Raw genomic sequence first — 114,426 nt, 5'->3', positions numbered from 1 at the left:
GTTCAGCACGTCCAGGGCGGCCGTCAGGTCCACGCCGGACTTCTCCAGGAAGACCACGGCCTCGGCGCACGCCTGGATGTTCACGGCGACGATCAGCTGGTTGGCCGCCTTCACGGTCTGACCGGAGCCGTGCGGACCGCACAGCACGATGGTCCTGCCCAGCGCCTCGAAGATCGGCTTCGCGGTGTCGAAGTCGGCCTGTTCGCCGCCGACCATGATGGACAGCACCGCCTCGACCGCCCCGGCCTCGCCGCCGGAGACCGGCGCGTCCAGCACGCGGACGTCCTTGTCCCGGGCCGCCTTCGCGAGGTCGACCGAGGTCTGCGGGGTGATGGACGACATGTCGATCAGCAGTGCGCCCGGCCTGGCGTTCTCCAGGATGCCGTCGGGACCGTAGGCGATGGCCTCGACCTGCGGCGACGCGGGCACCATGGTGATGATCACGTCGGCCTCGCGCACCGCCTCGGCGATCGAGGCGGCCGCGGTGCCGCCGGCGGCCGCCAGTCGGTCCAGCTTGTCCTGTTCCAGGGTGAAGCCGGTGACGTCGTAACCCGCCTTGACCAGGTTCTCGGACATGGGGGAGCCCATGATGCCGAGGCCGATCCACGCGATCGCCGGGCGGGAGGTAGCGGGAAGGGTGCTCATGATGGGGGTGCCTCTCTCAACTGCTCTGCGAAGTCGGGGGGTTCAGCGCGCGGCGCGGGCGTCGCGCGGCAGCCAGTCGAAGGCCTCGGCGCTCGGGCGGTCGCCCGGCTTGTACTCCAGGCCCACCCAGCCGTCGTAACCGGCCTTCCGCAGCCGGCCGAGCAGCTCCTCCAGGGGGAGCGAGCCCGTGCCCGGGGCGCCGCGGCCGGGGTTGTCCGCGATCTGCACGTGGCCGGTGATCGCGGCATGGCGTTCGATCACCGACGGGAGGTCCTCGCCGTTCATGGACAGGTGGTAGAGATCCATGAGGAAGCGGGCGTTGTCCAGCCCCGTGGCCTCGTTGACCTTGTCGACGACGGCGACCGCGGCCGGCGCGCTCACCAGCGGATACCGCGGCGACTCGGGCCGGTTGAGGGCCTCGACCAGGAGTACCGCGCCGATCCGGTCGGCCGCCCGCGCAGCCAGCGCCAGGTTCTCCAGGGCCAGCGCGTCCTGTTCGGCCGGGTCCACGCCGTCGACGCGGTTGCCGTACAGCGCGTTGAGCGCCCCGCAGCCGAGCGACTGCGCGAAGCCGGCCGCCACCTCGATGTTGGCGCGGAACCTCTCGGACTCCGCGCCCGGGACCGACAGGGCGCCCCGGTCGGGTCCCGGGAGCTGTCCGGCGTAGAAGTTCAGGCCTGTCAGCCGCACGCCCGCGTCCTCGATCGCGCTCTTCAGCGCGTCCGGCTCGGACCGCCCGGGGGTGGGGGAGTCGACCCAGGGCCACCAGAGCTCGACCGCGCCGAAGCCGGCCGCGGCGGCGGCCGCGGGGCGCTCCAGGAGCGGGAGTTCGGTGAAGAGGATCGACAGGTTGACGCTGTAGCGCTGCTCTGCGGCTGCGCTCACTTCGAAACCCGGCATCGGGGTCGGCGCCCCCTTCCGTTGTCTCTGCTTCCACATCGCGATTTCCGTATTGCGGAAGTTGCTTTCTGCTTAATGGAAGACTGCCTGTGCCCGGGGAGAGCTGTCAAGAGCGCCCGCGCAAAAGCCGCGCCCTACCCTGAAGGCATGGCACGGTCCAACGACGAGGTCGCCGCGCTGCTCCGGGAGTACGCGGACCTGATCTCCATCACCGGTGGGGACGCCTTCAGGGCGCGGGTCTACGAGAAGGCAGCCCGCGCGGTAGGCGGCCACCACGCCGACGTCGCCGCACTCGACCTCAAGGGACTCCAGGAGATCCCGAACGTCGGGAAGTCCATCGCCCAGAAGATCCTGGAGTTCTTCGACCAGGGCAGCGTGTCCGCCGTGGAGGAGCTGCGGGCGAGGATCCCCGACGGCGTGCGGCGGCTGACCGCCATCCCCACGCTCGGCCCGAAGAAGGCCATGGCGGTCTACGAGGAACTGGGTGTCTCCTCGGTCGAGGAACTCGCCGAGGCCATCCACCAGGAACGGCTGCGCGACCTCAAGGGCTTCGGGCCCAGGACGGAGGAGAACATCCTGCACGGCATCGAACTGCTCCGGTCGGCCGGCGGCCGGGTGGGCATCGATGTCGCCATGGACCTGGCGGAGGACATCGTCCGGGCGCTGTCCGAGGTGCCCGGCTGCGAGAAGTGCGTCTACGCCGGTTCGCTGCGCCGGTGCCGCGAGACGATCGGTGACATCGACATCCTCGTCGCGGCCGAGGATTCGGCGCCGGTCATGCGGGCGTTCACCGGGCTGCCGTACGTCACCGAGGTCATCGGACAGGGCGGGACCAAGACCTCCGTGCGCACCGGCAAGGGGCTCGACGTCGACCTGCGGGTGGTGCCGCCGGACTCCTGGGGAGCCGCGCTCCAGTACTTCACCGGCTCCAAGGCCCACAACATCCGCACCCGCGAACGGGCCGTGCACCAGGGGCTCAAGCTCTCCGAGTACGGACTCTTCGACGCCGAGAGCGGCGAGAAGATCGTCTCCGAGACCGAGGAGGAGGTGTACGGCCGCCTCGGCCTGCCCTGGATCCCGCCGCCGCTGCGCGAGGACCGCGGCGAGATCGAGGCCGGGCTGCGCGGCGAGCTGCCGGACCTGGTCACCGAGGCCGACCTGCGCGGCGACCTGCACACCCACACCGACCTCACCGACGGGCTCGCCCCGCTGGAGGAGATGGCGGCCGCGGCCGCCCGGCGCGGCTACGCCTACTACGCGATCACCGACCACGCGCCCGACCTGGTCATGCAGCGCATGACCGACGAGCGGATGCTGGCCCAGCGGGAGCGGGTGCGCGAGCTGGACGGCACCTTCCCCACCAAGGGGCGGCGCGGCGGACTACGGCTGCTGCACGGCACCGAACTGAACATCGGCCCCGACGGCGAGGTGGACTGGCCGGGCGACTTCCTCGCCGGCTTCGACCTGTGCGTGGCCTCGGTCCACTCGCACTTCAACCAGAGCCGGGACGCCCTGACCCGCCGCCTCGTGAGGGCCTGCGAGAACCCCCATGTCCACATCATCGGCCACCCCACCACCCGCCTCATCGGCAAGCGGCCCGGCATCGACGCCGACCTCGACGCGGTCTTCGAGGCCTGCGCCCGCACCGGCACGGCCCTGGAGATCAACGCCCACCCGTCCCGCCTGGACCTGCGCGACGAGGACATCCTGCGGGCCCGGCGGTACGGGGTGAGGTTCGCCGTGAACAGCGACGCCCACGCCGTCCCGCAACTGGACGTCATGCGCTACGGCATCGGCACGGCCCAGCGCGGCCGGCTGACCAAGGAGGACGTGATCAACACCTGGCCGGAGCGCCGGCTGCGGAGCTTCCTGCGCAAGCGCGGCTGAGCACCGTGGCAGCACGAGCGCGGCTGAGCACCGTGGCACGAGCGCGGCTGAGCACCGTGGCACGAGCGCGGCTGAGCCGCGGCCGGGCCGGGGCGCCGGTCGCGGCCCGCGCGGAGCTCAGTCGAAGACGATGACCTGGCGTCCGACCACGTCGCCGCGGCCGAGGGCCTCCAGATTCTCGTTGACGTCCTCGAGGGCGACCTCGGTGACGTTGTGCGTGACCAGACCCGCCTCGGCGAGGGAGAGCGCCTCGACGAGGTCCAGGTGGTTGCCCCAGAAGGAGCCGAGATACGACAACTCGGTGCCGACGAAGGGGAACTGGCGGTGCTCGACGCGGTCGCTCATGAGGCCGACGGCCGCCAGCGCGCCCTCCGGGCCCAGCAGGTCGAACCCCATGGAGACGGACGCCTCGCTGCCGACGCAGTCCAGGATGGCGTGGACCGTCCGCCGGCCCGTCAGGCTCTCCAGCTCGTCCTGGATGGTCTCGACGGACTTGTCCCTGACGTTGATCCCGTAGTCCGCGCCGTTCTCCCGGGCCACGTCCAGCTTGCCGTCGCTGCGCGCGAACGCCACCACGGTGGCGCCGCCGCCCAGCAGCCTCGCGTACTGGATCGCGTAACTGCCCAGCCCGCCGATGCCCGTGACCGCGACCGTGCGGCCGGGCCCCAGCTTGCCCGCGTCCCGGAGCTTCTTCATCCCGCGGTACGGGGTCATGCCCGCGTCGGTCATGGGCGCGAGGAACTGGGGGAACTTCGCGGCGTCCTCCGAGACCGGGATCGCGTGCCGGCACTCCACCGCCATGTACTCGGCGAATCCACCGGGCGGGCCGAACCCCACCCATCTGCCGTTGCCGCTGCACAGGTTCTCGTTGCCCTCGCGGCACTGCCGGCAGGTGCCGTCACCCCAGCTGGGGTTGACCACCACCATGTCGCCCTCCGAGTAACCCACCGACTTCGGCACACCGCTGCCCATCCCCGCCACCCGGCCGGTGACCTCGTGGCCAGGGATGTAAGGGAGTTCCACGGGGAACGGCCCCTCGAAATATCCGTCCAGAAGCTGGTAGTCGCTTCGGCACATGCCCGTGGCGGCGACTTTCAACAGGATCTCGTCCGGCCCGGGATCGGGCACCGGGACCTCGTCGATGCGAAGGGGTTGCCGGTATCCGTGCATCCGAGCTGCGCGCATCTGCATCAGGCGGCCTCGCTTCCCTACAGACGTGTCCATCAAGTCTGAACGGCCCGTACAGGACGGGCAACTCAGGGCGGACCGGGGTCCCTAGGCGGTGCGGCGAGCCGATCGGGCGGTGCATGATCGAAGATCCGGAGAGCGAACAAGCCCCTCGCCGGACGGCGGGACGGCGATCCGGCCCTCAGGAGGGATTGCCATGATCAAGCCCTATGGACCGTACGACTTCATGCCGGAGATCCGCACCTTCCAGGTCACCTCGCAGTCCGTCGCCGACGGCGGCCGGCTCGCCCGGGAGCAGGTGAGCGGCATCCTGGGAGCGGGCGGGATGGACGTCTCACCGCAGCTGAGCTGGTCCGGCTTTCCCGAGGAGACGCGGAGTTTCGCGGTCGCGATGTTCGACCCGGACGTGCCGACCGCCTCCGGTTTCTGGCACTGGGCGGTGGCCGACCTGCCCGCCTCCGTGACCGAGCTGGCGGAAGGGGCGGGCGACGGCAGGGATCTGCCGGGCAGGGCGAAGACGCTGGCCAACGACGCCGGCCACCGGAGGTACCTCGGCCCCGCGACGCCTCCGGGCAACGGCCCGGACCGCTACTTCCTCGTGGTCCACGCCGTCGGCGTCGAGGAGCTGGGGGTGACCGAGAGCTCCACCCCGGCCGCCATGGACTTCCTCCTGTTCACCCACGCGATCGCGCGAGCGACCATGTACGGCACGTTCGAGCGCGCCTAACGCGCCTGGCGCGGATCCGGAGCGTCGGGATCCGGGGCGTCCGGTGCCGGTCGGCGGCCGGGCGGAGGGGGGCTCCGGTCGGCTAGGGTCGCCTCGTGGCGGACACAGCGGTTCCGTCGCGGTGGAACTGACGGGCCCGGGTGCGTCACGGCTGTGCGGGGGTCGGCCGAAGCGCAGGTCAGGGACGTTTTCTGGGGGCGCAATGCGATTGAGAGTGGAGTTCACGACCGAGCCCTTCGACCTGGACGAGGCACCCGCGCACGCGGTGGTCGCCCGTGAGGTCATCGAGGGTGCTCAGCTGGACGCGGTGGACGTCGGGCCGTTCGGGAACACGGCCGAGGGCGGCACCGACGCCGTGCTCACCGCCGTGGACGCGCTGCTGCGCAGGACCCTGGAGGCCGGGGCCACCCGGATCTCGCTCCAGGTCAACGTGGTGGGGGAGGACGGCGACAAGTGACCGGAAACGCGGACGAGCCCTTCATCACGGCCGTGAAGCCGCTGGTGGACGCCATGGGCGGGGAGATGCTTCCGCCCGACGAGGCCGGCGCCGACGATGTCGTGCTCGCCTGGGAGGGCGTGGACGTGGTCGCCGTGCGGCTGCCCCAGCTCGCCGACTCGCTCGACCACATCCTGGCCGCCATGGAGCGCAAGCGGGGCAGGCCGCTGGCCGATCTGGACCGCAAGGCGAAGCAGGAGGTCGTGCGGATGCTGGAGGCGCGGGGTGCCTTCTCGGTCCGGCACGGCGTGGAGACGGTGGCGAGCGCGCTCGGCGTGAGCCGCTTCACCGTCTACAACTACCTCAACCGCGACAAGGAGAGCTGACCGGCACGTCCCCGGCCTCCGGCGGGCGCCGGAGGCCCCGTGGTGGCCCCGGGGCGTTGTTACGCGGAATTTTCAACAAAGTGTTGACGTCGCCTTCCGGAGAGCGTTAGCTAACGGCAGCCCGTTCAGCACGAAGGCCGCCAACGGCCACGGAGGCTCCCGTGACGTCGACTTCCACGCCCCCGGGCCTGGCCCGGTTCAACGACCTGGAGGAGTCCGCGGCATCCGCCGCCCTCCACGAGGCGTGCGCCTCCACCGCATGGGTACGGCACCTGCTCGCCGCCCGCCCCTACGCCTCGGCCGAGGCCCTGTACTCCGCGAGCGACGCGGCCACGGCCGACCTGGGCACGGCCGACCTGGCGGAGGCCATGGCCGGCCACCCGCCGATCGGCCGCCCCAAGCCCGGCGACCCGGCCTCGGCCCGCGAACAGTCCGGCATGGCCGGCGCCGCCGAGGCGCTCAGGGCGGAGATGCTCGAACTCAACCTGGCCTACCAGGAGAGGTTCGGACACGTCTTCCTGATCTGCGCGACCGGCCGCACCGCCGAGGAGATGCGGGACGCGGTCAAGGAGCGGATCGGCAACGCGCCCGGCCAGGAGCGCGAGATCGTCCGCACCGAACTGGGCAGGATCAACCGCATCCGGCTCGCCCGACTCGTCGCAGAGGACGCCTGACACCATGAGCACCAGCACCACCGCCTCCGTGTCCACCCACATCCTGGACACCTCGCTCGGCCGCCCCGCCGAGGGCGTCGCCGTCCGGCTCTCCGCCCGCCGGGGCCGTGCGGCGGACTGGCAGGCACTCGGCGCCGGCGCGACCGACCCGGACGGCCGGTGCAAGGACCTGCCGGCGCCGCCGGAGGGGACCACCCACGTACGGCTCGACTTCGCCGTGGAGCCGTATTTCGAGAAGAAGCAAGCCGATGCGCAGCAGGACGCCCCCGCGAATCGGGACAGCGGACCGGCCGTGTTCTTCCCGGAGGTGGCGATCACGTTCGCCGTCGAACCCGGGGAGCACTACCACGTACCGCTGCTGCTCAACCCGTTCGGCTACTCCGTATACCGAGGGAGCTAGCAGACATGCCCACGATCCTGGGACAGAACCAGTACGGCAAGGCCGAGAACCGAGTCGTAAAGATCACGCGGGACGGCGCCACCCACCACATCAAGGACCTGAACGTCTCCGTCGCGCTCTCGGGAGACATGGACGAGGTCCACTACTCCGGCTCGAACGCCAGCGTCCTGCCGACGGACACCACCAAGAACACCGTGTACGCGTTCGCCAAGGAACACGGCATCGAGTCCGCCGAGCAGTTCGGCATCCACCTGGCCCGTCACTTCGTGACCAGCCAGGAGCCGATCCACCGGGCCCGTATCCGCATCGAGGAGTACGCCTGGGAGCGCATCGAGGCCTCCGACGCCAACTCCCGGTTCATCGGCGCGGACGAGGTCAAGCACTCCTTCGTCCGCAAGGGCCAGGAGACCCGGCTGACCCAGATCACCTACGACGGCTCGTCGTGGGAGATCGTCTCCGGCCTCAAGGACCTCGTCGTGATGAACTCGACGAACTCCGAGTTCTGGGGCTACGTCAAGGACAAGTACACGACGCTCCCCGAGGCGTACGACCGCATCCTCGCCACCCAGGTCGCCGCCCGCTGGCGGTTCAACTGGACCGACGACGAACAGCGGATGCCCAACTGGGAGAAGTCCTACGAGCAGACGCGCAGGCATATGCTCCAGGCCTTCGCCGAGACCTACTCCCTCTCCCTGCAGCAGACGCTTTACCAGATGGGCTCGCGCATCATCGAGAACCGCGGTGAGATCGACGAGGTCCGCTTCTCGCTGCCCAACAAGCACCACTTCCTGGTGGACCTCGAACCCTTCGGCCTGAAGAACGACAACGAGGTGTACTTCGCCGCCGACCGCCCCTACGGCCTCATCGAGGCCACCGTCCTGCGGGACGGCTGCGAGGCGCGCATTCCCACGGACCTCACCAACCTCTGACCTCAGCAGTCTCGGCACCCGTGGCCGGGAGCGCGTCTCCCGGCCACGGCACTCAAATCCCCCGGGGTCCTGCCGTGCCCTCTCCACATCAGCGCAAAGGACGAACCATGGCAGCAGACCGGCGCATCGTCATCGAGAACTGTGCGATCGCGACCGTGGACGCCGACGACACCGAGTACGGGAACGGGCACGTCGTCATCGCCGGCAACCGCGTCGAATCGCTGGGCGCCGGCCGGGCCCCCGAAGGTCTGGAGAACGTCGACCGGCGCATCGACGCCACCGGGCACCTGGTCACCCCCGGCCTGGTCAACACCCACCACCACTACTACCAGTGGATCACCAGGGGCCTCGCCACCGACCACAACCTCTTCGACTGGCTGGTCGCGCTCTACCCGACCTGGGCGCGCATCGACGAGCCCATGGTGTACGCGGCCGCCCAGGGCTCGCTCGCGATGATGGCCCGCGGCGGTGTCACCACCGCGATGGACCACCACTACGTCTACCCGCGGGGCTCCGGTGACCTGTCCGGCGCCATCATCCGCGCCGCCCGCGAGACCGGCGTCCGCTTCACCCTCGCCCGCGGCTCCATGGACCGCAGCGAGAAGGACGGCGGTCTGCCGCCGGACTTCGCCGTCGAGACCCTCGAAGGCGCCCTCGCCGCCACCGAGGCGACCGTCGCCGAGCACCACGACCCCTCCTTCGACGCGATGACCCAGGTGGCCGTCGCGCCCTGCTCGCCGTTCTCCGTCTCCACCGAACTCCTGCGCCAGGGAGCCGAGCTGGCCCGCCGCCTGGGAGTGCGGCTGCACACCCACGGCTCGGAGACCGTCGAGGAGGAGCAGTTCTGCAAGGAGCTGTTCGGGATGGGCCCGACCGACTACTTCGAGTCCACCGGCTGGCTCGGCGAGGACGTGTGGATGGCGCACTGCGTCCACATGAACGACTCCGACATCGCCGCGTTCGCCCGCACGAGGACCGGCGTCGCCCACTGCCCGTCGTCCAACGCCCGCCTCGCGGCCGGCATCGCCCGCGTCCCCGACATGCTCGCGGCCGGCGTCCCGGTCGGCCTCGGCGTCGACGGCACCGCGTCCAACGAGTCCGGCGAACTCCACACCGAACTGCGCAACGCCCTGCTGATCAACCGCCTCGGCGCGCACCGGGAGGCGGCCCTCGACGCCCGTCAGGCGCTGCGCCTGGGCACCTACGGCGGCGCCCAGGTCCTCGGCCGGGCAGACCAGATCGGGTCCCTGGAACCCGGCAAGCTGGCCGACCTGGTGCTGTGGAAGCTGGACACCCTCGCCCACGCCTCCATCGCCGACCCGGTCACCGCCCTGGTCTTCGGCGCGGCCGCCCCGGTCACGGCCTCCTTCGTGAACGGCCGTCAGATCGCCGAGGCGGGCCGCCTGCTGCATGTCGACGAGGACGCGATCGCGCGCTCCACCCGGGCCGAGGCCCAGCGCCTCGCCCAGCTCGCCGCCGGGTGAACCCCCCGAACCGTCACGGTACTTGAGCTCCGGCAGGGAGGGACGGCTCCCAGCCGGTAGTCGTGGACCCGGACGGGTCCACGACGGCCGTCCGCCGGGCGCGCGCTTCCTCGCGCGCGCCCGGGAACGGTCACCGTCCTCCTCACGGGTCCCGCACGACCTGGATCACGCACCACCTCCCTGAAACCCGCGTCAGAGCCGACGCGTACCCGACCGGAGGAGAGCCGCCGTGTCCTCGCACCCCGTCGACGAGAAACTCCCGCCCCTGAGAATGGCCACCACCGGCCTCCAGCACGTGGCCGCCATGTACGCCGGAGTCGTCGCCCCGCCCCTGATCGTCGGCGCCGCCATCGGACTGACCGGCGCCGACCTGACCTTCCTCACCGGCGCCTGCCTCTTCACCGCGGGCCTCGCCACCTTCCTGCAGACCCTCGGCATCTGGAAGATCGGCGCCCGGCTGCCCTTCGTCAACGGCGTCACCTTCGCCGGGGTCGCCCCGATGACCGCGATCGCCGCCTCCACCCACGACAGGTCCGACGCCCTGCCCGTCATCTTCGGCGCGGTGATCGTCGCCGGACTCCTCGGCTTCCTCGCCGCCCCCTTCTTCAGCATGGCCGTGCGCTTCTTCCCGCCCGTCGTCACCGGCACGGTCATCACCCTGATCGGCGTCTCGCTGCTCCCGGTGGCCTTCGGCTGGGCCCAGGGACCCGACCCGGCCGCGCACGACTACGGATCGGCCAAGTACCTGGGCCTGGCCGCCGCGACCCTCCTCCTGGTGCTGCTGCTGCGCCGTTTCACCCGCGGTTTCGTCAAGCAGATCGCCGTGCTGATCGGCCTGGTCGCCGGCACGGTCGTCGCCCTGCCCTTCGGCGTCACGGACTTCGGCCCGGTCGCGGACGCGGACGTCGTCGGCTTCCCGGCCCCCTTCCACTTCGGGGCCCCGCAGTTCCACATCGCCGCGATCCTGTCCATGTGCGTGGTGATGGTGGTCTCGATGACCGAATCGACCGCCGACATGCTGGCGTTGGGCGAGATCGTGGAACGCCCCGCGGACGAGCGGACCATCGCGGCGGGCCTGCGCGCCGACACCCTCGGCTCGGCGATCAGCCCGCTCTTCAACGGGTTCATGTGCAGCGCCTTCGCCCAGAACATCGGCCTGGTCGCGATGACCCGGATCCGCAGCCGGTTCGTGGTCGCCGTCGGCGGCGGGTTCCTGGTGCTGATGGGCCTGTGCCCGGCCGCCGCCGCGCTGATCGCCGTCGTACCCCGGCCGGTGCTGGGCGGCGCGGGTGTGGTGCTGTTCGGCTCGGTGGCCGCCAGCGGCATCCAGACCCTGGTCGGGGCGGGGCTGGAGAAGGACGAGAACGTGCTCGTCGTCGCGGTGTCGCTGGCCGTCGGCATCGTTCCGATCACCGCGCCGGACTTCTACCACGCCTTCCCGGAGACCGCCCGGATCGTCCTGGACTCGGGCATCTCCACGGGCTGCGTGGCGGCCGTCCTGCTCAACCTCGTCTTCAACCACCTGGGGCACCGCAGTGCCGGGACGACGCCGGGCACGGCTCCCGAAGCCCCCGGGATCCCGGGGGCCGTACCGCTCGTCACCCCGGAGTCGATCCCGTGACCGTCCGCGACCCGTGGCGGGGCCGCCGGTGCGGGCCCCGGTGTTCCGGTGGTGGCCGAGGCGGCCTCTGGCGATCATGAGGGGGACGTTAAGGAGGCAGCTCGATGTCCCAGCGGAACACCGGTGCGACCGCGCGGGTCGTGGACGAGGACCCCTGCCCGGTCCGTGAGGTCCTCGACAGGGTCGCCGGCAAGTGGAGCGTCCAGATCCTGCTCGCGGCGTCGCAGGGCCCCATCCGGTTCACCGGACTGGAGCGCGGCATCGAGGGCATCAGCCGCCGGATGCTGACCCTCACCCTGCGCAACCTGGAGCGCGACGGGCTGGTCACCCGCACGGTGTATCCGACCGTGCCCCCGAAGGTGGAGTACGGACTCACCCCGGTGGCCCTCGAACTGCACGCGACGCTGTCGCGGCTGACCGACTGGGCCGAGCGCAACCGTGGCTACGTCGCGCGGGCGCGGGCGGCCTACGACGCCGAGCACCGGCCCGAACTGCTCGACGCGTAGGCGGTGCCGGTCCGGGGCCGGACGGCTCAGGAGCCGGGGCGAGCCGCTCGAAGACCTCGGCCGGACAGCCGGCCGGCGCATCGAGCCCCCGGGCGCGCGGCCGGCCGGCATCGAGCCCCGCGGGCCTCCGATTGCGACCCGCCGGCGGCCGGGCCGCCCCGCACGGGTGCCGTGTGCGGGGCGGTGCTCGCTCACCGGCATCCCGGCCCGGCCGTCACACCCGGCGCGGTGAGGCCAGCAGATAGCGCGTGCGCGACCGCGGCCCGGTGTACTCGCCGGTCTGCCATCCCGCCCGCTCCAGGGTGGCCGCGCAGGCCCGCAGCGGCTCGCCTTCCGGCGCGTGCACCGCGACCGCCTCGGGCTGCGGAGTCGCCCGCACCCGGTAGCCGGCCGTCGCCGGTCCCTCGGGCGGATGCCCGGCCGCCTCCAGGGCGAGCGCGGCGGCCCGCACCAGATGCGTACGCTCCCAGGCGCACGGCCGGTCCGTGGCGCCGTCGGAATTGGTCATCCGGCGCAGCTCCAGGAGCCCCTGCCAGGCGCTGTGCACCTCGCGTGCCCGGGCGGGACCGTCCACCGCGGTCTCCTCGCCGCCGACCCGCGCGGCGAACACCCGGTCCGGTTCGGCCGGGGGCGGCTCCGGGGGACGCGGAACCGCCCCCGGCGCCTCCTCCTCCCGCACCCGGTGCCCCGCCGGTGTCAGGAAGTGGTCGTGGGGCGGCCGCGGATGCCGGAAGGCGAGCCCGTGCCTCACCAGCGCCGCCAACTGCGCCTCGGTGCCCCGCAGCCGTCCGGTCACCGGATCGGCGGCGTCGATGACCCGCCGCTGCGCGGCGGAGGGCGGTCGGGTCACGGCGTGCTCCTCCCGGAACGTCGGTCCGTGCGGACGCGTAGCGGTCCGCTCCTGAGAAGGCTACGACCGCGCACTGACACCGGGCCGGAGGGAGGTCAGCGGCCGCCGGCGGCCGTCACCGGCCCGGCTCGGCCGGGCGGATGTTCCAGCCCGCGATCACCGGGCGGTCGTGTTCCGTGCCGAGCCGGCACAGGGTGCCGGTCGCCAGCTGGAAGAGGGCGCCGTCGGCCGGGGGCAGGCCGAGGCGGCGGGCGGTCAGGACGCGCAGGAAGTGGCCGTGCGCCACCAGCAGCACGACCCCCTCGGTGTTGGCGAGGGCCGCCTCGACCTTGGACAGCATCCGGTCGGCCCGCTCGCCGACCTGCTCCGGGGTCTCGCCGGGGTGCTCGGGCGGGCCGGGCGCGACCCCGTCGGTGAAGAGGAACCAGCCGGGCCGGGTGCGCTGGATCTCCACGGTGGTCACGCCCTCGTAGCCGCCGTAGTCCCATTCCCGCAGGTCCGCGTCGACCCGGGCGTCGGGCACGCCGATCAGCTCGGCGGTCTCCCGGGCCCGTTGGAGCGGGCTGACGAAGGCCGCGCCGATGCGGTGCGAGCGGATCAACGGGACCAGCCGCCGTGCCTCCTCCCGCCCGTGCTCGGTGAGGGGAACGTCGGTCCACCCGGTGTGCCGTCCGGACCGCGACCACTCGGTCTCACCGTGCCGGACGAGAAAGACATCAGCCATGGGTCAGAGGCTATGAGCCCAGCGTTCCAGTTCGGCGAACTCACGCGCCCGCAGACCGTGGCGCGGGTCGACCGGAAGGAGCAACGCGGGGCCGTCGTGGTGCTGGGCGACATGGCGGACGTCCAGCTCGGTGACCATGTCGTCGACCCACACGAACGGCCGCCCCGCCGCCCAGGCCACCACGGTCCGCGTCTTCCAGTACAGCCCGTCCGGGTCCTTCGCGAACAGCTCGGGCCACTCGATGACGGGCAGTTCGGGCAGTCCGACGGCCGGACCGATCATCTCGTTGGCCTCGTGCATCCAGGTGGTGGCCCAGGCCAGGTCGTACGGCAGTGCGAGCAGGCGGGCCCCGTGTCCCGGGTGCAGCCGCACCCTCAGGCCGCGGCGGAGCCTGCGTGAGCCCGGCCGCTGGCGGGCCGACCAGTTCGCCGGACGCAGCCGGTGGGTCACGTACCCGCGATGGCGCAGCAGCCGGGCCCGGAACGGGTTGAGGGGTCCGTCGACGTCGAGGAGGAGCAGCGGGCGCTGGGTCATGGGTAGGGGCTACCCGGGATGACCGGCCCGCGCACCGGCCTACTGCCGGTACCCGCTCAGGAACCGCCCGATCCGGCCGATCGCGGTCTCCAGGTCCTCGGCGTGCGGGAGGGTGAGGATGCGGAAGTGGTCCGGGGTGGGCCAGTTGAAGCCGGTGCCCTGGACGACCTGGATCTTCTCCTGGAGGAGCAGGTCCAGGACGAACTTCTCGTCGTCGTGGATCCGGTGCACCTTGGGGTCCAGGCGCGGGAAGGCGTACAGGGCGCCCTTCGGCTTGACGCAGCTCACGCCGGGGATCTCGTTGAGCTTCTCCCAGGCCACCGTGCGCTGTTCGTACAGCCGGCCGCCGGGCGCGACGAGGTCGCGGACCGACTGGCGGCCGCCGAGCGCGGCCTGGATGGCGTACTGGGCGGGCGCGTTGGCGCACAGCCGCATGGAGGCCAGCATGGTGAGGCCCTCCAGGTAGTCCTTCGCGTGCTGCCTGGGGCCGGTGACCACCAGCCAGCCGGAGCGGAAGCCGGCCACCCGGTAGGTCTTGGACAGGCCGCAGAAGGTGAGGACCACCAGGTCGGGGGCGAGGGCCGCGGCCGAGTGGTGGACGGCGTCGTCGTAGAGGATCTGGTCGTAGATCTCGTCGGCGAAGACCATCAGGCCGTGCCGCCGGGCCAGGTCGAGGACGCCCTCGACGATCTCCTTCGGGTAGACGGCGCCGGTGGGGTTGTTGGGGTTGATGATCACCACGGCCTTGGTGCGGTCCGTGATCCTGGACTCCATGTCGGCCAGGTCCGGGTACCAGTCGGCCTGTTCGTCGCAGAGGTAGTGCACGGCCTTGCCGCCGGCCAGGGTGGTCACCGCGGTCCACAGGGGGAAGTCCGGGGCGGGGATCAGGATCTCGTCGCCGTCCTCGACCAGCGCCTGTACGGCCATGGAGACCAGTTCCGAGACGCCGTTGCCGAGGAAGACGTCGTCGACGTCCACCTCCAGGCCGAGCGCCTGGTAGCGCTGGGCCACGGCCCGGCGGGCGGAGAGGATGCCGCGGGAGTCCGTGTAGCCGTGGGCCTGCGGGAGCATCCGGATCATGTCCTGGAGGATCTCCTCCGGTGCCTCGAAGCCGAAGGCCGCCGGGTTGCCGGTGTTCAGGCGCAGCACGCTGTGGCCCGCCTCCTCCAGCGCGTTGGCGTGCTCGATCACCGGTCCGCGGATCTCGTAACAGACCTCGCTGAGCTTGTTGGACTGCCGGAACTCCATGCGCCCCTCCGGGAACTCGTGTTGCTTGGTTTTACCAAGTGACAGCTTGGAAAGTCCAACATCTTGTCTAGACTGCGCCGCATGTCACCTCGCCGAAGCTACGACCAGTTCTGTTCCGCGGCCCGCGCCCTCGACGTCGTCGGCGACCGCTGGACCCTGCTGATCGTCCGGGAGCTGCTCGCCGGTCCCCGCCGCTACACGGACCTGCACGCGGATCTGCCCGGGGTCAGCACGGACGTCCTCGCCTCCCGGCTGAAGGACATGGAGCGGGACGGGCTCGCGAACCGGCGTCGGATGCCCCCGCCGGCCGCGGCGTACGTGTACGAACTCACCGACCGGGGACGGGAGTTGCTACCGGTTCTGCAGGCGCTCGGGAGCTGGGGGGAGTCCGAGCTGGGCGAGCGTGGGCCCACCGACGCGGTGCGCGCCCACTGGTTCGCGCTGCCGCTGCTGCGGGCCCTCGACAGCGAGGGGCTGGTCGAAGTCCGGCTCGACGAAGGTGACTTCCATCTGTACGCCGGCGCGGAGGACGGCCCGGTGTACGGCGACGGTCCCGCGCCGCGCGAGCCCGACGCGCGGCTCCTGCTCGACGCCGCGACCTGTACGGCCCTGGCCCGCGGGGAGTTGGGCCTGCCGGACGCGGTCCGGGCCGGGCGGGTGACGGTCACCGGGGACGGCGCGCTGGCCAAGGAGCTGCGGGAGACCTGAAACGGCGACCGGGCCCGCCGCGAACGGGGGCCCGGTCACCGGAACACGCAGGGTCAGGCGCCCGGCGGCACCCGGTACGGCCGGCCGGCTCCCCGGGTCAGCGCGTATCCGCCGATGCCGGCCAGCGCGGCCAGCACCCCGCCGATCCCGGTCCACACCCAGCGGTCGGTCCACCAGCCCGACGACCAGCCGTCGTTGGAACCGAAGCTGGAGAGCACCGCGGTCTTCTTGTCGCCGTCGCTCTTCTCGGAGGTGACCGCGATCCCGGGCACCAGCGGCTTGGCCAGCGAACCGTCCACGGCCGCCGAACCGCCGATGTCCTTCGAGTCCACCTCGACCTCGGCGCCCACCGGCTTGCCGAGGTCGGCGTTGCCGAGGTCCACCGCCGTCAGCCGGACGTAGTACGTGCCGGGCAGCGGGTCGTTGGCCCACGGCTCCGACCAGGCCCGGACGGTACGCGTCACGCAGGCGAGCTCCACCGACGTGGCGCCCTGCGGCGCGGTGCGGGTCGCCGCACCGTACTGGCAGGCCTGGCGGCGCCGCAGACCGTCGTACACGTCGATCTGCCAGGTCTGCGCCCCGTGCGAGTCGGGGAGCTTCACCGTCGCCCTGACGTCCGGGCGCTGACCGGTGTCGGCGGCGAACGACCAGTACATGTAGTCGCCCGTCGACCCGCTGGCGGTGGCCTGCTGACCCTGGTCGACCTCGGTCGCCGTACGGAAGGACGTACCCGCCTGGGTGGGCGCGCCGCTGTCCTCCGAGGCGCTGGGGGAGGGCGAGGCATCGTCGGCGACGGCCGGGCCGGCGGCCAGTCCCACCGCCAGCAGGGCGGCGCTCAGCACACGTGTGATCGACATCAGTTGGTCCTCCAGACCGCTACCCGCCAGCGGGACACCCAGCCCCAGATCAGACCCGCGAGGAAGCCGGCCACCACCAGCGCCCCGAGCAGCCACCAGCCACGGCCGAGACCGAAGGAGGCCACGTCGGAGGCCTTCGACGGTCCGTCCACCACGTCCACCGTCAGTTCGACGGGCATGCCCGGGCTGGTCTTCACGCCGGCCGCGGCCGAGAAGGAGTTGGTCACCTGGAGACAGACGGTCTCCGGCGTGGTGTCCTCGTCGTCGTCGCTCTCGGCCTTCGGGTACCGCAGGCCGGTCGAGATCACGTCGGTGCGGTCGGTGCCCGAGGCCTCGCCGCGGACGATCTCGCGTCCGTGCGCGGTCACCGCGCGCAGCAGTACGCCGTAGTCCGGGTTGACGGCCCGGTCGGCGGCGACGCTGACCGAAGCCCGCAGCTCCTGGCCGGGGTTGACGTCGACCTTGTACCAGCGCTGCTGCCCGAACTCCTCGCGGTCGGTGTACAGCCCGGACTTCAGCGCGGGCGCCGAGGAGCACTGCCCGGCGCCGTCCGTCGCCACCGGCGTCACCACCGGATCGGCCGCCCGGTCCACCAACTGCCCGACCCGGTCGGTCAGTTCCTCCTTGTGCTGAACGGAGGTGTAGGTGCCGCCGGTCGCGTCCGCGATGCAGGTCAGCTGGTCACGGGTCTTGGCGTCCGGCACCAGGCCGAGGGTGTCGATGGTCAGCCCGACGCCCTTCGCGGCTATCTCGCGGGCCACCTCGCACGGGTCCAGCGGCGGGCAGGTGTCCTCGCCGTCGCTGATCAGGACGATGCGGCGGGTCCCGGAGCCGCCTTGGAGGTCGTCGGCCGCCTTGAGCAGCGCCGGACCGATCGGGGTCCACCCGGTCGGCGACAGCGTGGCGACGGCGGTCTTCGCCTCCGTGCGGTCCAGGGTGCTGACCGGGTAGAGCTGCGCGGTGTCCTTGCAGCCGGTCTTCTTGTCGTTCCCGGCGTAGTTGGCGCCGAGCGTGCGGATGCCGAGCTGAACGCCCTCGGGCGTCGCGTCCAGCACCTCGTTGAACGCCTGCTTGGCCGCGGCCATCCGCGTCCCGCCGTCGATGTCCGCCGTCCGCATGGATCCGCTGACGTCCAGCACGAGTTCCACCTTGGGAGCGGCCTGGTCGGTCTCGTCGGCGACCGCTCCACCGGGGAACGCGATCCCTGCCGCCAGGGCGGCGAGCAGTGCGCAGACTCCCGCCGCCAGCCGTTGTGTTCTGATCATCGGCGGATCCTATTGATCAGAGGCGCCGGGCTCCAAAACGAGGTCCGGAGACCAAAAGCGGGGCGGCCTTGAGGCCAACGGAGGGTGGCGGCCCGGAAGGTGAGCGCTCACTCCGCCGCCACCAGCGGATTCGGCAGCGCCGCCCACCGGTCCCCGGGCGCCTGCGGCGACAGCCGCATCAGCGTCAGCGCCTTCGCCGGCAGCGGACCTTCCAGGAGGGCCGCCAGGTCGGGACCGGCCGGAAGGTCCCGCGCGGCGGTCTCCAGCGCCGCCGCCAGCGCCGGCGCGGAACCCGCCGTCCCGGCGAGGGCACCCGCGACCAGGGAACCGAACAGCTTGCGCCGCAGCGTCGTCTCGTCGTCGGTGACCAGGCGCCCCGTCAGCCCGGGCGGGGTGATGCCGTGCCGGGTCAGACGGGCCGGGCTCAGACGGATGTCGGCGAGGTCGCGGTAGACCAGCCGGAGCGGGGCGCCGGTCGCGGAGAGCACCACCAGGAGGTTCTGGCCGTGCGCCTCCAGGGCCACGCCCAGCTCCAGCAGCCGCAGCCCCACCGTCAGGGCGAGCCGGGTGAAGTCGGCCAGCCAGGAGGGCGACGCGGGCAGGGCGGTGGTGGCCAGGGCGGCCACCGGCAGGACCCGCTCACCGGGTGCCGCGTACGCCTCGGGCGACTCGCGCAGCACGGCCGCCAGGTCGGCGGAGCCCGCGGTCGCCGCGCCCAGGGTACGGGTGACGTGCAGGAGCCCGTCCGTACGGGACGCGAGGTCGGTGGCGAACTCCGACAGGGTGACGGCCGCGTCGACCGAGTACGCCGAGATGTCGCGGACGGACGACGTCAGCCGGGCGCTGAGCGCGGTCTTCACGTGCGGTCCGCCGGGCAGCGCCAGGGTGCGCAGGGACATCAGCGGGTGCGCGGTCCGCCAGGGTTCGCCCGGGCCGTCCTTGAGGACATGGGCGGTCTGCCAGGGATGCACCGGGATCAGCAGCCGCCCCGCGTCCCGGAGTTCGTCCGGCCAGTCACCGGTCAGCAGGCAGTCGCCGGCCGCCACCGGGACCGTCTCCAGTCGTACCAGCGGACGGTGCTCCGGCCCGTAGCCGAGCTGCTCGGCGACCGAGAAGCCGGGCCGGGAGCGGCAGTTGGGATGGAACGGATGCCCGTCGACCACCCGCTGCTCCCACTCCCAGTCCCTCCCGGGCCACTCCTGCCCGGGGGCCTGCCGGTTCGCCCGCGAGAGCGCCAGCGACGCAGCGCTGTGCCCGAGTTCGGCCGCGAACCCCGCCGAGTGCGGCCATCCCAGGTCGGTCATCAGCCGCGCCGGGTCGTCGTAGGACACCCCGTCCAGACGTACGGCGGTGACATACGCGCCGGTGGCGTACGGGTCCGCGGGCGGGCCGTGCAGGACGCGTCCGTCGGCCAGCCCGAGGGCCAGGCTGTGCGCCCCGCGCACCCGGCGGGTCACCCGGGGCAGCGGCTCGTGCGCCAGCGCCCGCCACAGCCTGGTCAGGACCGCCGCCCGCGCACCGGGCAGCTCGGCCGTGTACCCGGGCACGAGGTCCGGCCGGGCCTCGGCCAGCTCCGTGGCGAGCTGTGTCTCGATGGGGGAGGGACGGTGCACGGAGAGGCTCCTCGGCGACGGGTTCGGCGGTCATGATGGCGGTGGACGACAGACATACTGATCACGATCGGACCGTGCGGACGTAGCGAACGAATGGAACGCGTGGATCTCATGCCCCCCGGTGACGGCATCGGCGAACGCGCCGACGCGTACGCCGCCGCGCCCCTGCTCAACTGCCTGCTGCGGGAGGTGGCCGAGCCGCTCCCCGACGACGGGGCAGGGCCGCCGCCGCAGGCCGGGGACGGCTCGTTCCCGGACCTGGGGCAGGGCGGGCCGCGGACCTACCGGCTGCCCGGCGGCGGCCGGCTGCTGCGGGTGCGCGGCGCCCGCCGGCCCGCCGCGCCCGAGGTGTACGTGGCCGGCCGCTGGCACCGCGTCGGCCACACCGAGCTGGTGAAACTCGTCGCCGAGGAGCTGCGCGGACACACCGGGCTGTCCAACGGCGATCTGCCCGCGGAGATGATCGACAGCCGGGACGCGGTCGCCGCGCTGCTCACGGCACGCGCCCGGGCGACGGCGCCCGGCGACCCGTACCAGCGCTCGGAGCAGTCCCTCATCACCGGCCATCCCTACCACCCGGCCCCCAAGGCGCGCGGTGGCGGCCCGGTGACCGCCTGGTTGCCGTACGCGCCCGAGGCACACGCCCGGTTCCCGCTGGTGCTGCTCGGGGTGCGCGAGGACCAGGTGGCCGAGGAGGGCGACACGTCGGCGCTGGACGCGCTGGCCGTCGTACCGCCGGGCTACCGGCTGCTCCCGGCCCACCCCTGGCAGCTCGACCTGGTCGGCCGTGAACTGGAGGCGGCCTTCGCCGACGGGCGGCTGGTGCGGCTGCCGGAGACCGGCGGCGAGGTCTGGCCGACGGCCGCGATCCGCACGGTGTACGACCCGGCGCGCGATCTCTTCCTGAAGTTCAGCCTGGACGTCCGCATCACCAACGACATCCGTCGGCTGTGGGCGCACGACCTGCGGAGACTGCGCCGTACGGACGCGGCCGCGACCGCCGCCTTCGCGGCGCAGGACGGGCCCGCGGCGTGGCTCGGCGACCGCGGCTACCGCACCGCCCGCTTCGCCTTCGAGGAACTCGCGGTGGTGGTCCGGGACGGGCTGCGCGGTCCGCTGCTCCCCGGGGCCACCCCGCTGCTCGCGGCGGGCCTGGTGGAGGGTTTCGAGGGCAGCCCCCTGGCCGCGACGCGGGACCCGGACGCCTGGTGGCGGGCGTACCTGCGCGCGGTCGTACCCCCGGCGCTCACGGCCTTCGCCGACCACGGCGTCGTACTCGAGGCGCATCTGCAGAACACCCTGGTCGCCGTCGACGCGGACGGCATGCCGGTGCAGGCGCTGTACCGGGACGCCGAGGGCGTCAAGCTGCTGGCCGACGTGGAGCGGGCGGCCGGGTGGGAGCGGCTGGTGTACTGCCTGGTCGTCAACCATCTGATCGAGGTCGCCGGCGCGCTCGCCGAGCAGCACGCCGGGTTCGACCCCTGGCCCGCGGTCCGCCGGGAGCTGGCGGGGCATCCGCTGCCGGAGGCCGCCGCGCTCCCGTCGTCGCCCACCCTGCCGGGCAAGACGAACCTGCTGCTGCGCTGGACGGGCGCGGACGGCGCCGACGCGCGCTATCTGCCGTTGCCGAACCCGCTGGCCCCGCCGGGGCCGCGGCGGCGGTGATCGCCGCCCGCGCCGGCGATCACCCTCGGTTACTATGGTCACTTGGCGCCGGGGGACAGCTGCGGGCGAAGGGACGGGTGACCCGGGGAGATGTTGAGACAGGTCACCGCGACCCGCTATGTCGAACCCCTGCGGTCCGGCGGGTCGGTTCCCGGGATCGTCGAGGCCGACGACCTCGGGACGTACGTCGTGAAGTTCACCGGCTCCGCGCAGGGCCGCAAGGCGCTGGTCGCCGAGGTGATCGTGGGGGAGCTGGCGCGGGCCCTGGGCCTGCGGTTCCCGGAACTGGTCCTCGTGCACTTCGATCCGGCGATCGCCGGGCACGAGCCGCACCAGGAGGTGCGCGAGCTGCACGCGGCCAGCGCCGGGGTGAACCTCGGGATGGACTTCCTGCCCGGCGCGAAGGACTTCACCCCGGAGATCGCCGAGGTCTTCCCGGTGGACCCGCTGGAGGCCGGCCGGATCGTCTGGCTGGACGCGCTCACCGTCAACGTCGACCGTACGGTGCACAGCTCCAACCTCATGGTCTGGCCGACGTTCGGCACCTCGCCCCCGCGCCTGTGGCTCATCGACCACGGAGCGGCCCTGGTCTTCCACCACCGCTGGGACACCTCGGTGCCCGAGAAGGCCTACGACTTCCGGCACCACGCCCTCGGCCGGTACCGCCCCGACACCCGGGCCGCCGACGCCGAACTCGTTCCCCGGGTGACCGAGAAGCTGCTCAGGGACACCCTCGCCGAGGTCCCCGACGCCTGGCTCACCGACTTCGGCACGCCCGACGGGATGCGTGAGGCCTACCTCGGTTACCTGCTGGCCCGGGTCCGGTCCTCCGCGCGGTGGCTGCCCACCGACTTCCCCGGCAGCGAGCAGCTCGCGGCCGAGGAGGCCGCCCGCACGGCCCGGGCGCAGCGGGGACGCCCGGCCTGGCTGAAGCAGGTTCCCGACCTGCACGGCAAGCCCGCGGCCGAACAGGACTGGTCGGTGCATCTCGGATGAGCGACAGCCGGCGGGTCGAGATCGAGTACTGCACCCAGTGCCGCTGGCTGCCCCGCGCGGCCTGGCTGGCGCAGGAGCTGCTGACCACCTTCGAGACCGAGCTGACGGAGCTGGCCCTGAAGCCGGGCAAGGGCGGTGTCTTCGTCGTGCGGGTCGGTGACGAGGTGGTGTGGGACCGGCGCGAACAGGGGTTCCCGGAGCCGACGGCCGTGAAGCGGGCGGTACGCGACCGAGTGGCCCCGGGGAGGTCCCTGGGCCACTCGGACGGCGCCGGGCGGGAATAGGCCGGGTCAGCCCCGCAGCTGCCGGTAGGCGGGCAGCGTCAGGAAGTCCGCGTAGTCGTCGTCCAGGGCGACGGTGAGCAGCAGGTCGTGGGCCTGCTGCCAGTGGCCGGCCGCGAAGGCCTGCTCGCCGATCTCCTTCCGGATGCCGTCGAGTTCCTCGGCGGCGATCTTGCGGGCCAGCTCCGGGGTCGCCTTCTCGCCGTTCTCGAACTCGACGCCCGCGTTGATCCACTGCCAGATCTGCGAGCGCGAGATCTCCGCGGTGGCCGCGTCCTCCATCAGGTTGAAGATGGCCACCGCGCCCAGGCCGCGCAGCCAGGCCTCGATGTAACGGATGCCCACCTGGACGGCGTTGACCAGACCGGGATACGTCGGCCGGGCGTCCAGCGAGTCGACCGCGATCAGGTCGGCGGCCTCGACGTGGACCTCCTCGCGCAGCCGGTCCTTCTGGTTGGGCCGGTCGCCGAGGACCCGGTCGAAGGACTCCATGGCGATCGGGACCAGGTCGGGGTGGGCGACCCAGGAGCCGTCGAAACCGTCGTCCGCCTCGCGGTCCTTGTCGGCGCGGACCTTCTCGAAGGCCACCTTGTTGACCTCGGGGTCCCGCCGGGAGGGGATGAAGGCGGCCATGCCGCCGATCGCGTGCGCGCCGCGCTTGTGGCAGGTGCGGACGAGGAGTTCGGTGTACGCCCGCATGAACGGGGCGGTCATCGTCACGGCGTTGCGGTCCGGCAGGACGAACCGGGGCCCGCCGTCCCGGAAGTTCTTGACGATGGAGAACAGGTAGTCCCAGCGGCCGGCGTTCAGTCCCGAGGCGTGGTCGCGGAGTTCGTAGAGGATCTCCTCCATCTCGTACGCGGCCGTGATCGTCTCGATCAGCACGGTCGCGCGGACGGTGCCCTGCGGGATGCCGACGTGGTCCTGCGCGAAGACGAACACGTCGTTCCACAGCCGGGCTTCGAGGTGCGACTCGGTCTTCGGCAGGTAGAAGTAGGGGCCCTTGCCGAGGTCGAGCAGCCGTCGCGCGTTGTGGAAGAAGTAGAGCCCGAAGTCGACGAAGGCGCCGGGCACCTGCTCACCGTCGACCTCGACGTGCCGCTCGTCCAGGTGCCAGCCGCGCGGCCGCACGACGACCGTCGCGAGCTCCTCGTCCGGGCGCAGGGCGTACGACTTGCCGCTCGCCGGGTCCGTGAAGTCGATGTTCCGGGTGTAGGCGTCGATCAGGTTCAGTTGGCCCAGGACGACGTTCTCCCAGGTCGGGGCGGAGGCGTCCTCGAAGTCCGCGAGCCATACCCGGGCGCCCGAGTTGAGGGCGTTGATGGTCATCTTGCGGTCGGTGGGGCCGGTGATCTCGACCCGCCGGTCGTCGAGCGCGGCGGGGGAGGGGGCCACCCGCCAGGAGTCGTCGGCGCGGATCGCGGCGGTCTCCGGGAGGAAGTCGAGCGTGGAGGTGCGGGCGATCTCGGCCCGGCGTGCGGCCCGGCGGGCGAGGAGTTCGGCGCGGCGCGGCGAGAACCGCCGGTGCAGTTCCGCGACGAACGCGAGCGCCGCGTCGGTGAGCACCTCCTCCTGGCGGGGCAGGGGCTCGGCGTCGACGATGGCCGGCGGAGACGGCGCTGCTGCGGACATGAGCGGTCACTTCCTTCAGCGGTGGCACCGGGTGCCAGTCGTTCCGGGTGGAGCGGAGCACGCCCGATCAGCGGTCGGACGCTTCTGAACAGTGGATACTAGTTTCCTCATCGTGGAAGTTCAATGGTTTGTTGATATCGAGATTCTCCGGGTCGAGCCAAGGTGGCGCTCGGTGCCACCCCGTTCACTCAAGGTGGCCCAGATCCGCTTCCGTGTCGATGTCGAACGGCTCGGCCACGTCCCCGCACTCGACCAGCGTGACGGCGGCCCGGTGCGCCCCGAGATAGGCGCGGGCGCCCCGGTCGCCGGTCGCGGCCGCCGCGATCCCCGGCCAGTGCCGGGCCCCGAACAGCACGGGATGGCCGCGTACCCCGTCGTAGGAGGCCGCCACCAGCGAGTCCTCGTCCCGGTAGCCGCCCAGCACCCGAGCCACCGCCTCGCCCCCGATCCCCGGCTGGTCCACCAACGACACCAGCGCGGCCCGCGCCCCCGTCCCGGCCAGCGAGGCCAGCCCCGCCCGCAGCGAGGACCCCATCCCCTCGGCCCAGTCCGGGTTCTCCACGACCAAGCAGCCCTCCAGCCGGGCCAGCTCCCGCACGTCGTCCGCGCGGGCCCCCAGAACCACGTGCACGGACCCGCAGCCGCCCGCGCGCAGTACCCCGACCGCGTACTCCACCAGCGGGCGTCCGCGATGGGTGAGCAGTGCCTTGGGGCGTCCGCCGAGCCGTCTGCCGCCGCCCGCGGCGAGCAGCAGCCCGGCGATCCGGTGATCCGTGTCCGTCATGCGTCCTGCATACCCGACGCCGGGACGGACGGCCGGTCCCGCAGGGCTGAATTTCGGTCCGCGCTGTAGCGCGTCGCGCCGGGGAGGGCGTTTACTGACCCGCGTCCCCAGGCGCCCGACCACCGTCATGGGGCGACGGGCGAGAGGGGGAGGGCTGTGTTGCAGAGCTTGGGGCAGAGACCAGTGACCGGCAGTGACGAGGATCCGAGGGTTACCGGGCTACGCACGGCGGTCTCCCGGCTGCGCCGCGAACTGGCCGCGCATCCGGCCGAGTTCACCGACCGCGCGATAGCCGAGGACGAGCTTGCCGCCCTCGCGGCGATGGCGACCGGAGGCCTGCCGGAGATCCCCCGCCTGCGCCGCTCCCTGTTACTGATCGCGGGAGCCATCGGATCCGTGAGCGCGCTGTCCCGGGGGCTTTCGGACGTGCGTGCGGCGGTCGACCTGTTCGGGGAGACGCCGGGACGCTGAGCGCCGGCGAGGGCCTGGGGGTGTGCCCGTACCCGGGTTCGCCGCCCGGGCGCGGCCGACACCCCACCGGGGCGCGGCCGTTCCGTCCCTCAGGCTCCTGAACTGGCCAACGCCTGGGACAACTCGACGGCCACCTGCTGGAGCACCGGCACGATCTTCTCGGTCGCGGCCTCGGTGACCCGGCCCGCGGGCCCGGAGATCGAGATGGCCGCGGCGGTGGGCGAGTCCGGCACGGACACCGCCAGGCACCGCACCCCGACCTCCTGCTCGCTGTCGTCCACGGCGTACCCGAGCCGCCGCACCTCCGCGAGGGCGTTCAGGAACCCCTCCGCGGTGGTGATCGTCCGCTCGGTGGCCGCCGGCATCCCGGTCCGGGACAGCAGCGACCGGACCTCGGCGTCCGGCACGCTCGCCAGCAGCGCCTTGCCCACCCCGGTGGAGTGCGGCAGCACCCGCCGGCCCACCTCGGTGAACATCCGCATCGAGTGCTTGGACGGCACCTGTGCCACGTACACGATCTCGTCCCCGTCGAGCAGCGCCATGTTCGCCGTCTCGCCGGTCTCCTCGACCAGCCGGGCGAGGTACGGCCGGGCCCAGGTGCCCAGCAGCCGGGAGGCCGACTCCCCGAGCCGGATCAGCCGGGGCCCGAGCGCGTACCGCCGGTTGGGCTGCTGGCGCACGTAGCCGCAGACGACCAGGGTGCGCATCAGCCGGTGGATCGTCGGCAGCGGCAGCCCGCTGCTCGCGGACAGCTCGCTCAGTCCGACCTCGCCACCCGCGTCCGCCATCCGCTCCAGCAGATCGAAGGCGCGTTCCAGGGACTGGACCCCGCCCGTGCCGGACTTGGCGGAATCGGGGGTGCTGGCGCTGGACGTCGGCACGGCGCGTTCCTTTCGTGGCCGCCTTCTCGGGCCGGGCGGAAGAGCAGAAGCCTACCCGGCGGCCGGTCGACGACCTGTTCGTGCGTAGCTACGTTCTGCCTGGCGGAATTGTAATTTCACTTTGTGGAAACGTCCAGAGTGTGTGCCGGTGTCGCCTCGGGAAGCAGTGTGCCCTTGACGGCGCGGAGGCGGGGGTGAAGACTCCTTCAACAGAACGTTGAATTCCGTTACATGCGGGTAGATCCCGTTCCCGGAAGCAGGACTGCGGCAGAGAGAGGGGTCCGGGTGTCCGACGCTGAACTGGTGCTGCGCTCGACGCGCGTCATCACCCCCGAGGGGACACGGGCCGCCGCGGTCGCCGTGTCCGCCGGGACCATCACGGCCGTACTGCCCCACGACACCCCGGTCCCGGCGGCCGCCCGCATCGAGGACCTCGGCGACGACGTGCTCATGCCCGGCCTGGTCGACACCCACGTCCACGTGAACGACCCGGGCCGCACCGACTGGGAGGGCTTCTGGACCGCCACGCGCGCGGCGGCGGCCGGCGGCATCACCACCCTCGTCGACATGCCGCTCAACTCCCTCCCGCCCACCACGACCGCCGACCACCTCCGCGTCAAGCGGGAGGTCGCCGCCGACAAGGCGCACATGGACGTCGGTTTCTGGGGCGGCGCGCTGCCCGGCAACGTCAAGGACCTGCGCCCGCTGCACGAGGCCGGGGTCTTCGGCTTCAAGGCGTTCCTGTCACCGTCCGGCGTGGACGAGTTCCCGCACCTCGACCAGGAGCAGCTCGCCCGGTCCCTGGCGGAGATCACCTCCTTCGGCGGCCTGCTGATCGTGCACGCCGAGGACCCGCACCACCTTGCCGCCGCCCCGCAGCACGGCGGTCCCCGGTACGCCGACTTCCTGGCCTCCCGTCCGCGCGACGCGGAGGACACGGCGATCGCGCAGCTCATCGCCCAGGCGAAACGCCTCGACGCGCGCGTGCACGTGCTGCACCTGTCCTCCTCGGACGCGCTGCCGCTGATCGCCGAGGCCAAACGGGACGGTGTCCGGATCACCGTCGAGACCTGCCCGCACTACCTCACCCTCACCGCCGAGGAAGTCCCGGACGGCGCGAGCGAGTTCAAGTGCTGCCCGCCCATCCGGGAGGCGGCCAACCAGGACCTGCTCTGGCAGGCGCTGGCCGACGGCACCATCGACTGCGTGGTCACCGACCACTCGCCCTCGACCGCCGACCTGAAGACCGCCGACTTCGCGACCGCCTGGGGCGGCATCTCGGGTCTCCAGCTCAGCCTGCCCGCCGTGTGGACCGCGGCCCGCGACCGCGGCCACGGCCTGGAGGACGTGGTCCGCTGGATGTCCGCCCGCACGGCCGCGCTCGTCGGCCTCGACGACCGCAAGGGCGCCATCGCACCGGGCCGGGACGCGGACTTCGCGGTCCTCGCGCCCGACGGGACCTTCACCGTGGACCCGGCGGGCCTCCAGCACCGCAACCGGGTCACCGCGTACGCGGGCAGAACCCTGTACGGCGTCGTGAGGTCCACCTGGCTGCGCGGTGAACGCATCGTCGCGGACGGCGTGTTCACCGCCCCCAGGGGACGCCTGCTGACCCGCACTCCCTGACGCCGCCCGTTCCGCACCCGCAGCGGCCGACACCCGAGAGGACGACCTTCTTTGACGGCGATCCCGACCTTCACCGGCGACGCGCACCCCTACTCCGGCGGCGACCCGTACGCCGACTACCGCACCGCGGACCTCCCCTTCACCCGGTACGCCAACCTCGCCGACCGGCAGCTCGGCGCCGGGGTCGTCGCCGCCAACGACGAGTTCTTCGCCCAGCGGGAGAACCTGCTGCTGGCGGGACGGGCCGAGTTCGACCCCGAGCACTTCGGGCACAAGGGCAAGATCATGGACGGCTGGGAGACCCGCCGCCGCCGCGGAACCTCGGCCGGGCACCCCTGGCCGGCGGCCGAGGACCACGACTGGGCGCTGGTCCGGCTCGGCGCTCCCGGCGTCGTCCGCGGGATCGTCGTCGACACGGCGCACTTCCGCGGCAACTATCCGCAGGCGGTGTCGGTCGAGGGCACGTCGGCGCCCGGCTCGCCGTCCCCCGCCGAACTCCTCGGCGACGACGTGAAATGGACGACGCTGGTGCCGCGCACACCCGTGGGCGGCCACGCGGCGAACGGCTTCGCCGTCTCCGTCGAACAGCGTTTCACCCACCTCCGCGTCAACCAGCACCCCGACGGGGGCATCGCCCGGCTGCGTGTGTACGGCGAGGTCGTCCCGGACCCCGAGTGGCTCGCCGTGCTCGGCACCTTCGACGTGCTCGCCCTGGAGAACGGCGGCCGGGTCGAGGACGCCTCCGACCGCTTCTACTCGCCGGCCACCAACACCATCCAGCCCGGACGCTCCCGCAAGATGGACGACGGCTGGGAGACGCGCCGGCGCCGCGACCGGGGCAACGACTGGATCCGCTACCGGCTGGCGGCCCAGTCCCAGATCCGGGCGGTCGAGATCGACACGGCGTACCTCAAGGGCAACAGCGCGGGCTGGGCGTCGGTGTCGGTGCGGGACGGCGAGGACGGCGACTGGCGGGAGGTCCTCCCGCGCACCCGCCTCCAGCCGGACACGAACCACCGTTTCGTGCCGGCCGCCCCGGCCGTGGGCACGCACGCGCGCGTGGACATCTTCCCGGACGGCGGGATCTCCCGCCTGCGGCTGTTCGGAACGCCGACCGGGACGGGTGCGGCGGACCTGGCCGCACGCCACCGCGAACTGTCCTGACGCCCCGTGCCCGCCCTCCCGTGCCCGCCTCCCCGGCACGGGAGGGCGGGCACGGGGAACCGGTGGACCGTCGGCTACGTTGTTCTGCCGTGACCCTTCAGCAAGAAATCGTCGGCAACGCCATGCAGATGGCGGTCGTCAACCTGCACCCCGGCCAGACCGTCTACTGTGAAGCCGGAAAGTTCCTGTTCAAGACCACGAACGTGACCATGGAGACCCGCCTCGGCGGCTCCGGTGGCGGACAGTCGCAGGGTGGTGGCGGTGGCGGTGGCATGGGCGGCATGCTGCGCCAGGCCATGGGCACGGCCATGCAGGTCGGCCAGCGCATGCTCGCCGGCGAGTCGCTGGCCTTCCAGTACTTCAGCGCGCAGGGCGGTGAGGGCACCGTCGGCTTCGCGGGCGTGCTGCCCGGCGAGATGCGCGCCCTGGAGCTGAACGGCACGCGCGCGTGGTTCGCCGAGAAGGACGCCTTCGTGGCCGCCGAGTCCACCGTCGAGTTCGGCATCGCCTTCCAGGGCGGGCGCACCGGCATGAGCGGCGGCGAGGGCTTCATCCTGGAGAAGTTCACGGGTCACGGCACCGTGATCATCGCCGGCGCCGGCAATTTCATCGACCTCAACCCCGCCGACTTCGGCGGCCGCATCGAGGTCGACACGGGCTGCGTCGTCGCCTTCGAGGAGGGCATCCAGTACGGCGTCCAGCGCGTCGGCGGCCTCAACCGCCAGGGCCTCATGAACGCGGTCTTCGGCGGTGAGGGCCTCTCCCTGGCCACCCTGGAGGGCAACGGCCGGGTGATCCTGCAGTCCCTCACCATCGAGAGCCTCGCCAACGCGTTGAAGAAGGCCCAGGGCGGCGACAAGCAGGGCCCGACCGGCGGACTGTTCTCGACCCACACGGGGTGACGGCCGCGGTCCCCGGACCGACCCCCTGAAGCCGGCGTCCGCGACGGCACCGCGGTGCGCCCGACCCCGCCCGCGGTGACGCACGCTGCCGGGAGGCCGGGTTCCACCGGTCATCGACCCCCACTCCCGGTTTTCGCTCGGCACACCCCACGCATTCGGGAGAAAAAGCCCAGCGCACGGCATTCCGCGGCCCGCTTTGGCGCCGCGGCTTCCCGGGTTCCCCGGGTTGATCGGACCGGTATAGTTGCGCAGCGAACAGCAGGTTATGCGCGGAGCGAGGTCGGTTCGGCAGTCGTCGGCCGGGGTATTCGAGTCGGTTCGCCGCTCTGCACTTCAGCTTCCACGCGCATTCGATTTCATTTCCCGGGGGGGGAAAATCTTGGCGACGCCGCAGCAGAACATCGAACCGTATCCGGTTCCGGCGGCTCAACCCGCTCCCGCGCCCCTTCCGAATCCGCAGGGCTGCCAATTCTGCGGCGGGACGCCGACGCTGAAGACCACGGTCCGAGGGCATCAGGGCATGGTGATCATCATGCGGTTCCTCAAGGTGCGGGGGCTCTTCTGCCGTACCTGCGGCATCGCCGTGCACCGTGAGATGACCACCAAGACACTGTGGCAGGGGTGGTGGGGCATCGCCTCTCTCGTCATCGCTCCGATCACCCTGGTCATCAACCTTGTCGCACGTGTCCGTTTCGGCCGGATGACGCCTCCGGCCAACGGAATGCGACCGCCGCTCGACCCTGGCAAACCGGTCATAAGACGCGCCGGGGCGATAGGTGTCCTCGCGCCGTTCCTCATCGTCGGTGCCGTCGCCCTCGGCGCGGAACTGGACGACAGTGCGGACACCGCGGAAGTCGGCGCCTGCATGCACATCGGCGGCACGGAAAACGCTCCTGAAGCCAATGTCGTCGACTGCGGTTCGGCCGAGGCCCAGTTCAAGGTCGCCGAGCGGCACGAGGGCAGTGACGCCCACTGCGACCGCACGGTCTATTCCGAATACGCCGAATACGGAGGCCGGGAAAGCTTCACCCTCTGCCTTGCTCCGCTTCCGTAGGACGCCGTTTCTCTAAGGGCTGTCCCGTAATCCCCGGCGGGCGCACGACGACAGCTACGGCACCTCGCGGCGTTGTCGGGGTCGCCCGAATACGCCCAGTATGAGGACGACCCTCCGCCTTGCGATGCACCGCATCCGACGCCGTGCGCCGACCCACCGGGGATTACGGGACAGCCCTTAGGCTCGGTCCTCAGGAAATCTCGGGTGCCGGCCGCTTTATTCGTCGAATGTGCCGGAGGGCGTCCGCGGCTGTGGCCGCCGGACGGCCTCCGCGGCCCGCCGGCCCGGCCGGGCGGGCCGGTCGCGTTCAGCCGGGCTTCCGGCTCTCCGCGAGGGCGAACAGCGCGAACGCCAGCACGAGCAGGGCGACGCTCGCGTAGACGCCGTAGCCGTCGAGGAATCCGAGCCGTCGCAGGAGACCCACGTGCCAGTGGGTGAACTCGTGCAGCAGGCCCAGCGCACCCTGCACCAGAGCGACGAAGCCGAACACTTCCAGCACCTGTTTCACGGCACGACTCTCGCCCCGCCGCCTCCCCCCACGCCATCGGCCGCGGGGTGGGTCCTGCCCGCCGGAAGTCCGCGCCGACGCGCGCGTGGCGCGACCGAAGTCCACGCGGGCCGAACTTTGGTCGACGATCCGCCGCGCGGGGAGGTGGCGCGGTGCGGACCTGCGTAGATTTGTCGACCGTGAGCAGTGACATGTCGGTACGTACGTTCGAGGGGCGGCGGTGGCTCTTCCCGTCCGCCGTGATCCATGAACTCGACCCCGATGCCGGCCCGGCCGACCGGCGGCCCCGGCGCACCGCGCGCGACTGGCTCGTCGACTTCAGCTGCTTCGTGCTCGCGGTCCTGCTGGGCGTGACCGCCGCCAAGACGGTGTGGCAGGACCCGCACGTCCCGCACGGTCTCGCCGTCACCGACCAGCTGGTCGGCGGGCTGGCCTGCGCCGCGGTCTGGCTGCGCCGCCGCTGGCCGACAGGGCTCGCGATCGCGATGATCCCGGTCAGCCTGGTCTCCGACACCGCGGGCGGCGCCGCCATGGTCGCCCTGTTCACGGTGGTCGTGCACCGCCCGTTCCGGTACGGCGCCTGGATCGTCGGCGCCAACCTCGCGACCGTTCCGTTCTTCTACTGGCTGCGCCCCGACCCCGACCTGCCCTACCTGGCCGTCGTCGCCCTGGTGACGCTCTTCGTCCTCCTGGTCACCAGCCTCGCCCTGTTCGTCCGCTCAAAGCGGCAGCTGATGGTCAGCCTGCGCGAGAGGGCCCGGCGCGCCGAGACCGAGGCCGGGCTGCGCGCCGAGCGGGCCCAGCGGCTGGCCAGGGAGGCCATCGCCCGCGAGATGCACGACGTCCTCGCCCACCGGCTGACCCTGCTCAGCGTGCACGCCGGCGCCCTCGAGTTCCGTCCCGACGCGCCCCGGGAGGAGATAGCCCGCGCGGCCGGAGTGATCCGGGAGAGCGCCCACGAGGCCCTCCAGGACCTGCGCGAGATCATCGGCGTGCTGCGGGCCGCCGAGGGCGACGAGGCGGGCGGCCGTCCGCAGCCCACCCTGGCCGCGCTCGACGCCCTGGTCGGCGAGTCCCGCCAGGCGGGCATGAAGGTCACCCTCGACCGGCACGTCGGCGACCCGTCGGCCGTGCCCGCCTCCGTGGGCCGCACCGCCTACCGGATCGCCCAGGAAGGCCTCACCAACGCCCGCAAGCACGCCCCGGGCGCCGAGGTCACCGTGCGCGTCACCGGTGCCCCCGGCGACGGCCTGGACATCACCGTGCGCAACCCCGCCCCGGAGTCCGAGGCGCCGCACGTCCCCGGTTCGGGCCAGGGCCTGATCGGCCTGACCGAACGCGCGACGCTGGCCGGCGGACGGCTGGAGCACCGGGCCACCGGCGACGGAGGCTTCGAGGTGCGCGCCTGGCTGCCGTGGGCCGCCGCCTGAGCGACCCCGCCGGCCGGCCGAACGGCCACGAGACGTCGTACCCGCGTGCTTTCGTAGGAGCCATGACCGCGATCAGACTGCTCCTCGTCGACGACGACCCCCTGGTGCGGGCGGGGCTGTCCCTCATGATGGGCGGGGCCGGTGACATCGAGATCGTCGGCGAGGGCGCCGACGGCGACGAGGTCGAGGCACTCGTCGACCGCACCCACCCGGACGTCGTCCTGATGGACATCCGCATGCCGACCGTGGACGGGCTGACCGCCACCGAGCGGCTGCGCGCGCGGACGGACGCCCCGCAGGTCGTCGTCCTGACCACCTTCCACGCCGACGAACAGGTGCTGCACGCCCTGCGCGCGGGAGCCGCCGGATTCGTCCTCAAGGACACCCCGCCCGCCGAGATCGTGGCCGCGGTGCGCCGGGTCGCGGCCGGTGACCCCGTCCTGTCGCCCGCCGTCACCCGTCAGCTGATGCGGCACGCCGCCGGGACCCCCGCCGACACCCGGCGGGCACGCGCGCGTGACCGGCTCGCCGCCCTCAACGACCGTGAGCGCGAGGTCGCCGTCGCGGTCGGCCGCGGCCTCGCCAACGCCGAGATCGCGGTCGGCCTGTTCATGAGCGTCGCCACCGTCAAGACCCACGTCTCCCGCATCCTGGCCAAGCTCGGCCTGAACAACCGCGTCCAGGTCGCACTGCTCGCCTACGACGCGGGACTCCTGGAGGAGTAGGGGCACCAGCGCGGCGTCCCGGGCGTTGTCGGGGTGAGGAACGGCCTCGGGGACCCAAGGGGGAGTACCGGATGCAGGTGACCGACCTCGGTGAGTACGGCGACGGCCTTCGCACCGACCCGCACACGGTGTACGCCCGGCTGCGCGAGCGCGGTCCGGTGCACCGGGTGCGCTGGCCGCTGACCGACGCGTACCACGACACCTGGCTGGTCGTGGGGTACGCGGAGGCCCGCGCGGCGCTGGCCGACCCCAGACTGGTCAAGGACACCGAGAAGATCGGCTTCAGGTTCCTCGACGAGGAGCGGATCGGCAAGCACCTGCTGGCCGCCGACCCGCCCCAGCACACCAGGCTGCGCGGCCTGATCACGCGCGCGTTCACCGCTCGCCGGGTGGCCGGACTGGAGCCGCGGATCCAGGAGATCACCGACCGTCTGCTCGACGAGATGCTGCCCCGCGGCCGAGCCGACCTCATGGACGCCCTCGCCTACCCACTGCCGATCACGGTGATCAGCGAACTGCTCGGCGTCCCCGAGCTGGACCGCGCCCGGTTCCGGAAACTCTCCAACGAGGTGGTCGGCTCCGCCCGTCCGACCGGCGAGTACGACGCCTTCGCCGAGCTCGCCGACTATCTGGCGGAACTCATCGAGGACAAGCGGTGCGCGGGCCCGAGCGGCGACCTGCTCAGCGACCTGATCCGCACCACCACCGAGGACGGCGACCGGCTCTCCCTCGGGGAACTGCGCGGCATGGCCTACGTGCTGTTGATCGCCGGCCACGAGACCACCGTCAACCTGATCGGCAACGGCGTCCTCGCCCTGCTCACCCACCCCGGCCAACTCGCCGCCCTGCGCGCCGACATGAGCCTGCTGGACGGCGCGGTCGAGGAGATCCTGCGCTGGGAGGGCCCGGTGGAGAACGCGACGTACCGGTTCGCCGCCGAGCCCCTGGAGATCGCCGGCACCGCCATCGACCAGGGCGAACCGGTGATGATCGGGCTCACGGCCGCCGACCGCGACGGCGCCCGCTTTCCCGAGCCCGACCGGTTCGACATCCGCCGTGACAACCGCGGCCACCTCGCCTTCGGGCACGGCATCCACTTCTGCCTGGGCGCGCCCCTGGCCCGCCTGGAGAGCCGCACGGCTCTGCGGTCCCTCCTGGAGCGCGCCCCGGACCTGGCCCTGGACGGCCCGCACGGCGAGTGGCTGCCGGGCACTCTGATGAGGGGGGTGCGCGACCTCCCGGTGCGCTGGTAGCGGTCGGTCGGTCGTTCCCGGCAGGGCCGGGACGGCCGCGGTCAGCCCAGCCGGTCCGGGATCTCCGCGAGCGCCACCGGCCTGCGCTCGCGCCGGGAGAGTTCGCAGGCCTCCGCGATCCGCAGCGCCTGGAGCGCCTCGCGTCCGTCGCAGGGGTTGGCGAGTCCGCCGCGCACCACGTCGACGAAGGAGCACAGCTCGGCCTCATAGGCCGGGCCGAACCGCTCCAGGAAGCCGGGCCAGGGTTTGTCCGCGGGCGGCGGCCCGGTCGGTTCGGTGGAGGCCACCGGCGTACGGTCGTCCAGCCCGACCACCACGGTGTCCCGCTCCCCGGACAGCTCCATCCGCACGTCGTACCCGGCGCCGTTCAGCCGCGTCGCGGTGGCGGTGGCGAGCATGCCGTCGTCCAGGGTGAGCAGGGCCGCACCGGTGTCCACGTCGCCGGCCTCGCGGAACATGGCGGGCCCGGCGTCCGAACCGGTCGCGTAGACGTCCACGACCTCGCGACCGGTCACCCAGCGCAGCACGTCGAAGTCGTGGATCAGCGTGTCCCGGAACAGCCCGCCGGACAGCGGCAGCCACTCCGGCGGGGGCGGCGACTGGTCGGAGGTCAGCGCCCGCACCGTGTGCAGCCGTCCGAGCCGGCCCGAGCGGACGGCCTCCCGGGCACCGACGTAGCCCTTGTCGAAGCGCCGCTGGAAGCCCATCTGCAGTACCGTCCCGGCCTTCTCCACCTCGGCGAGGGCGTGCAGCGTGCCGGGCAGGTCGAGGGCGATCGGCTTCTCGCAGAAGACCGGGAGCCCCGAGCGCGCGGCCCGGCCGATCAGGTCGGCGTGCGCCGATGTCGCGGTGGTGATCACCACCGCGTCCACGCCCCACCGGAAGATCTCGTCCGCCCCGGGCGCCGCGGTCTCCCCGAGCCGGTGCGCCAGATCCTGGGCCCGTGCCGGATCCACGTCCGAGAGGATCAGTGATCCGACCTCGCGATGACGGCTGAGGGTGTTCGCATGAATGGTTCCGATGCGACCCGTACCGATGACCCCGATGCGCATGGGAACAAGGTGGTGGTGCACCCGGTGCGCTGTCAATCCGTATGTCCGGACAATCGGACTACACAACTTCCCGTCAACTCGCCACGGGGATACGCTCGGGCCCGTGCCGAAACCAGATGTGGACCCCACCGTGCCGCTCGACCTGAGAGTGGACCGGAGCTCGCCGGTGCCGTTGTACTTCCAGCTGGCCCAGCAGCTGGAGGCGGCCATCGAGCACGGCTCGCTCACTCCCGGCAGCCTGCTGGGCAACGAGATCGAGCTCGCGGCACGGCTCGGCCTGTCCCGTCCGACGGTGCGCCAGGCGATCCAGTCGCTCGTCGACAAGGGCCTGCTGGTGCGTCGGCGGGGCGTCGGCACCCAGGTCGTGCACAGCCAGGTCAAGCGCCCCCTGGAACTCAGCAGCCTCTACGACGACCTGGAGTCGGCCGGCCAGCGTCCCGCCACGAAGGTGCTGGTCAACGCGGTCGTCCCGGCGTCCGCCGAGGTCGCCGCCGCCCTGTCGGTGGCGGAGGGCACCGAGGTGCACCGCATCGAGCGGCTGCGCCTGGCGCACGGCGAGCCGATGGCGTACCTGACCAACTACCTGCCGCCGGGTCTGCTCGACCTGGACACCGGACAGCTGGAGGCGACCGGCCTCTACCGCCTGATGCGGGCCGCCGGGATCACCCTGCACAGCGCCCGCCAGTCCATCGGCGCCCGCGGTGCCACGGGCGCCGAGGCCGAGCGGCTCGCCGAGCCGGAGGGCGCCCCGCTGCTCACCATGCGGCGCACCACGTACGACGACACCGGCCGTGCCGTCGAGTTCGGCGACCACATCTACCGGCCGAGCCGCTACTCCTTCGAGTTCCAGCTGCTCGTGCGCTCCTGAGCGGGTCCCGGCCGCCCCCCGGTTCCGACGCTCCGTTAGTAGCAATGTCCGGACAATGTGAGCGCAGAGTGCCGCCCGCCGACGCCGGGGATGCCCCCATGTTCGATACTGAGGCTTTTGGGGCAGGCGAGGTCGCCGTCGGTGGTCACCCACGGTGAGCTTCGCCCGCCCCTCTCGCACGTATGAGCACGGCAAGAAGGGCACGGCCTCGTGGCACGGTTTCGGACCTGGGTGGGCATCGCGGTGGCGGGGGCGCTCGGCGTCACCCTCGCCGGGTGCAGCAGTACCGGCGGCAAGCGGGCGGAGGACGCCCGCAGCGCGGCGGCGGCCCAGGGGCGGGCGGCGGTGAACACCCCCCGCTGGACCTTCGCGATGATCACGCACTCGGGAGACGGCGACACCTTCTGGGACATCGTGCAGAGCGGTGCGAAGCAGGCCGCCCGCAAGGACAACATCAACTTCCTGTACTCGCACGACGACGAGGCCCAGCAGCAGGCCCAGCTCGTGGACGCGGCCATCGACAAGAAGGTCGACGGCATCATCGTCACCCTCGCCAAGCCGGACGCCCTCAAGGCGGCGGTGGCCCGCGCCGAGAAGGCCGGCATCCCGGTGATCACCGTGAACTCCGGCTCCGAGGAGTCCAGGGCCTTCGGCGCCCTCGCGCACATCGGCCAGGACGAGACCATCGCGGGCCAGGCGGTGGGCGACGAGCTGAACCGGCGCGGACGGAAGAAGGCCCTGTGCGTCCTGCACGAGCAGGGCAACGTCGGCCACGAGCAGCGCTGCGCGGGCGTCGCGAAGAACTTCCAAGGCGAGGTCGAGAACCTCTACGTCAACGGCACCAACATGCCCGACGTGCAGTCCTCGATCGAGGCGAAGCTCCAGGCCGACCGGTCGGTCGACGCGGTCGTCACGCTGGGGGCGCCGTACGCCGACACCGCCGTGCAGGCGAGGACGGACGCGGGCAGCACGGCCGAGGTCGACACCTTCGACCTCAACGCCAAGGTCGCCGCCGAGCTGACGGACGGCACCCTCGGTTTCGCCGTGGACCAGCAGCCCTACCTCCAGGGCTACCAGGCGGTCGACCTGCTGTGGCTCTACAAGTACAACGGGGACGTCCTCGGCGGCGGGCAGCCGGTGCTCACCGGCCCGCAGATCGTCACCAAGGACCAGGCGGCCGCGCTGGCGAAGTACACCGAGCGGGGCACCCGATGAGCGCCGCCGCGGACCACACCTATGAAGAAACGATTCTGCGGAGCTCTCCGCTGCGGAAGCTCCTGTCCCGTCCGGAACTGGGCTCGGTCGTCGGCGCGCTCGCCGTCCTCCTCTTCTTCGCCGTGGCCGCCGACGGCTTCCTGCGCGCGTCCAGCATCAGCACGGTCCTGTACGCCTCCTCGACGATCGGGATCATGGCCGTACCGGTCGCACTGCTGATGATCGGCGGCGAGTTCGACCTCTCCGCGGGTGTCCTGGTGACGTCCTCCGCGCTGGTCTCCTCGATGTTCAGCTACCAGATGACGGCGAACACCTGGGTCGGTGTCGGGGTCTCGCTCCTGGTGACCCTCGCCGTCGGCGCCCTCAACGGCTTCGTGCTGACCCGCACCAGGCTCCCGAGCTTCATCGTCACCCTGGGCACCTTCCTCATGCTCACCGGCGCGAACCTCGGCCTCACCAAACTGGTCGACGGCACCGTCTCCACCAAGACGATCGCCGACATGGAGGGCTTCTCGTCCGCCCGCGCGGTCTTCGCCTCCACGCTCACCGTCGGCGGGGTCGACTTCAAGATCACGATCCTGTGGTGGCTCGTCCTGGTCGCGATCGCCTCCTGGATCCTGCTGCGCACCCGCGCCGGCAACTGGATCTTCGCGGTCGGCGGCAACCAGGACGCGGCCCGCGCGGTCGGCGTCCCCGTCGCCAGGACCAAGATCGGCCTGTACATGGGCGTCGCCCTCGGCGCCTGGATATCCGGCCAGCACCTGCTCTTCTCCTACGACGCCGTCCAGTCCGGCGAGGGCGTCGGCAACGAGCTGATCTACATCATCGCGGCCGTCATCGGCGGCTGCCTGATCACCGGCGGCCACGGCAGCGCGGTCGGCTCGGCGGTCGGGGCGCTCATCTTCGGCATGACCAGCAAGGGCATCGTCTTCGCCGAGTGGAACCCCGACTGGTTCAAGTTCTTCCTCGGAGCGATGCTGCTCCTCGCGACCCTGCTCAACACCTGGGTCCGCAAGCGCGCGGAGGCCACCGCATGACCCTCGTACAGCTGACCGACGTCAGCAAGAACTACGGCACCGTGCGCGCCCTGGACGGCGTCTCCCTGGAGGTCCGCGCGGGCGAGATCACCTGTGTCCTCGGCGACAACGGGGCCGGCAAGTCCACCCTGATCAAGATCGTCGCCGGGCTGCACCGGCACGACGGCGGCAGCCTGCGCATCGAGGGCGAGGAGACGACCCTCACCTCGCCGCGCGAGGCCCTGGACCGGGGCATCGCCACGGTGTACCAGGACCTCGCGGTGGTGCCGCTGATGCCGGTGTGGCGCAACTTCTTCCTGGGCTCCGAGCCCCGCAAGGGCCCGTTCAAGCGCCTCGACGTCGACCACATGCGCCGCACCACCCGCGCCGAACTCCTCCGCATGGGCATCGACCTGCGGGACGTCGACCAGCCCATCGGCACCCTGTCGGGCGGCGAACGCCAGTGCGTGGCGATCGCACGCGCCGTCCACTTCGGCGCCAAGGTCCTGATCCTGGACGAGCCGACGGCGGCACTGGGAGTGAAACAGGCGGGTGTGGTCCTGAAATACGTGGCTGCGGCACGCGACCAAGGCCTGGGTGTTGTGTTGATCACCCACAACCCGCATCACGCGTATCTCGTGGGGGACCGGTTCGTGCTGCTGAGGAGGGGCGCCATGGTGGGGAACCACACACGTGACGAGATCACACTGGAAGAACTGACCGGTCAGATGGCGGGCGGAAGCGACCTGGACGCTCTACGCCATGAGCTGCGACGCCCCTGAAAGAGGCGGCGAACCGCGCGACAGCCCAGGTACGGCCCGTACCCGGCAACGGCGACGCAACCGCTCCTTATCTCCCCCGAACGGCGCCACCCCTCCCCGTGCGGCAGAATCGAGCCCGATGAGCACCTACCGCGACCTCACCGCCCCCATAGGCTCCCGCCGGGCCCCCGTCCTGCGGACGGTCGGCACCAGGGAACGCCGGTCCCACCTGACGGCCCCCCGGGTCCCCACCGTCGGCATCGACATCGGGGGCACCAAGGTCATGGCGGGCGTGGTGGACGCCGACGGCAACATCCTGGAGAAGCTCCGCACGGAGACCCCGGACAAGTCGAAGAGCCCGAAGGTCGTCGAGGACACGATCGTCGAGCTGGTCCTCGACCTGTCCGACCGGCACGACGTGCACGCCGTCGGCATCGGCGCGGCCGGCTGGGTCGACGCCGACCGCAACCGCGTGCTGTTCGCCCCGCACCTGTCCTGGCGCAACGAACCCCTGCGCGACCGCCTCTCCGGGCGCCTGTCGGTCCCGGTCCTCGTCGACAACGACGCCAACACCGCCGCCTGGGCGGAGTGGCGGTTCGGCGCCGGCCGCGGCGAGGACCACCTGGTCATGATCACGCTCGGCACCGGCATCGGCGGCGCCATCCTGGAGGACGGCCAGGTCAAGCGCGGCAAGTTCGGTGTCGCCGGCGAGTTCGGCCACATGCAGGTCGTGCCCGGCGGCCACCGCTGCGCGTGCGGCAACCGCGGCTGCTGGGAGCAGTACAGCTCCGGCAACGCGCTGGTCCGCGAGGCCAAGGAGCTGGCCCAGGCCGACTCCCCGGTGGCCTACGGGATCATCGAGCACGTCAAGGGCAACATCGGCGAGATCACCGGCCCGATGATCACCGAGCTGGCCCGCGAGGGCGACGCGATGTGCGTCGAACTGCTCCAGGACATCGGCCAGTGGCTCGGCGTCGGCATCGCCAACCTCGCCGCCGCCCTCGACCCGTCCTGCTTCGTCATCGGCGGTGGCGTCAGCGCCGCCGACGACCTGCTGATCGGCCCCGCTCGGGACGCGTTCAAGCGCCAGCTCACCGGCCGCGGCTACCGCCCCGAGGCCCGGATCGCCCGCGCCCAGCTGGGCCCCGAGGCCGGCATGGTCGGCGCCGCCGACCTCGCCCGCCTGGTCGCCCGCCGCTTCCGGCGCGCCAAGCGGCGCCGGGTCGAGCGGCACGAGCGCTACGAGCGGTTCGCGGAGGCCCGCCGAACCCGGGACACCGCATGACCGCTGCACTGCCCCGTCAGGCCGCGCCCCCGGACGAACCGAAGCGCCCGCCGGAGACCCCGGGGCACAAGGCGCGCCGCCGGGCACTGACCCTGCTGATCATCGTCCTGCTCATCGGCGTGCCCGCCGGCTACCTGGTGATCTCCGCCAACCAGAGCCGCAACAGCGGCAAGGACAAGGAGTCCAAGTACTCCGCGACCGGCCTCTCCGAGGGCTGGCCGTCCAAGGTGCAGCGGCGCCTGTACCAGGTGCCCGTCCCGCACCCGGCCGACACGATCGCCTACTACGAGACGAACAACTGGAAGACCAGCAGGCTCTACGTCCAGTTCCGCACCAACAACGCGGGACTGGACAGCTTCCTGGAAGGCATGGGCGTCAACCGGGACGACCTCGAGAAGGACCGCATCAGCATCGGCACCCGCGACCAGAAGATCTCCGGCTGGAAGTTCGGCGGACCCGGTACCTGGTCGGGACTGACGCACAAGCAGAAGAACCCGGCACCCACCCAGGACGTGGTGGTGAACACCGCCGACCCGAACTACCCGATGATCTACGTCGTCTCGCGCACGGTGCCGTAGGGCTCGCGCACGGTGCCGTGGGCCTCGCGCACGGTCCAGTAGGGACGGCCCCGGCCGGACGCCGGGGCCGAATGTCAGACCCCGCCCGTACAGTCGAAGACGTCTGATCCGGCATCCGGGCGGGAGGTGGCAGAACGTATGAGCGGCACGACGACCGTGGCACCCGAGGGCGTCCCGGCGCGCCTGGCGGCGGTCTACCTGCCCGCCGACCTCCCGCGCCACGGCCGCGTCGCCTTCTGGGACCCGGACGGCGACCCGCTGCCCGCCGCCACCGAGGACCTCACGGTGGTACGGCCGCACGGTGCCGGTGTCCGCCGCCGGCAGGTGCCCGCGCTGACCCTGCCGCTCGGCGAGGCCCTCCCGCTGCTCGTCCGCGCCCGGCACGACCCCGCCGCCCACCCCGCCACCGCCTGCTGGGGCGCCGCCGCCCAGCACGCGCTGAGCCTCGCCGCGCGGGGCCGCCTGCTGCCCGGCCTCACCCCGGCCGGCCACGACGCCTGGCGCGCCGGTCCCCTGGAGCCCGCCGACATCGCCCACCTGCGCGCGGTGGCCGCCGCCCTGCCCGCCGAGGGCCACGCCGTCCCGCTGCCCGGCCCCGGCCCCCTCCGGCTGCCCGGGCCGGAAGCGCTGGTCCGCTCCTTCGTGGACGCCGTCGCCGACACCCTGCCCCGCACCCCGGCCGCCCCCTACACCTCGGGCAGGCCGTTCGCCGCCCGCGAGGCCCAGCGGCTCCCCGACGCGCAGGAATGGGCCGCGGAGGTGGCCGCCGGCATGGACGCGGGCGTCCGCGTCTCCCTCCGCCTCGACCTGTCGGCGTACGACCTCTTCGACGATGGCGAGGGCGCGCACCGCGCGGGAGCCGCGATCGTCCAGGTGCACAGCCTGGCCGACCCCACCCTGATGACCGACGCGGCCGCCCTGTGGGCCGGGCGGTCCGACGCCGCCTTCGGCCCCCGCGCGCGGGTCGACGCGGCGCTCGCGGTCCGGCGGGCCGCGCGGGTGTGGCCGCCGCTGGACCGGCTGGCCGAGCAGGACGTACCGGACGTGCTCGCCCTCTCCGAGGACGAGCTGGGCGACCTGCTCGGCGTGGCCGCGACCCGGCTGGCGGCGGCCGGCGTCGCCGTGCACTGGCCCCGGGACCTGGCACAGGACCTCACCGCCGCCGCCGTGATCCGCTCCGCCCCCGGCTCGGCGACCGACGGCACCGGCTTCTTCGAGAGCGGGGAACTGCTCCAGTTCCGCTGGCAGCTGGCGCTCGGCGGCGACCCGCTGACCGACGCCGAGATGGACGCCCTGGCCGAGGCCCACCGCCCGGTCGTGCGGCTGCGGGACCGCTGGGTGCTCGTCGACCCGGCCCTGGTCCGCAAGGCCCGCAAACGCGAACTGGGCCTGCTCGACCCGGTAGACGCGCTCTCCGCGGCGCTCACCGGCGAGGCGGAGGTGGACGGCGAGAGCGTCGCGGCGGTCCCCGTCGGCCTGCTCGCAGCCCTGCGCGACCGCCTCACGGCCGGCCTCCAGCCGGCCGAGCCGCCCGCCGCCCTGCACGCGACCCTCCGTGACTACCAACTGCGGGGCCTGGCCTGGCTCGACCTCATGACCTCCCTCGGCCTCGGCGGCTGCCTCGCCGACGACATGGGCCTCGGCAAGACGGTCACCGTCATCGCCCTGCACCTCAAGCGGGCGCGCACCGCACCGACCCTCGTGGTGTGCCCCGCCTCGCTGCTCGGCAACTGGCAGCGCGAGATCACCCGGTTCGCCCCCGGCGTACCCGTCCGCCGCTTCCACGGCCAGGGCCGCACCCTGGACGGCCTCGACGGCGGCTTCGTCCTGACCACCTACGGCACCATGCGCGCCACCGCCGACACCCTCGCCGACCGGCCCTGGGGCATGGTCGTCGCCGACGAGGCACAGCACGTCAAGAACCCCTACTCGGCCACCGCCAAGGCGCTGCGCACCATCCCGACGCCCGCCCGGGTCGCCCTCACCGGCACCCCGGTGGAGAACAACCTCTCCGAGCTCTGGGCGCTGCTCGACTGGACCACCCCCGGCCTCCTCGGCCCGCTGAAGTCCTTCCGCGCCCGGCACGCGCGCGCGGTGGAGAACGGCGAGGACGAGCAGGCGGTGGCCCGGCTCGCCGCCCTCGTCCGCCCCTTCCTGCTGCGGCGCAAGAAGACCGACCCGGGCATCGTGCCCGAGCTGCCGCCCAAGACCGAGACCGACCACGCCGTCCCCCTCACCCGCGAGCAGGCGGCGCTCTACGAGGCGGTGGTCCGCGAGTCGATGCTCGCCATCGAGACGACGGACGGCATCGCGCGCCGGGGCCTGGTGCTCAAACTGCTCGGCGCCCTCAAGCAGATCTGCGACCACCCCGCGCTCTACCTCAAGGAGGAGCCGCACGGCGACGGCCTGGCCACCCGCTCCGGCAAGCTCGCGCTGCTCGACGAACTGCTGGACACCGTCCTGGCCGAGGACGGCTCGGTGCTGGTCTTCACCCAGTACGTCGGCATGGCCCGCATGATCACCGCACATCTCCAGGCCCGCGCGGTCCCGGTCGACCTGCTGCACGGCGGCACCCCGGTACCGGAGCGGGAGCACATGGTGGACCGCTTCCAGAACGGCGCGACGCCGGTCCTGGTGCTCTCGCTGAAGGCCGCCGGCACCGGGCTCAACCTCACCCGCGCGGGCCATGTCGTCCACTTCGACCGCTGGTGGAACCCGGCGGTGGAGGAGCAGGCCACCGACCGCGCGTACCGCATCGGCCAGACCCAGCCCGTGCAGGTGCACCGCCTGGTCACCGAGGGCACCGTGGAGGACCGCATCGCCGAGATGCTGGAGGCCAAGCGTGCCCTCGCCGACGCGATCCTGGGCTCCGGCGAGTCCGCCCTGACCGAGCTGACGGACCGCGAGCTGTCCGACCTGGTGTCGCTGCGGAGGACGTCATGAGCGAGGGCGGGCAGCGGCCGGGAGACGCGGCGCGCAGGGCGCTGCGGGCCACCCTGGGACGCGGCGCGGAGACCGGGGGCGACGCCACGGCCACGGCCGCCGGGCAGCGGCCGCCCGGACCGGCCGACGCGGCACGGCTGGCCCTCCGCGCGGCCGCGGCCTCGAAGCGGACGGAACGGCGGGACACCGAGTCCGATACGGGGGCCGACCCTGGCGGGGCCGATACCGGGGCCGAGGCGGGCACGGCCGGGGCGGACGGCATCGATCCGGGCGGCGCCGCCGTCGCCCCCGACGCCGGTCCGGCCGACGGCGTCCGCTCGGTTCCCGGTGCCGGGCGGGAGGACGCCGCCGCCCCGGCTGCCGGCGCCGTACGCCCTGGCGCCCGGCCCGGTGACGCGGCGCGCGAGGCGCTGCGGGCGGCACGCGCGCAGGCCCGGCGGGCCGAGGCGGCAGCGGCGGCGGCCTCGGAGGAGGCGCCGGCGCCCGCGGCACGCCGACTGCCGGTGCCGGCACCCGCCGCGACCACTCGTGGCCGAACCGCCCGCGACCTGAAGCAGTTCCTGGCGACGGCGTTCAGGATGCCCCCGGAGGAGACGGACCCGGAGGAGACGGCCCTGGAGGAGACGGAGCCGGCGAAGACCGAACCGCAGGGACCGGAAACGGCGAAGACCGAACCGCAGGGACCGGAACCGGCGAACTCCCCGGCGGCTCCGGCGACTTCGACGACGCCCCTCGACGAGGACCGCCCGCGGCCCACCGCGACGCGACGCACCGAGTCGGACCCCGAACCCGGCGACCACCCGCGGACGACGGCCGCCCCCGTGCCCGCCACCTCCGCCGGTCCCCGGGATCCGGACCCCCATCCGCCCGCGGCCTCCGCCGGTCCCCGGGATCCGGACACCTCCGTGCCCGCCGCCCCCGCCGGTCGCCGGGATCCGGCCGCCCCCGTGCCCGCCGCCCCCGCCGGCCGCCGGTCTCCGGACACCTCCGTGCCCGCCACCTCCACCGGTAGCCGGGACGCGGGCACCCCCGTACCCGCCACCCCCGCCGGTCCCCGGGATTCCGACACCTCCGTGCCCGCGGCCTCCGTCGGTCCCCGGGATCCGGGCACCCCCGTCTCCCCCGTCCCCGCCACCCCCGCCGGTCTTCCGGAGCCCGGTACCCCCGTGCCCGCTGCCACTCCCGGTCCGCGGGATCCGGTCGACTCCGTGATGGCCGCCGGCGGTGAACCGAGGTCCGGGTCCGGCGCTCCCCGCGTGCCCCGCACCATGGCCAGCCCGCACCGCGACACCGAACTCCGCAGGACCTTCCCGGCGCTGACAGCCCGGGCCTCCGCCGGGGCGGAGTTCGCCGGCACCTGGTGGGGGAACGCCTGGGTGCGGGCGTTGGAGGAGGGGGCGCTGGACGTGTCCCGGCTCGCCCGGGGGCGCGGTTATGCCGAGCGGGGGCACGTGGACGCCATCACGGTGACACCCGGTCTGGTCCTGGCGTACGTTCAGGGGAGCCGACCGCGGCCGTACCGCGTACAGGTGCGGTTGCGTACCTTCGGCGAGGACGAGTGGGAGCGGTTCCTGGAGGCCGCCGCCGACCGGCCCGGCGACATCGCCGCCCTGCTCGACAGGGAGCTGCCGCAGGCCCTCGCCGAGAGCGGGGTGTCCCTGCTGCCGGGACCCGGCGAACTCGAACCCCGTTGCAGCTGCCCCGACTTCGGGCACCCCTGCAAGCACGCGGCCGCCCTCTGCTACCAGACCGCCCGGCTGCTGGACGCCGACCCGTTCGTCCTGCTTCTGCTGCGTGGCCGCGGCGAGCGCGAGGTGCTCGACGCGCTGTCCCGGCGCAACGCCGCCCGCGCCGCCCGGGAACGGCAGCCGGTGTCACTGCCCGGCGTCCGTGCCACCGAGGCCCTGGCGCCGCGTCGACTCCCCGCGCTGCCCGCCCCGTTGCCGGTGCCGCCGCACCCCGGGCAGCCCCCGGTGTATCCAGGTGTGCCCGGCGGACCCGACCCCTTCACGCTGGACCAGCTGGCCTGTGACGCCGCCGCCCGCGCCCACGCCCTGCTCGCCACCGGACGCGACCCGGTCGGTGAACTGACCCTCTGGCAGGACGCGGTACGCCTCGCCGCGGCCCGCCCCGGCTCCGGGCTGACCGCCTCCACCCGCGCCCTCTACGCCGCGCTCGCCGCCGCCGTCGGCCGTACCCCGGGCGACCTGGCCCGCGCGGTCGCCGCCTGGCGTCAGGGCGGCCACGAGGGACTGGCCGCGCTGGAGGAGCCCTGGGATCCGCCGGCCGGCCGTTTCGACCGGGCCAGACCGCTGCTGCTGGCCGCCGACCTACCGGCCTTCCGGCCCTGGCGCAACCGGCTGACCCACCCCGGCGGCCACGTCCAGCTCAGGCTGGGCCGCGACGGCCTGTGGTACGCCTACGAATCCGAACCGGGCGACGACGACTGGTGGCCCCGGGGCACCCCGGACCTGGATCCGGTGGGGGCCCTGACGGGACTCGGGTCGGAGGACGGCCTCTAGACCGCGTCCCGGGACCCGCGCGTCCGGGCGTTCTCGCCGATGTCGTCGTGCCGGGCCTCGAACCGGGCCTCGCCCCCCGCCACCCGGTAGAGGAACCAGCCGCCGTCCGTGCCGGTCCTCAGGTACTGGCTCTGGCTCTCGTAGCTGAACCGGCGGGTGATGCCCTGCCAGGGCTCGCGCAGCAACTCCGCGCGCAGTGCGTCGCGTTCGCCGCCGCCGAGGCCGGCGAGCCCGTGGGCGGCGTAGCGGACGGCGTCGTACGCCTCGGCCGCCCAGGGTGGGGGAGCGGTGCGGTGGCGGCCGCGGTAGGCGGCGGCGAAGGCACGGGTTCCCGGATCGGCGGCCGCGTCGCAGTAGCCCGTGCTGATCCACCAGCCCGTGCCCGCCTTCAGGAAGGAGGCGCCGAGGATGTGCTCGTCGCCCCCGCGGACACCCCGGTGACCGGCTGCCGTGAGGGCCCGGGCACAGGCGGCGGCCCGGTCCGGGACGCCGCCCGCGAAGATCACCGCGGCGTCCGGGTGGGCGGAGAGAGCCTGGGCGACCTCGGTGAAGCCGCCACCCGCGGCCACCGCGACGGAATCGACGGTGCCCGCCTCCAGCGACACGGTGACCGCGAGAACGGTCGCTTCGCCCTCCGCGGCGTCGGCCAGGTCGTGCACGACGACGGTCCGCGCGGGCCGGACGACCCGGTTGAGGTACCTGACCAGGGAACCGGGGCCCGCGCTGCGGGTGGAGCGCAGCACCAGGGAACTGGTGGTGTGGGTGGCGTTGAGCGCGTCGGTGTCGGCCCGGGTGATCAGCAGGCACACGCCGGCACCGGTGCACACGGGTACGGCGGCGGGCACCGCCGTGTTGGTGCCGGCGCCGATCACGGCGTACACCTCGGGTGCGGCGATAAGCCGCCTGGCCGCCGCGGCCGACCCGGCAGCCGTGCCCCGGTCGTCGGCCGTGCGCAGTACCAGGTCGAAGGTGCGGCCGGCGCCGGCGTTGTGCCCGGCCACCGCCAGCCGCGCCCCGCGCACCTGCGCCTGGACGACCGCGGTGGACAGGTCGCCGAGCATCGCGACGGTCCGGACCGGCAGCGGCCGCCGCCCGGCCGTCGGCGCCCCGGCGCGCCCCCAGCGCCACCACGCGGTACCGGCGCCCACCGCGCTCACGCCCACCGCCGCCGAGGCGACCAGCAGCCGCCGCCGGGACGGCGCGGCCCCCGGGTCCGGTGCGGACAGGGCGGTGGGGTCCGGCACCGGAAGGTCGAGGACGCCCGTTGCCCGGTCCGCGACCAGGGCCGGCAGACCCTCGGGCAGCCACGACGCGGCGGTGAAGTCGCCGAACTCGGCGCGCAGCGCGCTCACGGCGGGCCGGCCGGCGGGGTCCTTGGCCAGACAGGCCCGCAGCACCGGTACCAGGTCCTCCGGCAGTCCGGCCAGGTCCGGTTCCTGGTGCACGGTCCGGTACAGCACGGCCGCGGCACCCCCGGTGCCGAACGGCGGCCGCCCGGTGGCCGTACGGGCCAGGACACAGCCCATCGAGAAGACGTCGGCGGGCGGCCCCACGGTCCTGCCGCGCGCCTGTTCCGGCGAGAGGTAGCCGGGGGAGCCGATGACCGAGCCGTCGGTGGTGAGCGCGGTCGCGCCCAGCGCGCGGGCGATGCCGAAGTCGATGAGCCGTGGCCCGTCGGCGCCGAGCAGCACGTTGGCCGGTTTCACGTCCCGGTGGACGAGCCCGGCCCGGTGCACGTCCTCCAGGGCCGCGGCGAGCGCGGCGGCCAGTGCCCGCACCTGCGGGTGGGGCCAGGGGCCGCGCAGCGCCAGCGCCTCGGACAGGGGCAGGCCCGGTACGTAGGCGGTGGCCAGCCAGGGCGAGCGGGCGTCCGCGTCGGCGGCGAGCACCGGCACCGTCCAGGGGCCGGCCAGCCGGGACCCCAGCTCCGTCTCGCGGCGGAACCGGGCGTGGAAGCCGGGGTCGTCGGCGTACTCCTCGCGGATCACCTTCAGCGCCACCCACGCGCCGTGCGGCGACCGCGCCAGGTAGACCACGCCCATCCCACCGGCCCCGAGCCGCCCCACCAGCCGGTGCCCGCCGATCGACGAGGGATCGGCGGGCAGCAGCCGCTCCACCTCCGCTACCCCTTCTGCCGGGCCGCCAGGATCGGCCCGAGCTGCCTGAAGCGACCGTCGTGCACCTGGTGGACGTAGGTCTCGCCGCCCAAGGACTGCGTGGTGTCGTCGTACTGGTTGTAGGCGTTGAAGCGGTAGGTGCGCGCGATGCCGTGATAGGTGACCTTGTGGAGCAGCCTGGCGAGCGCGAGCCGCTCCGGGCGGCCGCCGCCCGCGGGCACGGTGCGGGCGAAGGTCTGGAGCACCATCCGGACGCTGTCGTACGCCTCCGCCGCGTACGGGTCGGGAACGCCGCCGTACTCCTCGCGCCAGGCCGAGGTGAACCGTTCGGCCGCCGGTGTCCGCAGGACGCTCGCGTCGACGGCGGGCGTCACCACGAACCAGCCCTCGCCCGCCGCGCCCGCGAGCCTCGGGAATCCGGAGCCGTACAGGAGGTGTGACATCCAGCGCGGACCCGTGAAGTGCGCGGCGGCCAGTTGCCGCGCCGCCCGGACCGTCGCCTCCAGCGGGCCCAGGTACACGAAGTCGTCGACGCCGTGGGCGAGGACGTCGCGCACCGCGGCCGGCGCGTCGTCCGTGTCCTCCGCGACCACCCTCGGGACCACCTCGCCCCGCAGGACCTGGCGCCACTGGGTGACCAGCACACCCCCCTGGTCGTGTTCGACGGATCCCCCGGAACGGTCGATGACGATGCCGGCCCGGCCCGCCCGGTGCGAGGCCAGCGCGTGCAGCGCGATCGCGGTGCCCGCCGCCTGGTGGGGTGCGCCGGTCTGGAAGGTGACGGTGGGCGACCAGACGTAGTAGTCGTTCTGTCCGGTCGTGCTCGTGACGTGGGTCAGCCCGGCCGAGGCGTAGACGCGTGAGGCCGCGCGCAGGGTCAGCTCGGTGAGCGGGCCGAGCACGGCCACCACGTCGGGGTCGGCGGCGAGCCGGTGGGCGGCGTCGGTGGCCCCGGCGGTGGTGCCGCGGTCGTCGACGACCCGTACGGCGAGATCGAAGGCACGGCCCCTGGTCGCGTTGTGCTGGGCGACGGCCAGCCGCGCGGCCCGCTCCGAGGTCCGTGCGAGCCTCGCGTCCGCGCCGCTCCCGGTGACCTGCACACCGAGGACGTACGACGGCCGGGCCGTCGCCCCCCGGTCCTGGTCGTGGTCGCGTCCGGCCGCCCACAGCACCGTCCCGGTCCCGCCGCCCGCCAGCAGGAGCGCGCCGCCGGCCAGCAGCAGGCGCCGCCGGGAGGTGGTGCCGACGGGCCGCCCGGCGCCGTCGGCCACCGTCGGTTCGACGTCCGGCAGGGCGAGGCTCTCCGCCGCCCGGGCCGCCACCATGCGGGCGACCGGGTCCGGCAGCCAGTCCGCGGGCGAACCGGGGGTGTCGGCGGCGAGCCGTGCGGTCACCTCCCCCGGGCCGGGCCGGTCTCCGGGATCCTTGGCCAGGCAGGCGGCCAGCGTTTCGCGGAGGGCGGTGTCCACGCCCTCCAGGTCGGGCTCGTCGTGGACGGTGCGGTACAGCAGCGCGTCCGGTGTGCCGGTGCCGAACGGCGGCCGGCCGGTCGCGGCGTACGCGAGCACGCAGCCGAGCGCGAAGACGTCGCCGGCCGGTCCGGCGACCTCACCGCGTGCCTGCTCGGGGGCGAGGAAGCCCGGGGTGCCGACCACCATGCCGGACGCGGTGAGGGCGGTGTCGTCGGCGGCACGGGCGATGCCGAAGTCGATCAGGCGCGGGCCGTTCGGCGCGAGCAGTATGTTGCCCGGTTTCACGTCCCGGTGCACCAGGCCCGCCGTGTGCACGGCGGCCAGGGCGGTGGCGAGCAGCGAGCCCAGCACCCCTACGGCGGACGGCGGCAGCGGCCCGAGGTCGCGGACCGCCTCCGCCAGCGCGGGCCCGGCCACGAACGCGGTCGCCAGCCACGGGTCGCGTGCCGTGGCGTCCGCGTCGAGCACCGGCACCACCCAGGGGCTGTCGACCCGGCCGGCCAGCTCCGCCTCCCGCGCGAACCGGGCGCGGAAGCCGTCGTCGTGGGCGCCCTCCGCCCGGATCACCTTCACGGCGGCCAGCGCACCCGTGCCGGAACGGCCCAGGTAGACCACGCCCATGCCGCCGGCGCCGAGCCGGCGCAGCAGCCGGAAGCCGCCGACGGACGAGGGGTCGGAGGGCCGCAGGGGTTCAGTCATCGCCCGCTCCCTTCGGCTCGACGGAGGGAGACCCCGAGGGCGGCCCCGACGGGGAACCCGAGGCGGACGCGGCAGGGGACCCGGCAGGCGAGCCCGCCGGTCCGGAGGGCGTGGCGGAGGTTCTGGTCCTGCCGTACCGGTCCACGTTCGCCGTCACGAAGCCGACGCCCCGCAGCGCGGCCTGGGTGACGGCCGTGTGCTCCTGGTCCGTCTCCCCGGCCGCGTGCCGCACGGTGGCGGCCACGGTCACCGGCCCCAGCCGGTGCTTGTACCAGTCGAAGCGCCGCGGCTTCGACTCCCCGTCCACGACGTACTGGCCGTACTCGGTGAGGTCGTCGTCGGAGGTCGCCGTGCGCTGCTCGGTGTACGGGTCGCCCCGTGAGGACATGTCCTCGACGGTGTCGGTGGCGTTCAGCCGCTGCCGCGGGCAGCGCAGTGGTTCCTCCAGCGAGGACGCCATGTCCCGGCGGGCCTGGAGCGTCGAGCTGTGCACGGTGACCGTGACGGACACGTACACCGCGCCCTTGCCGCCCGCGGCCGGCCGGACGAAGGAGCGGGTCAGGCTGGCCGGCACGGTGGCCGGTACCGGCTCGCGCCGCCACAGGCAGTCGTCGCCGAGGACGGCCCAGGTGGTGGGTCCCAGTTCGTACGGATCGCGCCTGCGGAACCCGGTGCCGAAGTACTCCGGCTGCACGGCCAGCCCGCGCACGAACGCCGCCGCCTCGGCCCGGGTCCTGGGCGCGACGGCCTCGGCCAGCGTGAACGGTTCGTTCTCCGCGGCCGCGGAGGCACCGGGGCTCGCGCTGCCCGACGCGCTCGCCGTGGTCACGGGGGTCCCGCGGCCGTCCTCGCCGCCGTGTCCGTCTTCCTGTCCGCCGTCCGTGCACCCCGCGAGCAGCAGTGCCGTCGCAGCCGCGCACAGGACCGGTCCGCGTCCCCTCACGCTCGCCCCCCAGCAGGCTGTCGTACGGGCCCCTTCCGCGGGGACCGTACGGCGAACGCTAGCGCCATGCGGCGTCAACTGAGCCTGATCGGAGAGGAGTTGAGGTGAACGGTAACCCCTTGGCCATCACTTGGTGACACTGGGCGCCGGCCACGGATGGGACCGCGCGGTCCGGGCGTCACCCGGTACGTCAGACCCGGGTGACGCCGACCGGTACGGCCGGGGCGCCTGCGTGCCTGCCGGTGCCGCTCAGGGGCAGTACCACGTCGAAGAAGACGGGCAGGTCGTCGAGGGTGACCGTCGAGGCGTGCGGCCGGTGGCCGTCGGCCGTCGCGATCAGGGTGTACCGGCCCGGGCCGGGTGCGCCGAGCGCGTACGTGCCGCCGGCACGCGTGGTGGCCAGGCCCACCTGGTGACCGGAGACGGACACGAGGGTGAGCGCGGTACCGGGGACCGGACGGCCGTGCGGGTCCTGGACCCGGCCGTAGACGCCCGCTCCGGTGACGGGCACCGCGGCGGGTCGCACGGGAGGGACCGTGGCGGGTACGACGTCGGGGACGGTGCCCTCCGTCGCGGTGCCCTCGGTCGCGGGCGCCTCCGCCGTGGTCCCCGCCGCCGTGGCGGGGGACGTCAGCGCCGCGGCGGCCCGGTGCAGGGCCGCGAGCTGCTGGGGGGTCAGGCGCTGGTGCCCGCGGCGGTCCCGGCGCCGGGCGACGGCGAAGCCCAGCGCGAGCCCGAGCAGACCGCCGACGGCGATCATGCTCCAGCCGCGGTCCAGTCCGGCGTCCGCGCGGGCGTCGAAGTAGAGCAGTGCGCGGATGCCGTCGTTGATCTGCCGCATCGGCTCGAACTCGGCGAGCCAGCGGAAGGGGCCGGGAACCGCCTCCAGGGGGAAGCTGCCGCCGGAGGAGGGTACGGCCAGGGCGACGAAGAAGATCATGCCGACGAGCGAGCCGAGGCCGCCGAAGAGCGCGATGAGCGCCTGGGTGCTGACGGCGACGGCGATCGACGCGCAGACGGCGTACGCCCACAGCTGGGCGGGGTGGCTCACGTCCATGTGGAGGACGAGCGTGCAGGTGAGCAGGATGGTGCTCGCGGTCACCGTGGCGAGCCCGGCCGAGACGGCGGTCTTGGTCAGCAGGGTCTGGGTGCGGGTGATGGGCAGCGGGAGCCGGCTGGACCAGCGGCGCCCTCTCTCGGCGGACTGGTAGCCCAGCGCGGTGTCGACGGTGCTGCTGACGAGGCCGGCGCCGACGTAGGCGGTCAGCACGAGCAGCAGGGTGAGGTAGAACGAGGTGAGTCCGAAGCCCGAGTGGTTCCCGAGCGGCCGGTGTTCGGTGGTCACCAGGGTGACCGGGTGGGCCAGCAGGATCTTGCGGGCGGCCGATCCCGTCCCGGTGTGGACCTGCTGCTTCAGCTCGGCGGCGACCTGCTGGGAGACGGCCTGGGCGGCCCGGTCGCCGATGGCCTGCGCGAGGGAGGTGGCCACGCTGCCGGAACGCGGGTTGGTGAGCAGACGCAGCGTGGGCTGGCGGGGGGCCGCCGTGTGCGAGGGGGCGGAGGAGGCCAGGGCCAGCGTGTCGGCGCTGAAGCGGGCGGGGATGACCAGGGCGCCGTAGACCTTGTCGTCGTCCATCGCCGCCACGGCCTGGCGCAGGCTCGTGGTGCGCCACGCGACGCGCCCCCGCGGGTCGGGCGCGCTGGTGATGCCCTCGGCGATCCGCGGACCCAGGTGTACCTGCCCGCCGTCCGCGTGGACCGCGCGGTCCTGGTCCACGACGGCCAGTGGCAGCCGGTGCAGGTTGCCCGCCGGATTGATGATGCCGCCGAGGTAGGACAGCGACAGCACGGCGCTGAGGACGACCAGGACCAGCGCGGGGAAGGTCCACAGGCCGCGCTTGCGCAGCAGCTGGCGGGCGGTGGCCCTGGGCACGCCGGGTATGTGGCCGGGTACGTGGAGTCTCATCGGGCCTCGGCCGCCTTCCGGGTGCGTGCCGGCCGCCCGGGTGCGGCTGACGGGTGCGGGGGCGGCGCGGTGGCCGGCCGCCGCACGGGAGGGCCGGTCACGCCGGGGCGGCGGGTGACGGTGTCGGACCGCGCGGCGCGCGTGGTTGCCATCGGGGACTCCAGGGAGGACGGGGCGGCGGAACGGACTCCGGGCCCGGGGCGCGGCTCTCGCGGCGGGAGGTGGACGTCCACCCGTCGGCCGCTTTGTTGAGCAACGCTTAATAACTGTGTACGACACCTATTGAGCACTTGTCAACAAGAGCGGGTGCGGGGTTATGGTGCTGTCCGGGCGCGGCCCGTCACGAGGCGTCCGCCCGGTGACCGCCCCGTCCCGACCGCCTCCGAGACCGGAAACCATGACCGCAAAACGCGCCAGCCGCCTCGCCCCCGAACAGCGTCGGGCCCAGCTGCTCGACATCGGACTGCAACTGCTCACCGAACAGTCCCCCGACGAACTGTCCACGGACGAGGTCGCCCGCCGGGCGGGCATCTCCCGCGGTCTGCTCTTCCACTACTTCGCGAGCAAGCGCGAGTTCCACGAGGCCATCGTCCGCAAGGCGTGCGACGAGCTGATCGCCGCCACCACCCCCGACCCGTCGCTGGACACGGAGGCGTGGCTGGACGCCGCGATGTCCGGCTTCGTCGACTACGTGCTGGCCAACCGCACCGCGTACCTGACCGTCGTGCGCGGCGCTCCCACCGGCAATCCGGCGGTCCAGGAGATCGTCGACGAGACCCACCGGACGCTCGCCGGGCGCGTCCTCGCGTACCACCGACGGGTCGGCCTGCCCGACCAGCCGCACCTGGACGTCGTCGCGCAGGCGTGGATGGCGCTCTCCCAGGAGGCCACCGTCAACTGGCCGCTGCACGAACCGGGCGCCCGGGACGAGCTGAACAGGTTCCTCAAGCGCAGCCTCACCGCCGTGCTGGCGGTGCCCGTCCGCGAGGAGAGCGCAGGCCCCGCCCGGACGGGAATGTGAGCGCCGTAAAGCCATATAGAAGCGATATGTGAAACAGGGCATCGGGAATCTTCGCGAAGTCGCCACAATGGTCGGTTCTTTGGCGCAGGAAGACAGAAATCGTTCATCGTGCGGGACTCAATCCGCAGGTCGGCGAGATCTGAGAGGGTTTCCTGCCGGACCCGCCACGGCCGCGGGAGACCACAGCCGTTAGGTTCGGACCGGCGATGTGGGATTTCGTGATGCATGAGAGGGTCAGACGGGTGAGCGAGACACCACCGAACACCCTGCAATACCGCTTTGACGGACCAGAAGACGCTCCTGTCCTGATCCTGGGCCCCTCACTGGGGACCACCTGGCACATGTGGGACCGCCAGGTCCCGGAACTGACCCAGCAGTGGCGGGTCTTCCGCTACGACCTTCCCGGGCACGGCGGCTCCCCGGCGCACCCGGCCGGTTCGGTCGCCGAACTGACCGCCCGGCTGCTGGCCACCCTCGACGCGTTCGGCGTGCAGCGCTTCGGCTACGCGGGCTGCGCGCTCGGCGGCGCGGTCGGCATCGAGCTCGCCCTGCGGCACCCGGAGCGGATCGCCTCGCTCGCGCTGGTCGCCGCCTCGCCCCGGTTCGGGACGGCGGACGAGTTCCGCCAGCGCGGTGTGATCGTGCGGACCAACGGCCTCGACCCGATCGCCCGGACCTCGCCCGAGCGCTGGTTCACCGGCGGGTTCGCGGCCGCCCAGCCCGCCATCACCGAGTGGGCCGTCCAGATGGTGCGCACCACCGACCCGGGCTGCTACATCGCCGCCTGCGAGGCCCTGGCGGGCTTCGACGTACGGCACGAACTCGCCCGGATCGGTGTGCCCACACTCGTCCTGGTCGGCTCGGACGACCAGGTCACTGGCCCCGCCGAGGCCCGCACCCTGGTCGCCGGGATCCCGGACGCCCGGCTGGCCGTGGTGCCCGGCGCCTCCCACCTGGTGCCGGTCGAGCAGCCCGCGGCCGTCACCGACCTGCTGGTGCGGCACTTCTCCACCGCCTGGCAGCCGGCCTACGACTCCACCACCGGCCAGATCGCCATCCCGGCCGCCCCGCCGAAGCCGGTCCTGCCGGTCGCGCCGCAGGCCGTGCCGCACGGTGTTCCCCAGGTCGCTCCGCAGGTCACGCCCCTCGCCGAGATCGCCCCGCCCGTCGCCGTGCCGCAGCCGCTCGGGCGGCCCGACCCGTACGACGCGGGGCTGAAGGTCCGCCGGGAGGTGCTCGGGGACGCGCACGTGGACCGCGCGCTGGCCCAGGCCGACGAGTTCTCCGGGGACTTCCAGGAGTTCGTCACCCGCTACGCGTGGGGCGAGATCTGGGACCGGCCCGGACTCGACCGGCGCTCGCGCAGCTGCGTCACGCTCACCGCGCTGGTGGCGGGCGGCCACCTGGAGGAGCTGGGCTTCCACGTCCGGGCGGCGCTGCGCAACGGCCTCACCCCGGAGGAGATCAAGGAGGTCCTGCTCCAGGCGGCGGTGTACTGCGGGGTGCCGGCGGCCAACAGCGCGTTCCGGGTCGCCCAGCGGATCATCCGCGAGGAGACCACTCCCGAGGACTGACGGGCCGACCGGGGGCAGGATGGTGACCATGAAGCTCACGAAGAAGTCCCACTCCTGCGTGCGGCTGGAGAAGGACGGGCGCACGCTCGTCCTCGACCCCGGAGGGTTCAGCGAGGAGGACGCGGCCCTCGGCGCGGACGTGATCCTGATCACGCACGAACACGCCGACCACTTCGACGAGGGCCGCGTGCGGGCCGCGCTGGAGGCGGACCCGGCCGCCGAGGTCTGGACCCTGAGGTCCGTCGCCGAGCAGCTCGCGGCGGCCTTCCCGGGCCGGGTGCACACCGTCGGCCACGGGGACACCTTCACCGCCGCCGGTTTCGAGGTGCAGGTGCACGGCGAACTGCACGCGGTGATCCACCCCGACATCCCGCGGATCACCAACGTCGGTTTCCTCGTCGACGGCGGCAGGGTCTTCCACCCCGGCGACGCCCTCACCGTTCCCGACCACCCCGTCGACACGCTGATGCTCCCGGTGATGGCCCCGTGGAACAAGATCTCCGAGGTCATCGACTACGTCCGCGAGGTGCGGCCGCGGCGCGCCTACGACATCCACGACGCCCTGCTCACCGACCTGGCCCGTCCGATCTACGACCGGCAGATCGGCGCCCTGGGCGGCGGCGCGGACCACCGCCGGCTGGCCCCGGGGGCCTCGGCGGACGTCTGACCCGGATTGTCACAGGGGGCCGGTAGGTTGTCGGGCATGCGCATCGCGACCTGGAACGTGAACTCGATCACCGCCCGCCTGCCGAGGCTCCTCGCCTGGCTGGAGAGCAGCGGCACCGACGTGCTCTGCCTCCAGGAGGCCAAGGTCGCCGAGGCCCAGTTCCCGGCCGAGCAGCTCCGCGAGCTGGGCTACGAGGCGGCGGTCCACGCCACCGGCCGGTGGAACGGCGTGGCGGTGCTCTCCCGGGTCGGCCTGGCGGACGTCGTCAAGGGTCTGCCCGGCGACCCCGGGTACGACGGGAGCGTGGAGCCCCGCGCGATCTCGGCGACCTGCGGCCCGGTCCGCGTGTGGTCGGTGTACGTGCCCAACGGCCGCGAGGTGGACCACCCGCACTACGCCTACAAGCTCCAGTGGTTCGAGGCCCTCCGGGCCGCCGTGGCCGGGGACGCGGCCGGCGGCCGTCCCTTCGCGGTCCTCGGTGACTACAACGTGGCGCCCACGGACGACGACGTCTTCGACCCGGCCGCCTTCGAGGGACTCACCCATGTCACCCCGGCCGAGCGCGCCGCCCTGACCGCGCTGCGCGGGACCGGTCTGTCCGACGTGGTCCCGCGCCCCCTGAAGTACGACCACCCGTACACCTACTGGGACTACCGCCAGCTGGCCTTCCCCAAGAACCGCGGCATGCGCATCGACCTGGTGTACGGCAACGAACCCTTCGCCAAGGCCGTGCGGGACTCCTACGTCGACCGCGAGGAGCGCAAGGGAAAGGGCGCCTCCGATCACGCTCCGGTGGTGGTGGACCTGGACGTGTAGGTGTCAACCTGGGCTCATGAACATCCCCTTTCTGGGTAACAGGCGCCCCGGGACCGCGGGCGTGCCGCTGACCGCCGACGCCGGTCTGCTCGCCGAGTGCGAGCTGCTGCGGGCCCAGGCGGCCGAGGACGGTGTCACGCTCGACGACACCCCGGCCTCGCTGGAGGCCCTCGACCAGCTGGTCCCGCGCTGGCGGGACGACGAGGAGACCGTGACCTGGCTCGGCACCGACGCCGGCCTGTATCTGGGCACCGTCCTGATCCGGACCGTGCCGGGTGCGCGATGGGAGATCCGGGCGGACGGCGAGCCGGTCGTACGGCTGGAGTCGGGACGGGAGTTCGCGGTCGTGGAGTCCGGTCACGACTGGGCCGCGAGCGGTGTCCCCGAGCTCTCCCAGCTCTACGCGGAGGTCGCCGAGGCCTGACCTAAAGACGGCGTAAATACGGCTAATGCCCGAAAAGTGCGTGTCGTGCCCCCACTCCACGCGCGGCTGGATAGTTTGCGGCAACCACGACACAGCTGAGAGTGGGTAGGGCTGCGTATGGCCGTCGATCCTTTGATCGAGCTGCGGGACGTCAACAAGTACTTCGGCGAGCTCCATGTCCTGCGGGACATCGATCTCACCGTCGGCAAGGGGGAGGTCGTCGTCGTCATCGGCCCCTCCGGGTCGGGCAAGTCGACGCTGTGCCGCACGATCAACCGCCTGGAGACCATCCACTCCGGGAGGATCACGCTCGACGGACAGCCGCTCCCCGAGGAGGGCAGGGCCCTCGCCCGGCTCCGCTCCGAGGTCGGCATGGTCTTCCAGTCCTTCAACCTGTTCGCCCACAAGACGGTGCTGCAGAACGTCTCCCTCGCTCCGGTCAAGGTCCGCCGGCGCAGGAGGGAGCAGGCGGACCGGCGTTCGTACGAACTCCTGGACCGCGTGGGCCTGTCGGCGCAGGCCGGGAAGTTCCCCGCCCAGCTCTCCGGCGGCCAGCAGCAGCGGGTGGCCATCGCGCGTGCCCTCGCCATGGACCCCAAGGCCCTTCTCTTCGACGAGCCCACCTCGGCCCTCGACCCCGAGATGATCAACGAGGTGCTCGACGTCATGCGGCAGCTCGCCCGGGACGGCATGACCATGGTCGTCGTCACCCACGAGATGGGCTTCGCCCGCTCCGCCGCCCACCGCGTGGTGTTCATGGCCGAGGGCCGGATCGTCGAGGACCGCGCCCCCGAGGAGTTCTTCACCGCCCCGCGCAGCGAACGCGCCAGGGACTTCCTCGCCAAGATCCTCAAGCACTGAGCGGGGACGCGACCATGTTCCACAGCACCCGTGTGCCCGCCGCTCCCGCCCTGCTGGGCGTCCTGTTCGCCGCGCTCCTCGCCGCCGGAACCGCCGGCTGCGGCAAGGAGGGCAGCCCGCCGCGCAAGGGGCCGGCGGCCGGGACCCTGCCCCACTACCAGGTGGCGCCGAACGTCCGGCTGCCCGCCTCGCGGACCTGGACCCGTGCCAGACGGCGCGGCTACTTCGTCGTCGGCGCCAAGGAGGACCAGCCCTACCTCGGCGAGCGGGACCCGGCAACCGGCGTCTACTCGGGCTTCGACATCGAGATCGCCAAGATGATGTCCGCCTCACTCGGCCTTCCCCCGGGGACCATCAGGTTCCGGACGATCGCCTCCGCCAACCGCGAGACCGCCCTGCAGAACGGCCAGATCGACTACTACGTCGGCACCTACACCATCAACGCCAACCGCCGGAAACTGGTCGGCTTCGCCGGGCCCTACTACCTGGCCGGCCAGTCCCTGCTGGTGCGCCACGGCGAGAACGACATCCACGGCCCCCAGGACCTGGCCGGCAAACGCGTCTGCTCGGCCGCCGGTTCGACGCCGTACCAGCGGATCAGGGACGACTACCCGAAGGCGGTCCTCGTCGCCTACGACACCTACTCCGTGTGCGTGGACAACCTGCTCACCTACCAGGTGGACGCCGTCACCACCGACGACGCCATCCTCATCGGCTACGCGGCGAAGGCCCCCGGCGAACTCAAGGTCGTCGGCAGGCCCTTCTCCGAGGAGCCGTACGGCATCGGCGTCCCGCGCGACGACACCGCCCTGCGCTTCGCGATGGACGACGCATTGGAGGCACGTGAGAAGAACGGCGACTGGAAGAAGGCGTACGACGCGACGCTCGGCCTGTCCGGCGTCCCCGCACCGAAGCCGCCCCCGATCGACCGCTACCCCGCGAGCTGAGCGAGGACGGCGTGAACGTACTGACAGACAACTTCCCCACGTTCGCCGAGGGTTTCCTCGGCACCCTCGAACTGACCGTCTACGCCTCGCTCCTGGCCCTGGCCCTGGGCTTCCTGACGGCGTCCTTCCGGGTCGCCCCCGTCGGGTCCCTGCGGATCCTCGGTACGGCCTGGGTCACCGTGCTCCGCAACACCCCTCTCACCCTGCTGTTCTTCGCGGTGCTGCTCGGCCTGCCCCGGTTCGGGCTCGTACTGCCCTTCCAGGCGTTCGCGGTCCTCGCGCTCGGCTGCTACACCTCGGCGTTCGTCTGCGAGGTGCTGCGCGCCGGTATCAACACCGTGCCGAAGGGGCAGGGTGAGGCCGCCCGCAGTCTCGGCATGACCTTCGGGCAGACGCTCGCCCTGGTGATCCTGCCGCAGGCGTTCCGGTCGGTCATCCCGCCGGTCGGCTCCACCCTCATCGCGCTCGCCAAGAACTCCGCGATCGCCGGCGCGTTCAGCGTCACCGAACTCCTCGGCACCTACAAGACCCTGAGCGAGCTCGGCTACAACATCGTCTGGACCTTCGCCTGGATCGCCGTCGGCTACCTCGTCATCACCCTGGCCATCAGCGCCCTGTTCACCGTGCTGGAGCGGAAGTGGGGGATCGCCCGATGACCGAGGCCACCGCGCTCTACGACGTCCCGGGACCCGTCACCAGACGACGGCACACGCTGTACGGCGTCCTGTCGGCCCTGGTGATCCTCGGCCTTGCCGCCTGGGTCCTGTATCTCCTCTTCGACACCGGCCAGTTCACCTACACGAAGTGGATGCCCTTCGCCTACGAGGGAATCCAGGAACTCCTGCTGCGGGGGCTCGGGCACACGCTCGTGGCCTTCGCCGCCGCCGCGGTGCTCTCCCTCGCGCTCGGCGGTCTGCTGGCCACCGGGCGGCTCTCCGAGCACCGCGCGCTGCGCTGGACGGCCACCGCGGTCGTGGAGTTCTTCCGGGCCATGCCCGTCCTGGTCATGATCTTCTTCATCTTCGTCGCGCTCAGGGTCCAGCCGCTGCCCGCCCTGGTCGCCGGACTCACCCTCTACAACGGCTCGGTGCTCGCCGAGGTGTTCCGTTCCGGGGTGAACAGCGTCGAACGCGGCCAGCGGGAGGCCGCGTTCGCGCTCGGCATGCGCAAGACCCAGGTCATGTCGTACGTCCTGGTCCCGCAGGCCGTACGGGCCATGCTGCCCGCCATCATCAGCCAGCTCGTGGTGGCCCTCAAGGACACCTCGCTGGGCTATCTCATCACCTATGAGGAGTTCCTCCATGCCGGGAAACTGATCGCGTCCAACCTCGACTACGATTTGCCCTTCATCCCCGTGGTGATGGTGATCTCGCCGATCTACATCGGGATGTGCATGTTGCTCTCGTGGTTCGCCGGCTGGGTGGCCAGAAGGGAGCAGCGCAGTCCAAGGACCGAGGCCGCGAAGGTGGCCCCGGCCGAACGGGGGACGCTGCTGCCGTAGGGGGTGGCAGCCAGGGCCAGGCCCGGCCGGCGGCAGCCGGAGATCACTGCTCGCGCAGCGGAACGGACACGTACGACGGGTCGTCCACCGGCGAGGAGAAGGTCAGCTGCGCGCCGGACGGGTTGTGCTCGATGTAGAGCGGGTCCACCGTGTCGACCACCAGCGCGAGCCGGTGCCCGGCCGGCACGTCGTAGGCCGTGGCGAACAGGTCGAGGTCCACGTCGAAGGCCTGGCCGGGGGCGCGGTCGTACCACGTGTAGGGGGCGTGGGTGACCAGCTTGCCGAAGCCGAGCGGGCCGACGTCGTACAGGTAGGCGACCAGGGTGCCGCTCTCCTTCGTCGGGGTGAGGGTGGTGTGCAGCCGGGCCGTGCCGCGCACCCGCCGGGCGCCGGCGTACCGCTCGGACTGCCAGACGGCCGCCCAGCGGCGGGGCAGCAGCGGGATCGACGCGAGCGGCGGCAGCCGGGTGATCTGGTCGAGGAGGCCGGACAGCAGGACCACTCCGCCGTCCGCGCCCGAGTCGACGTTCGCGTGGATCGTGGCGGAGCCGGTGAGCGCGACCTTCGTACGGGTGGCGCCCACCGACTTCCAGTCCGGGTACCCCTCGTAGCCCCCGTCGGTGCGGGACTCGAGCTGCACCGGCTGCTCGCGGTCGATGCCGTTGTCGTCGCCCTTGAGGTAGCGGTCGAACCAGCGCTCGGTGTCGGACCACACGTCGTTGGGCAGTCCCAGCAGGCCTCCGATCTCGGCGGTGGCGTGGTCGCCGGGGCGCAGTTCGAGGCGTTTCGGACCGGTCAGCCTGCCGTAGAAGTCGGCGTACTGGTTGGCCGGGAAGATGGAGTCGCTCCAGGCGTTGGCCATGAGTACGGCCGCGCCGTTCTTGTTGAGCTGGTCGACGTAGGTCGCGACGGAACGCTTCCGTCCCCAGGCGATCATGTCCTGTTCCCGGTCCAGGTTCGAGGCGTAGAAGTCCTTGAAGATCTGCCGGACTTCGGGGCTCTCCCGCCCGGTGAGGGTCGCCGTGCCGTCCAGGAGGGCGGTCGCCTCGACGTGCTGGGTCCGGCCCGAGTAGATGGAGTCGATCAGATCCGTCCACCCGCTGAGCGCGCCGACCGCCTTGATGCGCTTGTCGTGCGCGGCGGCCAGCAGGCTGATCCCGGCGCCGTAGGAGACCCCCGCGATCCCGATGTGCGCGGGATCCGCGGCGGTGTTGGCGAGGGCCCAGTCGATGACCCTGGACGCGTCCGCCACGTCCGGCGGACCGGCCACTTCTATCTGCCCGCCGGACTGCCAGAACCCGCGCACGTTGTAACTGAGGACGAGGTAACCGGCGTCGGCGAGTTTCTGGGCCTGTGCCAGGTACTCGACCTGGGGCAGCGACCAGCTCGTGGGGAGCACGATGAGCGGGTAGCGCCGGCCGGCGTCGGCGTCCGCGGGCGTGACGAGGTTCGCCTTCAGGACCGTGCCGCCGTCACCGGTGATGTCGACGAAGCGGACGGCTGCGGCGGCCTGGGCGGCCGGTGCCAGACCGGCGAGGGTGCCGGCGATCAGGGCCGCCGAGACGGCTCCCGCGGCGGTCGTGCGCACGCCGGCGGCACGGCGGGCGGGGCGGCGGTTCGGGGTGGTGCGACCGTGTCCCACGGGTCACTCCTCACTCGTGTCAGTGCAAAGTGACCCGACGGTAACCGTGGCCCCTTACCGTAAGTAACCCGTCGGTAAGTTACGTACGGGTAAAGATTGTTGAACCGCGCGGGCAGTCGGTGGACGCGGTGCGGGGAGCAGGTCAGGAGGCGCGGTGCGAGGACCGGGGCGTCTCGGTCGCGGCGGGCGGCAGCGGCGCCTGCGCGGCGCGGGTGACGTCCTCGACGAGTTCGACCACGTCGGGCCCGTACGCCTGCGAGTTGACCACCTTGAGCAGCAGCACGAAGGAGTTGTTGCCGTGCTTGCGGGCGAGCCGCCGGTGATTGCGGGCCAGGTAGCGGGTGGCCGCCTGGTTGGTGATGGCACGCTGTCCGCAGAACAGGAACACCGGCCGGGCGTCCGGGCGCTGGCCGGCGGTGAGGCGGGCCAGCAGCACGTGCTCGGTGATGCCGGGTTCGAGGCGGTAGCGCTCGCCGCCGATCTGGAAGGCGCCGCGGTCCGGGCCCGGCTCCGGATCGACGTTGACCCGCACGCCCGGCAGCATCGCCGCCATGTGCGCCACCATCCGCCGGTTCGACCCCGGCCCGCCCACGCAGAACTCGGTGCGCTCACCGAAACCCTGCTGCACGTTGTCCTGCGTCACCATCTGCAGGTTCGCGCCGCAGTCCTTGATCAGCGCGGCCAGCTCCAGGAGCGCGAACACGTCGAAGCGGTGCACCGCCGGTTCGGAGGTGGCCGGATCGCGGTTGACGACCAGCAGCGACTCCGAGTTCTCCGGCAGCCCGAAGAAGGCCTGCTTGCGGCGCAGCGCGCGCCGCGACACGGTGGTGCGGGCCAGCCAGCCGAGCGCCGCGCTGATGCCGGCGGCCACGACGCCAAGGATAATGTTGCGCAGGTCGTCATTCATGGGCGCGCATGCTAGCGGTCGCGGATGGCCGGAACGTACCCGTGTTCGATGTGTGGCGGTCGTATGACAGTGCCCTGAATGTGGCTGTCGGGCCCGGGGCCCCGCCGATACGCTGCGCGGACGTTCCGGAACTGGAGGTGCGGATGCGTCGCCCTGTCACGCGGAAACTGACCGTCCTGGCGGTCTCGGCCGTCGTGGTGTCGGTGGGGGCGGCGGCGCCTCCCGCCGCCGGCGGCGCGGCCGTCGCGAAATCGCCGGTGGCCGTCGGCTACGGCGGCGCGGTCTCCAGCGTCGACGCGGACGCCACCGCCGCCGGCATCGAGGTGCTCCGCAAGGGCGGCAACGCGGTCGACGCGGCCGTCGCGACCGCGGCCGCGCTCGGCGTCACCGAGCCCTACTCCTCCGGCGTCGGCGGTGGCGGCTACTTCGTCTACTACGACGCCAAGTCCCGTACCGTGCACACCATCGACGGCCGCGAGACCGCGCCGCTGACCGCCGACTCGAACCTCTTCGTGGAGAACGGCAAGCCACTCGCGTTCGCGGACGCGGTGAGCAGCGGACTGAGCGTCGGCACGCCCGGCACGCCGGCCACCTGGCAGACCGCGCTGGACCGTTGGGGCAGCAGGCGGCTGGGCACGGTACTGAAGCCGGCCGAGCGGATCGCGCGCCACGGCTTCGTCGTCGACGACACCTTCAGGTCGCAGACCGCGTCCAACGAGACCCGGTTCCGCTACTTCCCCGACACGGCGAAGCTGTTCCTGCCGGGCGGCCGGCTGCCGGTGGTGGGATCCACCTTCAAGAACCCCGAACTGGCCCGGACCTACCAGGAGCTGGGCAGGAAGGGGATCGCGGCCGTCTACCGGGGCGACCTCGGCAAGGACATCGTGTCGACGGTCGACAACCCGCCGGTGGACCCGGGTTCGGGCTGGAAGGCGCGAGCGGGCAGGCTGTCCCTGAAGGACCTGTCCGCCTACCGGGCCAAGGTGCAGGCGCCCACCGAGACCGGGTACCGCGGCCTCGAGGTCTACTCGATCGCACCGTCCTCGTCGGGCGGCACGACGGTCGGGGAGGCCCTCAACATCCTGGAGAACACCGACCTCTCCAAGGCCGACGAGGTGCAGTACCTGCACCACTTCATCGAGGCGAGCCGGATCTCCTTCGCCGACCGCGGACGCTGGGTCGGCGACCCGGCGTTCGAGAACGTGCCGACCAAGGGGCTGCTGTCGCAGCGCTACGCCGACGAGCGGGCGAAGCTGATCAGCGACGACGCGGTGCTGACCAGCCCGGTCGCGCCCGGTGACCCGAACAGCCCCGGGTCCACCGGCACGCCGGCACCGACCACGTACGAGGGTGAGAACACCACCCACCTCACGGTCGCCGACAAGTGGGGGAACGTCGTCTCCTACACGCTGACCATCGAGCAGACCGGCGGCAGCGCGATCACGGTCCCGGGACGGGGCTTCCTGCTCAACAACGAACTGACCGACTTCTCGTTCGCGCCGGCCAACCCCGCGGTGCACGACCCGAACCTGCCGGGACCGGGCAAGCGGCCGCGGTCCTCCATCTCGCCGACGATCGTGCTGGACAAGGCCGGCCGGCCCGTGGTGGCGGTCGGTTCGCCCGGCGGGGCGACCATCATCACCACCGTCCTCCAGGTGCTGACCGAGTTCCTCGACCGGCACCTGCCGCTGGTGGACGCGATCGCGGCGCCCCGGGCGTCCCAGCGCAACGCGGCGACGACCGAGCTGGAACCGGCGCTGTACAACGACCCCGCGCTGCGCGGGAAGCTGGAGGCCATCGGGCACGCGTTCTCGCTGAACCCCGAGATCGGGGCGGCCACCGGGGTGCAGCGGCTGCCGGGCGGCAAGTGGCTGGCGGCGGCCGAGACGGTGCGCCGGGGCGGCGGGTCCGCGCAGGTGGTGGATCCGGCTCCGTAGCCCCCTCTCCCGCTACGCGGGCGCCTTCTCGGGGCGGAACTCCAGGTGGCCGTCCGTCGCGTCCACCGTCACCTCGTCGCCCTCCGAGACCGTGCCGTCCAGCAGCAGGCGGGAGAGCTGGTTGTCGACCTGCCGCTGGATGGTCCGGCGCAGCGGCCGGGCGCCGTACTCGGGCCGGTAGCCGTGCTCCGCGAGCCAGTTGACCGCCGCGTCCGTGAAGTGCGCGGTGATGCCCTGGGCGTGCAGCATGCGCCGGGTGTGCTCCAGGAGCAGCTCGGTGATCTGGTGCAGCTGCTCACCGGTGAGCTGGCGGAAGACCACGATCTCGTCGATGCGGTTCAGGAACTCCGGGCGGAAGTGCTCCCGCAGCGGGCGCAGGACCTGCTCGCGGCGCGCCTCCTGGGTCGCCTCCTCGCCACCGGGGCCGAAGCCGATCCCGGCGCCGCGCCGGATGATCGCGTCCGAGCCCAGGTTGCTCGTCATCACGATGACCGTGTTGGTGAAGTCCACCGTGCGGCCCTGGGAGTCGGTCAGGCGGCCGTCGTCCAGGACCTGGAGCAGGATGTTGAAGACGTCCGGGTGGGCCTTCTCCACCTCGTCGAGGAGAAGCAGTGAGTAGGGGTGGCGGCGGACGACCTCGGTGAGCTGCCCCGCCTCCTCGTGGCCGACGTAGCCGGGCGGGGCGCCGACCAGCCGGGAGACGGTGTGGCGTTCCTGGTACTCGCTCATGTCCAGGCGCACCATCCGTTCCTCGCTGCCGAACAGGACCTCCGCGAGGGCACGGGCCAGTTCGGTCTTGCCGACGCCGGTCGGGCCGAGGAAGAGGAAGCTGCCGATCGGACGGGCCGGGCTGGCGAGTCCGGCGCGGGAGCGGAGCACCGCCTCGGAGACGGCCGCGACCGCCTCCTCCTGGCCGATGACCCGCTGGTGCAGATGGGCCTCCAGACCGAGCAGCCGCTCCTTCTCCTCCTGGGTGAGGCTGCTGACCGGGATGCCGGTCTGGCGGGACACCACCTCGGCGATCGCCTCGGCCGTCACCTCCAGGTTCATCCCCTCGTCCGCCTGGTCCTCGCCGGAGAGTTCGGTGCTGCGCGTCCTCAACTCGACGATGCGGTCGCGGAGCTGGGTCGCCAGCTCGTAACTCTCGTCGGCGACCGCCTGGTCCTTGTCCCGGGTGAGCTGCTCGATCTCGCGCTCCATGGCCCGTACGTCACTGCCCTTGGCGCGGGACCCCAGGCGGACCCGGGCACCGGCCTGGTCGATCAGGTCGATCGCCTTGTCCGGCAGCCTGCGGTCGGTGAGGTAGCGGTCGGACAGCTCCACGGCGGCGACCAGGGCCTCGTCGGTGTAGCGGACCTGGTGGTGGGCCTCGTAGCGGTCGCGCAGGCCGCGCAGGATCTCGATGGTGTCCGGGACGGTCGGCTCGGGCACCAGGATCGGCTGGAAGCGGCGGGCCAGCGCCGCGTCCTTCTCGATCTTGCGGAACTCCTCCAGCGTGGTCGCCCCCACGATGTGCAGCTCGCCGCGGGCCAGCGCCGGCTTGAGGATGTTGCCGGCGTCCATCGAGTTGCTCTCGCCGCCGCCTCCGGCGCCGACCACGGTGTGCAGTTCGTCGATGAAGACGATCAGCTGGTCGGAGTGGGCGCGGATCTCGTTCACGATGTTGTTGAGGCGTTCCTCGAAGTCGCCCCGGAAGCGGGTGCCCGCGACCACGCCGGGCAGGTCGAGGGCGATCACCCGGCGCCCGGCGAGGATGTCCGGCACGTCGCCGTCGGCGATCCGCTGGGACAGGCCCTCGACTATCGCGGTCTTGCCGACCCCGGCGTCGCCGATCAGCACGGGGTTGTTCTTGCCGCGCCGGGACAGCACCTCGATGGTCTGCTCGATCTCGTCCTCCCGGCCGATGACCGGGTCGATGCGGCCCTCCCCGGCCAGCTCGGTCAGATCACGGCCGTACTTGTCCAGGGTGGGTGTGCCGGTCCGGCGGCGGCTGTCCGTGCTGGAGAGCACGCGGTCGGTGTCCGGGACGTCCGGTGGCAGGCCGGCGGCGAACCGGGCCGCGTTCAGGATGTGGCCGGCGGCCGAGTCCGGGTTGGCGGCCAGCGCGCCCAGCACGTGTTCGGGGCCGATGTACCCGGCGCCGCTGGCCCGGGCCAGGTCGTGCGCGTCCAGCAGGGCGCGCTTGACGGCCGGCGTCAGGGACAGCGAGGTCGGCGGGGGCGCCTCGCCGGGCGGGTGCTGGACCGGGCCGGCCCGGCCGTCGATCGCCGTGGCCAGCGAGTCCGGATCCGCGCCCGACCTGCTCAGCAGGGAGCGGGTCGGCTCCGCCGTCAGGGCCGCGCGCAGCAGGTGCTCGGTGTCGAGATCCCGGCTGCCGTGCTCGGCGGCGTACAGGGCGGCGCCCCGGACCAGTTCCCTGGCGGGCTGGCTGAGCAGCCTGCCGATGTCCACCTGGCGGGGACCCTGACGATCCCCGCCGCCGAAGAAACGGGCGAGGAACTCTCCGAAAGGATCTTGTCCGAAGTCGTTCGGTCCGGGGTAGCCGCTGCTCATGAGCGTTCGTTCCGTTCCGGCGTCCCGGCGCCTGGCGGGACGCGCTCGCTGGTCGTCGTGCCGGTCCACGCGGGTGTCCCTGCAGGTCCCGGTCACACCACCTTCGCACGCCTGCCCGAGGGGGGCATGTCCAGCACTCCGGGCCCGGGTGCCGCCCCACGGGCGGGGCGGCACCCGGGCGGTCGCGTACGGCCCGGGTCAGTTCCCGGGAGTCCGCGCCGTGAGGATCCGGGGGCCCGCGTCCGTGATCGCCACGGTGTGTTCCACGTGCGCCGCGCGGGAGCCGTCGTCGGTGCGCAGGGTCCAGCCGTCGGGGGCCTCGTGGTAGCCGTCCCGGCCGCTCCCGATCAGCATCGGCTCGATGGCGAGCGCCATGCCGTGGCGGAGCGGCATCCCGCGGCCGGGGCGGCCCTCGTTGGGCACCTCCGGGTCCTCGTGCATACGACGGCCCACGCCGTGCCCGCCGAAACCCTGCGGGATGCCGTAGCCGGCCTCGCGGCAGACCCTGCCCACGGCGTGCGCGATGTCGCCGATGCGGTTGCCGACGACCGCCGCCGCGATGCCGGCGGCCAGGGCCCGCTCGGCGGTCTCGACGAGCCGTACGTCCTCCGGGCGCGGCCTGCCGACCGTGAAGCTGACGGCCGAGTCGCCGACCCAGCCGTCGAGCTCGGCGCCGCAGTCGATGGAGACCAGGTCGCCGTCGCGCAGCCGGTAGGCGGTCGGGATGCCGTGCACGATCGCGTCGTTGACCGAGGCGCAGATGACCGCGGGGAACGGTGTGGTCGCGAAGGAGGGCCGGTAGCCGAGGAAGGGCGAGGAGGCCCCGGCCGCCCGCAGCACCTCGCGCGCCACCTCGTCCAGCTCCAGGAGGGAGACGCCGACGTCCGCGGCCTTCCGCACGGCTGTCAGGGCCTGCCCGAGAACCTGACCGGCCTCGTACATCGCTTCGATCGACACGTCTGTCTTCAGTTCCACCATGCCAATTACTATACCGGCTTTCTCGACCGGATAAGAATCACGGCTTAGAATGACGGCATGGTGCGCACCCCCCTCACCCCGGAAGAGCGTGAACGCGGCGAGCGGCTCGGGCAGATGCTGCGCGAGGCGCGCGGCGGCCGGAGCATGACCGAGGTGGCCGCCGAGGCCGGCATCTCGGCCGAGACGCTCCGCAAGATCGAGACCGGCCGGGCGCCGACACCCGCGTTCTTCACCGTCGCCGCGCTGGCCCGCGCGCTCGGCCTGTCCATGGACGAACTGGTCTCCCGCTGCGCCCTGGCCCCGGTGTGACGGCGGTGGCCGGGATCCCGTGATCCCGTACTGCGCGCCCGTCGCAAACTCCCCGTAGCAGCCCCGTAACACGACTGGTGTTGCCTACCAGGCCGAAGGGTTCCGGTCGGTTGGGGGCGGCGATGACAGTGGATCAGCTCCCGGGCCGGGTAAGGGAGTTCGCGGATCACCTCAACTCCGTGCTGGCCCGCCTGGACCAGGGCGGCGGCTGGTGCGCGGTGTTCTGGCAGCGCGATCCCGACGGCATGCGGGCCTGCCTCGGCGGCCGGGAGATCCCGCCCTGGGACGTCGTCGAGGCGCTGCTCCAGGATCTCGCGAGCGTCCACGGCCCCGAGGCCGCCGCCCGCGCGGCCGACCGGGCCCGGCGGCTGCACGCGGGTGCCCTCGCCGCGTACGACACCCGGCCGGGCGCCCGTGCGGAGCTCACCGACCGCCTCGGAGCCATGCTCCGCGAGCAGCGCCGCGCCGCGGAACGGCTGGCCCGGCTCGGCCGCGCCTACAGCTCCGCGCACTCGCGCGAGGAGGCCGAGTCCCTCGACATCGACCTCGCATGGGCCCGCGACGACCACGAACGGGCCTCCGCCCGGTGCGTCGAACTCCGCGCGCGCATCGACAGGTCCCCGCGGTCCGAACCGGGCCCGCACCACCCGGCGAACCGGACGGCACCGGCACGGGACCACGTGACCGGCGGCACGCCTGACGGTGGCCCGAGCGCCGGCCGGCCGGTGCCGGAACAGGCGGCCGGGACCGGCGGCACGGTCCACGGCACCCCGGCACCGGGCTCCCCGGCAGCGTCCGCCGCCGGCGCGCACGGTGTCCCGGCGGTCGGTGGGGCGGTGCCGGGGTTCGAGGCCGTGTCCGCCGCCGGCCCGCACGGTGTCCCGGCGGTCGGTCGGGCGGTGCCGGGGTTCGCGGCCACGGGCGGTGCCGGTGTGCACGGCGGTCCGGGTGGCGACCCGACCGCGTCGGCACCCGTGGTCGCGCGCGGGGGTGGAGCGGACGGCGACTCGGTGGGCGGGGCGTCGGGCGGCGGACCGGTGGCTGGGGACGCTGCCCCGGGAGCCGGTGGTGCGGATGCCGCGGCGGCCGGCCGGGAACCGGTCCGAGGCCCGGCCCCCGCCCCCTCCGGCAGGCAGCGCAGGCGGCGGGGCAGCGCCCGGTTCGCCGGGATGGTGGAGGACGAGGGCGCGCCCGGTGCCGTACCGCAGGCGCCGCCGGCACCGTCCGCCGTCCCCGGAGGCCGCCGAACCCCGCGCGGGGCCCGCTTCGCCGGTGCCGCCGAGGCGCCGGCGCGACCGGAGCCGGTGGCGGAGCAGGCCGACCGGGAGGCGGAGCGGGCCGTGGCGGGGGCCGTCGCCCGGCTCGAACGGCTTCGGGGCGCGGGCCGCACGGGGGAGGCGCACGCGTTGCTGGCCGAGGCCGCCCGGTGGCCCGCCGCCCGCTTCCCCCTGCTCGCGGACGCCCTCCAGCACGCCGGGCTCGGCTCCGACTGGGCCACGCTGCTGTGGGAGTCGGCCTCGCTGCCGCCCGACCGGCTGGTGGCGGCGGCCGACGCGCTGACCGCCGCGGGGGGGACGGCCGACGCCCGCCAGATCCTCCGCCAGGGCGTGGCCCGCCCCGCCTCCGAGATCGGCGAGGCCGTCCTCGCCCTGGAGACTCAGGGCCGCGACCGCGAGGTCCGGGCCCTGCTGGACGCCTACGTCCGGGTCCGCCCGCCGGAGGAGGCGGCGCACAGCGCCGAACCCGACCCGCGCCGCCTGGTCCCACTGCTGCTGCGCTCGGCGCTGACGGTCTCGGACCAGCGCCACTGGGACCTGCTGCACGCGCTGCGGGTGGCGGGTCTCGCCTCCTGACGGCCCGCGCACCGGCCCCGCGTCCGCCAGCCAGGTTAGAAACGGGATCGACTCGGCGGCTTAACGACGATGGTCTTGGCAAGTACTCCGAGGAGGCTTACTTTCGACCCTCTACGGGCGTAGAAGGAGCAGCTCATGGCCAACGTCGTACGCGCCGCTCTGGTCCAGGCCACCTGGACCGGCGACACCGAGTCCATGGTGGCGAAACACGAGGCGCACGCCCGGGAGGCGGCCCGGCAGGGTGCGAAGATCATCGGATTTCAGGAAGTCTTCAACGCCCCCTACTTCTGCCAGGTCCAGGAACCCGAGCACTACCGCTGGGCCGAGCCGGTCCCCGACGGTCCCACGGTCCGCCGGATGCGGGAGCTGGCCCGCGAGACCGGCATGGTGATCGTGGTCCCGGTGTTCGAGGTCGAGCAGTCCGGGTTCTACTACAACACCGCCGTCGTGATCGACGCCGACGGCAGCGTCCTCGGCAAGTACCGCAAGCATCACATCCCGCAGGTCAAGGGCTTCTGGGAGAAGTACTACTTCAAGCCCGGGAACGCCGGCTGGCCGGTCTTCGACACCGCCGTCGGCAGGGTCGGCGTGTACATCTGCTACGACCGCCACTTCCCCGAGGGCTGGCGGCAACTCGGCCTCAACGGGGCTCAGCTGGTCTACAACCCGTCGGCCACCTCGCGTGGTCTCTCGGCCTACCTCTGGCAGCTGGAGCAGCCCGCGGCCGCCGTCGCCAACGAGTACTTCGTCGCCGCCATCAACCGGGTCGGCCAGGAGGAGTACGGCGACAACGACTTCTACGGCACGAGCTACTTCGTCGATCCGCGCGGGCAGTTCGTGGGGGAGACCGCGAGCGACAAGGACGAGGAACTCGTCGTCCGGGACCTCGACTTCGACCTGATCGACGAGGTACGCCAGCAGTGGGCCTTCTACCGTGACCGCCGTCCCGACGCCTACGAAGGGCTGGTACAGCCGTGAACGACCTCTTCGCCCGCCACCGTCAGGTCCTGCCCGACTGGCTGGCCCTCTACTACGACGAGCCGCTGGAGATCACCCACGGCGAGGGCCGGCACGTCTGGGACACGGACGGCAACCGCTACCTCGACTTCTTCGGCGGCATCCTCACCACGATGACCGCGCACGCCCTCCCCGAGGTGACGAAGGCGGTGAGCGAGCAGGCCGGGCGGATCATCCACTCCTCCACGCTCTACCTCAACCGTCCGATGGTCGAACTGGCCGAACGGGTAGCCCACTTGAGCGGGATCCCGGACGCCAGGGTGTTCTTCACCACCTCCGGCACCGAGGCCAACGACACCGCCCTGCTGCTCGCGACGACCTACCGCCGGACCAACACCGTCCTGGCGATGCGCAACAGCTACCACGGCCGCTCCTTCAGCGCCGTCGGCATCACCGGCAACAGGGGCTGGTCCCCGACCGCCCTCTCGCCGCTGCAGACGCTCTACGTCCACGGCGGCGTCCGCACCCGCGGCCCGTACGCCGAACTCAACGACCGTGACTTCATCGCCGCCTGCGTCGACGACCTGCGCGATCTCCTCGGCCACACCCGTCCTCCGGCGGCGCTGATCGCCGAGCCCATCCAGGGCGTCGGCGGCTTCACCTCCCCGCCCGACGGGCTGTACGCGGCCTTCCGCAAGGTCCTACAGGAGCAGGGCATCCTCTGGATCGCCGACGAGGTGCAGACCGGCTGGGGCCGCACCGGCGAGCACTTCTGGGGCTGGCAGGCGCACGGCCAGAGCGGCCCGCCGGACATCGTCACCTTCGCCAAGGGCATCGGCAACGGCATGTCCGTCGGCGGCGTGATCGCCCGCTCCGAGATCATGAACTGCCTGGACTCCAACAGCATCTCGACGTTCGGCGGTACCCAGATCACCATGGCGGCGGGCCTCGCCAACCTGTCGTACCTCCTCGAACACGACCTCCAGGGCAACGCCCGCCGGGTGGGCGGCCTGCTCATCGAACGCCTCCGCTGCGTCGCCGCCCAACTGCCCGGCGTGCGGGAGGTCAGGGGCCGCGGCCTGATGATCGGCGTCGAACTGGTCAAGCCGGGCACGGACGAGGCCGACCCCAAGTCCGCGTCGACCGTGCTGGAGAGCGCCCGCGAGGCCGGCCTCCTGATCGGCAAGGGCGGCGGCCACAACACGAGCGCGCTGCGCATCGCCCCGCCGCTGTCCCTGACGGTGGCCGAGGCGGAGGAGGGCGCGACGATTCTCGAACAGGCCTTGAGGAGCGCCTACTAGGCGCTCCGCCGTGTGCCGGCTGCGGCGCCGTCGTTGCTGGTCGCGCAGTTCCCCGCGCCCCTAAAAGCAGGGGGTTGCGCACCACACCGAATGTTATGTGGCCGGGCACAGCCCGCCAAAACCCCACCGGCCCGCAGCCTCCGAACGCACCGCACCGACCAAGGGACACACAAGATGACCGCCACTTGGGATCCCCCCAACACCACAGACACCCCCATACTGTCGGTCCGTCAGATCCTGTCCCTGGAGCGGGTCCTCGCCGGAGACCCCGAGGTGGTCGCCGGAGCCGCGCACCTCGACCGCCCCGTCCGCTGGGTGCACGTCGCCGAGGCCCCCGACGTCGGCGTCATGCTCACCGGCGGTGAGATGGTCCTCACCACCGGCGTCCTGCTGGCCGGCGACCCCCACAAACAGGCCGACTACATCCAGTCCCTGTACCGGGCCGAGGCCGCCGCGGTCGTCCTCGGGCTCGGCCGGGCCTTCCCGGCCCCGCCCGACGCCATGCGCCGCGCGGCGGACCGGTGCGGCCTGCCACTGGTGGTCATGCACCGCCCCTTCCCCTTCGCCGAGCTGACCGAGGAGGTCCAGTCCCGCCTGGTGCGCCGCAAGTTCGCCGCGGTCAGCCTCTCCGAGGCGGTCCGTACCGCCCTCACCGGGCTCATCACCGCCGGCGCCCCCCTGCAACGCCTCCTCGACGAGGTCGCCGTGCACAGCGCCTGTCCCGTCGTCGTCACCAACCTCGCCCACCGGGTCCTGGCCACCGCGGGGGAGCGGTCGGCCGTGGACGACGTGCTGCGGGACTGGGAGCGCATCGCCCGGCAGGCCGGCGGCGGCGAGGGCGACGGCTGGATCCGCGCCGAACTCGCCGGCCGGGGTGAGCGGTGGGGAGAGATCATGCTCTGCGGGTACCGGGGCGACACCGCCACCGGGCGGCTGCTCGCCGACCGCGGCGCCGAGGCCCTCGTCCTGCACCGCATGCTCGGCGGCGGCGCCGCGCGCAGTTGGGAGGAGCAGTCCGCGCAGGGCCTGCTGACCGACCTGGTCTCCGGGGTCGTACCGGCCCGTCAACTGCTGCCCCGGGCCCGGGCGGCCGGACTGCCGGTCAACCGGCGGACCTTCGTCCCCGTCGTCGTACGCGACGCCGAACCGGCGCAGGTGGAGCGGATCCTGCGCCTGCTGGGGCTGCCCGGACTCGTCGCCGAACTGACCGAACGCGTCACCGCCGTCCTGCTCAGCCTCGCCCGTGACCAGGACGCGGACGCCCTCGCCACGCACTTCGCCCTCCGGCTGCACGACGAGACGCCGCGGCCGCACGCGGTGGTGGCCGCGGCCTGCCCCCGCACCGGCTGGGACGAGGTGCCCACCGGCCTGCGCGAGGCGCGGCACGTGGCCGACGCCGTGGCCGACTCCTCGGCCGCCCTGGACCTGCCACCCGTCGTGCGGCTCAGGGACGTACACCTGCGGGGCCTGATCCGGCTGCTCCGCGACGACCCGCACGTCCAGGCCTTCGCCGAGCGCGAGCTGGACGGACTGCTGTGTCCGGTCGGTACCGACCAGGACCTCCTCGCCGTCCTGCGGACCTACCTCGCCACCGGGCGCAACAAGTCCCGTACCGCCCAGCTTCACCACGTCTCGCGGCCCGCGCTGTACCGCCGCCTGGAGGCGATACAGAGCAGGCTCGGCGTCGACCTGGACGACTTCGAACAGGCGGCCTCCGTGCACATCGCGCTCCTCTCACATGACGCGCAACAGGGGTGAAACATGCGACGACCTGGGAAAACGGCGGGGAAACATGAGTCGGCGCACGCGTGACACGGTGACACGGGGAACGCCCGCAGACGTGACACACCGGTACTCAAAGCCGGCCCCCGGACTTCCTAGGCTCCTCGCACACCGAGCGACCGGAGGTCCCGATGAGCCGAGTGATTCGCGCCGCCCTGTTCCAGACCGCCTGGACCGGCGACAAGGAGTCGATGATCCGGGTCCACGAGCAGGCGGCCCGCGACGCGGCCGCGCAGGGCGCCCAGGTCCTGTGCTTCCAGGAGCTGTTCTACGGACCCTACTTCTGCCAGGTCCAGGACAAGGCGTTCTACGAGTACGCCGAGCAGGTGCCGGACGGCCCGGTCGTCCAGCGTTTCCAGTCCCTCGCACGGGAGCTGGGCATCGTCCTGATCCTGCCGGTGTACGAGGAGGAGCAGCCCGGCGTCCTCTACAACACCGCGGCCGTGATCGACGCGGACGGCTCGTACCTCGGCAAGTACCGCAAGCACCACATCCCGCAAGTGCCGGGATTCTGGGAGAAGTTCTACTTCCGCCCGGGGAACGCCGGCTGGCCCGTCTTCGAGACCGCGGTCGGGCGGATCGGCGTCTACATCTGCTACGACCGGCACTTCCCGGAGGGCTGGCGGGCCCTGGGCCTCGCGGGCGCCGAGATCGTCTTCAATCCGTCGGCCACCTCACGCGGGCTCTCCCGCTACCTCTGGCAGTTGGAGCAGCCGGCGGCGGCCGTCGCCAACGAGTACTTCGTCGGCGCGATCAACCGGGTCGGGGTCGAGGACCTCGGCGACAACGACTTCTACGGGACCTCGTACTTCGTGGACCCGGAGGGCCAGTTCGCCGGCGAGGTGGCCTCCGACAAGGAGACCGAACTCGTCGTCCGCGACCTGGACCTGGCCAAGCTGCGCGAGGTCCGCGACCGCTGGCAGTTCTTCCGGGACCGCCGGCCCGACGCGTACGGCCCGATCACGGCTCCCTGACAAGCAGACGGCGGGTTCCGCGCCCCCGCAGGGGCGCTGGGGGTACCCCCGGCCGCAGGCCGGGGGAGGAACCACGCGACCAGCCACAGACGACCGGTACCTTCCCGACAACCGAACGGAGCGTGAACCCATGACCGGCCGCACCCTCATCCACGGCGGTCTCGTCATCACCGCGTCCGACGAGATCCACGCGGACGTCCTGATCGAGGACGGCCGTATCGCCGCCCTCGCCGCCTCCGGAACCCCCGCCGCCGAGACCTTCACCGCCGAGCGCACCATCGACGCCACCGGCAAGTACGTCATCCCGGGCGGTGTCGACGCCCACACCCACATGGAACTGCCGTTCGGCGGCACCTTCGCCTCCGACACCTTCGAGACCGGCACCCGGGCCGCGGCCTGGGGAGGCACGACGACGATCGTCGACTTCGCCGTGCAGAGCGTCGGGCACGGTCTGCGCGAGGGGCTCGACGCCTGGCACGCCAAGGCCGAGGGCAACTGTGCGATCGACTACGGCTTCCACATGATCGTCTCCGACGTGAACCAGGACACGCTCAAGGAGATGGACCTGCTGGTCGAGGAGGGGGTGACCTCCTTCAAGCAGTTCATGGCCTACCCCGGGGTCTTCTACTCCGACGACGGCCAGATCCTGCGCGCCATGCAGCGCTCCGCCGAGAACGGCGGCCTGATCATGATGCACGCCGAGAACGGCATCGCCATCGACGTACTGGTGGAACAGGCGCTGGCCCGCGGCGAGACCGACCCCCGCTACCACGGCGAGGTCCGCAAGGCGCTCCTGGAGGCAGAGGCCACGCACCGCGCCATCAGGCTCGCCCAGGTGGCCGGAGCGCCGCTCTACGTCGTCCACGTCTCCGCGATGGAGGCGGTGGCCGAGCTGGCGCGGGCGCGCGACGAGGGGCTGCCGGTCTTCGGCGAGACCTGCCCGCAGTACCTGTTCCTGTCGACCGACAACCTCGCGGAGCCGGACTTCGAGGGCTCGAAGTACGTGTGCAGCACCCCGCTTCGTCCCAGGGAGCACCAGGCCAAGCTCTGGCAGGGCCTGCGCACCGACGACCTCCAGGTGGTCTCCACCGACCACTGCCCGTTCTGCTTCGTGGGCCAGAAGGAACTGGGCCGCGGCGACTTCTCGAAGATCCCCAACGGCCTGCCCGGCGTCGAGAACCGCATGGACCTGCTCCACCAGGCGGTCGTCGACGGACACATCACGCGCCGCCGCTGGATCGAGATCGCCTGCGCCAACCCGGCCCGGATGTTCGGCATGTATCCGAAGAAGGGCACCATCACCCCCGGTGCCGACGCCGACGTCGTCATCTACGACCCGCACGCCGAGCAGGTCGTCTCCGCCGAGACCCACCACATGAACGTCGACTACTCGGCGTACGAGGGGAGGCGGCTCACCGGCCGGGTCGAGACGGTCCTCTCACGCGGCGAACCCGTCATCACCGAGCGGGAGTACACCGGACACGCCGGGCACGGCGTCTACACCCCGCGCTCCACCTGTCAGTACCTCACCTAGGAGTGGCGCCCATGGACTTCGGACTCGTCCTGCAGACCGACCCGCCGGCCTCCCGTGTCATCAGCCTGATGAAGCGGGCGGAACGCAACGGGTTCTCGTACGGATGGACCTTCGACTCCGCCGTGCTCTGGCAGGAGCCGTTCGTGATCTACAGTCAGATCCTCGCCAACACAGGCAAGCTGACGGTCGGACCGATGGTCACCAACCCGGGCACCCGCACCTGGGAGGTCACCGCCTCCACCTTCGCCACCCTCAACGACATGTTCGGCAACCGCACGGTCTGCGGCATCGGCCGCGGCGACTCCGCGATGCGGGTGGCCGGGCGCAAGCCCAACACCCTCGCCCGGATCAGCGAGGCCATGAAGGTCATCCGGGCGCTGGGCCGGGGCGAGGAGGCGGACCTCGGCGGCACGGTGATCCGCTTCCCGTGGATCCGGCCCGGTGCCGAACTCCCCGTCTGGATGGCCGCGTACGGCCCGAAGGCACTCAAGATGACCGGTGAGGAGGCCGACGGCTTCATCCTCCAGCTCTCCGACCTCTACCTCACCGAGTACATGGTGAAGGCGGTGAAGGACGCGGCGACGGCCGCCGGACGTGACCCGTCCGAGGTCAGGATCTGCGTCGCCGCCCCGGCCTACGTCACCGAGGACGACTCGCCCGAGGCGCTGGCCCACGCCCGCGACCAGTGCCGCTGGTTCGGCGGGATGGTCGGCAACCACGTGGCCGACCTGGTCGCCAAGTACGGCGAGCACTCCGCCGCCGTCCCCGACGAACTCACCGACTACATCAAGTCCCGTCAGGCCTACGACTACGCGCACCACGGGCGCAGCGGCAACCCCGACACCGAGTTCGTCCCCGACGAGATCGTCGACCGGTTCTGCGTCGTCGGACCGGTCGAGAAGCACATCGAGAAGCTGAACGCCCTGCGCGAGCTGGGCGTCGACCAGTTCGCCGTCTACGACATGCACGACGCGCAGGAAGCCACCATCGACGCCTACGGGAGCAAGGTCATCCCGTCCGTCAACGGCTGATCCGCACCCAACGGTTGATCTCCCCCTTCCCGCCGTCCCGGGAAGGGGGCCCCGGCGCACCCCCCGCCCGCCCCTCCGGACGCCACCCGCACGGCCTGTCTTCCGTCCCCTCTCCTCCTGATTGGCCTGCCCATGACCGACACCGCACCCACGGCCATACCGCCGTCCGGACAAGTGACCACCTCCGACGGGCGCGTCGAGCTCGCCCCGGGCTCCCCGTCGCCGACCGGCCCCTACGCCAACGCGGACCTGCTCCCGGTCCCCGTCGAGAAGCGCACCTGGACCACGTACAACTTCTCCGCCCTCTGGGTCGGCATGGCGCACAACACGGCGTCCTGGACCCTGGCCTCCGGGCTGATCGCGGTCGGCATGGACTGGAAACAGGCCGTGTTCACCATCGCCCTGGCCAACCTGATCGTCCTCGTGCCCATGCTGCTCACCGGGCACGCCGGACCGAAGTACGGCATCCCCTTCCCGGTCTTCGCCCGCGCCAGCTTCGGGATACGCGGCGCCAACCTCCCTGCCGTCGTAAGGGCGTTGGTGGCCTGCGGCTGGTTCGGCATCCAGACCTGGATCGGTGGCGAGGCGATCTACTTCCTGGCCGGCAAGCTGATCGGCGACAGCTGGGCGAACGCCTCGCACGTCGGCGGCTACGCCTGGACCATGTGGCTGTCGTTCGCGCTCTTCTGGGTGCTGCAGGTCGCCATCATCTACCGGGGCATGGAGACCATCCGACGGTTCGAGAACTGGGCGGCGCCGTTCGTGATCGTCGGCGCGGTGGTCATGCTGATCTGGATGAGCGACAAGGCCGGCGGTCTCGGCCCGCTCTTCGACCAGCCCTCCAAGCTCGGCTGGGGCGGCGGCTTCTGGAAGATCTTCTGGCCCTCGCTGATGGGGATGATCGGCTTCTGGTCGACGCTGTCGCTGAACATCCCCGACTTCACCCGGTACGGCAGGAGCCAGAAGGCGCAGACCTGGGGGCAGGCCCTGGGGCTGCCGACCACCATGACGCTGTTCGCGTTCCTGTCGGTCCTGGTCACCTCCGGTTCGCAGGCCGTCTACGGGCAGCCGGTCTGGGACCCGGTCCAGCTGGCCGCCAAGACCGACAACGTGGTCGGACTGCTCTACGCCCTGGTCACCGTCCTGGTCGCGACCCTGTCCGTGAACATCGCCGCCAACCTGGTGTCGCCCGCCTTCGACTTCTCCAACATCGCGCCCCGGAAGATCAGCTTCCGCACCGGCGCGCTGATCACCTCGGTCCTCGCGGTACTGATCTTCCCCTGGAAGCTGTACGCCGACCCCCAGGGCTACATCTTCACCTGGCTCGGCCTGGTCGGCGGACTGCTCGGCACGGTCGCCGGCATCCTCATCGCGGACTACTGGCTGCTGCGCCGCACCCGCCTCGACCTGACCGACCTGTACCGCACGGGCGGCCGCTACTGGTACGACGGCGGCTGGAACTGGCGGGCGGTCCTCGCCTTCCTGGTGGGAGGCGTCCTCGCCGTCGGCGGTGCCAGTTTCAAGCCGCTGATCGACGGACGTCCGATCCCGGCGCTGTCCCCGCTCGCCGACTACGGCTGGGCGGTGGGCCTCGGTACGTCCCTGGTGCTGTACGTGGGGCTGACCCTGCTCACCGGGCGCACGTCCGAAGAGGCCTGAGCGCGAAGGGCGGCCGGTTCGGCTACCGGCTGCCCTTCAGCGCGGTCACCGCGGCCTTCGCCGCCTTGATCGCGCCCTTGTTGATCTCGTCCGTGTCCGGCGCCTTCTTGTTCTCGAAGTCGCTGCCGTTGTACGTGACGACCACCAGCGCGTTGGAGACCTGGGCCATGACCACGCCCTCCCGGGTCTGCTGCTTGTCCTCGGTGGTGAGGTTGACCACCGAGTAGCCGCCGTCGCCGAGCCCCGGCACGGCCCCGCCGCCGCTCTTCTCCGCGACCCGCTCCTTGTACTCCTTGGCCGCCGCCGCGTCCGTGTCCATGATCTCGAAGGAGACGTCGAGCCAGCGGTAGTCGAACCCCTTGAGCGCGTTCCAGGAGCAGGTGCGGCGCAGCTTGGTGTCCGTGGAGGGGATCTCCTTGCCGGCCGTCTTCGCGCCCGGCACCAGCGACTTGATGGTGGCCACGGGGATGCTGCCGCAGGGCGCGGGCGCCCCGGCGTACGTCTTGACGGCCGTCGAGGAGGTCGCGGAGGACGACGGGGCGTCGCTCGCGGACTGGCCGGCCGTCTGCTGGGACGAGGTGGCACCGGAGGTGTCGGCGGACGTCTTGGCGGGACCCGACGACATCGCCCAGCCCGCACAGGCGAGCACGGCGACCGGCGTCAGGCGCGCGGTGAGGGCGAGTGGCAGTGGTAGAGAACGCAAGTCGCACTTCTCGTGGGGGACGGTGTGCCGAGGTGTCCACACTGCGGACGGGACGCCAGTGTCACACGACTGTCCGCGGGGTGGAAGTGGAATCGGTGCTCTGCCTGTAGGGCAGGCGGCGACGCCCTGTTGACGGGGTCCGCGGGGCCGTCCCCGTACATCCGGAATGTCATGTGACCGCGGTCCGGGTACTTCCGGAATGTCGTGACTGCGGCCGGGCGGGAAGGGTGACCGGAGTCACCGCCGCGCGCGGTCGCGGGAGTCGCCGAACAGCAGCCGGTAGGCGATGAGGAGGACCAGGGAGCCTGCGACGGCGGCGCCCCAGGTGTAGAGGTCGAAGAACTGCTTCTCCACCGGGCGGTCGAGGAAGCGGGCCGAGAGCCAGCCGCCGAGGAAGGCGCCCGCGATGCCGATGAGGGTGGTGCCGATCAGGCCGCCCGGGTCCCGGCCGGGCAGCAGGATCTTGGCGATGGCTCCGGCGAGGAGGCCGAGGATGATCCAGCTGATGATGCCCACGTTCGTTGTCCTCCCGGTAGGGATGGCGTCCTGTTCAGTTGCCTTGTTGCGCAAGCTTATGAACGGCGAGGACCCCTGGCGGCGCCTGACGCCGAGCCGTCGATGATCTGTCACCGGGTCATGACAATGCGGAGAACGTGTGGCGGACATTCCGGGGAGGCGGTGCGGGGGAGGGTGACCGTCCGCCTACACTGAGTGCACTTCTGGGCGGCGGTGGGGGAGGGAGCGGGCTGTGGAGGAGCACATCGGTGGTGTCGCGGACCCCTCCGACGGGGTGCTGACGGAGGCGGCGGCGGTGTTCGGGCTGCTCGCCTCGCCGGCCCGGCTGCACCTGGTGTGGGCGCTCTCCCAGGGCGAGAGCGACGTGTCGTGCCTCGCCGACCGGGTCGGGGGCGCCCTGCCCGCGGTCAGCCAGCACCTGGCCAAGCTCAAGCTCGCCGGGCTCGTGCGGTCCCGCCGGGAAGGCCGCCGGCAGATCTACTACGTGGACGATCCGGACATCGTGACCGTGGTACGGGTGGCCGTCGGACAGCTGACCGCCCGCTCCTACCAGCCTCCCGCGCCGTTGCGGCGGCTGCGCGAGGCCGGGGTCTGAGGGCGCGCCGGGGCGGTCCCGACGGCGCGGGCGCTCCGGGGGCGCGCGATGGTTCCCGGACGTTGCCATGAGATCACTCACCTGTGAAATGAGACGGGATCTGTGCTGCTCGGGCCGTGGGTTTGTTAGATTGCGCAATCACGCAACCCAATTGGGCCCACCTCGCGCCTGCCCGTGCACCGCCGCGTACGGGAGACCCTGACGTCGCGGGCCCAACCCGTTCATGGGAGTGGAAGATGACCGACCCGTGGGACGGCCCGGGGGGGCAGGCCACGCGGAGCCGCACCGACCGGGTGCCCGGACAGCGTGGTGCCCTGCCTGACGGGACGCGCTCGACCGGTGGCCGGGCCGCGGCCCGGCAGGCGGCCAGATCCCGTGGCGGCAAAGGTGCCCGACGCGCCAAGTCGCCCGGTCGCGGCAAGCGCGTCCTGAAGATCGTCGGGCTGGTCACCTCGGTCCTGGTCCTGGTCACGGCCGGTGCGGGCTGGTGGTTCTACCAGCACCTGAACGGCAACATCAACAGCGTCTCCCTCGACGGCAAGGGCGGCACGGAGAAGGCCGACGCGTTCGGCCGGACCCCGATCAACATCCTGGTCATCGGCTCGGACGGCCGGACCAGCTCCGCGGACTGCAAGCTCGGCGGCGGCTGCAAGACGACCGGGGTGCAGACCGGCAACGGCAACGCCGACGTCGAGATGGTCGTCCACATATCCGCGGACCGCTCCAACGCCACGGTCATGAGCATCCCCCGCGACACCATGGTCAACGTGCCGGCCTGCAAGGACAGCAAGAGCGGCCAGTCCACGTCCGGCTACTACGGGCAGGTCAACAGCGCCCTGGAGTACGGGCCCGCCTGCCAGGTCGACACCGTCCACCAGCTCACCGGCATCACCATCGACCACTTCGTCAAGCTCGACTTCTCCGGCGTGGTCAAGATGTCCGACGCCGTCGGCGGCGTCTCCGTGTGCGTCAACTCCAACGTGTACGACACCTACTCGCACCTCAAGCTGTCCAAGGGCGCCCACACCCTCAAGGGCGAGGCCGCGCTGGAGTTCGTCCGCTCCCGGCACGGCTTCGGGGACGGCAGCGACCTCGGCCGTACCGTCTCCCAGCACATCTTCCTCAGCGCGATGATGCGCAACTTCAAGAGCGCGGGCACGCTCACCGACCCCGCCGCGGTCTACAAGCTCGCCGACGCCGCCACCAAGGCGCTCACCGTCGACGACGGCCTCGGCACCGTCAAGAAGCTGATCTCGCTCGCGGCCGACGTGAACAAGGTCCCCACCAAGCGGATGACCTTCACCACCATGCAGACCGCCCCCGACCCGGCGAACGAGAACCGTGTGGTGGTGGGGGACGGCGCCAAGGACCTGTTCGCCACCATGGCCAACGACCAGTCGCTGACCACCAGTTCCGGCAAGAAGTCGTCGGCCGCCGCGGCCACCGCGAAGCCGAGGGCCACCACCCCCTCGGTGCCCGCCGGCCAGATCGCCGTGACCGTCGAGAACGGCACCGAGATCACGGGCCGTGCCTCCGCGATCGCCAACGCGCTGGTCTCCCAGGGCTTCAGCAGCGGGACGAGCACCGCCAACGCGCCGAGTTCCGCGACCACGACCACCGTGACCTACGGCAGCGGCGACAAGGGCGCGGCGCAGACCGTCGCCAAGGCGCTGGACGTGCCCGCCTCGCACGTCAAGCAGGGCACCGGCAGCGGCGTGACGCTGGTCATCGGCAGCGACTGGACGACCGGCACCAGCTACCCGGCCAAGTCCGGCGACACCAAGGCCGCCGTCTCCAACGCGAACGCCTCCACCGCCGACGACTCCAAGACCTGCGCCAAGGTCAGCCCCTACAAGACGGTCAGCCTCAACGGCGTCCCGATGACACCGGCGCAGGCCTACGCGGCGGCCGGGAACAAGCCCGACTCGGACGACGACTAGGACGTGTCCGGCGGCACGGGGCGCGGGAGACCCGCCGCGCCCCGTCACCGCCGGCCGGCCGGCTTCCCGGCAGGTCGCCCCGAGGGCGTGACACCGCCGCCGCGTGGAGTCGCCTCCGGTGGGTAGGGTGCTGCGTGACCAGGGCGAACGGAGCCGAGCCGGACCGCCCGGAACCGCTCGGCCCCGGCCGACGCGCGCTCCCACCGAGGTGACCGATGTCCTTCACCACCCGGCCCACGCTCCAGGGGACCTTCGGCATGGTGGCCTCCACGCACTGGCTGGCCTCCCAGTCGGCGATGGCGGTCCTGGAGAGCGGGGGCAACGCTTACGACGCGGCCGTCGCCGGCGCGTTCGTCCTGCACGTGGTCGAACCGCACCTCAACGGACCGGCCGGCGAGGTGCCGATCCTGCTCGCGCCGGCCGGCGGCGAGGTGCGGGTGCTGTGCGGGCAGGGCGTGGCCCCGGCCGGCGCCACCGTCGCCCACTACCGGGGGCTCGGCCTGGACCTGGTCCCCGGCACCGGACCGCTGGCCGCCGCCGTCCCCGGAGCCTTCGACGCCTGGCTGCTCCTGCTGCGCGACCACGGCACCAAGCCGCTGGACGAGATCCTGGCGTACGCCATCGGGTACGCCGAGCACGGACACCCGCCGGTGGAGAACGTCGGCGCGACGGTGGCGAGCGTCCGGGAGCTGTTCGAGACCGAGTGGACCTCCTCGGCCGAGGTGTACCTGCCCGGCGGCCGTCCGCCCCGGCCCGGCGAGCTGTTCCGCAACCCGGCGCTCGCCGCCACCTGGCGGCGGCTGCTCGCCGAGACCGCGGGCGCCGGGGACCGGGAGGCGCGGATCGACGCGGCCCGCGCGGTGTGGCGCACCGGCTTCATCGCCGAGGCGCTGGTCCGCCAGGCGGCCCGCCCCACCCTGGACACCAGCGGCGAGCGGCACACCGGCACCCTCACCGCCGCCGACCTGGCCGGCTGGTCCGCGGGCTACGAGGCCCCGGTGTCGTACGACTGGAACGGCTGGACCGTGTGCAAGGCGGGGCCCTGGAGCCAGGGACCCGCCTTCCTCCAGCAGCTGGCCCTGCTGCCGCCCGAGCTGCCCGGCCACGGTTCCGCCGACTACATGCACCTCCTGATCGAGGGCTGCAAACTCGCCATGGCCGACCGCGAGGCCTGGTACGGGGACGCGGCCGAGGTGCCGCTCGCCGAACTGCTCTCCGACTCCTACAACGCCGGGCGGCGCGGCCTGGTCGGCGCCGCCGCGTCCGGGGAGCTGCGGCCCGGCAGCCCCGGCGGGCGGGTGCCGCGGCTGCCCGCGTACGCGCGCGTGGAGGCCGCCGGCTCCACCGCCTTCGACCCGCTGGGCGCCGGTGAGCCGACGGTCGCGCAGGTCGCCTCCGACGGCGCCACCCGGGGCGACACCTGCCACCTGGACGTCGTCGACCGCTGGGGCAACATGGTCGCGGCGACCCCGAGCGGCGGCTGGCTCCAGTCCAACCCCGTCGTTCCCGAGCTGGGCTTCCCGCTGGGCACCCGGCTCCAGATGGCGTGGCTGGAGGAGGGCCTGCCGAACTCCCTCACCCCCGGCCGCCGCCCCCGCACCACGCTCACCCCGTCCGTCGCCCTGCGCGACGGGGTCCCGGTGCTGGCCTTCGGCACCCCCGGCGGCGACCAGCAGGACCAGTGGCAGCTGCACTTCTTCCTCGCCGTCGCGCTGCGCGGCGAGGTGCGCGGCGGACTCGACCTCCAGGGCGCGATCGACGCCCCCAACTGGCACAACGACAGCTTCCCCAGTTCCTTCTTTCCGCGCGGGCGCCGCCCCGCGAGCGTGACCGTCGAGTCGCGCACGGACCCCCGGGTGGTGGCGGAGCTGCGCCGGCGCGGCCACGACGTGACGGTGGGGCCGGGCTGGTCGGAGGGACGGCTGTGCGCGGTGGCCAGGGACCCCGGGACCGGGGTGCTGTCGGCGGCGGCCAACCCGCGCGGGATGCAGGGGTATGCGGTGGGGCGCTGACCTGCTGCGTCGTCCGGCGGTCCACTGATCGTCGGCACCGGTTGTTCCTCGCTATTCCATGTCCCGTACATCCGAGCGGCGAGGATTGTCAGTGACACGTGCTCTCATGGAGGCATGATCGAAGCAACGGAGACCATCGACGAGTTTCTCCTCCAGCACGCCGGTGACGTCGAGGACGCCGTCCGCAAGGCCGCCCGGACCGAGATCCTGCCGCGCTGGCGCCGGCTCGCCGACCACGAGGTCGACCAGAAGAGCGGGCCGCACGACCTGGTGACGGACGCCGACCGGCTCGCCGAGAAGTACCTCACCGGGGCGCTCGGCGCCCTGCTGCCGGGCTCCGTCGTGGTCGGCGAGGAGGCGGTGCACGCGGACCCGGAGACCTACGAGGCCCTCCGGGGCGACGCGCCGGTGTGGATCGTCGACCCGGTCGACGGCACCCGCGAGTTCGTGCGCGGCGAGGATGGCTTCTGCACCCTGGTGGCGCTCGCCCACCGGGGTGTCCTGCTCGCCTCCTGGACCTACGCCCCGGTCCGCGAGCAACTCGCCACCGCGGTACGGGGGAAGGGCGCCTACCTGGACGGCGTACGGCTGCACGCCGGGCCCCCCGCCGCCGACCGTGACCTGCGGATAGCCACCTCCCACCCGGACTACACGACGGACGCGCAGAAGCGCGCGCTGTTCGCCCTGTGGGTCGATGGTGTCGCCCCGCGCCCCTGCGGCTCGGCGGGCCTCGAGTATCTCGCCGTCGCCCGCGGGGAGTTGGACGCGACCGCGTTCTCCTGGGAGGCGGCCTGGGACCACGCGGCCGGGCTGCTCCTGGTGGAGGAGGCGGGCGGCGCCCACCTCACACTCGCCGGCGAGCCGTTCCGGATCACCGGGGACAACGTCCTGCCGTTCACCGCGGCCCGCGACGCGGCCACCGCCCAGCGGGTGCTGGACCTGCTGCAGAACCCGCACTGGTAACCCCGGACGAGGGCGGTGTCAGTCCTGCGGCATATCCTGAACCCGAGTGGCCATTCGGCTGACGAAGGGGTGCGAAGGTGCCGTCGATGCTCGATACGGTCGTGGTGGGGGCGGGACCGAACGGCCTGACGGCCGCTGTGGAGCTGGCCCGGCGCGGCTTCTCCGTCGCGGTCTTCGAGGCGCGCGACACCGTGGGCGGGGGTGCCCGCACCGAGGAGCTGACCCTGCCGGGCTTCCGGCACGACCCGTGTTCCGCCGCCCACCCGCTCGGCGTCAACTCACCCGCGTTCCGCGACCTGCCCCTGGAGCGCTACGGCCTGGAGTGGCTGCACCCCGAGCTGCCGATGGCGCACCCCTTCCCCGACGGACGGGCCGCCGTACTGGCCCGCTCGGTCGCCGAGACCGCCGCCTCCTTCGGGCCGCGCGACGCGGGCACCTACCGCAGACTGGTCGAGCCGTTCATGCCCCACTGGGACACCCTGGCCCGGGACTTCATGTCCCTGCCGCTCACCGCGCTGCCCCGGGACCCGGTCACCCTCGGGCGCTTCGGCCTGGTCGGGCTGCCGCCCGCCGCCCTGCTGCTGCGGCGCTTCCGTGACGAGCGGGCCCGAACCCTCTTCGCCGGACTGGTCGCCCATGTCATGGCCCCGCTCAGCGGCTTCGGGACCGGTGCCGTCGGCCTGGTCTTCGCACTCGCCGCGCACGCCCGCGGCTGGCCGGTGGCCCGGGGCGGCTCGCAGGCCATCTCGGACGCCCTCGCCGGCTACCTCGGGGACCTCGGCGGCGCGATCCACACCGACTACGAGGTCAAGCGCCTGGACGACCTGCCGCCCGCCCGGTCCTACGTCTTCGACACCTCGCCGACCGCCCTCGCCCGCATCGCCGGCCTCGGCAACTACTACCGGGACTACCGCTACGGCCCGGGCGTCTTCAAGATCGACTACGCGCTGGACGGCCCGGTCCCCTGGACGGCTCCGGAGGCCCGCCGCGCCGGGACGGTGCAGATCGGCGCGGACAGCGCGGAGATCGGCAGCGCCCTGCGGGCCGCCTCCCGCGAGGGGCGCGCCCCCGACCGGCCTTTCATGATCACCGTGCAGCCCGGAGTGGTGGACCCCTCCCGCGCCCCCGAGGGCAAGCAGGTCTTCTGGGCCTACGCCCATGTGCCGAGCGGCTGGACCGGGAACCTCACCGACGTGATGGAGCGTCAACTGGAGCGCTTCGCGCCGGGGTTCCGCGACCGCGTGCTGGCCCGTGCCGTCGCGGGCCCCGCCGAACTCGCGGCCCGCAACGCCAACTACGTCGGCGGCGACATCGGCACCGGTGCCGTCTCGGGCCTGCAGATCCTGCTGCGCCCCAAGCTCTCCCTGTTCCCGTACGGCACCCCGCACCCGGCCGTCTTCATCTGCTCGTCGGCGACCCCGCCCGGCCCGGGAGTGCACGGAATGTCCGGGCACAACGCCGCCAAGGCCGTCTGGAGGAGGCTGAGACAGCCATGACCCGCATCACGCTCGTCCAGGGCGACATCACCCGGCAGACCGCCGACGCGATCGTCAACGCGGCCAACTCGTCCCTGCTCGGTGGCGGAGGCGTCGACGGCGCCATCCACCGGCGCGGCGGCCCCGCGATCCTCGAGGAGTGCCGCAGGCTCCGCGCCGGCCTCCCCCACTCTCGGCTTCGCTCGAGCGGGGGGACCCCCATCGGCAAGGGCCTGCCCACCGGCCAGGCCGTCGCCACCACCGCCGGCGACCTCGACGCCCGGTGGGTCATCCACACCGTCGGGCCCGTCCACTCCGCCACCGAGGACCGCTCCGAGCTGCTGGCCTCCTGCTACCGCGAGTCCCTGCGGCGAGCCGACGAGCTCGGCGCCCGCACGGTCGCGTTCCCCGCAGTCTCCACCGGGATCTACGGCTGGCCGCTGGACGACGGCGCCCGGATCGCCGTCACGACCGTCCGGGAGACCGACACGGCCGTCGAGGAGGTCCGCTTCGTGCTCTTCGACGAACGGGCCTACCAGGCGTTCGCCGCGTGGCTGACCTGAGCGGACCCATGCCCGGCAGGAGCCGCGGAGGCCCGGAGGTCAGCGCACCTACGTGTCGGATTTCCGCCAGCACCGGCCGCCTGAGGTGGCCGATGCTGGACTCATGCAGAACGGGACGAACCTCGACCGAGAGCACTGTGTACGGGCCGTGCGGTCCAAGGACGCCCGGTTCGACGGCTGGTTCTTCACGGCCGTCCTGACCACCCGCATCTACTGCCGGCCCAGTTGCCCGGTGGTGCCGCCCAAGCCCGAGAACATGACGTTCTACCCGAGTGCGGCCGCCTGCCAGCAGGCCGGATTCCGGGCCTGCAAGCGCTGCCGCCCGGACACCAGCCCCGGCTCCCCGGAGTGGAACCAGCGCGCCGACCTGGTCGCCCGCGCCACCCGGCTGATCGCCGACGGGGTCGTGGACCGCGAGGGCGTGCCCGGGCTCGCCGCCCGGCTCGGCTACAGCGCCCGCCAGGTCGAACGCCAGCTGCTCGCCGAACTCGGCGCGGGCCCGCTGGCCCTCGCCCGGGCCCAGCGGGCGCAGACCGCCCGCCTCCTGATCGAGACGTCCGCGCTGCCGATGGCGGAGATCGCCTTCGCGGCCGGCTTCTCCTCGATCCGCACCTTCAACGACACCGTCCGCGAGGTCTTCGCGCTGTCCCCGAGCGAGCTGCGCGCCAGGGCCCCGAAGAGCGCGTCCAGCGCTCCTGGAGCGCTGTCCCTCCGGCTGCCGTTCCGCGCGCCCCTGAACCCCGACAACCTCTTCGGCCACCTGGCGGCGACCGCCGTGCCAGGCGTCGAGGAGTGGCGGGACGGCGCCTACCGGCGGACCCTGCGGCTGCCGTACGGCCACGGCATCGCCGCCCTGACCCCGAAGCCCGACCACATCGCCTGCCGGCTCACCCTCAGTGACCTGCGGGACCTGCCCGTCGCCATCAGCCGCTGCCGGCGGATGCTCGACCTGGACGCCGACCCGGTCGCGGTCGACGACCAGCTGCGCACCGATCCCGTGCTGGCGCCGCTGGTGGACAAGGCGCCCGGCCGCCGGGTGCCCCGCACCGTCGACGAGGCGGAGTTCGCGGTACGGGCGGTACTGGGCCAGCAGGTCTCCACGGCCGCCGCCCGCACCCACGCGAGCCGCCTGGTGACGGCCCACGGCACGCCGGTCGACGACCCGGAGGGCGGCCTCACCCACCTCTTCCCGGACCCCGGGGCACTGGCCGGACTGGACCCCGAGTCGCTGGCGATGCCCCGCACCCGCCGCACCACCTTCACCACCCTGGTGGGCAGGCTCGCCGACGGCACCCTCCACCTCGGCGTGGAGAGCGACTGGGAGGAGGCCCGCGCCAAGCTCCTCGAACTCCCGGGCTTCGGGCCCTGGACCGTCGACGTCATCGCCATGCGGGCGCTCGGCGATCCCGACGCCTTCCTCCCCACCGACCTCGGCGTCCGCCGGGCCGCGCTGGAGCTGGGCCTGCCCGGCACCCCGGCCGCCCTCACCGCCCGCGCGGCCGCCTGGCGCCCCTGGCGCGCCTACGCGGTCCAGTACCTGTGGGCGACCGACAGCCACCCGATCAACTTCCTTCCCGTGTAAGGACCCAGCCGTGAAGAACCACACGATCACCGACAGCCCCTACGGCCCCCTCACCCTGGTCGCCGAGGACGGCGTCCTGTGCGGCCTCTACATGGTGGACCAGCGCCACCGCCCGCCCGAGGAGAACTTCGGCGCCCGCGACGACGGCCTGTTCGCCGCGGCGGAGGAACAGCTGACCGCGTACTTCGCGGGCGAGCTGACGGAGTTCACCCTCGAACTGCGCCTGAACGGAACCCCGTTCCAGCGCAGCGTCTGGGAACAGCTCAGTCTCATCCCCTACGGCGAGACCCGGTCCTACGGCGAACTGGCCGACGCCCTGGGCAATCCGCAGGCGTCCCGGGCGGTGGGCCTCGCCAACGGCAGGAACCCGATCGGCATCATCGTCCCCTGCCACCGCGTCGTCGGCGCCGACGGCAGCCTCACCGGCTACGGCGGCGGCCTGCCCCGCAAGCGGCGCCTGCTCGACTTCGAACGGGACGCGGGCCTCTTCTAGGCGTCCCGCAGCTCCGCGAGCAGCCTCGGCAGCGCGGTGCCGATCGGTTCCCGGACGACTTCGTCCGCCCGGTCGTCGTACGGCGTGGGTTCGGCGTTGACGACGATCAGCCGGGCGCCGTGGTCGGCGGCGATGCCCGCGAGGCCGGCGGCGGGGTGGACCTGGAGACTGCTGCCGACCGCGATGAACACCGTGCACGCCTTGCTGATGGCGAGGGCCTGGCCGAGGACGACGGGGTCGAGGTTCTCGCCGAACATGACGGTCGCGGACTTGAGGACGCCCCCGCACTCCAGGCACGGCGGGTCGTCCTCGCCGGCCTCGACGCGGGCGATCGCGTCCGTCATCGCTCCCCGCGCATGGCACTTGGTGCACACCACGCCGTGGGCAGAGCCGTGCAGTTCGAGCACCTTGCGGGCGGGCAGCCCGGCGAGCTGGTGCAGTCCGTCCACGTTCTGTGTGATCACCCGCACCGGCGTCCCCGAACGCTCCAGTTCGGCGACGGCGCGGTGTGCCACGTTCGGCTCGGCCGCGAGCGCCCGGTTCTGCCGTCGCATCTGCCAGGACCTGCGCCGGATCTCGGGGTCGCCCATGTAGTAGTCGTACGTCACGAGCTTCTCGGCCTCAGGGTCCCTGCGCCACAGCCCGTTCGGACCGCGGTAGTCGGGGATCCCGGAGTCAGTGGAGATGCCCGCTCCGCTGAGGATGGCGACGAGTGGCCTGTTCATGGGCCGAGCGTAGGATGCGCGCCCGCCCGGGGCGAACGGATATCCGAGCCGCCGCGGGGTCGGGGGGTTCCGCGGGCGGGGTCGGCGACCGCCGTTCGGATCACCCGGGGAGACCCTTCGGATGATTGCCGGGCGTCTCACGAGCCGGACGCCCGTCGCAGGGAATCCACGTCTCGGCAAGGGACGAACCCGGTACGCCGTGAGGAGCTCGAAGATGTACGTGGCAGTCCGGCGGTACGAAGGGGTGACCGATCCGGCCGAGGCGGCACGGCTCGTGAACGAGGGGTTCGTGCCGCTCATGCGCCGGGTCTCCGGCTTCGTCGCCTACTACTGGATCGACGCGGGAGACGGCGTGATGGTCTCGACCAGCGTCTTCCAGGACCGGGCCGGCGCCGAGGAGTCGATCTCGACGGCCTCGGACTTCGTGCGGGACCATCTCGCGTCACTGCTCCCCAACCCTCCCCAGGTCATGGCCGGCGAGGTGGTGGCTTCCGCGTGACCGTACGGGGTCCGCGGGGCCGCGTCACGTGAGACGTGCGCGTCACGTGAGACGCGCGGGTCGCGCGCGGACCGCGGGTCGGGGACGCGGGTGGGGCGGGGGTCCGGCGCGCGCGGGGTGTTCCAGCAGCTCGACCGGCTCACCGAAGGACTGCTCCCCGTGCCCCTACGGCCCTTCCGCGCTGCGTTCCCCACTCGCTTCCACGTGGCTCCATGACTCGTTCTGCATGTCTCGGGCGGGTCAGGTCTCGGTGCTGCTGAAGCGGCTGGCGCCGGCGTCCGGTTCACGGGTCCACAGGGAGAGGTCGCTGCTCGTCGCTACGGCAAGGGTCTGCCCGGAGGGCGAGAATCCAACGGCACGGAGCTCGGAGTAGTCGGAGTGGAAGATGTGCCACCAGCGGTCCCCGTGCGGACCGGAGTGCGGCAGACCGCCGTCGCGAGAGAGCAGGACACGCTCGTTCGGCCACGCCGGGGCAACGACCTCCAGCTTCCAACCGTCTCCGCTGATGGTGTGCAGTCCTCCGCCGAAAAGTCCGGCGATGCGCACCCGGCTCCCGGCGACCGGTCCCAGTCCAGGACACCACTCGGCGGGGTCCGCGTCACGGTTGTCGTCGTCGGCGTCCGGGTCACGATCCCGCGCGATCTTCTCGCCGGTGACGGCGTCGAAGAGCCCGTGCCCGTCGTGGGAGACGGCCATCACCAGATCGTGGCCGGTGCCGGGGTCCGTCGCGAAGCCGATCCCGAGCAGTCCGCCGACAGGGGTGCCGTACGCGTGCTCGAAGACCGGCCGCCAGGGGTCGGGCGCGGGCACCACCGGGGCCGCGAGAATTCGGTTCCGCATCGCCCGCTGGTAGTCCGAGAGTTCGGGCTCGTGATCGGACTGGCCGACCGGGGGCGTCTCCTTCGTCCACTTCATCACGAGACCATGATCCTCGCCCCGACACCTCGGTCCAGCGCGTGGGCACAGGTTCTCGTCGGCTGGGAACGCTGCTTGACGACCCACGTCAGGCAGCGTTCGCGAGCCTTTTGCGAGTTGAATCGGACTGGGATCATTCGGTTGACGGGCAACCCGGCCGCACTCCGGCTACACGGACACGCAGTCGCGGCCGGTGAGCAGGGCGCGCAGCGGGGCGGTGTCGGGTGTGTCGGTGACGGCCGCGTCGATGGCGTCGTCCAGGCCCTTCTCCCACGGCTCGGGCAGAAGGAGTCCAGGCCGCCCCGACCAGGCGATGTCCGGTCTGGCGTGTCCCGACTCGACGAGTCGCAGGTGGACCAGGCCCGCGAGCCCGTCGAAGATCTCGGGCCGAATGAAATTGCGGGCGGACGGCCCTGTCAGTCGTGACGCCTGATACGGCTTGGGCATGCGGTCGGCGACCTCCATCCACAGCAGACCGCGGTCGATCGCGTCGAGTACCTCCTCCAAGCCGGGCAGGACGTCGTTGACCGCCTCCTCGGACGTGGCATCTCGGCGTGCGGGCACCGTTCCCTCAGCACCCTGCGCCGATGAGCGAAGCGCCCTGGCCACGGCGAGCCGCAGCGGCCGGGACCAGCCGTCGGCGTCCTCGACCGCGCGGGCCATGACGAGGTCGTCCCAACTCCTCCGCCGCATGAGCGCCGCCTCCCGCGACAGCGTGCGTTCCTCCAGTGCGGCGAACACCCTGTCCGTGTCCCGCAGCAGGGTCAGCGCCGCCGTCCCATCGGCCGGCTCGGAGGGGCGGTCGTCGGTGGGCAGCTCCTCGATCAGGGCGATCCGCTCGGCTGTCGGCGGGTGCGAATCGTACGGGTGCGGCCGCGGCGGACGCTGCCCGGCGGAGAGTTCAGCGAGTCGCTCCCCGGTACGGACGGCGAGCAACCGCCGGAAACCGCCGTGCACCTCGCCCACAGGCGGCAGCGCTCCCTGCGACGTGCCCATCCCGGCGTACGTCTCCAGGTAGTGGGTGTACGCACCGGCGAGCACCGGAATGATGCGCAGGGCGGCGGCCGTCGCGTCACGCCCTGCGTGCCGGGCGGCCATCCGGTCGGCGGCGAACTCCTGGTGACGGGCGACGGACTGCGAGGTACGCAGGAACATCCGGGCGTAACCGACGTACAGGGCGCCGATCACGAAGTGGAACCTGGTTCCGCCCTGCTGAAAGGCCTGCACCGTGTGCACTACTGCTTTCCGTCCGCGCATCGTGACAGCGCCGAGCCGGGTGTCGAGGTTTGCGTAGTGGCCGAACTCGTGGGCGAGGACGGCGCGCAACTGTGGGACGGTCAGTCCGGCGAGCAGCGGCAGACCGAGACGCATGCGGCGGCGTCCGGACACCAGCCCCAGCAGGTGGCTGTGTTCGGCGACTCCCGCGTTGACCACTGCGTCCAGGTAGAGCTCGTCCGGTGGCCGCTGTCCCGTCACTTCGGCGGCGATGCGTATCTGTTCCCACAGCTCGGGCTGGTCCTCGGGAGTGACCGCGACCGCGTCCGACACCGGGCCGAGACGCCCGGCCCGCAGAAAGGCGAACATGCCCCGCACAATCGCGGCCGCCAGCAGAACGGTGACGGTCAGGACCGTGCCCTCCAGCCAGGCCGCCTGAGCGGTGAACAGGCGTGTCGTGAGCAGCCAGTCCAGCACCGCCATGGCCGACAGCAGGACCGCGCCCATCAGAAAGAAGCCGACCAGCAAAGCGAACGCGCGGACAGCGCGCAGCCGAAACGTCATCGAGGAATCTCCCACCCACCTGGTTCAGCAGCCTGAGGAGGCCAAAGCGCTTGCGGATACTACCTGCGGCTTTCCGAGGGGGCCGCTCCCTGGGGCGTCGAGCCGGACGTGCAGGCCGGCGACCGCGGCGATCAGTCCCAGCCGTGACGGATACGCGGCACTTGTCGAGTCGGGGCTCGGCGCGACACGTTCCGACGGCCGTGGAGTCCGTCGGCCGGCTGACATCTCAGAGCTCCTGCGGGCCGCGGAGGCGGCGACTTCGGCGAGGCGAACTCAGTGCGGCGTGCCGTAGGGCGAGCGGAAGTCGTTCATCGCGCACTCGACCCTTCATGCGTTGAGGTGGGCAAGTCCCGCGTCTCCGACGGGATAGGGGCGTTCTTGGGGCAGCAGGCGGGCGGCGGAGTCCAGGTCACCGCTGCGGACAACGGCGTGGATCTCGTGGGCGAGTGGGGTCACGTCGCGGATGGTGACCGTCCACTCGTCCGCGTAGCGTCGTGCGGCCTCACCGCTGAGGCCGAGTTGCAGGGACCGGTACGGCAGGGGCTGGAGGTGCAGGTCCCGTTCGGGATCCCACTGGACCCGGGCCGGTGCGCGCTTGAGGTCACGCTGCCAGCTGCCGCGGTCGGGGTGCAGCCCGCGGACGTAGCTCGACAGACAGGCGTGGCGCAGCGCCCAGTCGAAGCCGTCACGGCGGATCTCCACGGCGAGGACGGTCTCCTGCGCCTCCTTCGTGCCCCACCCGGAGCGGTACATCATCCACGTGAAACTGGGTTTGATCCACGTCATTCGGTCGGGTTTCCACGCTGCCGGAAAGTGGCCGTCCCGGGCGGCGGGGAGTCCGATCTCAGGGGAGTACGCCTGGTAGACGGTGATCGTGGACGCCGTGTGGAGCGCGCGGATCCTGTGGAGCTCTTCTTTCATGGCGTTCAGCGTGAAGCTCGGTCAGTCCGGGTGACCACCGATTTTCGACCGAGCGTCACGCAACAGGTCCGTGGCGGGGATTCGCGGGGTCGGCTCCGGCCGTACCCGCTCGTCGGCGGCGGGCCGTGGCGACACGAATCCGGGCCGCGGTCACCGTCCGCGCCCTGGGGCCGCCGCGTCCGACGTCGCGTGATCACGTGGGGGAGGAAAACAAGCGGGACCCGTCTTCCGTCGGGTTTGATGGGAACTGCGGGTTCCGGCCGGGAGCGGCCACGACCGAGGGGAGACCATGTCCGACGACCATGTCACCGTCGCGGTCACCGGAGTGACCGGGGCACTGGGCAGCCGTGTCGCGGCTCGGCTCGCCGACCGTGGCGTCCCCCAACTGCTCGTCGGAAGACGGCCCGACCGGATGCCCGGACTGCCGGGCGCACGGCGGCGTGGTCCGGCCGGGTACGGCGACGCCTCCGCAATGCGTGAGGCGCTGGAGGGCGCGTCGACGCTCGTCCTGGTGTCCGGACACCGGACGGGACGCCGGCTGGAGGAGCACGCCACCGCCGTCGAGGCCGCGATCGCGGCCGGTGTCGACCGGGTCCTGTACGTGTCCCTCGTCGGCGCCTCGCCCACCGCCACCTATCTGAACGCCCGCGACCAGTGGCTGACCGAGCAGTTCCTGGCCGGAGCCGGGATCCGGCACACGGTACTCCGGGCGGGCTTCTACACGTCGACGCCGGCCGCCCTGGCCGACGGGGAATTCGTCGTCAGCGGCCCCGCGAGCACCGGCCGGGCCGCTTTCACCACCCACGAGGACATCGCGGACGTGATCACCGCTGTCGCGCTCGACGAGGGTGTCCCCTCCGAGTACGACGGCGCGGTACTGGAGATCACCGGGCCCGAGGCCCTGACCCTGGACGAAGCGGTCACCCGGATCGCGGCGGCCACCGGCCGGCCCTACCGGTTCGAAACGGAGACCCTCGAGGAGGCCTTCGCGCGGCGGTGGCGGCAGGGCATGAGCGGGGAACAGATCGAGACCTGGATCTCGTGGTACCAGGCGATCGAGAAGGGCGAGATCTCCGCGGTCACCGACGTCGTCCAACGGCTCACCGGCTCACCGGCGACGCCCGTCTCCGACGCGGCCTGGTGGCCCGCACCGAACACCGCGCGCGGCACCCCCTGAACGCGCGCGGACGTGACGACCGCCCTTCTCCCTTCGCTCTCCGGTCGTCCCGCGCGATTCGGCGTCACCCCGCGCGAACCGGTGTCACCCCGTGCGAACCGGCGTCACCTCGTACGAATCGGCGTCACCCCGCGCGGTCGCCGTTCTCCAGTTCCGCGGTGCCCGTGCCCTCGTCCAGCACGTCCAGCGCGGCCAGTACGCGGCGTCCCAGGGAGCCCGGCAGGTACGTGGTGAGTTCGGCGCGGGCGACCAGCCGCCAGGACAGGAGTTCCTCCTCCTGGAGGCGGATCGACCCGAGGTCGGCGTCGGTGACGAGACCGCCGTCGTACAGGTAGGCGACGATCGGCGGCCGGCCGGTGCCGTGCACCCAGTCCACCGCGAGCAGCCGGCCCATCTCGCGGTCCAGGCCGATCTCCTCCAGGGTCTCCCGGCGGGCGCCCTGGCGCGGGGTCTCCCCGTCGTCGGACTCGACGGTCCCGCCGGGCAGCGCCCAGCCCTCCCGGTAGTTCGGCTCGACGAGCAGCACCCGTCCCTCGGCGTCCCGGAGGAGCGCGGCCGCCCCGGCGAGGATCCGGGGGAGGCTCGCGATGTACGCGGCGTAGGCGTCAGTGGTGGTCACCCGGAAAGGGTATCCAGCGGGGGGCCGGGCTCCCCACGGACGAGGGCCGCCCTCCCCGGTACGGCCGGGTTCCCGGGCCGCTCCCGGGACCTGTCCGGGCCTCGGCCGGGAAATGACGGCGGGGGTGTCCTGCGGTTAAGGTCGCAGCGGCGCGACTGGCCTTGACATGTGCGAGGCCCGGAGAGCAAGGGGATACAGGTGACGCAGCGCGTGCTCATCGCCGCGGACAAGTTCAAGGGATCGCTGACGGCCGTACAGGTCGCCGAGCGGGTGACCGCGGGGCTCCGCCGGATCGTGCCCGGCGTGGAGGTGGCGGCGCTGCCCGTCGCGGACGGCGGGGACGGCACGGTGGCCGCGGCGGTCGCGGCCGGATTCGAGCGCCACGAGCGGCGGGTCGCCGGCCCGTTGGGGCGGGAGGTCGGTGCCGCGTTCGCGCTGCGCGGCGACACCGCGGTGGTGGAGATGGCCGAGGCGAGCGGACTGCAACGGCTGCCGGCCGGTGTGTTCGCGCCCCTGGCGGCCTCGACGTACGGCTCCGGAGAGCTGCTGCGGGCCGCGCTGGACGCGGGTGCCCGCACGATCGTCTTCGGCGTCGGGGGCAGCGCCACGACCGACGGCGGTGCCGGGATGCTGACGGCGCTCGGGGCCCGGTTCCTGGACCAGGACGGCGAGCCGGTGGCGCCGGGCGGAGGCGGCCTCGCCGACCTGGCCCGCGCGGACCTGTCCGGCCTGGACCCCCGGCTGTCGTCGGTCGACCTGATCCTCGCCAGCGACGTCGACAACCCGCTGACCGGGCCGAAGGGCGCGCCCGCCGTGTACGGCCCGCAGAAGGGTGCCTCGCCGGACGACGTGGGGGTCCTGGACAGGGCCCTCGCGCACTTCGCGAAGGTGCTGGAGGCGGAGGCCGGCCCGCGTGCGGCGGAGTACGCCGTGGCGCCGGGCGCCGGGGCCGCCGGTGGCATCGGGTTCGGGGCGCTGCTGCTCGGTGCGCGGTTCCGGGCCGGCATCGAGGTCATGCTCGACGTGCTGGGCTTCGCGCCGGCCCTGGAGGGGGCCGAGCTCGTCATCACCGGCGAGGGCTCCCTGGACGAGCAGACGCTGCACGGGAAGGCGCCGGCGGGGGTGGCCGCGGCCGCGCGTGCCGCAGGCAAGGAGGTCGTGGCGGTGTGCGGGCGGCTGGCGCTGGCGCCGGCGGAGCTCGGGCGGGCGGGGATCCGGCGGGCGTACCCGCTGACGTCCGTGGAGCCGGACGTCGCGAAGTGCATCGCGGACGCGGGACCGATCCTGGAGCGCGTCGCGGAGCAGATCGCGCGGGACTTCCTGACCTGAGCGCACCGTCCCTGGACACCGTCCCGGGGGACCGTCCGGGGGCTCCGCCCCCGGTCCTGCGGGATCCTCGCCCACCCACCACCCGACTCGGTTGGGCAAGGGGTGAACCGAGGCGCCAGAGACGGTGGTGACGCGTCCAGGGACGGCCACGGAGACGAGGCGCGTCCCGGGAGGGAACCGGGGAGGGAGCCGGGGGGAGGGCACCTCCGGCGGTGACGCTCGAAGGGCCCCGGGAGGGACCCGGCGAAGAGCCGCGGTAGGAACGGTGAAGGGCCCCGGACCGGAAATCGGTTCGGGGCCCTTCGCCGTTGGTGCGGGTAGGCGGTTACGGCAGCTGCGCCGCCCTCGCCTCGCGGCGGTTGTCGCGGATGTTGTTCACCCGGCGGGCCGTGGCGAACAGCGGGATCACCGCGCCCATCACCAGCTGCAGCGCGCAGCCGGTCTGGAGCAGCAGCTGGCCGCCGGGGGCGTCGAAGGCCCAGGCCGCCAGGAGCCCCATGGACAGGACGATCCAGGACAGCATCGCCCCGGCGAGACGCCCACGCGGCTTCGGGTACTCGACCCGGCTCACCATCAGCCAGGCCGTACCGAGGATCGCGAGGAGCGTCGCGACGAAGGGCAGTTCCAGCAGCACGATCGAGACGACCGTGAGCGCGCCGAACGGCGACGGCATGCCCTGGAACATGCCGTTCGGCGGGGTCACGCAGCTGAAGCGGGCCAGCCGCAGCACCACCGCCAGCAGGACGACCACCGCTCCGACCGCGGCCACCTTCTGGTACGCGTCGTCGGCCACCATGCCGTAGACGAGCACGAAGTACGCGGGGGCCAGGCCGAAGCTGACCAGGTCCGAGAGGTTGTCCAGCTCGGCGCCCATGGGCGAGGAGCGCAGCTTGCGCGCGACCAGGCCGTCGAACAGGTCGAAGACCGCCGCGCAGAGCATGAGGATGACCGCGGTGGCGGCGCTGTGCCGCGCCATGCCCGCCGACTGGTCGTCCCCGGTGAGGTGCGGGATCAGGATGCCGGTGGTGGTGAAGTACACCGCCATGAAGCCGCACGTGGCGTTGCCCAGGGTGAGGGTGTCCGCTATCGAGAGGCGGAGAGAGAGCGGCATCTCCTCCTCGTCGTCGCCGACCTCGTCGGCCTCGGGCACCCAGCCCGCCTGGGTCTCCGGATCAATCACGGTCAATGCGAGTCACCCCAGCCACGGTCTTCTGTCCGACCTCGACCGCGACCTCCACGCCCTCGGGCAGGTAGATGTCGACGCGCGAGCCGAAGCGGATCAGACCGATGCGGTCGCCCTGCTCGACCTTCGTGCCCTGCGGGAGGTAGGGCACGATGCGGCGGGCCACCGCGCCGGCGATCTGGATCATCTCGATGTCGCCGAGTTCGGTGTCGAAATGCCAGACTACGCGCTCGTTGTTCTCGCTCTCCTTGTTGAAGGCGGGAACGAAGCCACCGGGGATGTGCTCCACCGACGTCACGGTGCCGGACAGCGGTGCCCGGTTGACGTGGACGTTGAGCGGGCTCATGAAGATCGCGACGCGGGTGCGCCCGTCCTTCCACGGCATGATGCTCTGCACCACACCGTCGGCGGGGGAGATGACGCGGCCCTGGGCGATCTCACGCTCGGGGTCGCGGAAGAACCACAGCATGCCCGCGGCGAGCGCGGTGGCGGGCACGGCGACGGCCTTCGCGGCGCCGGAGCGACGGGCACGCAGGAGGCTGACGGCTGCGGTGGCGACGGTCGGGAGAAGCCACGGCGATGCTCCGCGCGCGAGGCGTACGCCGGCCAGGCTGTCTCGATGTGCAGAGGTTTGGCTGTGGGGCATGGATGACCTTCGTAGCGGATGATGCCGCGCGGTGATAGGGGACGGCGGCTTTCCGGGATCGTACCGGTCGTGGGCCACAACTGGGCAAGCCAGGATACCGAGTCGGCGGCCGAAGACCGTTGACGGGGTGTGATCTTCTTCTCGAAGAAAACACCCCGCACCGGGACAATCAGCCCTGGAACCGATACTCTTCGAGCAGCCTTCGGCCGATGATCATTTTCTGGATCTCGGCGGTGCCTTCGCCGATCAGCAGCATCGGCGCCTCGCGGTAGAGCCGCTCGATCTCGTACTCCTTGGAGAATCCGTAGCCTCCGTGGATCCGGAAGGCGTCCTCCACGACCTCCTTGCAGTACTCGGAGGCGAGGTACTTCGCCATCCCGGCCTCCAGGTCGTTTCGTTCCCCGGAGTCCTTTTTACGTGCGGCGTTCACCATCATGGCATGGGCGGCCTCGACCTTGGTGGCCATCTCCGCGAGCTTGAACTGGATGGCCTGGTGCTGGGCGATCGCCTTGCCGAAAGTGTGACGCTGCTGGGCGTACCGGACGCCGAGTTCGAAGGCACGCTGTGCGACGCCGCAGCCACGCGCCGCCACGTTGACGCGGCCGACCTCGACTCCGTCCATCATTTGGTAAAAACCTCGGCCGGTGACCCCGCCGAGCACCCGATCGGCCGGAATCCGCAGCCCGTCCATGATCAGCTCGGTGGTGTCGACGCCCTTGTAGCCCATCTTGTCGATCTTGCCCGGGATGGTGAGGCCGGGGCGGACCTCTCCGAAGCCGGGCTCCTTCTCGACCAGGAAGGTCGTCATCGACTTGTGGGGGGCCGTTCCCTCGGGGTGGCCTTCGTCACTTCGTACGAGGACGGCCACGAGCGAGGAGGTGCCGCCGTTGGTCAGCCACATCTTCTGGCCGTTCAGGACGTACTCCTCGCCGTCCTTCACCGCCTTCGAGGTGATGGCGGAGACGTCCGAGCCGAGGGCCGGCTCCGACATCGAGAACGCGCCCCGGACGTCGCCGGCCGCCATCCGCGGCAGGAAGTGGTCCTTCTGCTCCTGCGTGCCGTGCTGCTTGAGCATGTACGCCACGATGAAGTGCGTGTTGATGATGCCGGAGACGGACATCCAGCCCCGGGCGATCTCCTCGACGCACAGCGCGTACGTCAGGAGCGACTCGCCCAGGCCGCCGTACTCCTCGGGGATCATCAGGCCGAAGAGGCCGAGCTCCTTCAGGCCGTCGACGATGTCCTGCGGGTATTCGTCGCGGTGCTCCAGCTCGGTGGCGACCGGGATGATCTCCTTGTCCACGAAGTCGCGGACGGTGGAGAGGATCTCCTGCTGGACGTCGGTCAGACCGGCGGTCTGGGCGAGACGGGCCATGGCTACTTCTCCTGCTCCCTCAGCTCGGGGCGGCCCGGCTGCTCGCCGCCGCGCTCCTTGATGTACGTCTCGGTCGGCACCATCACCTTGCGGCGGAAGACGCAGACCAGCGTGCCGTCCTGCTTGTAGCCCTTGGTCTCGACGTAGACGATCCCGCGGTCGTTCTTCGACTTGGAGGGCCACTTGTCGAGCACGGTGGTCTGCCCGTAGACCGTGTCGCCGTGGAAGGTCGGCGCCACGTGCCTGAGCGACTCGATCTCCAGGTTGGCGATCGCCTTGCCCGAGACGTCCGGCACGCTCATGCCGAGCAGCAGCGAGTAGATGTAGTTCCCGACCACCACGTTCTTGCCGAAGTCCGTCGTCTTCTCGGCGTAGTTGGTGTCCATGTGGAGCGGGTGGTGGTTCATGGTGAGCAGGCAGAACAGGTGGTCGTCGTACTCCGTGACCGTCTTCCCGGGCCAGTGCTTGTACGTCGCCCCGACCTCGAACTCCTCGTACGTGCGTCCGAACTGCATCGCGCTCAGCCCTCCGGGATCTCGAACTTCGAGGTGCGCTGCATGCCGGCCGCGCGGCCCTTGCCGGAGATGACCAGGGCCATCTTGCGGCTGGCCTCGTCGATCATCTCGTCGCCGAGCATCGCGGAGCCCTTCTTGCCGCCCGCCTCGGACGTGTAGTAGTCGTACGCGTCCAGGATCAGCTCGGCGTGGTCGTAGTCCTCCTGGGACGGCGAGAAGATCTCGTTGGACGCCTCGACCTGGCCCGGGTGCAGGACCCACTTGCCGTCGAAGCCGAGGGCCGCGGCACGCTGGGCGACCGCGCGGTAGCCCTCCACGTTGCGGATCTGGAGGTAGGGGCCGTCGATCGCCTGGAGGTTGTTGGCGCGGGCGGCCATCAGGATCTTCATCAGGATGTAGTGGTAGGCGTCCGCCGGGTAGCCGGGCGGCTGCTCGCCCACGACCAGCGACTTCATGTTGATGGACGCCATGAAGTCGGCCGGGCCGAAGATGATGGTCTCCACGCGCGGGGAGGCCTGCGCGATCTCGTTGACGTTGTTGAGGCCCTGCGCGTTCTCGATCTGCGCCTCGATGCCGATCTTGCCGACCTCGAAGCCCATGGTCTTCTCGATCTGGGTGAGCAGCAGGTCCAGCGCGACGACCTGCTGGGCCGTCTGCACCTTCGGCAGCATGATGCAGTCGAGGTTCTGGCCGGCGCCCTCGACCACCGTGACGACGTCGCGGTACGTCCACTCGGTGGTCCAGTCGTTGACGCGCACCACCCGCGTCTTGCCGGTCCAGTCGCCCTCGTTGAGGAACTTCACGATGGTGTGCCGCGCCCCGGGCTTGGCGAGCGGCGCGCACGCGTCCTCCAGGTCCAGGAAGACCTGGTCCGCCGGGAGACCCTGCGCCTTCTCCAGGAAGCGCGGGTTCGAGCCGGGCACCGCGAGGCACGAGCGCCGCGGGCGCAGACGGTTGACGGGCGTCGTCATGCGGGGACCTCCAGGGGGTCGAGCTTGTTCGCTTTGCGGATCTCGTCGACGATGCGGCCGATGATCCCGGTGATGTCGAAGTCCTTCGGGGTGAAGACCGCGGCCACTCCGGCTTCCCTGAGCTGCTCGGCATCACCGTTCGGGATGATGCCACCGGCGATCACCGGTATATCTGTGGCACCGGCCACACGGAGGCGTTCCAGGACGTCGGGGACCAGCTGGGCGTGCGATCCGGACAGGATCGACAGTCCCACCGCGTGCACGTCCTCGGCGAGCGCGGCGTCCACGATCTGCTCGGGCGTCAGCCGGATGCCCTGGTAGACCACTTCGAAGCCGGCGTCCCTGGCCCGTACGGCGATCTGCTCGGCGCCGTTGGAGTGCCCGTCCAGGCCGGGCTTGCCGACCAGGAAGCGGAGCTTGCCGGTGCCCAGGTCGCGGGCGGTGGCGTCCACCCGCGCGCGCACCCCGGCCATCGCCGAGCCGGCCTCGGCGGGCACCGCCACCGGAGCCGAGGAGACGCCGGTGGGCGCCCGGAACTCGCCGAACACCTCGCGCAGCGCCCCCGCCCACTCTCCGGTCGTGACCCCGGCGCGGGCGCACTCCAGAGTGGCCTCCATGAGGTTGTCGGTGCCCTTGGCGGCCTCCTTCAGCCGCTCCAGCGCCTTGCAGGGGCGCGGGTGGTTGAACGGCGGCTGGTAGCGCGTGTCGCGCCAGCGGCCGATCGCCTCCACCACCCGGGCCTCGACCGCCGGGTCGACCGTCTGGATCGCGGTGTCCAGGTCGGCGGTGAGCGGGTTGGGCTCGGTCGTCTCGAAGATGTTGACGCCGACGATCTTCTCCTGCCCGGACTCGATCCGCCCCCGGCGCTCCGCGTGCGAGGCGACCAGCTGCGACTTGAGGTACCCGGACTCGACGGCGGCCATCGCGCCGCCCATCTTTTGGATGCGGTCCATCTCGGCGAGGCAGTCCTCGACCAGCTGCGCGACCTTCGCCTCGATGACGTGCGAGCCCTCGAAGATGTCCTCGTACTCCAGCAGGTCGCTCTCGTGGGCGAGCACCTGCTGGATGCGCAGCGACCACTGCTGGTCCCAGGGCCGGGGCAGGCCGAGCGCCTCGTTCCAGGCGGGCAGCTGCACGGCACGCGCGCGGGCGTCCTTGGACAGCGTGACGGCGAGCATCTCGAGCACGATCCGCTGGACGTTGTTCTCCGGCTGCGCCTCGGTCAGGCCGAGCGAGTTCACCTGGACGCCGTAGCGGAACCGCCGCTGCTTGGGGTTCTCGATGCCGTAGCGCTCGCGGGTGACCTTGTCCCAGATGCGGCCGAACGCACGCATCTTGCACATCTCCTCGACGAAGCGGACGCCCGCGTTCACGAAGAAGGAGATCCGCGCGACCACGTCGCCCATCCGCTCCTGCGGCACCTGGCCGGAGTCGCGGACGGCGTCGAGCACGGCGATCGCGGTGGACATCGCGTACGCGATCTCCTGGACCGGGGTGGCGCCCGCCTCCTGCAGGTGGTAGCTGCAGATGTTGATCGGGTTCCACTTCGGGATGTGGGAGACCGTGTACGCGATCATGTCCGTCGTCAGCCGGAGACTCGGTCCGGGCGGGAAGACGTGCGTCCCCCGGGACAGGTACTCCTTGACGATGTCGTTCTGGGTGGTGCCCTGGAGCTTGGTGACGTCGGCGCCCTGTTCCTCGGCGACGACCTGGTAGAGCGCCAGCAGCCACATGGCGGTGGCGTTGATCGTCATCGAGGTGTTCATCTGCTCCAGGGGGATGTCCTGGAACAGCCGGCGCATGTCACCGAGGTGCGAGACGGGCACGCCCACCCGGCCGACCTCGCCGCGGGCGAGGATGTGGTCGGGGTCGTAGCCGGTCTGCGTCGGCAGGTCGAACGCGACCGACAGGCCGGTCTGGCCCTTGTCGAGGTTGCGCCGGTACAGCTCGTTGGAGGCCTCGGCGGTGGAGTGCCCGGCATACGTCCGCATGAGCCACGGCCGGTCCTTCTCCCGTGCGGTCGGCGGAACGGACTCCCGCCCGCCGTCGGCGATCTGACGCTCAGTCATCTATGACCTCGGGTGTCTCAGACGTTGCGGAAGCGGTTGATGGCGTCGAGGTGCTTGGCGCGCATCTCCTCGTCGCGCACGCCGAGGCCCTCCTGGGGGGCCAGGCACAGGACGCCGACCTTGCCCTGGTGGACGTTGCGGTGCACGTCGTGGGCGGCCTGGCCGGTCTCCTCCAGCGAGTAGACCTTCGACAGGGTCGGGTGGATCCGGCCCTTCGCGATCAGCCGGTTGGCCTCCCAGGCCTCGCGGTAGTTGGCGAAGTGCGAGCCGATGATCCGCTTCAGGGACATCCACAGGTAGCGGTTGTCGTACTCGTGCATGTAGCCCGAGGTGGAGGCGCAGGTGGTGATCGTGCCGCCCTTGCGGGTGACGAAGACGCTCGCGCCGAAGGTCTCGCGGCCGGGGTGCTCGAAGACGATGTCGATGTCCTCGCCGCCGGTGAGTTCGCGGATGCGCTTGCCGAAGCGCTTCCACTCCTTGGGGTCCTGGGTCTGCTCGTCCTTCCAGAACCGGTAGCCCTCGGCGCTGCGGTCGATGATCGCCTCGGCGCCCATCGAGCGGCAGATGTCCGCCTTCTGGTCGCTGGAGACGACGCAGATCGGGTTGGCGCCGCCGGCCAGCGCGAACTGGGTGGCGTAGGAGCCGAGTCCGCCGCTGGCGCCCCAGATCAGCACGTTGTCGCCCTGCTTCATGCCGGCGCCGTTGCGGGAGACCAGCTGCCGGTAGGCGGTGGAGTTGACCAGGCCCGGGGCGGCGGCCTCCTCCCAGCTGAGGTGGCCGGGCTTCGGCATCAGCTGGTTGGACTTGACGAGCGCGATCTCGGCGAGGCCGCCGAAGTTGGTCTCGAAGCCCCAGATCCGCTGCTCGGGGTCGAGCATCGTGTCGTTGTGCCCGTCCGAGGACTCCATCTCGACGGACAGGCAGTGCGCGACGACCTCGTCACCGGGCTTCCAGGCGTTGACGCCCGGGCCGGTGCGCAGGACCACGCCCGCGAGGTCGGATCCGATGATGTGGTAGGGCAGGTCGTGGCGCTTGGCCAGGTCGTTGGTGCGGCCGTAGCGCTCCAGGAACCCGAAGGTGGACAGCGGCTCGAAGATCGAGGTCCACACCGAGTTGTAGTTGACCGAGGAGGCCATGACGGCCACCAGCGCCTCGCCCGGGCCCAGCTCGGGCACCGGGACGTCGTCCAGGTGGATCGACTTGCGCGGGTCCTTGTCGCGGGTCTCCAGGCCCGCGAACATCTCCGTCTCGTCCTTGTGCACGGTGATCGCGCGGTACGACTCCGGGAGGGGCAGGGCGGCGAAGTCGGCCGGCGTCGAGTCCTGCGACTGGATCGCGTCGAGAATGGCCTGAGTGGTCACGGTGTTGCCTCCGGCGGTCGGCGCCCCCTGAGGGGAGGGGCGCTGAGGGTTACGTCGGTGCTGCTGAGGGTTTCGGGAGGGTGCCGTCGGTTCGGCGGGGGTGGTGCTTCGGCAGCGCTTTGTGGCGCGGGAGGTTGCCTGTGACGCAGGCGTCCGGCGGGCGGGCTGGTGGGCTCGCCGGGACAGGCCGGACACCCATCAACGTATGACACCGCGTGTCAGGTGGCAAGGCACTGAGTGCCAGAACTTACTCTCAGATGAAATCTTTACGTAACAAATGAGCGATGATCGATCAAAGCTACTGACGGGTAGGCCAAGGTGTGCCGACTTGTGGGGGTCCTCCCGATGTCGGAGCCGTCACCCGGCACCCAGTGCCATCAGGCCGGAAAAAAGGAACGCGCCCCCCGGGACAGGGGGGCGCGTCGGCGGTGTCCGTCCGCGGTACGCGGTCAGCGCTCCTTGAGCGCCTGCTCGATGGTCCGCATCACCTCGTCGAGCGGGGCGTCGGTCCTGGCCACCGTCACCAGCACCTCGCCCTGCGAGGCCACCGTGGCCGGCGCGGTGGACCGGGGAGAGGTCTCCCGGCCCGCCCCGATGCCCGTCCCGAACGTCTTCCGCACGATCGCGAAGGCGTGGTCCAGCTGCGTCTCCACGTCCCCCTGCCCGCCGGCCCGCAGCCAGCGCCGCAGCACGTGGTTGTGGGCGGTGACCACCGCCGACGCGGCCACCTCGGCCAGCAGCGGGTCGTCGTTGGCGTCGTCCGCGTGCGCGTGCTCGTCGAAGTGGCCGAGCAGGTAGCGGGTGAAGAGACGCTCGTAGCGGGCCACCGAGGCGATCTCGGCCTCACGGAGGGTCGGCACCTCGCGGGTGAGCTTGTAGCGGGCGACCGAGATGTCCGGCCGGGCCGCGTACATCTTCATGACCTCCTTGATGCCGCGGCACACGGTGTCGAGCGGATGCTCGTGCGCCGGGGCCGCGTTGAGCACGGCCTCCGCACGGATCAGGGTGTCGTCGTGGTCCGGGAAGATCGCCTCTTCCTTGGAACGGAAGTGGCGGAAGAAGGTGCGCCGGGCGACCCCGGCCGCGGCCGCGATCTCGTCGACGGTGGTCGCCTCGTACCCCTTGGTCGCGAACAGCTCCATCGCGGCGGCCGCGAGCTCGCGGCGCATCTTGAGCCGCTGCGCGGCCGCGCGGCTGCCCGCGGCACTCTCCGGCGCGTCGGACGTGGCGGGTGTACGTGAGGACCTGGCGGACTGGGGCATGTCCCGAACGTACTGCATGTGCGCAGCTTGATGGGCATGACCGGGGTTTCCCCCGCCCGCGAGGGGCGGGGGAGCGCAGGGCGGGGGAGCCGGGCGGAGCGGGACGGGCGGCGGTCCGCCGCCCGGGTCGAGCAGCCCGCCCCAGTCCCGCTCGTCCCGGTACCGGTCGCCGAGGCCCTCAGCGGCGGGCATATTCGCGGAAGCCACGGCCGGTCTTGCGGCCGAGGCAGCCCGCGGCCACCAGGTGCTCGAGGAGCGGCGCGGGCGCCAGCCCCGGATCGCGGAACTCCCGGTGCAGCACCTTCTCGATCGCGAGCGACACGTCCAGGCCGACCACGTCCAGCAGCTCGAACGGGCCCATCGGGTAGCCGCCGCCGAGCTTCATCGCCGCGTCGATGTCGTCCAGCGAGGCGTAGTGCTCCTCGACCATCTTGATCGCGTTGTTGAGGTACGGGAACAGCAGCGCGTTCACGATGAACCCGGCCCGGTCGCCGCAGTCCACGGGGTGCTTCCTGATGGTCGCGCAGACCTCGCGGACCGTCGCGTGCACGTCCTCGCCGGTCAGCACGGTACGGACGACCTCGACCAGCTTCATGGCCGGCGCCGGGTTGAAGAAGTGCATGCCGATCACGTCCTGGGGACGCGAGGTGGCCCGGGCGCAGGCCACGACCGGCAGCGAGGAGGTCGTGGTGGCCAGCACCGCGCCGGGCTTGCAGACCTTGTCGAGGGTTGCGAACAGCTGCCGCTTGATCTCCAGGTCCTCGGCGACCGCCTCCACCGCCAGGTCGACGTCGGCGAAGGCGTCGTACGAGCCCGCGGCGGTGATTAGGTCCAGGGTCCGGGCGGCGGCCTCGGGGGTCATCCGGCCCTTGCCGACGGAGCGGTCCAGGGACTTGCCGACGCGGGCCTTGGCGGCCTGCGCCTTGTCCTCGCTGCGGGCGGCCAGGACGACCTGGTAGCCGGCCTTGGCGAAGACCTCGGCGATGCCGGAGGCCATGGTTCCGGAGCCGGCCACCCCGACCGAGCGGACCGGGCGGCCCTCGCCGACGGCGGCGCCGTCCAGCGGGGTCAGCGCGTCCCGGACCACCGTGGTGCTGCCCGGGGCCTCGTAGGTGTAGAAACCGCGCCCGGACTTGCGGCCGGTCAGGCCCGCCTCGCTGAGCTGCTTGAGGACGGGGGCCGGGGCGTGCAGCCGGTCGCGGGACTCGGCGTACATGGCCTCCAGGACCGTGCGCGCGGTGTCGACGCCGATCAGGTCGAGCAGGGCGAGCGGGCCCATCGGCAGACCGCAGCCGAGCCGCATGGCGGCGTCGATGTCCTCACGGGAGGCGTACTTCGCCTCGTACATCGCGGCGGCCTGGTTGAGGTAGCCGAAGAGCAGCCCGTCCGCGACGAACCCGGGGCGGTCGCCGACCGCGACCGGCTCCTTGCCGAGTTCCAGCGCCAGATCGGTGACGGCGGCGACCGCGCCGGGCGCGGTGAGCACCGAGGAGACGACCTCGACCAGCTTCATCGCCGGGGCGGGGTTGAAGAAGTGCAGGCCGAGGACGCGTTCGGGACGGGCCGAGTCGGCGGCCAGCCGGGTCACGGAGAGCGCGTTGGTACCGGTGGCGAGGATGGTCCCCGGGCGGACGATGCCGTCCAGCTCGCGGAAGACCTGGTGCTTGATGTCGTACGACTCCGGGACCACCTCGATGACGAGGTCGGCGTCGGCCGCGGCCGTCAGGTCGGTGCCGGTGCGGACCCGGGCGAGGACGTCGGCGCGCTCCTGCTCGGTCAGCCTGCCGCGGCCCACGGCACGGGCCGTGGAGGCCTCCAGGGCGGCGAGCGAACCGGCCGCCTGGGCCTCGCTGACGTCGATGCCGATCACATGGCGGCCGGCCCTGGCGAGGACCTCGGTGATGCCGGTGCCCATGGTGCCGAGGCCGACCACGGCGACGGTCCTGAGCGGGGACAGGGAGGGGTCGGACTGGGGAGTGGCCATCGCGGGACTCCAGGAATGAGGGTGACGACTGGAAACGGCCCGGGTGCGCCGGGAGGGCGCACCGGGTGCCGAAAGAGCTGCGTGGATGCGGGTGTTGGCCGGGCTGCTTGCGCACACGCCCGGTGCCGTCGCCACGGGCGTGCACACGCCCGGCGGCGGCCGGTCCCGACCGGCCCTGTCCCGGAGCCGAGCCGTACATGCGGTACGAGGTACCGAACCGACTGGATGCTCACGACGGCTGCGTCACCAAACCGGAGTGAGCGTTCACGCGAGTGGGTGACTCGCTCGATTGAGCTTAACCGGCGGGTAACGAGCGCGCCAGCCCCCCGACTTTGTGATGTAGGTCCCTCCGCTCCCGCGACGCCTCTACGCTGGGCTTCGTGGACGAAGAGTTGCGATCGCTCACGGAGCGTCTGCGCCAGGAGTCCCAGGGAACGGCCGCCTTCGACCGGCTCCTGGCGACCGAGGAACCCGACGAGCTGGCGGAGGTCCTCACCGCGGCCGGACAGCCCCTGTGGGCCAGGGAGTTGGCGGCCTGCCGGCTGGGGGCGGCCGGCGACCGGCGCGCCTTCGAGACCCTGGTCCTCCTGCTGAACCACCGGGACCCGCCCCGTTGCGCCTCCGCCGCGCACGCGCTCGCCCGCCTGCGGGACCCGCGTACGGCCCGCGCCGCCGCCGCCCTCGCCACCAACGAGCTGCGGATCGCCTACGCCCTGCACCCGGTCCGGCTCCTGGTCGTGCTCCGCGCCCCGGAGTCCGTCCCGGCCCTCATCACCACCCTGGAGCGCCGGCTGCGCCCGCACGACCCCTACCGCAAGGTCGCCCTCGCCTGCGTGGAGGGTCTCGGCGCGCTGGGCGACGCCCGTGCCCGGCGCGTCCTGAACGAGGCCCTGGCCCACCCGAACCTCGCCGAGGCCGCGGTCCGGGCCCTCTCCCACATCCCTAGGCCGAGGTGAGGTCGCGGTTCCTGACGTACCGCACCTCCGGCACGGGCACCCCGTCGACCTCGTAGGGCTCCTCCACGCCGTCGGGCCGGAAGCCCGCCCTCTCGTAGAACCGCCGGGCGCGCGCGTTCTCCTTCAGCACCCACAGGTACACGCGCGCGTGCCGGGCGCACTGCGCCAGCACCGTCTCCAGCAGCCGCCGGCCGGCGCCGGTGCCGACATGGGCGGGGTCGAGGTAGATCGCGTACAGCTCGGCGTCGCCGGTGCGCACGTCGCCGTCCCGGTACGGCCCGTGCGCCGCCCAGCCGACGATCTCGCCGCCCCGCTCGGCGACGAGGTCGGTGACCCCGTTCTCGCCGTCCCGGAACCGGGCCCGGCGGCGCACCGCGTCGCGTTCCGCGCTGAGCCCGTCGAGGAAGGGCTGCGGCATCAGCCCCCGGTAGGCGTACTGCCAGCCCCGGATGCGTATCTCGGAGACGCGGTCGCAGTCGTCGAGGGTCATCGGCCGGATGCGGAGGGAGTCGTCGCTCATGACGGCACCCTAGGAAGACGACGGCTTCGCCCGCCCGGGTTTTCGCCGGGTCCGCCGCCGACGGTTCGTCAGGTCCGTTTCAGCCGCGGAAGCCCAGCAGCCCGTGCAGGATGGAGCCGCGGGACGACGTGGACGCCGCCCTCGTGCTCAGGGGCCTGGGGTCGGGGGTCCTGGGGCAGACCGCGTCGGCGGTGCCGTCGCCGCGCGGCACCGTGCCGTCGGCCAGGTAGGCCGCGAGGTGGTCGTCCAGGCAGGTGTTGCCGCTCAGTGTGATCCCGTGGTTGCCGCCGCCCTCCTCGACGACCAGGCTGGAGCCGGCCAGCAGCCGGTGGGTGGTGACGCCGCCCTGGTAGGGCGTGGCCGCGTCGTCGGTGGCCTGGAAGAGAAGGGCCGGCGGCAGCCGGTCGTTGGCGATGGACGGCGGCTTCAGGGCGGACGTCGGCCAGGACGCGCACGCCGCGTTGTACCAGGCGTTGTTCCAGACCATGAAGGGCGCCTTCTCGTAGGCCGCCCAGTTGTCCTTGCGCCACTGGGCCCAGTCCCGTGGCCAGCCGGCGTCCCGGCACTGGACGGCCGCGTACACGCTGTACCCGTTGTCGCCCGCGGCGTCGACGGCGCCGAAGTTGTCGTACGCCTCGACCAGCGCCGCCGTCTTCCGGCCGTGTACGTAGGCCGAGAACGCCTCCGCCAGGTAGGGCCAGTAGCCGTTGTAGTAGCCGCCCGGGATGAAGGTGTCCTCCAGTTCGGAGGCGCCCACCTTGCCGCCGGCCGGCTTCTCGGCCAGCGCCGCCCGCATGGCGTACCACTCGGACTCCACCCGCGCCGGGTCGGAGCCGAGCTTGTAGGTGGAGTCGTACTTGGCGATCCACGCCATCAGGGCGCGGTGACGGTCGTCGAACGCGTAGTCCTGGCCGAGGTTGTCGTCGTACCAGACCCCCGTCGGGTCCACGACCGAGTCCAGGACCAGGCGGTGGATCCGGTCCGGGTGCAGCTTGGCGTAGACGGCGCCCAGGTAGGTGCCGTACGAGTAGCCGAAGTAGCTGATCCGGGCGGCACCGAGGGCCTGGCGGACGGAGTCCATGTCCTCGGCGGCGCTGACCGTGTCGAGGTACGGCAGCACGCTCGCGTACTTCCTGCCGCAGGCCGCGGCGAACGACCG

At 72.3% G+C, this 114,426-nt stretch carries 102 protein-coding genes (2 of these 102 cut by a window edge); 61 read left to right on the top strand and 41 right to left on the bottom strand.

Features of this window, described 5'->3' with window-relative positions:
• Positions 1-645, bottom strand: the 5' portion of a protein-coding gene (locus ACFY3I_RS03105) for a 2-hydroxy-3-oxopropionate reductase (protein ID WP_390859071.1). It extends 261 nt beyond the left edge of the window; 645 of the gene's 906 nt are visible here — the first part of the coding sequence; its start codon is at positions 643-645; the stop codon falls past the left edge of the window.
• 42 nt (positions 646-687) lie between these two features.
• The gene (locus tag ACFY3I_RS03100; RefSeq protein WP_390859070.1) at positions 688-1,545 is read right to left on the bottom strand and encodes a TIM barrel protein; all 858 of its coding nucleotides are present in this window, start codon (positions 1,543-1,545) and stop codon (positions 688-690) included.
• Between the two features lie 147 nt (positions 1,546-1,692).
• On the opposite strand from ACFY3I_RS03100, the gene polX reads away from it, so the two are divergent.
• Positions 1,693-3,432, top strand: a complete 1,740-nt coding sequence (polX, locus tag ACFY3I_RS03095) for a DNA polymerase/3'-5' exonuclease PolX (protein WP_390859069.1) — start codon at positions 1,693-1,695, stop codon at positions 3,430-3,432.
• A gap of 117 nt (positions 3,433-3,549) precedes the next feature.
• On the opposite strand, the gene ACFY3I_RS03090 is transcribed toward polX, so the two are convergent.
• A complete protein-coding gene (locus ACFY3I_RS03090) occupies positions 3,550-4,617 on the bottom strand; it encodes an NAD(P)-dependent alcohol dehydrogenase (protein ID WP_390859068.1) in 1,068 nt (355 codons plus the stop codon).
• Between the two features lie 199 nt (positions 4,618-4,816).
• Between ACFY3I_RS03090 and ACFY3I_RS03085 the strand changes: the two genes are divergently transcribed.
• From ACFY3I_RS03085 to ACFY3I_RS03045, 9 genes are all read left to right on the top strand, one after another.
• Positions 4,817-5,347: a YbhB/YbcL family Raf kinase inhibitor-like protein gene (locus ACFY3I_RS03085; protein WP_390859067.1), complete on the top strand. Its 531-nt coding sequence runs from the start codon at positions 4,817-4,819 to the stop codon at positions 5,345-5,347.
• A 202-nt stretch (positions 5,348-5,549) separates the two neighbouring features.
• Positions 5,550-5,804 carry a hypothetical protein gene (locus tag ACFY3I_RS03080; RefSeq protein WP_390859066.1) on the top strand — a complete coding sequence of 85 codons (255 nt, stop codon included), beginning with the start codon at positions 5,550-5,552 and terminating at the stop codon, positions 5,802-5,804.
• Entirely contained in the window at positions 5,801-6,169 is a 369-nt protein-coding gene (locus tag ACFY3I_RS03075; RefSeq protein ID WP_390859065.1) for a helix-turn-helix domain-containing protein, read from the top strand. Before ACFY3I_RS03080 ends, ACFY3I_RS03075 begins: the two co-directional genes overlap by 4 nt.
• Positions 6,170-6,330: 161 nt before the next feature.
• On the top strand, positions 6,331-6,843 hold the full coding sequence (gene uraD / locus ACFY3I_RS03070) for a 2-oxo-4-hydroxy-4-carboxy-5-ureidoimidazoline decarboxylase (protein WP_390859064.1): 513 nt from the start codon (positions 6,331-6,333) through the stop codon (positions 6,841-6,843).
• 4 nt (positions 6,844-6,847) lie between these two features.
• Positions 6,848-7,243: a hydroxyisourate hydrolase gene (uraH, locus tag ACFY3I_RS03065; protein WP_365295193.1), complete on the top strand. Its 396-nt coding sequence runs from the start codon at positions 6,848-6,850 to the stop codon at positions 7,241-7,243.
• 5 nt (positions 7,244-7,248) lie between these two features.
• Positions 7,249-8,172, top strand: a complete 924-nt coding sequence (pucL, locus tag ACFY3I_RS03060; protein WP_365295191.1) for a factor-independent urate hydroxylase — start codon at positions 7,249-7,251, stop codon at positions 8,170-8,172.
• Positions 8,173-8,279: 107 nt separating this feature from the next.
• A complete protein-coding gene (locus tag ACFY3I_RS03055; RefSeq protein ID WP_390859063.1) occupies positions 8,280-9,656 on the top strand; it encodes an 8-oxoguanine deaminase in 1,377 nt (458 codons plus the stop codon).
• A gap of 229 nt (positions 9,657-9,885) precedes the next feature.
• On the top strand, positions 9,886-11,277 hold the full coding sequence (locus ACFY3I_RS03050; protein WP_390859062.1) for a nucleobase:cation symporter-2 family protein: 1,392 nt from the start codon (positions 9,886-9,888) through the stop codon (positions 11,275-11,277).
• Positions 11,278-11,381: 104 nt separating this feature from the next.
• On the top strand, positions 11,382-11,783 hold the full coding sequence (locus tag ACFY3I_RS03045; RefSeq protein WP_390859061.1) for a winged helix-turn-helix transcriptional regulator: 402 nt from the start codon (positions 11,382-11,384) through the stop codon (positions 11,781-11,783).
• Between the two features lie 214 nt (positions 11,784-11,997).
• Here ACFY3I_RS03045 and ACFY3I_RS03040 read toward each other — a convergent pair whose 3' ends face one another.
• The 4 genes from ACFY3I_RS03040 to ACFY3I_RS03025 form a co-directional block, all read right to left on the bottom strand.
• On the bottom strand, positions 11,998-12,633 hold the full coding sequence (locus ACFY3I_RS03040) for a hypothetical protein (RefSeq protein WP_390859060.1): 636 nt from the start codon (positions 12,631-12,633) through the stop codon (positions 11,998-12,000).
• 115 nt (positions 12,634-12,748) lie between these two features.
• Positions 12,749-13,357 (bottom strand): histidine phosphatase family protein, encoded by a 609-nt coding sequence (locus ACFY3I_RS03035; protein WP_390859059.1) that lies wholly within the window; start codon positions 13,355-13,357, stop codon positions 12,749-12,751.
• A gap of 3 nt (positions 13,358-13,360) precedes the next feature.
• Positions 13,361-13,891 (bottom strand): hypothetical protein, encoded by a 531-nt coding sequence (locus ACFY3I_RS03030; RefSeq protein WP_390859058.1) that lies wholly within the window; start codon positions 13,889-13,891, stop codon positions 13,361-13,363.
• A 39-nt stretch (positions 13,892-13,930) separates the two neighbouring features.
• On the bottom strand, positions 13,931-15,139 hold the full coding sequence (locus tag ACFY3I_RS03025; RefSeq protein ID WP_365295180.1) for a pyridoxal phosphate-dependent aminotransferase: 1,209 nt from the start codon (positions 15,137-15,139) through the stop codon (positions 13,931-13,933).
• Positions 15,140-15,220: 81 nt separating this feature from the next.
• Between ACFY3I_RS03025 and ACFY3I_RS03020 the strand changes: the two genes are divergently transcribed.
• Positions 15,221-15,847, top strand: a complete 627-nt coding sequence (locus tag ACFY3I_RS03020) for a winged helix-turn-helix transcriptional regulator (RefSeq protein WP_390859057.1) — start codon at positions 15,221-15,223, stop codon at positions 15,845-15,847.
• Positions 15,848-15,900: 53 nt separating this feature from the next.
• On the opposite strand, the gene ACFY3I_RS03015 is transcribed toward ACFY3I_RS03020, so the two are convergent.
• The 3 genes from ACFY3I_RS03015 to ACFY3I_RS03005 all read right to left on the bottom strand — a co-directional run bounded on the left by ACFY3I_RS03015 (position 15,901) and on the right by ACFY3I_RS03005 (position 19,582).
• Positions 15,901-16,704, bottom strand: a complete 804-nt coding sequence (locus tag ACFY3I_RS03015) for a hypothetical protein (protein WP_390859056.1) — start codon at positions 16,702-16,704, stop codon at positions 15,901-15,903.
• Positions 16,704-17,969: a VWA domain-containing protein gene (locus ACFY3I_RS03010; protein WP_390859055.1), complete on the bottom strand. Its 1,266-nt coding sequence runs from the start codon at positions 17,967-17,969 to the stop codon at positions 16,704-16,706. The genes ACFY3I_RS03015 and ACFY3I_RS03010 overlap by 1 nt, the downstream gene beginning before the upstream one ends.
• 107 nt (positions 17,970-18,076) lie before the next feature.
• Complete coding sequence (locus tag ACFY3I_RS03005) at positions 18,077-19,582, bottom strand: IucA/IucC family protein (RefSeq protein ID WP_390859054.1); 1,506 nt, start codon at positions 19,580-19,582, stop codon at positions 18,077-18,079.
• 93 nt (positions 19,583-19,675) lie between these two features.
• On the opposite strand from ACFY3I_RS03005, the gene ACFY3I_RS03000 reads away from it, so the two are divergent.
• The 3 genes from ACFY3I_RS03000 (at position 19,676) to ACFY3I_RS02990 (ending at position 22,527) form a co-directional block, all read left to right on the top strand.
• A complete protein-coding gene (locus ACFY3I_RS03000; protein ID WP_390859053.1) occupies positions 19,676-21,247 on the top strand; it encodes an IucA/IucC family protein in 1,572 nt (523 codons plus the stop codon).
• Positions 21,248-21,337: 90 nt separating this feature from the next.
• Positions 21,338-22,243 carry a HipA family kinase gene (locus tag ACFY3I_RS02995; protein ID WP_390859052.1) on the top strand — a complete coding sequence of 302 codons (906 nt, stop codon included), beginning with the start codon at positions 21,338-21,340 and terminating at the stop codon, positions 22,241-22,243.
• The gene (locus ACFY3I_RS02990) at positions 22,240-22,527 is read left to right on the top strand and encodes a SelT/SelW/SelH family protein (protein ID WP_390859050.1); all 288 of its coding nucleotides are present in this window, start codon (positions 22,240-22,242) and stop codon (positions 22,525-22,527) included. Before ACFY3I_RS02995 ends, ACFY3I_RS02990 begins: the two co-directional genes overlap by 4 nt.
• 6 nt (positions 22,528-22,533) lie before the next feature.
• On the opposite strand, the gene aceB is transcribed toward ACFY3I_RS02990, so the two are convergent.
• Together aceB and ACFY3I_RS02980 are read right to left on the bottom strand one after the other, a co-directional pair.
• Entirely contained in the window at positions 22,534-24,156 is a 1,623-nt protein-coding gene (gene aceB / locus ACFY3I_RS02985; protein ID WP_390859049.1) for a malate synthase A, read from the bottom strand.
• 184 nt (positions 24,157-24,340) lie between these two features.
• Positions 24,341-24,940: an NTP transferase domain-containing protein gene (locus tag ACFY3I_RS02980; protein ID WP_390859048.1), complete on the bottom strand. Its 600-nt coding sequence runs from the start codon at positions 24,938-24,940 to the stop codon at positions 24,341-24,343.
• A gap of 156 nt (positions 24,941-25,096) precedes the next feature.
• Here ACFY3I_RS02980 and ACFY3I_RS02975 point away from each other — a divergent pair, with 156 nt between their 5' ends.
• Complete coding sequence (locus ACFY3I_RS02975; RefSeq protein WP_365295161.1) at positions 25,097-25,411, top strand: DUF5955 family protein; 315 nt, start codon at positions 25,097-25,099, stop codon at positions 25,409-25,411.
• An 89-nt stretch (positions 25,412-25,500) separates the two neighbouring features.
• On the opposite strand, the gene ACFY3I_RS02970 is transcribed toward ACFY3I_RS02975, so the two are convergent.
• Positions 25,501-26,292: an IclR family transcriptional regulator gene (locus tag ACFY3I_RS02970; protein ID WP_365295159.1), complete on the bottom strand. Its 792-nt coding sequence runs from the start codon at positions 26,290-26,292 to the stop codon at positions 25,501-25,503.
• A gap of 285 nt (positions 26,293-26,577) precedes the next feature.
• On the opposite strand from ACFY3I_RS02970, the gene allB reads away from it, so the two are divergent.
• The 4 genes from allB to ACFY3I_RS02950 all read left to right on the top strand — a co-directional run bounded on the left by allB (position 26,578) and on the right by ACFY3I_RS02950 (position 31,038).
• On the top strand, positions 26,578-27,918 hold the full coding sequence (gene allB, locus ACFY3I_RS02965) for an allantoinase AllB (RefSeq protein ID WP_390859047.1): 1,341 nt from the start codon (positions 26,578-26,580) through the stop codon (positions 27,916-27,918).
• Positions 27,919-27,969: 51 nt separating this feature from the next.
• A complete protein-coding gene (gene alc, locus ACFY3I_RS02960; RefSeq protein WP_390859046.1) occupies positions 27,970-29,082 on the top strand; it encodes an allantoicase in 1,113 nt (370 codons plus the stop codon).
• An 89-nt stretch (positions 29,083-29,171) separates the two neighbouring features.
• On the top strand, positions 29,172-29,984 hold the full coding sequence (locus tag ACFY3I_RS02955; RefSeq protein ID WP_390859045.1) for an AIM24 family protein: 813 nt from the start codon (positions 29,172-29,174) through the stop codon (positions 29,982-29,984).
• Between the two features lie 379 nt (positions 29,985-30,363).
• Positions 30,364-31,038 (top strand): hypothetical protein, encoded by a 675-nt coding sequence (locus ACFY3I_RS02950; protein ID WP_390859044.1) that lies wholly within the window; start codon positions 30,364-30,366, stop codon positions 31,036-31,038.
• 307 nt (positions 31,039-31,345) lie between these two features.
• Here the strand turns inward: ACFY3I_RS02950 and ACFY3I_RS02945 are convergent, their stop codons facing one another.
• Positions 31,346-31,546 (bottom strand): hypothetical protein, encoded by a 201-nt coding sequence (locus ACFY3I_RS02945; protein ID WP_390859043.1) that lies wholly within the window; start codon positions 31,544-31,546, stop codon positions 31,346-31,348.
• A 191-nt stretch (positions 31,547-31,737) separates the two neighbouring features.
• Between ACFY3I_RS02945 and ACFY3I_RS02940 the strand changes: the two genes are divergently transcribed.
• From ACFY3I_RS02940 to ACFY3I_RS02930, 3 genes are all read left to right on the top strand, one after another.
• Positions 31,738-32,976 carry a sensor histidine kinase gene (locus ACFY3I_RS02940; RefSeq protein ID WP_390859419.1) on the top strand — a complete coding sequence of 413 codons (1,239 nt, stop codon included), beginning with the start codon at positions 31,738-31,740 and terminating at the stop codon, positions 32,974-32,976.
• Between the two features lie 62 nt (positions 32,977-33,038).
• Positions 33,039-33,701: a response regulator transcription factor gene (locus ACFY3I_RS02935; protein WP_365295150.1), complete on the top strand. Its 663-nt coding sequence runs from the start codon at positions 33,039-33,041 to the stop codon at positions 33,699-33,701.
• A gap of 71 nt (positions 33,702-33,772) precedes the next feature.
• Positions 33,773-34,954 carry a cytochrome P450 gene (locus tag ACFY3I_RS02930; RefSeq protein ID WP_390859042.1) on the top strand — a complete coding sequence of 394 codons (1,182 nt, stop codon included), beginning with the start codon at positions 33,773-33,775 and terminating at the stop codon, positions 34,952-34,954.
• Between the two features lie 41 nt (positions 34,955-34,995).
• Here ACFY3I_RS02930 and ACFY3I_RS02925 read toward each other — a convergent pair whose 3' ends face one another.
• Positions 34,996-36,006 carry a Gfo/Idh/MocA family oxidoreductase gene (locus tag ACFY3I_RS02925; protein WP_365295147.1) on the bottom strand — a complete coding sequence of 337 codons (1,011 nt, stop codon included), beginning with the start codon at positions 36,004-36,006 and terminating at the stop codon, positions 34,996-34,998.
• 130 nt (positions 36,007-36,136) lie between these two features.
• Between ACFY3I_RS02925 and ACFY3I_RS02920 the strand changes: the two genes are divergently transcribed.
• The 8 genes from ACFY3I_RS02920 (at position 36,137) to ACFY3I_RS02885 (ending at position 47,194) form a co-directional block, all read left to right on the top strand.
• Entirely contained in the window at positions 36,137-36,874 is a 738-nt protein-coding gene (locus tag ACFY3I_RS02920) for a GntR family transcriptional regulator (RefSeq protein WP_390859418.1), read from the top strand.
• A 210-nt stretch (positions 36,875-37,084) separates the two neighbouring features.
• Positions 37,085-38,089: a sugar ABC transporter substrate-binding protein gene (locus tag ACFY3I_RS02915; protein WP_390859041.1), complete on the top strand. Its 1,005-nt coding sequence runs from the start codon at positions 37,085-37,087 to the stop codon at positions 38,087-38,089.
• Positions 38,086-39,126: an ABC transporter permease gene (locus tag ACFY3I_RS02910; RefSeq protein ID WP_390859040.1), complete on the top strand. Its 1,041-nt coding sequence runs from the start codon at positions 38,086-38,088 to the stop codon at positions 39,124-39,126. Before ACFY3I_RS02915 ends, ACFY3I_RS02910 begins: the two co-directional genes overlap by 4 nt.
• Entirely contained in the window at positions 39,123-39,887 is a 765-nt protein-coding gene (locus ACFY3I_RS02905; protein ID WP_365295142.1) for an ATP-binding cassette domain-containing protein, read from the top strand. Before ACFY3I_RS02910 ends, ACFY3I_RS02905 begins: the two co-directional genes overlap by 4 nt.
• 118 nt (positions 39,888-40,005) lie before the next feature.
• Entirely contained in the window at positions 40,006-41,151 is a 1,146-nt protein-coding gene (locus ACFY3I_RS02900) for an ROK family glucokinase (protein WP_365295141.1), read from the top strand.
• Positions 41,148-41,729, top strand: coding sequence for a sugar kinase (locus ACFY3I_RS02895; protein WP_365295139.1), 582 nt, complete (start codon positions 41,148-41,150; stop codon positions 41,727-41,729). Before ACFY3I_RS02900 ends, ACFY3I_RS02895 begins: the two co-directional genes overlap by 4 nt.
• A 138-nt stretch (positions 41,730-41,867) precedes the next feature.
• Positions 41,868-44,672, top strand: coding sequence for an SNF2-related protein (locus ACFY3I_RS02890; RefSeq protein ID WP_390859039.1), 2,805 nt, complete (start codon positions 41,868-41,870; stop codon positions 44,670-44,672).
• Positions 44,669-47,194: an SWIM zinc finger family protein gene (locus ACFY3I_RS02885; RefSeq protein WP_390859038.1), complete on the top strand. Its 2,526-nt coding sequence runs from the start codon at positions 44,669-44,671 to the stop codon at positions 47,192-47,194. The genes ACFY3I_RS02890 and ACFY3I_RS02885 overlap by 4 nt, the downstream gene beginning before the upstream one ends.
• Here the strand turns inward: ACFY3I_RS02885 and ACFY3I_RS02880 are convergent.
• From ACFY3I_RS02880 to ACFY3I_RS02865, 4 genes are all read right to left on the bottom strand, one after another.
• On the bottom strand, positions 47,191-49,311 hold the full coding sequence (locus tag ACFY3I_RS02880; RefSeq protein ID WP_390859037.1) for a bifunctional serine/threonine-protein kinase/ABC transporter substrate-binding protein: 2,121 nt from the start codon (positions 49,309-49,311) through the stop codon (positions 47,191-47,193). The two genes, ACFY3I_RS02885 and ACFY3I_RS02880, sit on opposite strands and share 4 nt — an antisense overlap.
• Before the next feature lie 5 nt (positions 49,312-49,316).
• The gene (locus ACFY3I_RS02875; protein WP_390859036.1) at positions 49,317-51,482 is read right to left on the bottom strand and encodes a bifunctional serine/threonine-protein kinase/ABC transporter substrate-binding protein; all 2,166 of its coding nucleotides are present in this window, start codon (positions 51,480-51,482) and stop codon (positions 49,317-49,319) included.
• A complete protein-coding gene (locus tag ACFY3I_RS02870; protein ID WP_390859035.1) occupies positions 51,475-52,425 on the bottom strand; it encodes a hypothetical protein in 951 nt (316 codons plus the stop codon). Before ACFY3I_RS02870 ends, ACFY3I_RS02875 begins: the two co-directional genes overlap by 8 nt.
• Positions 52,426-52,615: 190 nt before the next feature.
• On the bottom strand, positions 52,616-54,391 hold the full coding sequence (locus ACFY3I_RS02865; RefSeq protein WP_390859034.1) for a DUF3533 domain-containing protein: 1,776 nt from the start codon (positions 54,389-54,391) through the stop codon (positions 52,616-52,618).
• 397 nt (positions 54,392-54,788) lie between these two features.
• Between ACFY3I_RS02865 and ACFY3I_RS02860 the strand changes: the two genes are divergently transcribed.
• The 9 genes from ACFY3I_RS02860 (at position 54,789) to ACFY3I_RS02820 (ending at position 62,202) form a co-directional block, all read left to right on the top strand.
• On the top strand, positions 54,789-55,412 hold the full coding sequence (locus ACFY3I_RS02860; RefSeq protein WP_390859033.1) for a TetR/AcrR family transcriptional regulator: 624 nt from the start codon (positions 54,789-54,791) through the stop codon (positions 55,410-55,412).
• 242 nt (positions 55,413-55,654) lie between these two features.
• Positions 55,655-56,986: a 4-carboxymuconolactone decarboxylase gene (gene pcaC / locus ACFY3I_RS02855; protein ID WP_365295124.1), complete on the top strand. Its 1,332-nt coding sequence runs from the start codon at positions 55,655-55,657 to the stop codon at positions 56,984-56,986.
• Positions 56,987-57,014: 28 nt separating this feature from the next.
• The gene (locus tag ACFY3I_RS02850) at positions 57,015-57,653 is read left to right on the top strand and encodes an MBL fold metallo-hydrolase (RefSeq protein WP_390859032.1); all 639 of its coding nucleotides are present in this window, start codon (positions 57,015-57,017) and stop codon (positions 57,651-57,653) included.
• A gap of 36 nt (positions 57,654-57,689) precedes the next feature.
• The gene (locus tag ACFY3I_RS02845; protein ID WP_390859031.1) at positions 57,690-58,469 is read left to right on the top strand and encodes an exodeoxyribonuclease III; all 780 of its coding nucleotides are present in this window, start codon (positions 57,690-57,692) and stop codon (positions 58,467-58,469) included.
• 16 nt (positions 58,470-58,485) lie between these two features.
• Entirely contained in the window at positions 58,486-58,893 is a 408-nt protein-coding gene (locus tag ACFY3I_RS02840; RefSeq protein WP_365295118.1) for a DUF6278 family protein, read from the top strand.
• A 117-nt stretch (positions 58,894-59,010) separates the two neighbouring features.
• Positions 59,011-59,754 carry an amino acid ABC transporter ATP-binding protein gene (locus ACFY3I_RS02835; RefSeq protein WP_390859030.1) on the top strand — a complete coding sequence of 248 codons (744 nt, stop codon included), beginning with the start codon at positions 59,011-59,013 and terminating at the stop codon, positions 59,752-59,754.
• 14 nt (positions 59,755-59,768) lie between these two features.
• Entirely contained in the window at positions 59,769-60,701 is a 933-nt protein-coding gene (locus ACFY3I_RS02830; protein ID WP_390859029.1) for a glutamate ABC transporter substrate-binding protein, read from the top strand.
• Between the two features lie 11 nt (positions 60,702-60,712).
• Entirely contained in the window at positions 60,713-61,357 is a 645-nt protein-coding gene (locus ACFY3I_RS02825; RefSeq protein WP_390859028.1) for an amino acid ABC transporter permease, read from the top strand.
• Positions 61,354-62,202: an amino acid ABC transporter permease gene (locus tag ACFY3I_RS02820; RefSeq protein WP_390859027.1), complete on the top strand. Its 849-nt coding sequence runs from the start codon at positions 61,354-61,356 to the stop codon at positions 62,200-62,202. Before ACFY3I_RS02825 ends, ACFY3I_RS02820 begins: the two co-directional genes overlap by 4 nt.
• A gap of 43 nt (positions 62,203-62,245) precedes the next feature.
• On the opposite strand, the gene ACFY3I_RS02815 is transcribed toward ACFY3I_RS02820, so the two are convergent.
• Both ACFY3I_RS02815 and ACFY3I_RS02810 read right to left on the bottom strand, forming a co-directional pair.
• Positions 62,246-63,844 carry an alpha/beta fold hydrolase gene (locus ACFY3I_RS02815; protein WP_390859026.1) on the bottom strand — a complete coding sequence of 533 codons (1,599 nt, stop codon included), beginning with the start codon at positions 63,842-63,844 and terminating at the stop codon, positions 62,246-62,248.
• A 142-nt stretch (positions 63,845-63,986) separates the two neighbouring features.
• Positions 63,987-64,751, bottom strand: a complete 765-nt coding sequence (locus ACFY3I_RS02810; RefSeq protein ID WP_365295108.1) for a hypothetical protein — start codon at positions 64,749-64,751, stop codon at positions 63,987-63,989.
• Positions 64,752-64,894: 143 nt separating this feature from the next.
• Between ACFY3I_RS02810 and ggt the strand changes: the two genes are divergently transcribed.
• Positions 64,895-66,688, top strand: a complete 1,794-nt coding sequence (gene ggt, locus ACFY3I_RS02805; protein ID WP_390859025.1) for a gamma-glutamyltransferase — start codon at positions 64,895-64,897, stop codon at positions 66,686-66,688.
• A gap of 12 nt (positions 66,689-66,700) precedes the next feature.
• Here the strand turns inward: ggt and ACFY3I_RS02800 are convergent, their stop codons facing one another.
• Both ACFY3I_RS02800 and map read right to left on the bottom strand, forming a co-directional pair.
• Complete coding sequence (locus ACFY3I_RS02800) at positions 66,701-69,241, bottom strand: ATP-dependent Clp protease ATP-binding subunit (protein ID WP_365295105.1); 2,541 nt, start codon at positions 69,239-69,241, stop codon at positions 66,701-66,703.
• Positions 69,242-69,439: 198 nt separating this feature from the next.
• Positions 69,440-70,219, bottom strand: coding sequence for a type I methionyl aminopeptidase (gene map / locus ACFY3I_RS02795; RefSeq protein WP_390859024.1), 780 nt, complete (start codon positions 70,217-70,219; stop codon positions 69,440-69,442).
• A gap of 57 nt (positions 70,220-70,276) precedes the next feature.
• Here map and ACFY3I_RS02790 point away from each other — a divergent pair, with 57 nt between their 5' ends.
• The 9 genes from ACFY3I_RS02790 to ACFY3I_RS02750 all read left to right on the top strand — a co-directional run bounded on the left by ACFY3I_RS02790 (position 70,277) and on the right by ACFY3I_RS02750 (position 81,619).
• A complete protein-coding gene (locus ACFY3I_RS02790) occupies positions 70,277-70,528 on the top strand; it encodes a helix-turn-helix transcriptional regulator (RefSeq protein WP_365295102.1) in 252 nt (83 codons plus the stop codon).
• A 122-nt stretch (positions 70,529-70,650) separates the two neighbouring features.
• Entirely contained in the window at positions 70,651-72,381 is a 1,731-nt protein-coding gene (locus ACFY3I_RS02785; RefSeq protein ID WP_390859023.1) for a hypothetical protein, read from the top strand.
• A gap of 135 nt (positions 72,382-72,516) precedes the next feature.
• A complete protein-coding gene (locus ACFY3I_RS02780) occupies positions 72,517-73,359 on the top strand; it encodes a nitrilase-related carbon-nitrogen hydrolase (RefSeq protein WP_365295099.1) in 843 nt (280 codons plus the stop codon).
• The gene (locus ACFY3I_RS02775) at positions 73,356-74,639 is read left to right on the top strand and encodes an aspartate aminotransferase family protein (RefSeq protein WP_390859022.1); all 1,284 of its coding nucleotides are present in this window, start codon (positions 73,356-73,358) and stop codon (positions 74,637-74,639) included. The genes ACFY3I_RS02780 and ACFY3I_RS02775 overlap by 4 nt, the downstream gene beginning before the upstream one ends.
• Before the next feature lie 174 nt (positions 74,640-74,813).
• A complete protein-coding gene (locus tag ACFY3I_RS02770) occupies positions 74,814-76,397 on the top strand; it encodes a PucR family transcriptional regulator (RefSeq protein ID WP_390859021.1) in 1,584 nt (527 codons plus the stop codon).
• 155 nt (positions 76,398-76,552) lie between these two features.
• Entirely contained in the window at positions 76,553-77,395 is an 843-nt protein-coding gene (locus tag ACFY3I_RS02765) for a nitrilase-related carbon-nitrogen hydrolase (protein ID WP_365295297.1), read from the top strand.
• A gap of 130 nt (positions 77,396-77,525) precedes the next feature.
• On the top strand, positions 77,526-78,929 hold the full coding sequence (hydA, locus tag ACFY3I_RS02760; protein ID WP_365295299.1) for a dihydropyrimidinase: 1,404 nt from the start codon (positions 77,526-77,528) through the stop codon (positions 78,927-78,929).
• An 11-nt stretch (positions 78,930-78,940) separates the two neighbouring features.
• Entirely contained in the window at positions 78,941-79,960 is a 1,020-nt protein-coding gene (locus ACFY3I_RS02755) for a TIGR03842 family LLM class F420-dependent oxidoreductase (protein WP_390859020.1), read from the top strand.
• A 132-nt stretch (positions 79,961-80,092) separates the two neighbouring features.
• The gene (locus tag ACFY3I_RS02750) at positions 80,093-81,619 is read left to right on the top strand and encodes an NCS1 family nucleobase:cation symporter-1 (protein WP_390859019.1); all 1,527 of its coding nucleotides are present in this window, start codon (positions 80,093-80,095) and stop codon (positions 81,617-81,619) included.
• Positions 81,620-81,641: 22 nt separating this feature from the next.
• On the opposite strand, the gene ACFY3I_RS02745 is transcribed toward ACFY3I_RS02750, so the two are convergent.
• Together ACFY3I_RS02745 and ACFY3I_RS02740 are read right to left on the bottom strand one after the other, a co-directional pair.
• Complete coding sequence (locus tag ACFY3I_RS02745; RefSeq protein WP_390859018.1) at positions 81,642-82,322, bottom strand: hypothetical protein; 681 nt, start codon at positions 82,320-82,322, stop codon at positions 81,642-81,644.
• A gap of 237 nt (positions 82,323-82,559) precedes the next feature.
• Complete coding sequence (locus ACFY3I_RS02740; RefSeq protein WP_365295307.1) at positions 82,560-82,838, bottom strand: GlsB/YeaQ/YmgE family stress response membrane protein; 279 nt, start codon at positions 82,836-82,838, stop codon at positions 82,560-82,562.
• Positions 82,839-83,070: 232 nt separating this feature from the next.
• Here ACFY3I_RS02740 and ACFY3I_RS02735 point away from each other — a divergent pair, with 232 nt between their 5' ends.
• From ACFY3I_RS02735 to ACFY3I_RS02700, 8 genes are all read left to right on the top strand, one after another.
• On the top strand, positions 83,071-83,433 hold the full coding sequence (locus ACFY3I_RS02735; RefSeq protein ID WP_365295309.1) for a metalloregulator ArsR/SmtB family transcription factor: 363 nt from the start codon (positions 83,071-83,073) through the stop codon (positions 83,431-83,433).
• A gap of 236 nt (positions 83,434-83,669) precedes the next feature.
• Positions 83,670-85,373, top strand: a complete 1,704-nt coding sequence (locus tag ACFY3I_RS02730) for an LCP family protein (RefSeq protein WP_390859017.1) — start codon at positions 83,670-83,672, stop codon at positions 85,371-85,373.
• 215 nt (positions 85,374-85,588) lie between these two features.
• Positions 85,589-87,385 carry a gamma-glutamyltransferase family protein gene (locus tag ACFY3I_RS02725; RefSeq protein WP_390859016.1) on the top strand — a complete coding sequence of 599 codons (1,797 nt, stop codon included), beginning with the start codon at positions 85,589-85,591 and terminating at the stop codon, positions 87,383-87,385.
• A gap of 114 nt (positions 87,386-87,499) precedes the next feature.
• On the top strand, positions 87,500-88,348 hold the full coding sequence (locus ACFY3I_RS02720; protein WP_390859015.1) for an inositol monophosphatase family protein: 849 nt from the start codon (positions 87,500-87,502) through the stop codon (positions 88,346-88,348).
• Between the two features lie 86 nt (positions 88,349-88,434).
• The gene (locus tag ACFY3I_RS02715; RefSeq protein ID WP_390859014.1) at positions 88,435-89,844 is read left to right on the top strand and encodes a phytoene desaturase family protein; all 1,410 of its coding nucleotides are present in this window, start codon (positions 88,435-88,437) and stop codon (positions 89,842-89,844) included.
• Positions 89,841-90,386 carry an O-acetyl-ADP-ribose deacetylase gene (locus ACFY3I_RS02710; RefSeq protein WP_390859013.1) on the top strand — a complete coding sequence of 182 codons (546 nt, stop codon included), beginning with the start codon at positions 89,841-89,843 and terminating at the stop codon, positions 90,384-90,386. The genes ACFY3I_RS02715 and ACFY3I_RS02710 overlap by 4 nt, the downstream gene beginning before the upstream one ends.
• Positions 90,387-90,489: 103 nt before the next feature.
• Positions 90,490-91,968 carry an AlkA N-terminal domain-containing protein gene (locus ACFY3I_RS02705; RefSeq protein WP_390859012.1) on the top strand — a complete coding sequence of 493 codons (1,479 nt, stop codon included), beginning with the start codon at positions 90,490-90,492 and terminating at the stop codon, positions 91,966-91,968.
• A gap of 10 nt (positions 91,969-91,978) precedes the next feature.
• Positions 91,979-92,461 carry a methylated-DNA--[protein]-cysteine S-methyltransferase gene (locus ACFY3I_RS02700; RefSeq protein WP_390859011.1) on the top strand — a complete coding sequence of 161 codons (483 nt, stop codon included), beginning with the start codon at positions 91,979-91,981 and terminating at the stop codon, positions 92,459-92,461.
• Here the strand turns inward: ACFY3I_RS02700 and ACFY3I_RS02695 are convergent.
• The gene (locus tag ACFY3I_RS02695; RefSeq protein WP_390859010.1) at positions 92,458-93,186 is read right to left on the bottom strand and encodes an NAD-dependent deacetylase; all 729 of its coding nucleotides are present in this window, start codon (positions 93,184-93,186) and stop codon (positions 92,458-92,460) included. The genes ACFY3I_RS02700 and ACFY3I_RS02695 overlap by 4 nt on opposite strands.
• 214 nt (positions 93,187-93,400) lie before the next feature.
• On the opposite strand from ACFY3I_RS02695, the gene ACFY3I_RS02690 reads away from it, so the two are divergent.
• The gene (locus ACFY3I_RS02690; protein WP_390859009.1) at positions 93,401-93,685 is read left to right on the top strand and encodes a hypothetical protein; all 285 of its coding nucleotides are present in this window, start codon (positions 93,401-93,403) and stop codon (positions 93,683-93,685) included.
• Between the two features lie 240 nt (positions 93,686-93,925).
• On the opposite strand, the gene ACFY3I_RS02685 is transcribed toward ACFY3I_RS02690, so the two are convergent.
• The 3 genes from ACFY3I_RS02685 to ACFY3I_RS02675 all read right to left on the bottom strand — a co-directional run bounded on the left by ACFY3I_RS02685 (position 93,926) and on the right by ACFY3I_RS02675 (position 97,300).
• Positions 93,926-94,600 (bottom strand): hypothetical protein, encoded by a 675-nt coding sequence (locus ACFY3I_RS02685; protein WP_390859008.1) that lies wholly within the window; start codon positions 94,598-94,600, stop codon positions 93,926-93,928.
• A 168-nt stretch (positions 94,601-94,768) separates the two neighbouring features.
• The gene (locus ACFY3I_RS02680) at positions 94,769-96,379 is read right to left on the bottom strand and encodes a M48 family metallopeptidase (protein ID WP_390859007.1); all 1,611 of its coding nucleotides are present in this window, start codon (positions 96,377-96,379) and stop codon (positions 94,769-94,771) included.
• 327 nt (positions 96,380-96,706) lie between these two features.
• Positions 96,707-97,300, bottom strand: a complete 594-nt coding sequence (locus ACFY3I_RS02675) for a DUF4291 domain-containing protein (protein ID WP_365295331.1) — start codon at positions 97,298-97,300, stop codon at positions 96,707-96,709.
• A gap of 289 nt (positions 97,301-97,589) precedes the next feature.
• Here ACFY3I_RS02675 and ACFY3I_RS02670 point away from each other — a divergent pair, with 289 nt between their 5' ends.
• Positions 97,590-98,477, top strand: coding sequence for an NAD(P)H-binding protein (locus ACFY3I_RS02670; RefSeq protein ID WP_390859006.1), 888 nt, complete (start codon positions 97,590-97,592; stop codon positions 98,475-98,477).
• Positions 98,478-98,601: 124 nt separating this feature from the next.
• Here the strand turns inward: ACFY3I_RS02670 and ACFY3I_RS02665 are convergent, their stop codons facing one another.
• Complete coding sequence (locus tag ACFY3I_RS02665) at positions 98,602-99,096, bottom strand: NUDIX domain-containing protein (RefSeq protein WP_390859005.1); 495 nt, start codon at positions 99,094-99,096, stop codon at positions 98,602-98,604.
• Between the two features lie 210 nt (positions 99,097-99,306).
• On the opposite strand from ACFY3I_RS02665, the gene ACFY3I_RS02660 reads away from it, so the two are divergent.
• Positions 99,307-100,425 carry a glycerate kinase gene (locus ACFY3I_RS02660; protein ID WP_390859417.1) on the top strand — a complete coding sequence of 373 codons (1,119 nt, stop codon included), beginning with the start codon at positions 99,307-99,309 and terminating at the stop codon, positions 100,423-100,425.
• A 325-nt stretch (positions 100,426-100,750) separates the two neighbouring features.
• Here ACFY3I_RS02660 and pssA read toward each other — a convergent pair whose 3' ends face one another.
• The 9 genes from pssA to ACFY3I_RS02615 form a co-directional block, all read right to left on the bottom strand.
• Positions 100,751-101,575 carry a CDP-diacylglycerol--serine O-phosphatidyltransferase gene (pssA, locus tag ACFY3I_RS02655; protein ID WP_390859416.1) on the bottom strand — a complete coding sequence of 275 codons (825 nt, stop codon included), beginning with the start codon at positions 101,573-101,575 and terminating at the stop codon, positions 100,751-100,753.
• 22 nt (positions 101,576-101,597) lie between these two features.
• Positions 101,598-102,254, bottom strand: coding sequence for a phosphatidylserine decarboxylase (locus ACFY3I_RS02650; protein WP_351315264.1), 657 nt, complete (start codon positions 102,252-102,254; stop codon positions 101,598-101,600).
• 169 nt (positions 102,255-102,423) lie between these two features.
• On the bottom strand, positions 102,424-103,629 hold the full coding sequence (locus tag ACFY3I_RS02645) for an acyl-CoA dehydrogenase family protein (RefSeq protein WP_363014514.1): 1,206 nt from the start codon (positions 103,627-103,629) through the stop codon (positions 102,424-102,426).
• 2 nt (positions 103,630-103,631) lie between these two features.
• Positions 103,632-104,144, bottom strand: coding sequence for a MaoC family dehydratase (locus tag ACFY3I_RS02640; RefSeq protein WP_365295337.1), 513 nt, complete (start codon positions 104,142-104,144; stop codon positions 103,632-103,634).
• Positions 104,145-104,149: 5 nt separating this feature from the next.
• Entirely contained in the window at positions 104,150-105,115 is a 966-nt protein-coding gene (locus ACFY3I_RS02635) for an HpcH/HpaI aldolase/citrate lyase family protein (protein WP_390859004.1), read from the bottom strand.
• The gene (locus ACFY3I_RS02630) at positions 105,112-107,184 is read right to left on the bottom strand and encodes a protein meaA (protein WP_390859003.1); all 2,073 of its coding nucleotides are present in this window, start codon (positions 107,182-107,184) and stop codon (positions 105,112-105,114) included. The genes ACFY3I_RS02635 and ACFY3I_RS02630 overlap by 4 nt, the downstream gene beginning before the upstream one ends.
• A gap of 17 nt (positions 107,185-107,201) precedes the next feature.
• Entirely contained in the window at positions 107,202-108,545 is a 1,344-nt protein-coding gene (gene ccrA, locus ACFY3I_RS02625) for a crotonyl-CoA carboxylase/reductase (protein WP_365295343.1), read from the bottom strand.
• A 449-nt stretch (positions 108,546-108,994) separates the two neighbouring features.
• Positions 108,995-109,825, bottom strand: coding sequence for a TetR family transcriptional regulator (locus ACFY3I_RS02620; RefSeq protein ID WP_365295345.1), 831 nt, complete (start codon positions 109,823-109,825; stop codon positions 108,995-108,997).
• A gap of 160 nt (positions 109,826-109,985) precedes the next feature.
• Positions 109,986-111,791 (bottom strand): 3-hydroxyacyl-CoA dehydrogenase family protein, encoded by a 1,806-nt coding sequence (locus ACFY3I_RS02615; protein ID WP_365295347.1) that lies wholly within the window; start codon positions 111,789-111,791, stop codon positions 109,986-109,988.
• Between the two features lie 380 nt (positions 111,792-112,171).
• Here ACFY3I_RS02615 and ACFY3I_RS02610 point away from each other — a divergent pair, with 380 nt between their 5' ends.
• A complete protein-coding gene (locus tag ACFY3I_RS02610; protein WP_390859002.1) occupies positions 112,172-112,747 on the top strand; it encodes an adenylosuccinate lyase in 576 nt (191 codons plus the stop codon).
• On the opposite strand, the gene ACFY3I_RS02605 is transcribed toward ACFY3I_RS02610, so the two are convergent.
• Positions 112,734-113,267 carry a GNAT family N-acetyltransferase gene (locus tag ACFY3I_RS02605; RefSeq protein WP_390859001.1) on the bottom strand — a complete coding sequence of 178 codons (534 nt, stop codon included), beginning with the start codon at positions 113,265-113,267 and terminating at the stop codon, positions 112,734-112,736. The two genes, ACFY3I_RS02610 and ACFY3I_RS02605, sit on opposite strands and share 14 nt — an antisense overlap.
• A gap of 79 nt (positions 113,268-113,346) precedes the next feature.
• Positions 113,347-114,426: the 3' portion of an alpha/beta hydrolase gene (locus tag ACFY3I_RS02600; protein WP_390859000.1), read on the bottom strand. Its footprint extends 474 nt past the window's final position; only the last 1,080 of its 1,554 coding nucleotides appear in the window; its start codon lies beyond the right edge, outside the window; the stop codon is at positions 113,347-113,349.

It is taken from the genome of Streptomyces sp. NPDC001068 (assembly GCF_042897315.1).
Lineage (GTDB): Bacteria > Actinomycetota > Actinomycetes > Streptomycetales > Streptomycetaceae > Streptomyces.
This window is presented reverse-complemented; position numbering and strand designations above follow the sequence as displayed.

Coding starts and splice junctions, on each gene's coding strand:
- ACFY3I_RS03100 (WP_390859070.1), bottom strand. CDS start 1,545: ATGCCGGGTTTCGAAGTGAGCGCAGCCGCAGAGCAGCGCTACAGCGTC.
- polX (WP_390859069.1), top strand. CDS start 1,693: ATGGCACGGTCCAACGACGAGGTCGCCGCGCTGCTCCGGGAGTACGCG.
- ACFY3I_RS03090 (WP_390859068.1), bottom strand. CDS start 4,617: ATGCGCGCAGCTCGGATGCACGGATACCGGCAACCCCTTCGCATCGAC.
- ACFY3I_RS03085 (WP_390859067.1), top strand. CDS start 4,817: ATGATCAAGCCCTATGGACCGTACGACTTCATGCCGGAGATCCGCACC.
- ACFY3I_RS03080 (WP_390859066.1), top strand. CDS start 5,550: ATGCGATTGAGAGTGGAGTTCACGACCGAGCCCTTCGACCTGGACGAG.
- uraH (WP_365295193.1), top strand. CDS start 6,848: ATGAGCACCAGCACCACCGCCTCCGTGTCCACCCACATCCTGGACACC.
- pucL (WP_365295191.1), top strand. CDS start 7,249: ATGCCCACGATCCTGGGACAGAACCAGTACGGCAAGGCCGAGAACCGA.
- ACFY3I_RS03055 (WP_390859063.1), top strand. CDS start 8,280: ATGGCAGCAGACCGGCGCATCGTCATCGAGAACTGTGCGATCGCGACC.
- ACFY3I_RS03045 (WP_390859061.1), top strand. CDS start 11,382: ATGTCCCAGCGGAACACCGGTGCGACCGCGCGGGTCGTGGACGAGGAC.
- ACFY3I_RS03035 (WP_390859059.1), bottom strand. CDS start 13,357: ATGGCTGATGTCTTTCTCGTCCGGCACGGTGAGACCGAGTGGTCGCGG.
- ACFY3I_RS03030 (WP_390859058.1), bottom strand. CDS start 13,891: ATGACCCAGCGCCCGCTGCTCCTCCTCGACGTCGACGGACCCCTCAAC.
- ACFY3I_RS03025 (WP_365295180.1), bottom strand. CDS start 15,139: ATGGAGTTCCGGCAGTCCAACAAGCTCAGCGAGGTCTGTTACGAGATC.
- ACFY3I_RS03020 (WP_390859057.1), top strand. CDS start 15,221: ATGTCACCTCGCCGAAGCTACGACCAGTTCTGTTCCGCGGCCCGCGCC.
- ACFY3I_RS03015 (WP_390859056.1), bottom strand. CDS start 16,704: ATGTCGATCACACGTGTGCTGAGCGCCGCCCTGCTGGCGGTGGGACTG.
- ACFY3I_RS03010 (WP_390859055.1), bottom strand. CDS start 17,969: ATGATCAGAACACAACGGCTGGCGGCGGGAGTCTGCGCACTGCTCGCC.
- ACFY3I_RS03000 (WP_390859053.1), top strand. CDS start 19,676: ATGGAACGCGTGGATCTCATGCCCCCCGGTGACGGCATCGGCGAACGC.
- ACFY3I_RS02995 (WP_390859052.1), top strand. CDS start 21,338: ATGTTGAGACAGGTCACCGCGACCCGCTATGTCGAACCCCTGCGGTCC.
- ACFY3I_RS02990 (WP_390859050.1), top strand. CDS start 22,240: ATGAGCGACAGCCGGCGGGTCGAGATCGAGTACTGCACCCAGTGCCGC.
- aceB (WP_390859049.1), bottom strand. CDS start 24,156: ATGTCCGCAGCAGCGCCGTCTCCGCCGGCCATCGTCGACGCCGAGCCC.
- ACFY3I_RS02980 (WP_390859048.1), bottom strand. CDS start 24,940: ATGACGGACACGGATCACCGGATCGCCGGGCTGCTGCTCGCCGCGGGC.
- ACFY3I_RS02940 (WP_390859419.1), top strand. CDS start 31,738: ATGTCGGTACGTACGTTCGAGGGGCGGCGGTGGCTCTTCCCGTCCGCC.
- ACFY3I_RS02935 (WP_365295150.1), top strand. CDS start 33,039: ATGACCGCGATCAGACTGCTCCTCGTCGACGACGACCCCCTGGTGCGG.
- ACFY3I_RS02930 (WP_390859042.1), top strand. CDS start 33,773: ATGCAGGTGACCGACCTCGGTGAGTACGGCGACGGCCTTCGCACCGAC.
- ACFY3I_RS02925 (WP_365295147.1), bottom strand. CDS start 36,006: ATGCGCATCGGGGTCATCGGTACGGGTCGCATCGGAACCATTCATGCG.
- ACFY3I_RS02910 (WP_390859040.1), top strand. CDS start 38,086: ATGAGCGCCGCCGCGGACCACACCTATGAAGAAACGATTCTGCGGAGC.
- ACFY3I_RS02905 (WP_365295142.1), top strand. CDS start 39,123: ATGACCCTCGTACAGCTGACCGACGTCAGCAAGAACTACGGCACCGTG.
- ACFY3I_RS02900 (WP_365295141.1), top strand. CDS start 40,006: ATGAGCACCTACCGCGACCTCACCGCCCCCATAGGCTCCCGCCGGGCC.
- ACFY3I_RS02895 (WP_365295139.1), top strand. CDS start 41,148: ATGACCGCTGCACTGCCCCGTCAGGCCGCGCCCCCGGACGAACCGAAG.
- ACFY3I_RS02890 (WP_390859039.1), top strand. CDS start 41,868: ATGAGCGGCACGACGACCGTGGCACCCGAGGGCGTCCCGGCGCGCCTG.
- ACFY3I_RS02885 (WP_390859038.1), top strand. CDS start 44,669: ATGAGCGAGGGCGGGCAGCGGCCGGGAGACGCGGCGCGCAGGGCGCTG.
- ACFY3I_RS02875 (WP_390859036.1), bottom strand. CDS start 51,482: ATGACTGAACCCCTGCGGCCCTCCGACCCCTCGTCCGTCGGCGGCTTC.
- ACFY3I_RS02865 (WP_390859034.1), bottom strand. CDS start 54,391: ATGAGACTCCACGTACCCGGCCACATACCCGGCGTGCCCAGGGCCACC.
- ACFY3I_RS02860 (WP_390859033.1), top strand. CDS start 54,789: ATGACCGCAAAACGCGCCAGCCGCCTCGCCCCCGAACAGCGTCGGGCC.
- ACFY3I_RS02850 (WP_390859032.1), top strand. CDS start 57,015: ATGAAGCTCACGAAGAAGTCCCACTCCTGCGTGCGGCTGGAGAAGGAC.
- ACFY3I_RS02845 (WP_390859031.1), top strand. CDS start 57,690: ATGCGCATCGCGACCTGGAACGTGAACTCGATCACCGCCCGCCTGCCG.
- ACFY3I_RS02840 (WP_365295118.1), top strand. CDS start 58,486: ATGAACATCCCCTTTCTGGGTAACAGGCGCCCCGGGACCGCGGGCGTG.
- ACFY3I_RS02835 (WP_390859030.1), top strand. CDS start 59,011: ATGGCCGTCGATCCTTTGATCGAGCTGCGGGACGTCAACAAGTACTTC.
- ACFY3I_RS02830 (WP_390859029.1), top strand. CDS start 59,769: ATGTTCCACAGCACCCGTGTGCCCGCCGCTCCCGCCCTGCTGGGCGTC.
- ACFY3I_RS02820 (WP_390859027.1), top strand. CDS start 61,354: ATGACCGAGGCCACCGCGCTCTACGACGTCCCGGGACCCGTCACCAGA.
- ACFY3I_RS02810 (WP_365295108.1), bottom strand. CDS start 64,751: ATGAATGACGACCTGCGCAACATTATCCTTGGCGTCGTGGCCGCCGGC.
- ggt (WP_390859025.1), top strand. CDS start 64,895: ATGCGTCGCCCTGTCACGCGGAAACTGACCGTCCTGGCGGTCTCGGCC.
- ACFY3I_RS02800 (WP_365295105.1), bottom strand. CDS start 69,241: ATGAGCAGCGGCTACCCCGGACCGAACGACTTCGGACAAGATCCTTTC.
- map (WP_390859024.1), bottom strand. CDS start 70,219: ATGGTGGAACTGAAGACAGACGTGTCGATCGAAGCGATGTACGAGGCC.
- ACFY3I_RS02790 (WP_365295102.1), top strand. CDS start 70,277: ATGGTGCGCACCCCCCTCACCCCGGAAGAGCGTGAACGCGGCGAGCGG.
- ACFY3I_RS02785 (WP_390859023.1), top strand. CDS start 70,651: ATGACAGTGGATCAGCTCCCGGGCCGGGTAAGGGAGTTCGCGGATCAC.
- ACFY3I_RS02780 (WP_365295099.1), top strand. CDS start 72,517: ATGGCCAACGTCGTACGCGCCGCTCTGGTCCAGGCCACCTGGACCGGC.
- ACFY3I_RS02770 (WP_390859021.1), top strand. CDS start 74,814: ATGACCGCCACTTGGGATCCCCCCAACACCACAGACACCCCCATACTG.
- ACFY3I_RS02765 (WP_365295297.1), top strand. CDS start 76,553: ATGAGCCGAGTGATTCGCGCCGCCCTGTTCCAGACCGCCTGGACCGGC.
- hydA (WP_365295299.1), top strand. CDS start 77,526: ATGACCGGCCGCACCCTCATCCACGGCGGTCTCGTCATCACCGCGTCC.
- ACFY3I_RS02755 (WP_390859020.1), top strand. CDS start 78,941: ATGGACTTCGGACTCGTCCTGCAGACCGACCCGCCGGCCTCCCGTGTC.
- ACFY3I_RS02750 (WP_390859019.1), top strand. CDS start 80,093: ATGACCGACACCGCACCCACGGCCATACCGCCGTCCGGACAAGTGACC.
- ACFY3I_RS02730 (WP_390859017.1), top strand. CDS start 83,670: ATGACCGACCCGTGGGACGGCCCGGGGGGGCAGGCCACGCGGAGCCGC.
- ACFY3I_RS02725 (WP_390859016.1), top strand. CDS start 85,589: ATGTCCTTCACCACCCGGCCCACGCTCCAGGGGACCTTCGGCATGGTG.
- ACFY3I_RS02720 (WP_390859015.1), top strand. CDS start 87,500: ATGATCGAAGCAACGGAGACCATCGACGAGTTTCTCCTCCAGCACGCC.
- ACFY3I_RS02715 (WP_390859014.1), top strand. CDS start 88,435: ATGCTCGATACGGTCGTGGTGGGGGCGGGACCGAACGGCCTGACGGCC.
- ACFY3I_RS02710 (WP_390859013.1), top strand. CDS start 89,841: ATGACCCGCATCACGCTCGTCCAGGGCGACATCACCCGGCAGACCGCC.
- ACFY3I_RS02705 (WP_390859012.1), top strand. CDS start 90,490: ATGCAGAACGGGACGAACCTCGACCGAGAGCACTGTGTACGGGCCGTG.
- ACFY3I_RS02695 (WP_390859010.1), bottom strand. CDS start 93,186: ATGAACAGGCCACTCGTCGCCATCCTCAGCGGAGCGGGCATCTCCACT.
- ACFY3I_RS02690 (WP_390859009.1), top strand. CDS start 93,401: ATGTACGTGGCAGTCCGGCGGTACGAAGGGGTGACCGATCCGGCCGAG.
- ACFY3I_RS02685 (WP_390859008.1), bottom strand. CDS start 94,600: ATGAAGTGGACGAAGGAGACGCCCCCGGTCGGCCAGTCCGATCACGAG.
- ACFY3I_RS02680 (WP_390859007.1), bottom strand. CDS start 96,379: ATGACGTTTCGGCTGCGCGCTGTCCGCGCGTTCGCTTTGCTGGTCGGC.
- ACFY3I_RS02675 (WP_365295331.1), bottom strand. CDS start 97,300: ATGAAAGAAGAGCTCCACAGGATCCGCGCGCTCCACACGGCGTCCACG.
- ACFY3I_RS02670 (WP_390859006.1), top strand. CDS start 97,590: ATGTCCGACGACCATGTCACCGTCGCGGTCACCGGAGTGACCGGGGCA.
- ACFY3I_RS02650 (WP_351315264.1), bottom strand. CDS start 102,254: ATGCCCCACAGCCAAACCTCTGCACATCGAGACAGCCTGGCCGGCGTA.
- ACFY3I_RS02645 (WP_363014514.1), bottom strand. CDS start 103,629: ATGGCCCGTCTCGCCCAGACCGCCGGTCTGACCGACGTCCAGCAGGAG.
- ACFY3I_RS02640 (WP_365295337.1), bottom strand. CDS start 104,144: ATGCAGTTCGGACGCACGTACGAGGAGTTCGAGGTCGGGGCGACGTAC.
- ACFY3I_RS02635 (WP_390859004.1), bottom strand. CDS start 105,115: ATGACGACGCCCGTCAACCGTCTGCGCCCGCGGCGCTCGTGCCTCGCG.
- ACFY3I_RS02630 (WP_390859003.1), bottom strand. CDS start 107,184: ATGACTGAGCGTCAGATCGCCGACGGCGGGCGGGAGTCCGTTCCGCCG.
- ACFY3I_RS02620 (WP_365295345.1), bottom strand. CDS start 109,825: ATGCAGTACGTTCGGGACATGCCCCAGTCCGCCAGGTCCTCACGTACA.
- ACFY3I_RS02615 (WP_365295347.1), bottom strand. CDS start 111,791: ATGGCCACTCCCCAGTCCGACCCCTCCCTGTCCCCGCTCAGGACCGTC.
- ACFY3I_RS02605 (WP_390859001.1), bottom strand. CDS start 113,267: ATGAGCGACGACTCCCTCCGCATCCGGCCGATGACCCTCGACGACTGC.